Genomic DNA, 110809 nt, shown 5'->3' with positions numbered 1-110809 from the left:
GATGCCGGCCTCGCGCAGGCCGTCGCCGATGCCGGCCGCCATCTCGGCGATGAGGGCGGGATCGAAGGACGCGCCCCACGCCAGCGGTGTCGGGAAGACGGTGGCGCGCCAGGCGGTGAAGCCGGTCAGGCACTCCTCGTGGGCCAGGGCGGGGATGCCGAAGCGGTTCGCCGCCGACACCCTGCGCTGGAGGTCCGCCAGACGAGCGGCCCCCTTGGCCGGGTCCACCGGAGCGGTGCCGAACGGGCGGGTCAACTGACCGAGTCCATGGGGGAGCAGGGCGTCGAGGTCGACGTCCTCGGACATCTCGTGCTGGAGCGGCGCCACGTCCTCGCCCTCCGTGGAGGAGCCGGGCCAGACGCTGTACAGCTGGGCGAGTCTCTCCTCCAGGGTCATCCGGGCCAGCAGATCGGCCGCGCGTACGGGGGCGGGCAGCGTCGTGTCCTGCCAGGGCTGGACCATGGAACTCCTTGATCCCAGGGGTTTCCGGAATCCGTCAGAAATTCTCGGACGGATGTGCTCGGAAGTTACGGGGCGGCCTGGAGGCTGTCAACGCCTCTGGGAGCGTTCCCGGTTGGGTGAGAATTCGCGGCGTACAGGGGGTTGCCACGTTTCGTGGGCTGTCTCTAGGGTGCGGCAGCAGTCCCATTTCCGGAGCGTTTCGGAAACTTTTCAGTCCTGGCTGTTGTGACATCTCATCGGACGGATGCGGACGTTCCGTCCCGTACCCCAAGGAGCTCATGATGGGCGACCCGGCTCTGTCCCGCCGCGGCTTCCTGGCCGCCTCCGCCGCCGGTCTCGGAATGACGGCACTGAGCGCCTGCGGAGGCGGCGGCTCGGACGGAGGGTCGTCGGGGACGACCACGATCGAGTGGTGGAACATCACCACCACGGACCCCGCGAAGGGCGTCTGGGCCTCCCTCGCCCGGCAGTTCGAGGCGCAGAACCCCAAGGTGAAGATCAAGATCGTCGCGCTGGAGAACGAGGCGTACAAGTCGAAGATGACCGCGCTGACCGCTTCCGGGAAGCTGCCGGACATCTTCCACACCTGGGGCGGCGGCGTCCTCAAGCAGCAGGTCGACGCCGGGCTCGTCGAGGACCTCACCGACAGCACCAAGTCCTGGAGCGGCTCCCTGCTGTCGGTCGCGCGGCAGCCGTACCTGCTCGACGACAAGGTCTACGGCATCCCGTTCGACATGGGAATGATCGGCTTCTGGTACAACAAGGCGCTCTTCGAGCGGGCCGGCATCAGTGCGCCCCCGACCACCTGGAGCGCCTTCCTCGACGCCGTGCGCAAGCTGAAGTCCGCCGGCATCACGCCCATCGCCCTGGCGGGCAAGGAGAAGTGGCCCGGCATGTACTACTGGGCCTACCTGGCCATGCGCACCGCCGGCATCGGCGCACTCCAGAAGGCCAGCGACAGCAAGGACTTCACCGGAGCCGGGCTCGTCGAGGCCGGGCAGCATCTGAAGGACCTGGTCCAACTCCAGCCGTTCCAGACGGGCTTCCTCGGCGCCGCCTACTCCAGCCCCAACGGCCAGGCCGCGGCCGTCGGCAACGGCAAGGCGGCCATGGAACTGATGGGCCAGTGGGCACCCCAGGTGGAGAAGAGCGAAGGCAAGGGCCTCGGCAAGGATCTCGGCTTCTTCCCCTTCCCCACGGTCGAGGGCGGCAAGGGCTCCCTCACCGAGGTGTTCGGCGGAGGCGGCGGTCATGCCGTCCGCAAGGGCGCACCGCAGGCCGCGATCGACTTCCTGAAGTTCTTCGCCTCCGCCGCCACCGACCGCACCCTGGTCACCAGGACCGGAGTCATCCCGGTCGTCACCGCGGCCGCGGACGCCCTGACCGACCCCAACCTCAAGGTGGTCAACGAGCAGTTGAAGACCGCCACCGGCTTCCAGCTCTACCTCGACCAGGCCTACGCGCCCGCCGTCGGCCAGGAGGTCAACGACAGCGTCGCCGCCCTCATCGCCGGCTCCAAGTCGCCCGAGCAGGTCACGCAGTCGATCACCAAGACCGCGAAGGAAGAGCAGTAGCCGGCGATGACCTCCACCTTCCTCCCGGACAAGCGGTCCGGCCCCGGTGTCGTCGCCCCGCCCCCGCCCGCCGCCGCGGCCCGCGGGCGGGCCAGGCGTCGCGCGCTGCACTGGCTCACCGCGGTCTCCTTCCAGCTCCCCGCCCTGGTGCTGTTCGGTGTGCTGGTCCTGTTGCCGCTGCTGTTCGCCGTGTACGCGGCGTTCTTCCGCTGGGGCGGCTTCGGCATGCCCTCGGACTACACGGGCGTCGACAACTTCACGCGGCTCTTCAAGGACCCGGTGTTCCTCGGCGACCTGTGGCGCTGCCTGGTGCTCGTCGTCCTGTCGCTCGCGCTGCAGCTGCCCTTCGCGCTCGCCATGGCCGTCCTGCTCAACCAGCGGCTGCGCGGCCGGGCTGTGTACCGGATGCTGTTCTTCGCCCCCTACGTGCTGTCCGAGGCCATCACCGGCGTGCTGTTCAGCATGCTCTTCGCCCCGGACGACGGCCTCGCCGACCACCTGCTGAGCGACATCGGCCTCGGCAGTCTCGGCGGGAAGTGGTTCTCCGACCCCTCCACCGTCATGGCGACCCTGTTCCTCGTCATGATGTGGAAGTACTTCGGCTTCCACATGATGCTCTACCTGGCCGGACTGCAGTCCATCCCGGCCGAGTTGACCGAGGCGGCGCTGATCGACGGCGCGGGGCCCTGGCAGCGGTTCCGCAGAGTGACCCTGCCACTGCTGGCCCCGACCCTGCGCATCAGCGCGTTCCTGTCGGTCATCGGCTCGATCCAGCTCTTCGACCTGGTCTGGGTGGTCACCACGGGCGGCCCCGACCACCACTCCGAGACGATGGCCGTGACCATGTTCCAGTACGGCTTCAAGCGCTACCAGGTCGGCTACGCCAGCGCCATCAGCGTGGTCATGTTCGGCATCAGCCTCGTCTTCGCCCTCGCCTACCAGCGGTTCGTCCTGCGCCGCGACCTGGAAGGAGCCACCACCACGATGCGAGGAGGCGGCGCATGACGCTCACCAGGACCGGCCGTCCCACCACCGGACGGCCGCGCAAGGGCGCCACCCGGACGCGCACCCTGCCGGTGCACGCCGTGCTGGTCGTCGTCGGCGCGGTGATGGCCGTACCCGTGCTGTACGCCTTGCTGTCCGGCTTCAAGTCCACCGACCAGCTCTCCCGCAATCCGATCGGACTGCCCGATCCCTGGGTGACGTCCAACTACACCGGCATCCTCGGCTCGGGCGGGTTCTGGCGGATGGTCGGCAGCAGCACGTTCATCGCGGTGGCCACGACCGTCCTCGTCGTCGCGGTCTCCGCGCTCGCCGCCTTCTCCTTCGCGCGGTTCGCATTCCGCGGTCGCGAGGTGCTGTTCACGCTGTTCACGGTGGGGCTGATGTTCCCCTTCGCGGTGGCGGTCCTGCCCCTGTTCCTGCTGCTGCGCTCGATGGGCCTGCTGGACAACCCGCTCGGCGTGATCCTCCCCCAGGCGGCCTTCGGACTGCCGATGACGATCGTCATCCTGCGCGGCTTCTTCCGGGAGATCCCCGGCGAACTGGAGGAGGCGGCCACCCTCGACGGCTGCGGCCCGTTCGGCTTCTTCTGGCGGGTGCTGCTGCCGATGGCGCGGCCCGCGCTCGGCACCGTCTCCGTCCTCGCCGTGGTCGGCAGCTGGAACAACTTCCTGCTGCCGCTGCTCGTCTTCAACGAGCCCAAGTGGTGGACCATCCCGGTCGGCGTCCAGCAGTTCCAGGGCCAGTACGCCTCGGACACCGCGCGCGTCTTCGCGTACCTCGTCCTGGCCATGGTCCCCGCCCTCGCCTTCTACGCGGTCGCCGAACGCCAGCTCGTCGGCGGCCTCACCACGGGCGCCACCAAGGGATGACGCACCCGTCCCGCGAACGTACGGCTCAAGCACACACCTGACTGTGAGGAGTCGCACCATGCGCACCACCACCCCGTCCCGTACCCGGCTCAGAATCGCCGGCGCCCTCGCCGCGCTCCTCGTGGGCGCCGGCCTCGCCACCGGACCGGCGGCCCAGGCGAAGGAGAAGCCGCCGACCCTGGCCGAACTCGCCCAGCGGCACGGCCGCTACTTCGGCAGCGCGACGGACAACCCCGAACTGACCGACGGCGCCTACACCGCGCTCCTCGGCAGCGAGTTCGACATGATCACCCCCGGCAACGGCATGAAGTGGTACGCCACCGAGCCCGAGCAGGGCGTCTTCGACTGGACCAAGGGCGACGAGATCGTGAACCTCGCCCGGAGGAACCACCAGCGCGTCCGCGCCCACACCCTGGTCTGGCACAGCCAGTTGCCGAACTGGCTGACCTCGCGCGACTGGACGCCCGACGAGCTGCGCGCCGTGCTGAAGAAGCACATCACCACCGAGGTACGGCACTATCGGGGCAAGGTCTACTCCTGGGACGTCGTCAACGAGGCGTTCAACGAGGACGGCACCTACCGCGAGACCATCTGGTACAAGACGCTCGGCCCCGGCTACATCGCCGACGCGCTGCGCTGGGCCCACCAGGCCGACCCGCACGCCAAGCTGTACCTCAACGACTACAACATCGAGGGCACCGGTCCCAAGAGCGACGCCTACTACCGACTCGCCCAGGACCTCGAGGCGCAGGGCGTCCCGCTCGACGGCATCGGCCTCCAGGCGCACCTCGCCCTGCAGTACGGCTATCCGTCCACGCTTCAGGACAACCTGCGCCGCTTCTCACGGCTCGGCCTCGACACGGCGCTCACCGAGGTCGACGTCCGTATGCAACTGCCCGTCACCGACGAGAAGTCGGCCCAGCAGGCGACCTGGTACCGCGACCTGACGGAGGCGTGCCTGGCGGTGCGCCGCTGCGTCGGGATCACGGTGTGGGACTACACGGACAAGTACTCGTGGATCCCGGCGTTCTTCCCCGGCGAGGGCGCCGCCCTGCCGTGGGACGAGCAACTGCGGCCCAAGCCGGCGTACTTCGCGCTGCGGGAGGCACTGGGAGGGAAGTAAGGGCGTCCCGCGTCGTGGCCCGACGGTGTCCGCACCGCCGGGCCACACGCGTCAGCCCGCCTTCTTCGGCGGCGCCGTGCTGGCCCGCACCACCAGCTCCGTGCCCAGCTCCACGCGCGGCGAGTCCGGTTGCTCGTCCCGGGCCAGTCGCAGCACCGTACGCACGGCGAGCTTGCCCATATCCGCCAGGGGCTGGCGCACGGTGGTCAGCGGCGGAGCCGACCAGCGGACTTCCGGAAGGTCGTCGAAACCCACCACGCTCATGTCCTCCGGCACCCGCAGCCCGCGCCGCCGCAGCGCCTCGATCACGCCCAGCGCCATCTGGTCGCTCGCCGCGAAGATCGCGGTCGGCGGCTCCCGCAGGTCCAGGAGGGTGTTGCAGCCGGTGAACCCGGACTCGTGGTAGAAGTCGCCGGGCACGATGAGGGACTCGTCCACGGCGATCCCGGCGCCCTCCAGCGCCGCCCGGTAGCCGTCCAGCCGGGCCCGCGAGCACAGCAGCCGGGGCGGGCCCGCGACCAGGCCGATGCGGCGGTGCCCGAGGCTCAGCAGATGCTCGGTGGCCGCCATGCCGCCCGACCAGTTGGCCGCGCCGATGGTGGGCGCGTCCAGGGCGGGGGAGCCGGCCGGGTCGACGACCACGATCGGCACGCCCAGGATGCGCAGCTCCTCGTGCAGGACCGGCTCGAGCACCGAGGTGACGAGGATGACCCCGTCGGAGGCCCGAGCCCGCAGGTTCTGCATCCACTCCCGGGCGTCGCCGGAGCGCCCGTGGATCGCCGACACCACCGTGCCCACCCCGGCGGCGTGGGCCACCTCCTCGACCCCCCGGATGATCTCCACGGCCCAGGGGCTGTCGAGGTCGTTGAAGACCAGGTCGAGCAGGGCGGCGCGGGTGCCGGCCGCCGAGGCGCGCTTGCGGTAGCCGTGCCGGCGCAGCAGGTCCTCGACCCGGGCACGGGTCCCCGGGGCCACGTCGGAGCGTCCGTTGACGACACGGGACACGGTGGGCACCGAGACCCCCGCCTGCCGGGCGATCTCCGTGATCGTGACCTTGCCGCGCTCCTCCTGTGCCTCCTCCGCGTCGGCCTCGTGCGCTGCCACTTGCCCCACCTCCGTTGCTCCGGGACGCACTCTCGAAACTTTGCAGAAGTCTTCCGGAAAAACGGCGGTCGTGTGAAGCCGTGTGAGAGGGACGTCCTGCGCGCCCGAGCCTAGTCCCGGACCGTTCGGTATCCCGGTCGAGGTCGCGTCGGGCTGCCGATCCCCAGGAGCACCCTCGCTCACCTCGAAGAAGAGCGCCGACTATCATCGGGTGCCTGACGAGGCAATGGCGCCGAGGACAGCAGACCCCCGGCCGGACCCCCTCCCTCGGCCTCCCACAGAAAGCAGGACATGTCCGCCACGCCCGCTTGCCTCCTCACCGCCTCCGAGCTGCCGAGCGACCCTGTCGACATCCGGCTCGTCGTGACCGACATGGACGGCACGCTCCTCGACGGCAGCGGACGCATCCCCGACGGGCTGTGGCCCCTCCTCGCCGAGCTGCGCCGCCGCGGGGTGCTGTTCAGCCCCGCCAGCGGCCGCCAGTACGCCACGCTCGCCCGGCAGTTCGCCGAAGCGGACGACGGCATGGTGTTCGTCGCCGAGAACGGCACGTACGTCGTCCGCGACGGCGTGGAGCTCAGCTCCGACCCCCTCGACCCCGCGGTGGCCGCCCGCGTCATCGCGACCACACGGCGGCTCGCGGCCGACGGCGTGGACGTCGGGGCGGTCCTGTGCGGAAAGAACTCCGCCTACGTCGAGCGCACGGACGACGCCTTCATGGCCGAGGCAAGCAGGTACTACGCCCTGCTGAAGCCCGTCGACGACCTCACCACCGTGGAGGACGAGTTCCTCAAGGTGGCCCTCTTCGACTTCGGACCCGTCGAGCGCACCACCGCCCCCGCCCTGGAGCCGCTCACGGCCACCCACCAGGTCGTGGTCTCGGGCGAGCACTGGGTCGACATCATGAACCGCACCGCCAACAAGGGCGCCGCCCTGCGCAGGCTCCAGCGCGACCTCGGCATCACACCGGCGCAGACGCTGGTGTTCGGCGACTACCTCAACGACCTGGAGATGCTCGACGCCGCCGAGTGGTCCTTCGCCATGAGCAACGCCCACCCGGACGTGGTCCGCCGCGCCCGCTACCTCGCGCCCCCCAACACGGAGAACGGCGTTCTGCGCACCATCGCCCGCCTGATGCACCTGCCCACCGGCTGACTCTCAGAGGTCGTTCACCAGCACGGCCGCCCCGTCGAAGCGCCCCGCCTTCAGATCGGCGAGCGCCCGCTGCGCCTCCGACAGCGGGTACGGGTGCGTGGTCGCCCGTACGCCGTACCGGGCGGCGAGGTCCAGGAACTCCCGGCCGTTCTCGCGAGTGTTCGAGGTGACGCTGCGCAACTCCTTCTCGTAGAACAGCTCGCTCTCGTACCGCAGGGCCGGGACGTCGCTCAGATGGATGCCCGCGACCGCCAGCACCCCGCCCCGGTCCAGCGCCCGCAGCGCCACCGGGACGAGATCACCGGCCGGCGCGAACAGGATCGCCCCGTCCAGCGGCTCCGGCGGCGCGTCAAAGGCACCGCCCGCCGACGCACACCCGAGCTGCAGCGCGAGCCCCCGCGAGGCCTCGTCCCGGGTCAGCACATGCACCGTGGCCCCCTGCGCCAGCGCCACCTGCGCACACAGGTGCGCGCTGCCGCCGAACCCGTACAGCCCGAGGCGACCGCCCGGCGGCAGGGACGTCCGCAGCAGCGCCCGGTAGCCGATGATGCCGGCGCACAGCAGGGGCGCCAGCGCCACATCGTCCACCGCCTCCGGCAGCCGGTAGGCGAAGGCGGCCGGCACGGTCGTGTACTGCGCGTAGCCGCCGTCGGCGTCCCAGCCGGTGTACTCGGAGGCCGGGCACAGGTTCTCGGCGCCGCGCACGCAGTACCGGCACGTGCCGTCCGTGCGGCGCAGCCACGCCACGCCCACCCGGTCGCCGCTCGCCCACCCGCTCACGCCCCCGCCGATCCCGGCCACCACGCCCACCACCTCGTGCCCGGGCGTCACCCCCGGCCGCCGCACCGGCAGGTCCCCCTCGGCCACGTGCAGATCCGTACGGCACACACCGCACGCCCGCACGTGCACCAGCAGCTCACCGGGGCCCGGCATCGGGGCCGGCCGCTCCACGAAGGCGAGAGGCTCCCGCTCGACGGGCCCCGGCCGGTCCACCACCCATGCGTGCATCACGTGCCCCGTCCCGTCCACGACTGCCTCCTTCCAGTGTCGCCACGCCGACGGTCCGGCGCGCGGCACGGCCCCGCGCTCGGGACGGCCGGAGCGTGGCACGGCCCGTGCCCCTGCCGGCGTCGCCCACCGCCCTGGCCGATCCCCATGGGACCGCGGGACTCATGGCCGGCCACCGCACCACGTACGTCCCGCACGCCGCCGCCCCGATCGGCCTGCGCCTTCCGGACAGCGCGGGTGCCCGCCCCCTGCCCGCCCCGGGACCGGGGCGGGCAGGGGCGTGGCATGATCAGGGGCATGCCTGAACGTGTTGTGGCCGCCTGTGACGGGGCTTCGAAGGGAAACCCGGGACCCGCCGGATGGGCCTGGGTCGTCGCCGACGTCGACGAGATCCCGAGCCGCTGGGAGGCCGGCCCGCTGGGCACCGCGACCAACAACGTCGCCGAACTCACCGCGCTCGAACGGCTGTTGAGCGCGGTGGACCCGGGCATCGCGCTGGAGATCCGCATGGACTCCCAGTACGCGATGAAGGCGGTCACCACCTGGCTGCCCGGGTGGAAGCGCAACGGCTGGAAGACCGCCGCCGGCAAGCCCGTCGCCAACCAGGCACTGGTCGTCCGCATCGACGAGCTGCTCGCGGGTCGCGAGGTCGAGTTCCGCTACGTGCCCGCCCACCAGGTCGGCGGCGACCGCCTCAACGACTTCGCGGACCGTGCCGCCAGCCAGGCGGCCACCGTGCAGAAACCGGCGGGCAGCGCCCACGGCTCCCCGGAGCCGCCGCCGTCGCCCGAGCCGGCCGCCGCCGCCCCGGCCCGCCGTGCCGCGCCCGCGCGGAAGCGGACCACCTCCCGCACGATCAAGGCGAAGTTCCCGGGCCGCTGCGTGTGCGGCCGCCCGTACGCGGCGGGCGAGCCCATCGCCAAGAACGCCCAGGGCTGGGGCCACCCGGAGTGCCGTACGGCCGGCGACACCTGAGACGACTTTTCCGGGCTTCCGGACGCCCTCGCGCGCGGAGCGGTACGTTCCTGAGTCATGAACGGGAACAGCCGTCTGCCGGATCAGCTGCGGGAGCTGATCGAGTCCGGCCCCATGGCGCATCTGAGCACCATCAACCCGGACGGGAGCCCTCAGGTGACCGTCATCTGGATCGGACTGGACGGCGACGACATCGTCAGCGGCCATATGGCGCGGCACGTGAAGCTGCGCAACATCGACCGGGACCCGCGGGTCGTGCTGTCCTTCGACGCCCCACGCGTGCCCGGAGCCTTCCTGAACGAGTACGCCGTACTGCGGGCGCGGGCCGCGGTGGAGCCGAGCGACGGCGCCTGGGACCTGCTCAACCGCCTCGCCAAGGTGTACATGGCCCCGGACGCCGAGTTCCCGGCGCCCAGGGGACCCGGGTTCATCGTGCGCTACACGATCGAGCGCATCGGCGGCGTCGGGCCCTGGGCGTCGTCCTCGCGCTGACAGAACCCGGAAACCCTGTCACAACCCCGTGAAAACCGGCTGTCCGTTGCCCGGGACCTAGCCGTCGGTCGGTGGCAACGTCCGGGCCCCGACCGTCAGTCGGTGTCGAACGTGTAGTACGCCCTGTGGTCAAGCAGATCGGCGGGGCGCACGTCGTTCCACGGCCTCATCGGCTCCTCCAGGTCGACGACGTCCGGCGTGCCGCCCGTGGGAAGGTAGCCGGAGCCGGGGTGGCGGCGCTGCCACTCGGCCCACAGCTTGTCGACGTAGGCGTGGTGCAGCCAGAAGACCGGGTCGTTGGGGGAGACCCCGGTGGCCATCTGACCGCCCACCCACACATGGATGCGGTTGTGCAGGTTGACGCCCCGCCATCCTTCGAGATGGTTGCGGAAGCCGTCCGACACGCTGTTCCAGGGCGCCATGTCGTAGGTGGACATCGCGAGCACCGAGTCGACCTCGGCCCGGGTCGGCAGGTCGCGTCCGCCACCGCCGAGCGAGCGCCGCAGATAGGTGCGGCCGTCCACGCGCACCGCGAGCGGCCAGTTGCCGGTGGACGCGGCGAACGGGCCGTCCGTCACCCGTCCGTCCAGGGGGCGCCCGGTGCCGCCGAGGAAGTCCGGTGCCCACAGCGAGGAGCGCGGCGAGCGGTCGGCGGTCCAGTCCCAGTACGGCAGGGCGACGGAGGAGTCGACGGACTTCAGCGCCCGCTCGAACTCGATCAGGAATCTGCGGTGCCAGGGCAGGAACGACGGCGAGCGGTGCCCCGTCCGTGCCCCTGTGTCGGTGTCGCCCATGATGAAGGCGTTGTGGGTGGTGACGAAGGCGTCGTAGCGGCCGCTGCGCTTCAGTTCCACGAGCGCGGCGACCAGCCGCCGCTTCTCGTCGGCCGTGAGGGTCGCCTGGTTCTTGCGTACGGTCATGTGCGTCAGGCTCCGAAAGCTGCTGGGGCGGGCGGTCAGGTGAGGGGGACGAGCGGGGCGCCCCGCAGTTCGACCACGGCTGCGCGCGCGGCGGCGCGCGGGCTCGGGACCGGGTCGTAGTGGCTGACCACGCTGATCCAGCTGCCGTCCGCGTTGCGCATGACGTGCAGCTCCACACCGTCGATGAACACGCCGTATCCACCACCGTGGTGGTGCCCGCCGGCCAGGGGGCGGCCCTGTATCCGGCGGCCCCGATAGACCTCGTCGAAGGCTTCCGGCGCACCGTCGCCGTTGCTGTTGCTGTGGCTGTTGCCGTGGCCCGGGGCTGCGGCCGACGGGGCGGGCAGGCCGGCGGTGGTGGCGACGGCGGCGCCTGCCGCGAGGGCACGGCGGCGGGTGATTCGGGGCATACGAATCCTCCGGTCGAGGGGGGGTTGATGCGACGCGTCCTGCCTATCCGCCAACCGGTGAGCCCTGGAAATCGACGGAAGGTGGTTGGCTGCGATCAGGACAATTGCCGCCGTGTCCTACAAAGTTGAACGAAGATGATCTTGCTGTCGCGCCTGATCGCGGGAGCGTCGGAACGGGAAATTCCGCCCTGTGTGGGGGGTTTGGAAGTGGATCTTTCTCTCCTGGCGGCCGTCTCGTGGCCCGGCTCACGCCCCACATGTGACGCGAACCGCCGCCCCTGGCCGGGCTGTTGGGGATCCGGACGACGTCGGCGGCGACAAAGCCTTGGGTGAACGGCCACAAAGCCTTGGGTGAATGGCCATTCACCCGCTACGGTGAATCGCTATTCACCGTCATTGCCCCCCCTGGCCGATCCACTGGAGTGCGCATGGTCCCCATACCCGCCGGACCGGCCGGGCGGCCGGAAGCGCGCGACCGGCCCGCGGTCCCCGCCCTGGCCTTCGGCGGCATCCTCATGGCCGTCATGCAGACGGTCGTCGTCCCCCTGCTGCCCGACCTGCCCCGCCTCACCGGCGCCTCCGCGGGCGCCGTCTCCTGGATGGTCACCGCCACCCTGGTGTCCGGAGCGGTGCTCACCCCGGTGCTCGGACGCGCCGGGGACATGTACGGCAAGCGCCGGGTGCTGCTGACCGCACTGGCCCTGATGACGCTGGGCTCGGTGCTCTGCGCGCTCTCGTCCGACATCGGCGTGCTCATCACGGCGCGGGCGCTCCAGGGCGCGGCCGCCGCGGTCGTCCCGCTGTCGATCAGCATCCTGCGCGACGAACTGCCGCCCGAGCGCACCGGATCCGCGGTCGCCCTCATGAGCTCCACCGTCGGCGTCGGCGCCGCCCTCGGCCTGCCGCTGGCCGCGCTCGTCATCCAGTACGTGAACTGGCACGCCATGTTCTGGGTGACCGGCTTCCTCGGCGCCGTCGGTCTCGTCCTCGCCCGGTGGGCGGTGCGCGAGTCGCCCGTCCGCGCCCCCGGACGCTTCGACGTCCTCGGCGCACTCGGCCTCGCCGCAGGGCTGGTCTGTCTGCTGCTGGCCGTGTCGCAGGGCGGCCAGTGGGGATGGGGGAGCGCGCGGATCCTCGGCCTGTTCGCGGGCAGCGTGCTGGTCCTCGCACTGTGGTGCCTGCAACAGCTGCGCGCCGAACGGCCCCTCGTCGACCTGCGGTTGGCCGCCCGCCCCGGCGTCGCCCTGCCGCACCTCACCGCCCTGCTGGTCGGCTTCGGCTTCTACGCCAACTCACTGGTGACCGCACAGCTCGTCCAGGCGCCGAGGGCCACCGGCTACGGGCTCGGCCTGTCCATCGTGGGCGGCGGTCTGTGTCTGCTGCCCGGCGGAGTGATCATGCTGCTGTTCTCCCCGGTCTCCGCCCGCATCTCGGCGGCCCGCGGCCCCCGGACCACCCTCGCCGTCGGCGCGGCCGTGCTCACCCTTGGATACGCCGTACGCATCGCGGACAGCCGCCACCTGTGGATGATCATCGTGGGCGCGTCCGTCGTCGCCACCGGCACGACCCTCGCCTACTCGGCGCTGCCCACCCTCATCCTGCGTGCCGTGCCGGCGGGGCAGACCGCCTCCGCGAACGGCGTCAACGTGCTGATGCGCACCATCGGCCAGGCCATCTGCAGCGCCTGTGTCGCCGCCGTCCTGGTCCACCACACCGCCCTGGTGGGCGGCGCCCCCGTCCCCACGCTGCACGGCTATCTGCTGGCGTTCGCGATGGCGGGTACGGTCGCCCTCGTGGCGTGTGCCACCGCCCTGGCCATCCCGCGGGACCGTACCCCGGGCGGCACCCCCGGGCGCAGGACGCCGTCGCCCGACACGGCGCTGGAAGGAGCCTGAGGACCGTGACCACGTCACCGGCCACCGCCCCCGCCCGCCGCGACGCCGAGACCACCAAGGCCGCCATCCTGCGCGCCGCCCGCCATCTGCTCGCCCGGCACGCGCACGCGGACATCACGCTCAAGGCGGTCGCCGACCGGGCCGGGGTCAGCCCGCCGCTCATCCTGAAGTACTTCGGCAACAAGGACACTCTCTTCTCCCAGGTGATGTCCTTCGAGGCGGATGCCGCCGCCCTGCTGGACGCGCCGCTCGAGAACCTCGGCCGGCACATGGTCCGCCATGTGCTGCTCAGCCAGACGCGCCAGGGCGCCGACCCGCTCCTGCGCATCGTCTTCGCGCCCCTGCACGGCGAGCAGGGCGACATCCTGCGCGCCAACTTCCGCACCCAGGTCAGCGACCGCCTCGCCGCGCGTCTGCGCGGTCCCGACGCGGGCCTGCGCGCCGAACTCGCGGTGAGCGCCCTGCTGGGCCTCGGCGTGATGTTCGGCATCGCCCGCGGCACCCACCTGCGCGCAGCGGACCTCGACGACATCGCCGACCGCTGGGCACCGGCCGTACAGGCACAGCTGATGCCCTGATCCGGGTCAGCCCACCCCGGCCGGCCGGAACTGGATGCTGATCCGGGGCCCGGTCGCCCGGCTGCTCTTCGGGATCGAGTGCTCCCACGTCCGCTGGCAGGAACCGCCCATCACGATCAGATCCCCGTGCCCGAGCGGACGCCGGACGGCCTGCCCGCCGCCGCGCGGCCGCAGCGCCAGATCGCGCGGCACGCCCACGGACAGGATGGCGACCATGGTGTCCTCGCGTGCGCCCCGGCCGATGCGGTCCCCGTGCCAGGCGACGCTGTCCCGGCCGTCCCGGTAGTAGCAGAGACCGGCCGTCACGAAGGGTTCGCCGAGCTCCCTCGCGTAGTGCGCGGACAGGGCCTCGCGCGCCTCCTCCAGGACGGGGTGCGGCAGCGGGTCCCCGGCGTGGTAGAAGGCGAGCAGCCGCGGCACGTCCACCGTGTGGTCGTACATGTGCCGCCGCTCCGCGCGCCAGGGCACCTCCTCGGCCAGCTGCACGAACAGCGCGTCGGCCCCGCTGAGCCAGCCCGGCAGCACATCGATCCACGCCCCCGCGTCCAGATGAGTCCGCCGCAGCCCGTCGAGCGAGCCGAGACGGATGTCGTCGGTCTGGTCGAACAGCGAGCCCTGGAGATGCGTGGCCATACAGGCAGCGTACTCCGCTGATTCGAAAATATGTTCAGTCGCGTCCCGGTGGTGCGCTCTCGGCCGCGTCCACCCGGCCGGACGCTGATCAGAGGAAGCCCCGCTCGTTTTTGGAAGCGGGGCCCCTTTCCGTCAGTGCTCCTTCTGCGGAGTCAGCTCACTGGGCCGTACGACGACGTACCCCTCGCCCTCCAGCTTCAGCTGCACCGCCTCACCCGAGCCGCCGCGCAGCATCGAGCCGATGGACTGCGACCGGTGCAGCGAGGTGTGCAGCCGGGCCGTCCAGCCCACCACCGCGTCGGTGTCGACGAACACCGGCAGCTCGGGCGAGACGGGTATCACCAGCGGATTGCCCTCGCAGATCAGGCCGAGCCGGCCATGCCCGGTGAACAAGCTGTTGAACAGCCCGCCGCCGGCGATCCCGGCGCCCTTCACGGTCTTGATCTCGTACGACAGGCTCGCGTCGAAGCAGAGCACGTTGCGCCCGTTGACGGTGAACTCGTCGCCCGGCTCTACGTCCACGATGAAGCAGTTCTGCGCCTCGTGCGCGAACCACGCCTCGCCCTGTCCGCGCACGGACATCAGCGGCAGCCCCTCACCGGTGACCGCCCGTTTGAGCATTCCGCCGACGCCCTGGCCCTTGCGTTCGAACCTCAGGTCCCCGCGGTAGGCGACCATCGAGCCCTGCCGCGCGAACATCTCGCCGCCGACGACGTACCGGATGGACTTCGCGTTCTGCAGGGACATGCCCGGGGCGGCGGCGGGCTGCACCATGTGGTCACTGGAAAAGAGATCACCCTTCATGCGGGCATCCTGTCCCGGAGGGCTCCCCTCCGCCAAGATCACGACTGTCCTGAAACGGCAACAACTCGTTGTTCGTTCATGCGTAGTTCGGTTCGAACGGGTCGCCTCCTGACCACTTCCTTACATGTCTGAGTCACTGTCGAAGGATGATCACAGCAATACGTGTACCGGCGGCCGTGCTCGCCGCCTCCCTGCTGCTGGCCGGGTGCCAGTCGGGCGGCGGGGCGGCACAGACGCGCGCGGCCGTCGCCGCCGACGGGGCCGAGGGCACGCCCGCACCCGCGTCCTCACCCGCGGCGACACCGGACGCGCCCGGGGAACTGCCCGGCCTCGGGCCCAGAACGCGGGCGGGCATACCGTCGAACGCGCGCCAGGTGGTCGTGGTGACCGGGAAGGGCCGGAACTCGTCCGATTCCACCGTCGTGTTGTACGAGCGGACCGACTCCGGCTGGAAGGCAGGCCGGCCGTGGCCCGCGCACAACGCCCTCATGGGCTGGACCGACCACCACACGTCCGGTGACCTGCACTCACCGATCGGCGTCTACGCTCTCACCGACGCCGGAGGGCGCCTGCCCGACCCCGGCACCCGGCTGCCGTACGACCACTCCCACGGCTTCACCGCCCTCGGCACCGGCTTCGACGGCGAGTCCCTCGCCGGCGCCTTCGACTACGTGGTGGCCATCAACTACAACCGCAAGCCGGGCACCTCACCACGTGACTGGACCCGCCCGCTCGGGGGCGGCCGGGGCGGAGGCATCTGGTTCCACGTCGACCACGGCGGCCCCACCCACGGCTGCGTCACCCTGAAGGAGGCCGACATGAAGGCGCTGCTGCGCGCTCTGGACCCGGATCGGCACCCGGTGGTCGTGATGGGCGACGCGACGTCCCTGGCGCGCTGAACCGCCCCGCGACCGGATCCGCACACTGATGTCAGGAAGCTGTCAGCCTGTGGGAAGGACCTCTTCACGGGCCGTCCGCGGGCCGTCCACGGTCCGTTGCGCATAGCATCAGCCGCGTGTGCGCACATGTGCTGGTCGCCGAGGACGACGAGATGCAGGCCGAGCTGATACGTCTCTCGCTGGAGCGGGAGGGCCACACCGCGACCGTGGTCCACGACGGCGGGACCGCCCTCGAGGCGGTCCGGCGGCACCGGCCCGACCTCGTCGTCCTCGATCTGATGCTGCCGGTGATCGACGGATTCGGCGTGTGCCGGGTGCTGCGCCGCGACGACGACATCCCCGTGCTCATGCTCACCGCCCGCTCCACCGAGGACGACGTCCTGCTCGGCCTGGAGCTCGGCGCGGACGACTACATGACCAAGCCGTACAGCCCGCGCGAGTTGATGGCCCGCATCCGCACGGTGCTCAGGCGCAGCGGACGCCAGGGCGCCGACCAGCAGCACGCCGTGCGGGCAGCGGGCATCCACATCGACCCGGTCAGGCACGAGGTGCTGTGCGACGGCGAGCCCGTGAACTGCACCCCGGGCGAGTACGAGATCCTCCTCGCCATGGTTTCCGAGCCCGACCGGGTCTTCTCCCGGCGGCAGTTGCTGCAGTGCACCCGCGGCATCGACCGGGCCTCCACCGAACGCGCGATCGACGTGCACATCATGAACCTGCGCAAGAAGATCGAGCCCGACCCGCGCCGCCCGACGCGGCTGCTGACCGTGTTCGGCGTCGGGTACAAGCTCAGCGGAGAGCGCGGGTGAGCCGCGGCATACCGCTGCGCAAGAGCCTCCTCGTCCGGCTGATGGTCACCTCGGTGCTCATCGCCATGTGCTCGGTGGCGGCCACCGCGTGGCTGGCGGTGCAGACCACCACCCGAGCCATCCAGGAGGAACAGGGCCGGGCACTCGCCGACGACACGGAGATCCTGCGGCAGTTGAGCGGATACGCCGCCACGCACACCGACTGGTCCGGCGTCGGGCCCACCGTACGCGCACTGTCCGCCCGCACCCGCCGGCGCATCGCCCTGACCACCCCCGACCGGGTCCCGATCGCCGACTCCGCGCGCCACGGCACCCCCCTGCCGCCGCAGGCCGCCGCCACCGTCGACCCGCTGCGCACCGACACGTACTCGGAACCCGGGGCGCAGCTGAGCGGCATCGATCCCCGGGCGGTGGGACCGTACCGGCTGACGGCGAACGAGCGTGCACGGGTGCGGAAGCTCGCGCTGGTGCGGCAGGCGTGCTACCGGAGCGGCGGCTACGAGGCGACCGTCGAGACCGCGCCGAGCGGCCGGTCCGTGCTGACGGGCGCGGAGGGAGCCGTCTCCGACCCCTATGTGTCGGCCGAGTGCGCCGACGGAAGGCTGAACACCCCGATGCCCACCGAGGAGAAGGCCATTGCCGCGGTGACGAGCCTGGTCGGGACGTGTCTGAAGCGGGAGGGCATGCCCGCCCGGCTGCCCCTCTCGGTGGCTTTCACCGTCAAGGGCGTCGAGCTGGGCAACCTCCCCGTCAGGAAGGCGGGGAACGCGCCGCCCACCGTGGCGGAACAGAAGGGTGGCGACTGCATCGCCCAGGCCCGTCGCCGGCAGCTCGACCCCTACGTCGCCCCGACGGCCGAGCTGTTCCTCGGCACCGGCGGCCGCACCCTGCCCCGCTTCGACATGTCGCCCGCCAACAAGGCCAAGGTCATCGCCGTGACCGGGCTCGTCCTCGCCCTGACCGTGGCCGTCACCGCCGTGGTCGCCACCCGGCTCGTACGGCCGCTGCGCGCTCTCACCCATGCCGCGCAGCAGCCGCCCGACCGGCACGTCCGCGTGCCCGTCACCACCCGCGACGAGACCGGAATCCTCGCCGAGGCGTTCAACGCGCTGACCGAGCGCCGCGAACGACTCGAGGCGCAGCGCAGGGCGATGGTCAGTGATGTCGCCCATGAACTGCGCACCCCGCTCACCAACATCCGCGGCTGGCTGGAGGTGACCCGCGACGGCACCGTCGCCCCCGACGCCGAACTGCTGGCCTCGCTGCACGAGGAGGCCATGATCCTGCAGCGGGTCATCGACGACCTCCAGGACCTCGCCGCGGCCGACGCGGGCACCCTGCGGCTGCACCGCGAACCCGTCCGCGCCGCCGAACTCCTCGCCCAGGTGGCCGCCGCCCACAAGGTCGCCGCCGACACCGCCGGCATCCGCCTGCTCACCCGGGTGGACGGCGACCCGTGGCTGGACGCCGACCCCGTCCGGATGCGGCAGGCGCTCGGGAACCTGGTCTCCAACGCGATCCGCCACACCCCGGCCGACGGCACGATCACGCTCGCCGCCCGCTCGGAGGACGCCAGTGCGGTCTTCGAGGTCGCCGACACGGGCAGCGGGATCGCCGCCGAGGACCTGCGCCACGTCTTCGACCGGTTCTGGCGAGCGGAGAAGTCCCGCAGCCGGCGCACCGGCGGCAGCGGTCTCGGGCTCCCCATCGTCCGCCAGCTCACCACGGCCCACGGCGGAACCGTCACGGTCACCTCAGAGGTCGGCACAGGCTCGGTCTTCACCCTGCGGCTGCCGGCGACGCCCGCACCCGCGGACGTCTGACCCGGCCGCGCAGACGCCGACACGCCCCTTCTGCGGGGTCGGGGGCCGACGCCACGCCGCTCGGCGCCGGCTTCTCCCGTGCGACCGGTGATCGGTGGCGAAGCGGGGAACGATGTCCCGGGAGTCTCGATGCGGGAGGACGGGAACGCATGACGGTGCTCGGTGTCGACATCGGAACGTCCAGCGGCAAAGGCGTGCTGGTCGACGAGGACGGAACGGTTCTCCGCACGGCCACGCGCCCGCACACGGTCAGCCGCCCCACGCCCGGCCATGTCGAGATGGACGCCCGCGTCTGGTGGGACGAGTTCGTCTCGCTCGCCCACGAACTGCTGGCCCCCGGTACCGTCGTGGACGCGGTCGGCGTCAGCGGCATGGGTCCCTGCGTCGCCCTCGCCGACGAGACGGACACTCCGCTGCACCCGGCGATCCTCTACGGCGTCGACACCCGAGCGACCGCCCAGATCGCCCGTCTCGACGCCGAGTTGGGCCGGGACGCCGTCCTGCGGCGCTGCGGATCCCTGCTGTCCACCCAGGCGGTGGGCCCCAAGATCGCCTGGCTCGCGGAGCACCGCCCCGACGTCGCCGCCCGCGCCCGGCGGCTCTACATGCCCAGCTCCTACCTGGTCAACCGGCTCACCGGCCGCTACGTCCTCGACCACCACTCGGCGAGCCAGTCCGTGCCGCTGTACGACTCCACGGCCCAGGACTGGTACCGGCCCTGGGCGCGCCGTATCGCACCGGACCTCGAACTGCCGCCCCTGCGCTGGCCCGGTGACATCGCCGGCCATGTCACCGCCGAGGCGGCCGCGGCCACCGGGCTCCCCGCCGGCGTCCCGGTCGTCACGGGGACGATCGACGCCTGGTCGGAGGCGCTGAGCGTCGGCGCCCAGCACACCGGCGACCTGATGCTCATGTATGGCAGCACCATGTTCCTCATCAACACCGTGTCGGAGCGGCTGCTCGTGCCCGAACTGTGGAGCACCGTCGGCGCGTTGCCGGGAACGCGCAGCCTCGCGGGCGGTATGGCCACCTCGGGGATGATCACCGACTGGCTGCGGGACCTGCTCGGCGAGGGCGACCCGGACGCGCTGCTCGCCGAGGCAGAGGCGTCCGGAGCCGGCGCCAGGGGCCTGCTGATGCTGCCCTACTTCGCGGGGGAGCGGACCCCGGTCGCCGACCCGGACGCCCGGGGAGTGATCGCCGGACTGACCGTGGAGCACACCCGCGGCGACCTCTACCGCGCCGCGCTGGAGGCCACCGCGTTCGGCGTACGGCACAACGTGGAGGCGATGCGCGCGGCCGGTGCCGACATCCGCCGGGTCGTCGCCGTCGGCGGAGGCACTCGCGGCGGCCTGTGGACCCGTATCGTCTCCGATGTCACCGGCCTCGAACAGGAGATCAGGACGGTGACGCTCGGCGCCAGCTACGGTGCCGCGTTCCTGGCGGCGAGCGCGATCGGTGGGACCGACATCGACAGCTGGAACCCGGTGCGCGAGCGCGTCACACCCGACACCCGTCTGCGGTCCCGCTACGACGACCTCTACGACCTGTATCTGCGGCTGTACCCGGCGACCCGTGACATCGGGCACGCGCTCGCCCGTCACCGGCGCGCGACCGCGAAGGTCCCGCCGGCGTGAGGTCCGCCGCGCGGGGGCGGCACGGCGGACGCCCTTCAGAGCCGGCTCAGCCCTTGATCTCGGTCCAGGCCTGCACCCACTTCGCGTACGGCACGCACTTGACGTCGCTGCGGCCGTCGAGGCATTGCTCGATGGGCGTCGTCCAGAAGGCGATGTCCTTCCAGTAGCTCTCGTCGGTGGCGTGGAAGGTGTCGCAGAAGGCCGGGTCGCTGGTCTGGTCGCAGGACTTGATGTTGGCGGGCGCCTCGCCGTAGTACTCGGCGACCTCAGCGTTGACCTTCGGGGCGATGATCCAGTTCATCCATTTGTAGGCGCAGTTGGGGTGCTTCGCCTTGGACGAGAGCATCCATGTGTCGGACCACCCCGTGGCGCCCTCCTGCGGCAGCACGGCCTTCACCTTGGCGCCCTCGCTCTGGGCGAGGTTGGCGATGACCTGCCAGGTGGTGCCGATGACGGAGTCGCCGCTCTTGAAGGCGGCGATCTCCTTCAGGTAGTCGCTCCAGTACTCGCCCACGTTGGCGCGCTGCCGCTTCAGCAGGTCGACGGCCGCCTCGAACTGCTTCTGGTCGAGCGCGTAGGGGTTCTCGATGCCCAGTCCCGGCTGGGTGTCGTGCAGGTACAGCGCCGCGTCCGCGATGTAGATCGGGGAGTCGTACGCGGTGAGGTGGCCCTTGTACTTGGCCGCGTCGTCGAAGACCGCGGACCAGGAGACGGGGGCGGGCGAGACCTCCTTGGTGTTGTACATCAGCAGGTTCGCGCCACGGCCGTGGGGGATACCGTACGCCGTGCCGTCGACCGAGTTCCACCTCTGGTTCTTCAGTCCGAAGAAGACGTCCTTGTAGTTGGGCACCAGGTCCGTGTTCACCGGGGCCGCCTCGCCGGAGGCGATGAGCCTGAGGGAGGCGTCGCCCGAAGCGGAGACGGCGTCATAGGCGCCGGTCTTCATCAGTTTGACCATCTCGTCCGAGCTGGCCGCCACTTTGTTGTGAACCTGACATCCTGTCTGCTTTTCGAAGGGAGTGACCCAGTCCGCCTTCGGGTCCGAGGATCCGTCCTCGACATAGCCCGCCCAGGAGATCAGGTTCACCTGCCCCTCCGTCCGGCCCAGTTCCGACTGTGCCTTCAGATCCGGCGGGTTGAAGCCGACCGAGGAGGACGACGTGTTCGACTCGGCGAACAGTCCGCAGGCGCTGACGAGCAGAAGGGAACAGGCGGCGGCCGTCGTCTTGAGAGATCTGTTCAGACGCAAGGAAGTCTCCACGGGTGTGGGGGAGTGGGGGGAATCGGGGGTGAAAGTGTGACGGTGGGTGACAGTGGGTGCGCGGGCGTACAGGATGCGACGCGGATGAGCGGCACGGCGGTCGGGCCGCGCACCGCGCCCGCATGGGGGTGGCGTGATGACAGGAGCGGCTCCGGTCGCCACGGGGTGCGGTGGTGCACGGACGATGCTCCAGGTCGCGGGCGGGTCGGTGACCCTGCCCGGGGTTCGCCCGCAGGCCGGGGTGGTGCCTTCGGGCGACGGTGTGGGCCAACACCTTACGGAGCGTTGCCGTCCGGTTCAACTTCTGTCGGTCGCAAGGAAGTTGACGCTGAGTCAAGGTGCGGCGAGGTGAACCCGGCGTATACGGTCGCGGTCATGTCCGACTCCCTGAAGCAGCCCGGCTCCTCGCCCTGTCTCGTCCCGCCCCCCGCCCCGACGGGTCCGAGCACGGCCGCGAGCGTCGGCAGCAGCCGTACGGGCGCGGCGACCGCACTCCTCGATCCGGTCACGGACACGGGTGTCGCGGCCCGGGTGCGCGGCACCCTGGAGGCCGTCTTCGACACCGTCGCCCAGGTCCGCGCCGACACCACGGCGCTGCTGACCCGTATCGGCGCCCGGGGCCGCCGCCCGGCGACCGCCGACCTCGCGGCGCTGCGCCCGGGCCTGCATCTCCACCTCGCCCGGCAGGAGCTGGTCTCCGGCGTCGGCTTCATCGCGGCACCCGGTCTGCTCACCGACGTCCCGGCCTGGCTGGAGTGGTGGCAGACCCGCGCCGACGGCTCGGTACGCCCGCTGCTGCTCGATCTGGACCCGCGGCAGTCGGCGTACTCCGACTACACGCACTGGGACTGGTTCGCCCTGCCCCGTGACACCGGCCGCCGCGCGGTCGCCGGACCCTACGTCGACTACCTCTGCTCCGACGAGTACAGCCTGACCCTGTCCGCGCCGGTCCACGTCGAGGGCCGCTTCGCCGGGGTCGCCGCCGCCGACGTGTATCTGCGGCACTTCGAGGCGGCCGTGATGCCCCTGCTGCGACGGCTGCCCGCACCGGCGCACCTGGTCAACGCCCGCGGCCGGGTGGCGGCTTCGGCCGACCCGGCCCACTTGGTCGGCTCGCTCACCAAGGGCCCCGACTTCGGCGCCCTCCTCGCCGACGCGCGACCGGGCCGCCACCAGGGGCTGCGGCTGGTCCCGTGCGACGACATCCCGCTCGTCCTCGTCGTGGCGGAGGGCTGACGGGGCTGCCGCCCGGCGCGTCAGCCGTTGCCCAGCGCCTCCTCAGCCGCGGCCGCGACCGCTGTCGCCACCGCCGCGAGCGCGGGCGAGTCCAGCTTCCACTGCTGCCAGTACAGCGGCGCGTCCGCCGGCCGGTCCTCGGCCAGGTGCACCAGCCGCCCCGCGCGCAGCAGTGGCCCGGCTTGCTGTAGGGGCACCATGCCCCACCCCATTCCGGCCGCGACGGCGTCCACGAAACCCTCCGACGTCGGGACGAGGTGCCGCCGCCCGTGCGCACCACCGGACGGCCGCAGCTCCCGCAGGAACCGGTCCTGGAAGTCGTCGTACCGGTCGAAGGCGACGACCGGCGCCCCGCCGAGCACGTCCCGCAGCGGTACCTCGGGCCAGCCCGCCAGCCACCGCCGGACGAACCCGGGGCTCGCCATGGCCATGTACCGCATCCGTCCCAGGCTCCGCACGCCGCACCCGGCGACCGGGTCCGGCGACGAGGTGACCGCGGCCATGACCTGGCCCTCGCGCAGCAGGGCGGCCGTACGGGCCTCGTCCTCGCGGCGCAGTTCGAACCCGACGTCCAGCTCCTCGGCCACACGGGTGATCGCCGGCAGGAACCAGGTCGCCAGCGAGTCCGCGTTCACCGCGATCGACAGGCGCGTCGTCTCCCCGGCGCCGGTCATGCCCAGCGCGGTGCGGGCGTCCCCCTCCAGTTGGGCGAGCTGGCGCGCGAACCGCACGACGACCTCCCCGGACTCGGTGGGCCGCACGGGTTTGGTCCTGGTCACCAGCACCCGCCCGGTGCGCTGCTCCAGCGCCTTGACCCGCTGACTGACCGCCGAGGGCGTCACATGCAGGACACGGGCGGCGGCATCGAAGGTGCCCTCGTCCACCACCGCGAGGAGGGTCCGCACCTGGTCCAGGGGAAGGTCCGTCATCACGTGGGCTAATGATACGTAAGAAGCTTTAGCTGTACTTCGGACGCCGTTCCTCCTTAGCGTCCCCCGTATGACGCACGCGCTGACCGCTCTGGCCGCCGGGTTCGGCACCGGCCTGTCCCTCATCGTCGTGATCGGCGCCCAGAACGCCTTCGTCCTGCGCCAGGGCATCCGCCGGGAGGCCGTGCTCGCCGTGGTCGGCATCTGCGCCCTGTCCGACGCGGCGCTCATCGCGCTGGGCGTCGGCGGGGTCGGCGCGGTCGTCGTCGGCCGGCCCGCGGCGCTGACCGCGGTCGGCTGGATCGGCGGCGCTTTCCTGCTCTGCTACGGCGCTCTGGCCGCCCGCCGGGTCCTGCGGCCCTCCGCGATGCGGGTGGAGGGCGCCTCCGAGCGCTCCTGGAGGCCTGCGGTCCTCACCTGCCTGGCGATGACCTGGCTCAATCCGCACGTCTACCTCGACACCGTCTTCCTGCTCGGTTCCATCGCGGCCGGCCACGGCGCGCTGCGCTGGACCTTCGGTCTCGGCGCGGCCCTGGCCAGCCTGTGCTGGTTCGCCTCGCTCGGCTTCGGCGCCCGGCTGCTCGCCCGCTTCCTGTCCCGCCCGTCCTCCTGGCGCGTCCTGGACGGCCTGGTGGCGGCGACGATGATCGCGACCGGCGCCATGCTCGTCGCCGGCGCCTGAGGCGGCCGTTCCCCGCCCGCCGAGGCCGCCGGAGCGACCCGGGTGCCCGTACGTCGCGCGGATCGGTGATAGTGAACCCGGAATTGAAACCGTGTACGAGGCAAGGAAGTCCGTGGACACGAGCGAGAGTACGACCGACAACGGAGCGGCCCCGGAAGAGGACCCGCGACCGGCACAGGCCGGGGCTCGCGGCTGGCGGCGCTGGGCGATGGACACCCGCCCGCTGCGCCGCCCCGCCTACCGCCGGCTGTGGTCCTCGACCATCGTCACGGCGGTCGGCAGCCAGCTCACCGCGGTCGCCGTGCCCAAGCAGATCTACGACATCACGGGCTCGTCGGCATGGGTGGGGTACGCGAGCCTCGCCGGCCTGCTGCCGCTCGCGCTCTTCGCGCTGTGGGGCGGCGCGATCGCCGACAGCATGGACCGCCGCAGGCTGCTGCTGATCACCAACTCCGGCCTCGCCGTCACCTCCGTGCTCTTCTGGGTGCAGGCCGCCACCGGCCTGCAATCGGTCGTCGTCCTGATGGTGCTGCTCGCCCTCCAGCAGGCCTTCTTCGGCCTCAACTCCCCGGCCCGCAACGCCTCCATCGCCCGTCTCGTCCCGGCGGACGAACTCCCCGCGGCCAACGCCCTGGGCTCCACCGTCATGCAGACCGGCCTGGTGGCCGGCCCCCTCCTCGCCGGCGCCCTGATCCCCGTCATCGGCCTGTCCGAGCTGTACCTGATCGACGCCGTGGCCCTGTGCGTCACGGTGTGGGCGGTCGTCCGGCTCCCCGCCCTGCCGCCCCAGGCGGCCGCGGCGAACAGCCGGGCGGGCTGGCAGGCGATCGCCGAGGGCTTCCGCTACATCTCCCTCCACAAGGTGCTGCTGCTGTCCTTCCTCGCCGACATCATCGCCATGGTGCTCGGCATGCCCCGCGCCCTGTTCCCCCAGCTCGCCGCGCAGACGTTCGCACCCTACGGAGAAGGCCTCGCGCTCGGCCTGCTGTTCGCGGCCATCCCCATCGGAGCGGTGCTCGGCGGCCTGCTGTCCGGCACGTTCTCCCGCGCTCGCCGCCACGGCCTCATGGTGATCGCCGCGGTGATCGGCTGGGGCGCGGCCATCACCGGCCTCGGCCTGACCACGAACCTCTGGGTGGCCGTCGCGTTCCTGGCGCTCGCCGGCGTGGCCGACATGGTCTCGATGGTCTTCCGCGGCGCGATCCTGTTGTCGGCCGCCACCGACGAGATGCGCGGCCGGATGCAGGGCGTGTTCACGGTCGTCGTGGCGGGCGGACCACGCCTCGCCGACGCGCTGCACGGCACCGCCGGCTCGCTCCTCGGCGCTCGCGCCGCCATCGCGGGCGGCGGCCTGCTGGTCATCGCGGCGACCCTGGTCCTGGCCCTGGCGACGCCCGCGCTGCGCACGTACCGGATCTGAATGCGAAATCCGCACCGCAGGCGTCTGCCGGCAATTGCACACTGATTTATGCGTTGAGCAGGAAATACTCCACAGGGCGAATTCTCTCCGCCCGGGGTATCGTCAACATATGAATACGGTGAGCTTTGCAATACAGGCTGTTGCTGCCCGTGATACCGAGTTTTCCCAGTGGACGCTCAGCGTGTTCTTCATCCTCGTGGGCGTGATCGTCGCCGGCGCGCTGATCTGGGCCGTGCGGCTCGGCATGTCCGTACGCGACCGGGAACCCGCACCGCCGCGCCCCGAGGAGCAGCCGCACCTGCCCGACGGCGGACCGGTCCTGGAGGAGCGCGAGCTCCGGGAGCCCGAGGAGATGCCGCTCGCGGGACAGGAGAGCGAGCGGCTCATGCCCTACCAGCTCCACCACGCGGCGTCCCGGCGGTGTGGCGACCAGCACCGCAAGCGCTGGCTGCCGGGTTCCAGCGGCGGCTTCGGCAGCGGCGGCCCCGGCCACGTGTGAGCCGGCCGCCGACCACCTCACCGCAGGTCCTGCCAGGGCAGGTCGGCCGCCGCGTCCTCCGGCGCCAGGTCCGGGCGCAGCCGCAGCCACGAAGCCTGTCGGAGCAGCCCCGACCGGGTGCGCGTGCTGTAGCGGACCTCGCCGACGAGTCTCGGCAGGACCCAGCGGGCCCCCGCCACCCGCGGATCCCGCTCGAAGGGACACCGCGAGGTCTTCACCGCCTCCAGCAGCCGGGCGAGTTCGGCCCGCTCGCCCTCGCTCCAGCCGGTGCCCACCCGCCCGACGTAGCGCAGCCGCCCGGCCTCGGCCCGCTGCCCCACCAGCAGCGCCCCGGGCAGTCCCCGCAGCCGTCCCTGGCCGGGCAGCCAGCCGCCGACGATCACATCGACGGCTCGCACATTGCGGATCTTGATCCAGGACCGGGACCGCACCCCAGGCTCGTAGACCGAGTCGAGCCGCTTGCACACCAGCCCCTCCAGACCCGCCTCCCGGGTCACCTCCAGCGCCCGCGCCCCGTGGCCGACGATCGCGCCCGGCGTCGACCAGTACGCACCTGCCAGCGCCAGCCCCTCCAGCAGCTGCCGCCGCCGGGCGTAGGGAAGCGAGAGCAGGCGCTCGCCGCGCAGGAACATGACGTCGAACAGCACCAGGTGCACCGGGATCTGCGCCGCGCGGCGCGCCGCCAGCGCGGGGGAGTGGGCGAGGCCCATCCGGGACTGCAGTCGCTGGAAGTCACCGCGCCCCCGCTCGTCGAGCGCCACCACCTCGCCGTCCAGCACGGCGGACGTGGCGCCCAGGACGCCGCCCAGCGGCCGCAGTTCGGGGTACGCGCCGGTGATCACCTCCCCCGAGCGCGCCCGCAGCTCCAGGCTGCCGTCGCCGGGCACATAGACCACCACCCGCTGGCCGTCCTGTTTGGTCTCGTACGCCCACTGCGCGTCCTGCCCGGCGGGCGGCAGTGTTCCGGGGCAGGCGAGCATCGGGGCGATCAGCGGCAGTCTCACGGGTCAGTTGTGGACACCGCCGCACACCCTCACGCGTCCCGGCCGTGCGATTTCCCCCGAACGGGGCCCGCTGTCCGGATCGGATCGGCTGTGAGGACCCTAGGGCCGCCGGAAGATCGTGACGGAGTGACCGACGTCGTCGATCGCCCTGCTGCCGCGGATCAGCTTCTTCAGCCGGGCATCGGCCTTGGCGATCGACGTGTCGGAGACGACGAGCAGCCCGTGCACCCGGTTCGCAGGCACCTTCAGCGGGTCGCGCCCGTGGATGCCGTACCAGGAGGGCACACCGCTGCCCTTGTAGACGAGCCAGACGCTCTTCTCGTCCGGGTACCGCTCGCGCAGCCGGTCCGCCAGCCTTCCGAGGTCCTGACCCCAGTCGACGTTCGAGTCGTGCAGCCTGAGATACGTCTTCGCCGGCCCGCCGAACGCCTCGTTGGAGTACGGCAGGTAGTACGGGTACGTCCGCACCGAACTCACCGCCACGAAGGCGACCAGGGCCGCCGTCAGCGCGTACACCCACCGCCGCCGCAGCGCGAGCACACAGGCCGCCGCGACGGCCAGGAACACCGGAACGAAGATCGCGTAGCGCACCCCGAGGTCGCGTGAGCCCTGCATGGCCGCGGCCAGCAGCACCCCCGGCACCGGCAGCACGTACGGGACGGCCGGGCGCAGCCTGGGCACCACCGCCACGGCTACCACCCCGCCGAGCCACAGCGCCAGCATGCCGAGCGGTGTCTTCACCAGCAGCGCGGCCGGCAGGTAGTACCACCGGTTGCCGGTGTAGAGCCGGCCGAACAGATAGCCGCGCCACTGCGCGCTCTCGAACCCGAACTGGATCCGCATCCCGTCGCGGTACGGCTCCGGGAACGGCAACGCGTGGACGAGCAGGGCGCCCGGACCGTGCACCGCGGGCGTGTGCGCGGGTGTCGTCCACCGCAGCCGGGGGTCGACGACGAGATAGACGGCCCACACGACGGCGACGAGGACCAGTGCGACCCCGACGGCCGCCGCCCCGGCACGCGCCGCACGCCGCGGCCGTGGCACGCCGGCGCCCTGTGCCTGCCAGTACGACCACCCGGCCAGCACCAGCAGCACCGGCACCGCGGGCAGCGTGCTCATCTTCGTGGCCACGGCCGCCCCGGTCGCCACCCCGGCGAGCGGCAGATACGGCAACGGCCGCCGCCGCGCCCGCCACACCATCCAGGCCGCCGTCACCACGAACCCCGCCGCGGGCACGTCCAGGGTGGCCAGGGAGCCGTTGGTGATCAGGTCGGGCGAGAACGCGTACAGGGCCAGCGCCACCAATCCGCCGACCGATCCGGTCAGTTCGCGGGCGAAACCGAACACCACCAGCCCGAACAGCAGCGTCACCACCATCACCGGCAGCCGGGCCCAGAACATCACCCGCCACGGGTCGTTGCCCGACGTGTACAGCAGCCGCCGCCCCAACTCTCCCTGATCGCCCCGGAAACCCGGCTCGAGGTGCGGGTGTGCGAAGACCGTTCCGGTCGCGATGATCAGTTTGCCGAGCGGCGGGTGCTCGGGGTTGAAGCGCAGACTGTGCTCCCGCACGTACACGACGGCCGTGCCGACGTACACGGGCTCGTCGATGGTCGGCGTCTGCCGCACCGCGGTGGTGGCCATGGCGAACGCCATCTGGACCAGCAGCGCGCACACCGCGAGCACGAGCAGCGGCCGCCGGTGCCGCCGCAGCGCCGCCCAGCGACCCGGGCCTTCGGCTTCCGTCCGGGAGGTGGTGCCGACCGGTTTTGGAGGCCCGTCGCCGTCGGACGTGACGGGCGGCCGCTGGTCGTGCGTCATCGTCCGCGCCCCCGGGTCGTACGTCGCGTCCGAGCCGTCCGCGCCCCTGCATGCTGCCATGACCCTTGCTACGTCGACACGGCATGACCTTGCTCAATCCCGCGCGTGTCGTGCTCGGAAGGAGCGCGGACGCGCGCACACCGCCCGGGCCGGCCGTGTGGATTCACAGAGGCGGGCGGCTCCCTTGTCGCGAATGCACGGGGCCGGGGCGTCCAGGAGCCGATTCCCTTGCAGCAATGGGCTGTTATTGCCCCGGCGGAGTATTGCGCGGTGTGTCGCCGAATTGACTTACGGGCGTCGCGGTCGGCCGAAAATCGGCAGGAGCCGTGTGGCCGGTCAGGGGCGGGCGTACTCCTCCCGGACGACGGCGGCGAGTTGGGCGAGGGCCTCCTCGGCTCGGGTGCGGTCGGCGGCGTCGAGCACCGCCAGCGCGTCCGCCGCGACCTCCCGGACGCGCTGGGGCACCTCGTCCAGGGCGGCCATCCGATAGGCGAGGGTGCGCCGTGCGGCACGCTCCTCCCGGGTGACCCCGAGGGGGCCCGTACGGGGGAACACCGCGGCCTCGTACGCGGCGACGTGCACCATCACCCCGTGCGCGATCCCTTCCGCGTAACCACGCATACCCGCGTGCCGCCGGGCCGCGGCGAAGTGCGCCAGCGCACGCCGGCGGAAGACCAGGGCGCCGAGTGCGCCCGACGCGCCCCCGCACACCGCGGCCACGAGGGCGGCCCGCGCGCCGCCGAAGAGGGCGCCGATCAGGGCACCGCTCGCGGTGGTCAGACAGACGAGCCCGGTGACGAGCAGAAGAAGGGCGCGGGCGGGCGTGATCGGGGCCATGACGTGCAGTGTGCCAGCGGTGCGGGGGCCCGGTGCCCGGCCTGTCGTGCACGTGATGTGCGACACGTGCGCGATCGCCTTTCCCGCAGCCCTGAAGCGATTCATGCTGGGCACGGCTTGATCGGTGATCTAGCAAGGCAAATCCATCGGCCGTCCGATCTTGGTTGCATTTGACACTTTGTTGCGTGCGCGGATAGGAACATGGCCGGAAGTGGAGAGGTGGACCGTGCACGAGCCCCATGTGATCGGTGACTGGCAGGAATGCGGGGACGAGCATGCCGGTCTGCGTGTCCGTGTCCACGGGCTGGAAAAGGCGGAGCCGCCGCGTGGGCGTGACGATTCGGCTGAAGGCCTCACCTATTTCCGCTTCCGGGTGACCGTGGAAAACCGGTCGGCGGAACCGGTCGGCATCCATCTGGAGGACGGTCAACTCGACGTGAGGACCGGTGCCGACGGCGAGAGCGCATTTCTCGACTGGCGCAACTCGCACTTCATCGAGGGCTTCGACGTCTATCCGCTGCGCCGTGCGACCGCCGTCCTGTACGCAGCCGCCCCGGAAGCCGCTCTGAGCCTCGTGGACATCCAGGTCCAGCTGAAGGCGGACGACGAATGGACGGACCGGTATCTGTGGTCCGGCGACATGACCGTCCCGGACGGCCCGCAGGGCACGGCCGCCCGCGCCGACGGCATCTCCGAGACCCTGGCCGGCCAGATCAGCACGTTCCTGCGTGAGCAGGCGGAGCGCGGCCAGCACTGAGCGCCGGAGGTTCCGGTGCCTGTGGGGGCACTAGCGTCGGACGGCGCGGGCCAGCCACGGCGTGAGCGAGGTGCGCAGGATCAGCTCCTTGTACGTCTCGTCCCCGGGCAGCGGCACGATCAGCCACTGACCGGGCGGGAAGAACCGCCCCGTCACATAGGCAAGACCGCCGTAGAGGGACCGCAGGAACGCCGGGACCACGTCCCGGGGGAGATCCTCGAAATCCACGTCGTCGACAGTGACCTTCGCGTCCTCGTCGGGGAAGAGCTGGACCGTGACGGCCGGTGAGCCTCCCAGCTCGACGAACGCCTCGTGCGGCAGCGAACCGTCCGGATCGAGCACTGCGAACGCCCCGGCCGAGGCGCGGCGGGAGGTCTGGTCCGCGCCGATGTCGTGGCTGACGGTCATCGCCAGGTCGTACTCCCGCGCGATCTCACGTATCGCCGTGACGGCCGACTCGGTGGTGGGCAGATGCGGATGCGTCATGGACCGTCACGGTAGCGGGTCGCGTCGCCGTGCCGCTCGGCTCCGCGACGGCGGACGGCGCTCAGGCGAGGAAGTCGAGGGCCAGTCGGTCGATCTCCTGCGCATGGGCGAGAGGCAACGTGTGATGGGTCGCCGTGGGCAGCACATGGATCCGCGCGTGCGGCGCTCGTTCCCGTACGCGCTCACCGATCGTGCGGGTGTCGTGCGCGCGGCTGCGGGCCGCCAGCACCACCAGCAGGGGGACTGCGGAGCGGCGCAGGAGTTCCGGGCCGGGCGGACGAGGATCGACGATCTTCGGGACGTACCCGGCCGTGCCGCGAGCGGTCACTTCCAGCCACCCCTCGTCCAACGTCGTCCCACCCGTCTCCCACTCCAGAAACCCGCGCGCCGCCCGCTCGCCGGGCTTCAGGAACAACGGCGCGGCCCGCAGCAGGTACTGCGCCCGGTATCCGCCGAAGCAGCGCGTGGGATCCAGCAGCACAGCCCCGCTCACCCGCTGCGGCGCGTGCAGCGCGTAGGTGAGGGACAGCCAGGCCCCGTACGAGTGCCCGCAGAACGCCGCCCGCTCGATCCCCAGCTCACCCAGCACCTCGTCCAGCCACGCCATCAGATCGCCCGTGCCGCGCGCCACGCGGCCGTCCGCGATGCTCCGCCCCGCCTGGCCGATGGTGTCCACCGCGTGGACCCGGTACCGGGCGCTGAGCCTCTCGACATCCGCGAGCCAGACCGTCGACGTGGCGCCTCCGCCGGGCAGCAGCACCAGCGCCGGTGCGTCCTGCGGGCCGCAGGAGTTCACGCGCGTCGTCCCATACGTGGTGGGTACGTCGACGGACTCGACCGGCACCGGCCACCTCCCCAGCACGGCGTCGTACGCCGACAGAAAGCGCTCCTCGGCCTCCGGACTGCGGAAACGCGGCGCAGCGGACATGGGACCTCCCCCGGTCGAAACGGTATTCGAGGTTACCTCACTGAACGATATACTCACTCACTGAGATATCGACCCATGGAAGGGTGCCACGTGGACCACCGGGACCCGCGTCTGCAGCTGGTGCACCTGCTGCGCGGCATCACCGTCGAACTCGACCTGCTCGGCGCCGAGTTCGCCGCGCGGAACAGCTTGCACCCCACCGATCTGCGCGCACTGATCCACCTGCTCGACTTCGACCGGACGGGGACCGACGCCACGCCCGGTCGGCTGGGTGCGCAGCTGGGACTGAATTCCTCGGCCGTCACAGCCGTCATCGACCGGCTGGAGCGGCGGGGTCTCGTCGACCGCGGACACGACCCGCACGACCGGCGCCGGGTCCTCCTCACCGTCACCGGCCAGGCGACCGACCTCGGCTGGTCCTTCTTCGGTCCGCTGATCAGCCGGCTGCTCGCGGCGGAAGGGGAGTTCGACGCCAACGAGCTGGACGCCGTCCGCCGCTTCCTGCTGACGACGCAGTCCGTCCTGATGGCGGCGCGTCAGGAGAAGTAGCCGCTGCATCGCCCCCGAGCGCACCGCCGGCGAACCGCCGTGCCCAGCCGGCACGCCGGGCGGCCGTGACGCTCCTGATCAGTGCACCTAGTCGCCGCGATGCCGCCAATACCACACCGCACCGGCCACCAGGGCGCACAGGAAGACCAACGGCACGATCAGGCCGGGGATGCGGGCCGGGCTCATCGGCGTGCCAGGGGAGCGGAGCGACGGTGCGGAGGCGTTGCCATGGCTTGATCGTGCCTCTGTTCGGACTGCGGGGCCCATGGTCTGGGCAGCTGGAATTGTGTACGAGCGGGTACCCCGGGCATCCCGGCGGCCCCGGGGCGCGGCTCACTCGCGGTAGACGCTGAGCACGGCCCCGTTGATCTCGATGCGCTGCGGCGTCGGGCCCTCACCGCGGCGCAGCAGGGCGAGGCACTGGTCGAAGAGGGCCAGTTCCTCCTCGCTCAGCACGGCCGCCGCGAGATCGAGGAGTTCCCCGAGGGCGGCGTCGGTGAGGTCGGCCGGCAGTTCGCCGGAGAGCAGGACCACGGATTCTCCCGTCGGTCCCTTGACGATGGCGGTGGTGGGGCCGCCGTGTACGAAGAGCAAAGTTCCCCCCAGAGGGCCTGGGGCGTGCGGCTCACGGGGCCCCGGGCAGGAGGAGAGACTAGCGGCGGATCATGCGCGTTCGGGTGGAAGTGACGTCGTCTGGTGCAAGTGACCGGTGGGGCGGGAGTCCGGTCGCCGTACCCCCGCTCGCCCGGTCGCGCTCAGGACGCGTCCGAGGACCGGCCGAGCAGGGACTCGACGAGGGCCGCGACATGGCGGCGGTCCTCGGCCGACAGGCGCTGCACGCTGGCGATGAGCACGTCCACCTCGGGGTCCTGGGAGGCCTCGGACGCGGGCGCCGGGTCGGCGGCGGGGGCGTAGAGGTGGATGCCGCAGGCCTCGGCGGCCGCCCGGCGGATCGTGTCCAACGGCAGACCCAGACCCTGGGCCAGCCCCTCGAGGGTGGCCGGCTGCGGCATCCGGGCCATGTGATCCGTCGTGGCGAGGTGGTGCACCGTCGAGCGGGGGATGCCTCCGCGGCGGGCGACGTCGCCGTACGACCAGCGCTCACTGTCCAGCCGGTCGCGGATGATCTGCTGCAGTGCGTTGGCCACCGATGGTCACTTCCTGCTCGCCGCCGGGCGGAACTCTTCCGCGTCGGATCATTCTAGGGGCGACTTGGGTGTGTGACGGAAGGTGTTCTCCCGAACCGCTTGCGTCACACCCGCCTCGGCGCCTAGTGTCCAATCTCGTTAGACAGCCCGTCCGACGGAGTTGGACACGATCCGGGGGGACCTGACCGTGTCCGACGGCACCGCATTACGAACCCCGAGGGGGAATCGACCATGATGGATCCGCGTGAGCTGGACGCCGAGTCCGCCGAGCTGCTGCCGGGCCGCGAGGCCCTGGGCCGGCTGAAGTTCAGCTTCGGCAAGACGGTGAACGTCACCAAGCACGTCGCCAACGTCTCCGCGCACAACGAGTCGGCCGCGCTCAACGACCACTCGTCGTGGTCGGTGGCGGACTCCGGCGCCGCCCAGTCTATCAACATCACCCAGTGATCCGGTGCCGCACGGCCCGGCGCCCCGGCACCGTGCGGCACCTGCGGCACCCGGTACCGCCGCGGCGACACCTCACCACACCTCCGCTCGCCGCGGCGGTACCACCACCGGGCGGCAATACCTGACGATTCGTCACCCCCACATCGGCCGGGCGGCGATCCGCGTCCGCCCGGCCCCACCACGCCCTACAACGAACGTCTTCGAGAAAGGACACGTCATGAGCATGAACGCCCACGAGCTGGACGCCGAGACCGCGGAGCTGCTGCCGGGCCGTGAGGCCCTGGGCCGGCTGAAGTTCAGCTTCGGCAAGACGGTGAACGTCACCAAGCACGTCGCCAACGTCTCCGCACACAACCAGTCGGCCGCGCTCAACGACCACTCCTCGTGGTCGGTCGCCGAGTCCCAGGCCGCGCAGTCCATCACCATCCACCAGTAACCCCCGCACCACGAGGGCACGTTCCGCGGACCGCGCCGGGGGCAGGCGCGGTCCGCACCCGGGGGGAGGAAAGGCGCACATGACGCTGCTGGGGGACAACGCCGCGGCACTGTACGACACCGGACCGGTGCCGGGGCCAGGGGGAATCCCGGTGACGTACGAGCAGGTCGCCACCGGCGACCTCCCCGTCGTCGGCCCGGAGAAGCCGCTCGTACCGCGGCTGAGCGCCGGGCTCCGGCTGCACGGCGAGTACCAGGGATCAGGGTTCACCGAGCCCAGGTACATCGCCCGTCGGGGGGACGGGCAGGTCGTGCAGCTCACACGGCTGCTGCATCTGGTCGCGTCGTCGATCGACGGCAGCCGCGACCTGGAGACGATCGCCCACCGGGTCAGCGCCCGGTTCGGACGCGAGGTCAGTGCGGACAACATCCGCTATCTGATCGAGAACAAGCTGGAGCCACTCGGCGTGACGGTCCCCGAGGGCCAGGAGGACGACCAGGTCTCCGCGCCCCGGTCGGACCTGCTCCTCGCGCTCAAGGGCCACCGCGTCCTGTTCGACGAGCGGCGCGTGGCCAAGATCGCCCGCGCGCTCGCCTGGCTGCACCGCCCCCTGGTCGTGGCGGCCATGCTCGCGGGCATCGCCGTCCTGGACGTGTGGCTGTTCGTGTTCTTCGGCGCGATCACCCCCGTGCTGCAGGTGCTGGACCAACCGGTCCTGCTGCTCGTCGTGTTCGTGCTGACCGTGGCCTCCCTGGTGTTCCACGAGTTCGGCCACGCCTCCGCCTGCCGCTACGGCGGCGCCCGGCCCGGCTGCATCGGCTGCGGGCTGTTCCTGATCTGGCCCTCGATGTACACGGACGTCACCGACGTCTATCGCATCGGCAGGAGCGGCCGGCTCCGCACCGACCTCGGCGGCGTCTACTTCAACGTCGTGTTCATGCTGGCCATGGCCGGCGCCTACGCCCTGAGCGGCCAGGCGTTCTTCCTGGCCGCCGTCTACCTCGGCCACTTCGAGATCCTCGAACAGCTCATGCCGGCCGTACGCCTCGACGGCTACTACATCCTCGGCGACCTCGCCGGCGTCCCCGACCTCTACGGCAAGATCAAGCCGATCCTGCTGAGCCTGGTCCCGGGCGCCGCGGGGCGCAGGGCCCGTGCCGAGGTCGCCGCGCTCAAGAAGTCCGCGCGGGCCATCGTCGCCACCTGGGTGCTGACGATGGTGCCGCTGATCATCGGCGAGCTCGGCTACGCGCTGTGGAACCTGCCCCGGATCACCACCACGATGATCCGCTCGCTGGTCGAGCAACTCCTCGGCACCGGCGGCGCGTTCGCACACGGCCAGATCGCGGCGGGCCTGATGGGCGTGGTCGGCTGCGTCATGCTGCTGTGCCCGATGGCCGGCGTGGTCTACCTGTCGGTGAAGCTCGGCGGGCGCCTGTGGCGGGGAGGCGCGAAGGCGACGGCAGGCCGGCCACGGCTGCGCCTGGCACTGTGCGCCCTGGTGCTGGCCGGCCTCGGCGGCCTGAGCTATGCCTGGGTCTCGGGTCTGACCCCGCGCCCGCTGCCGAAGCAACCGCCGATCGCCCCGATCCTGCAGCCCGGCGTGTCCACCTCGCCCCCGCCCGCCCGGCACGCCACGCTCCCGGACCGGCACAGCGCGACACCCTCGGCCACGGCCACCACCGTGCCGTCCGGCACGGCGTCCCCGAACGCCTCGGCCGATCCCTCGGCCGCGGCCGGCCCGTCGACTTCGGCGAGTCCGCACCCGAGCGACTCCAAGGCGTCACCGCAGGGCACGGCCGACCGGCCCTCCGGCAGTCCCGTCCCGAGCGGGCAGCCGCCCACCTCCGCCTCGGCGGTGCCCGGCTCCGGCTCGCCGTCCGCGCCGTCGTCCCCGGCCGACAGCCCGTCCGCGCCGGTCAGTTCCAGCACGCCGCCGGCCGGATCGCCGTCGCCCACCGCCTCCTGATCGCCCCGGCCAGGGCCCGGGGTCCAACGACACCACTCCAGCGGGAGACCATATGAACCAGCACCGCAAACCCCGTCCGCAGTCCGCCCTCACCAGGCGCGCCGTCCGCGTCGGGCTGTTCGCCGCGGGGGCGGCCGGACTCGCGACGGCCGTCCCGGCGCAGGCGGCGACCGGGATGCCGCACCACACCGCGGTCGCCACGGACCAGACGTTCAGCCGCGCCGACTTCCGGCACCACGCACAGACCAGGGACTCCTTCACCGTGCGCCAGCTCGGCACGGTCGACGCCGCGAGCGTACGCAACCAGGCGAACGCCGTCGGGGTGGGCTGCTCGGTCGACGACCACTGCCGGTCGGTCGCGCTGTCCTTCCAGATCGTCACGATGGCCGGGGAGCACACCCATCTGACCGCGGTCAACCGGGGTGACGCGGTCAACGAGCACTGCGACGGCTGCCAGACCCTCGCCGGGGCCTACCAGTTCGTCGTCTCCACCCCCCGCGCCTTCACGCTGGACCAGGGGACTCAGCGGCGGCTCGACGACATCCACCGGCGGCTGGACGCGCTGACCCGCTCGAACCTGCCGGCCACCGACCTCAAGACGCGCGCCGACGCCCTGGCCGCCGAGGTGAACACCGTGCTGCGCGACGCGGTCGCGAACGCTCCCAAGGGCGATGAGCGGCCCACCGTCACCCTCCACCGCCACCTGGACGGCTGGCCCGCCCACTGACCGGGCCGGCCCGGGCCCGCCGCCCCGAACGACGGGGCGGCGGGCCTTTTTGTGGGGGGTGGGAACCGGGCTCAGCGGTAGGTGATGTCGGACGCGCTGTACTTGCAGTAGGTGCCGTCGGGTCCGGTGCCGTTCTTCGTCGGTTCCGCGCCCGTGTTGTTGCCGATGTACTTCTGGCACGGGACGATCTTCTTGCTGCTGTCCCCGACGATGGTGATGTTCTTCAGCGTCGCGCTGTCGCCGTAGTTGGTGTTGATCCCGACGAGCGCGGTGCCCTTGTAGGTCGCCTCGATGGTGTTGAGGTTGATCGTGCGCTTGTACTGCGTCTTGCAGTTGCCGCACGAGCGGACCAGCTTGCCGAAGTTCTTCACCGCGAAGTTGGACACGTTCAGCGTTCCGGCGCCGTTGAACTGGAACACCTTGTCGCTGGCTTCCTTCGCGCCCCCACCGGTGACGGTGTAGACGTTGGACGACGAGGAGCCCTTGAACGTCGCCGCGTCCTCGCCGACGTCCTCCCACCAGACGTTCTGCAGGGTGCAGCTGCCCTCGCAGTGGATGCCGTCCGCGGCCGGGGCGCCGATGATGACGTTCTTCAGGACGGCGCCGGGGGCCAGATCGAGGATCGGGTCCTGGTCCTCGTTCTGGCCGCCGGTGCCCAGGTCTCCGCTGCCGTAGAGGCGCTTCATCCCGTAGTCCTTGGTGCCGGAGATCGGGATGGTCTTGGTGACGGCCTGGCTGCCGTTCGCGGTGGGCCAGATGGCGGCACTCGCGGGGGACAGGGCGCCTTCAGTCATGATCATGACAGTCGACAGTCCGACGGCGGCCAGAGTGCCGGTCAGTGCGCGCCGGCGGGCGCGCGGACGTGCTGATGACGTCATGGAGGAACTCCTTGTGGTGTGGGGGATGGTCACAGCTTTCCGGTGCCCGCGCCGGAGGTCACCGAGGCGACGACGGACGAGGCGGGCTCGGCGCTGTAGCCGTAGGGCGGCTTGGTGAAGGTGCCGACCCGCGAGATCTCGGTCGCGGCTCCGCCGAGGTCGTTGCCGGCCAGGTTGGCGTAGCCGTCCACGTCGCTGTCCCGGTCGGTGGTGACGGCGACCTGCGTGTTCCGGAAGACGTTGTTCTCGACGAGCATCTGGGCGCCCATGCGCGAGTGCACGGCGGTCTCGGCCCCGACCACGTAGTTGTTGTAGAAGTGGCCGGTTCCGAAACGCAGGCTGGGGATGCGCGAGTTGACGTTGCTGAAGTAGTTGTGGTGGTACGTCACGTGCAGGCGCCCGGTGTCCTCGCTCGCGTTGTTGTCGCTGTGGCCCACGAGCGAGCCCTTCCAGTGGTCCTTGAAGGTGTTCCAGGACACGGTGACGTAGTCGGACCCGTGTGTGATGTCGACCAGACCGTCGTAGTAGTCCTTGCCGTGGTCGCGGTCGGACGACAGCGTGTTGTGGTCGATCCACACCTTCGTCGACGCCTGCACGGTGATCGCGCCCGTCTTGACCGCCTTGTTGATGTTCAGGTTGCGGATGACGACGTTGGACACCTTCTTCAGCCTGAGTCCGCCACCGGTGAACCCCGAGGAGGAACCCACGCCCAGGATCGTGGTGTTGGACCCGACGTCCACCTGACCGCTGAGCGCGATCAGGCCGCTCACCCTGACCACCTTGGCCGAGCCGCCCGTGACGGCGGACTTGAACGCGGCAAGCGTCGAGACGGTGACGGCTCCGGTGCTGCCGCCGCCGGTCGTCCCGGCACCGAAGCCGACCGGAGCGGTCTCGGCGGCGCCGGCCGGCTGCGGCAGGGCGAGCCCGGCGGCGACGGCGAGGGCCACCGAGACGGCCCCTGTGAGAACTCCTCTTCGCGAACGTGTGCGTGGGGGGTACGTACGCATGCGGGTGTGTCCCTTCGGGAGCGTTCCGTGCGTTCAGATGTGTGATGGGTGTACGCCATATGGAACTCCGCGCGGACGCAGCGGTTTGTTGTGCAGGGCGGTTGGCTGATCCAGGGAGTGCACTTCCCCAGGTCCTCAGGTTGCCCGGCTCCCGATATCTGCCATCTCGTATATGAGGTACGGCAGTCGGTTCACGCTGCTGAACGGACCGTAGAGGGTAAGCGCTTTCTGGTCAACGCCTCGCGCAGAACACATTCGGCCAGCTCCTGTGATCGGCAAGGACCGGCCCGGAGGCGGGGTGGCGCGGGCCGGCACGCGGACCGGCCCGGGCCGCTCGCTGCCTGTTGCGGCATCAGCGGTCCGGGCCGGTCAACTCACCTGTGACATCTAGCGGGTCGACGCTCCGGCCGTCAGCTGCTACGGGCGCGCAGCGCGGCGAGCGCACGGTCGGCGTGCGCGCTCATGCGCAGTTCGCTGCGCACCACCTCCAGGATGGTGCGGTCCTGGTCGATGACGAAGGTGGCGCGCTTGGTGGGAGCCAGGGAGAGACCCCGTCTGACCCCGAACCGCTCCCGGACGGTGCCGTCCGCGTCCGACAGCAACGGGAAGCCGAGCGTGTGTCGCCCGGCGAACTCCTGCTGCCGGTCGACCGCATCCCCGCTGATGCCGACCGGCCGCGCGCCGACGGCCGCGAACTCGGCGGCCAGGTCCCGGAAGTGGCACGCCTCGGCAGTGCAGCCCGGGGAGAGGGCGGCGGGGTAGAAGAACAGCACGACCGGCCCGTCGGCGAGGAGTTCGGTCAGGCTTCGCCCCGTACCCGTCTCGTCCGGCAGGGTGAAGTCCTCGACCTCGGCGCCCACGTCGACACGACCCGCCATCACTGGATCTCCTCGTCCTCGCCGATGCCGGCGCCCGTCCCGGGGCCTGCCGGGGCCGATCCTACGGGGGCGGTGCGCCGGGTGTGCGCGGGGGGCCGTTGTCGTCGGTGCCGGGGCCGCGCCAGGGCGTTGACCTCGAAAATTTCGGTCGGGGCAGGATTCGGCGACCTCTGTGGGAGCGCTTCCATGTCGCGCATGTTCATGTCACCATCCCTTTCCGTCGCCGTTTTCCGCAGGGCGACGCCGGCCCACGAGCCGCGCGACGGCGTCCGCCCCTCAGCGGCGCCCAACGAGGTCCGACATGACAGATCGCCACCGCACTGAGACCGTCGTCGACAGGAAGGCGGCACCCTGCTCGTGACCGTGTTGAGAAACATGAAGCCGTGGCCCAGAGTGCCGCTCGCCCAGCTGTTCGCCGTCGGCGTGCTCGCCCTCTGCCTCGTCACCACATCCACCGTGGTCGGCGCGGCGGAGCGGCACGCCGGCCGCTCCGCCGCCACCGCCCCGGCGGGCCGTGGCTGGGTCGACACCTGGACGGCGATGCCGCAGCTGACGGAGCCCGCCAACATGCCGCCCGCGCCCTTCACCGGCAAGGACTCCGTGCTCGTCGACACCACCCTGCGGCAGACGGTCCACGTCACCGTCGGGGGCTCCCGCATCCGCCTCCGGTTCTCCAACGCGTTCGGCACGTCCCCCTTGCCGCTCACCAGGGTGTCCGTGGCACTGCCCGCGGACGGCCGGTCCGGCGTCAGCGCCGTCCGGCCCGGAACGACGCGAGAGGTGACGTTCGCCGGCCGGGAGTCGATCACCGTCCCGGTCGGCGCCCAGATGGTCTCCGACCCTCTGGACTTCACCCTGCGGCCCGGCTCGAACCTGACGGTCACCGCCTATCTGGCCACCGGTCAGACGTCACTCGCCCTGACCTCCCACCCCGGCTCCCGCACCACCTCCTACCTCACAGCCGGCGACCACACCGGCGACGACGACCTTCCGGGCGCCACTCCGGTCGACCACTGGTACCTGCTCAGCGACGTCGAAGTCGTCCCTGACCGCCCCAGCGCCGCGGTCGCGGTCCTCGGCGACTCCCTCACCGACGGCCGCGGCTCCACCACCAACGGCAACGACCGCTGGCCCGACCAGCTCCACGACCGCCTGAGGGCGCGCCCCGCCACCGCCGGCGTCGCGGTCCTCAACCAGGCCGCCGGAGGCAACCGCGTCCTCAACGACGGCCTCGGTCCCAATGCCCTCGCCCGCCTCGACCGCGACGTCCTCGCCCACAGCGGCGTCGCCTGGCTGGTCGTCTTCGAGGGCGTCAACGACATCGGCACGGCCGCGGCCACCCCGGCCGCCCAGCACGCCGTCGCCGACGACCTGATCGCCGCGTACCAGCAGATCGTCGTCCGCGCGCACGCCCAGGGCATCCGCGTGTACGGCGCCACTGTGCTGCCGTTCGGCGGCAACACCCCGTACGACGACCCCGACGGCCTCAGGGAGGCGACCCGGCAGACGGTCAACACCTGGATCCGGGCCCGCGGACACTTCGACGCGGTCGTCGACTTCGACCGCGTCGTGCGTGACCCCGACAACCCCCGGCGGCTCAGGCCGGCTCTCCAGGTCGGCGACTGGCTGCACCTCAACCCGGAGGGATACCGCGCACTGGCCACGGCAGTCCCTCCCGCCCTCTTCCGTAACACGGGGGAGTGGTAGCGGAGTTGGCGCGGTGTCCTTCGTTCGGGGACTGGCAGCGGCGAACACCGGTTCCCTAGGATGGTGTGCCCGCCGAGCCGGTTCGACGGCGCGGCCCGGATCTGGGGGAACGATGCAGTCTGGCAGGCAGTTGTCCACGTCGATCGACGCCACGGTGCCGACGGCCGCCCGTATGTACGACTACTACCTGGGCGGCAAGGACAACTACGCGGCCGACCGGGCCGCGTGCGAAGAGCTCGACAAGGTCGTGCCCAGCACGCGGGCGCTCGCGTTGAACAACCGGCGGTTCCTGCAGCGGGTCGTGCGGACGCTGGCGGAGGAGTACGGCATCCGCCAGTTCGTCGACCACGGATCCGGACTGCCCACCCAGGACAACGTCCACCAGGTCGCCCAGCGCATCGACCCGACGTCCCACGTCGTGTACGTCGACAGCGACCCGATGGTCCTGGTGCACGGCCGTGCCCTGCTGGAACAGGACGAGCGCACCGTCGTGATCCAGGCCGACATGCGGGACACGGAGACGATCTTCAACCATCCGGAGACCCGACGCCTGATCGACTTCTCGCAGCCGGTCGCCGTGCTCTTCAACTCGGTGATGCACTGCATCCCGGACAGCGAGACCGACGGACCGCCCGCCCTGGTCCGCCGGGTGGCCGAGCGGCTCGTGCCCGGCAGCTTCATGGTGATGTGCCAGCTCGTCAGCGAGGACGCCCAAGTCCGGGACTTCGTCACCGACTTCATGGACCAGGCCACGCAGGGGCACTGGGGGCGGGTGCGCCAGGAGAAGGACGTGGAGGCCTGGTTCGACGGCATGGACATCCTGGAGCCCGGTCTGGTGGAGGTCTCCACCTGGCGGCCGGACTCCGAGGTCGCCCCCCGCCAGCTCACCCAGGAGTGGATCGAGTTCGGGGGAGTGGGACGCATCCGCTGACGGGCCACCCGCACCGGGGGCGTCCGCCGACGCCCACGCCCCCGGTCACCCCAACCGGAAGTGTCACCCGGCCGGGTAACGCTCCCGAAGCGTCCGGCGCAGCAGGGCCAGTGACTCGCGAGGGTCGAGCGCCTCGTCGGCGAGCCGGTCCAGTACCACCCGGTACTCTTCCGTCTCGTCCCGGTCCTCCAGGAAGTTGGCGCTCCTGATGTGCTCCAGGTAGACGATGTCCGGCAGGTCGGCGCCACCGAAGCGCAGATACGTGACCGGGATCGCCGGGGCCGACGCGTTCGTCACGTCCAACGGCACCACCTGCACGGTCACATGCGGACGCTGTGCCATCTCGACCAGGTGCTCGAGCTGTTCACGCATCACCTCGCGGCCGCCCAGCACCCGCAGCAGCACCGACTCGTCGACGACGGCCCACAGGCGAGGGGCGTCCGGACGGGACAGCAGCTCCCGCCGCCGCATCCGCAGCTCCACCCGGCGCTCCACCTCGGCGGCCGACGCCGTCGGCAGACCGCGCTCCACCACGGCCCGGGTGTAGGCGGGGGTCTGTAACAGCCCGGGTACGTACTGGATCTCGAAGGTACGGATCGCGGTGGCCGCCTCCTGCAGCCCGACCAGGCGGTCGAACCACTCGGGCATCAGCCGCTTGTCGTAGCGCTGCCACCAGCCCGGCTCACCGGCCCGCCGCAGCAACTGGACCAGGACCGAGGCCTCGTGGTCTTCGGCCTGGTACAGCCGCAGCAACGCATGGACGTCGTCTTCCGTGGGCGGCCTGCGTCCCTTGCCCGCCTCGATGCGCGACAGCTTCGCGGGACTGAACCCGAGCGCCCGCGCCGCCTGCTCCTGGGAGAGGCCGGCATCCTCGCGCATGCCCGCCAACTGCACGCCGACCAGCATCTTCAGAAGAGTCGGAGCGGGCTGGGTCCGGGTGAGATACGGTTCGAGACGGGAGGCGCGGTGCGACGAGGCGGACATCCTGACTCCCGGTCAGCCGACGGACAACAGGCCCTCATTATCGTATCCCGTCGCTTCGTGCCGCAGGGGACGGGAGGACCCGACCGACGGGATCCGGCTCACACCAGATGATCGAACTCCCCGTCCTTGGCGCCTGCCAGGAACGCGGCCACCTCGGCGGGCGTGTACACGAGCGCTGGTCCTTCCGGATCGCGCGAGTTGCGCACCGCGATGGCCCCGTCGGCCAGGCGGGCCAGCTCGACACAGTTGCCCTCGGCGTTGCTGTGCCCGCTCTTGATCCAGCGGGCGTCCAACGAGCCCGCCTGCACTCCGTTCGGCACTGAAGGCACCACAGTCTCCTTCCGTTCCCCGTCGTGCAATTTCCCATGCAATTGCACGACGGTACTGACTGCGTGGATAATAGCGGCGGCGTCCACCGCTTCACAGACGTCCGCGTGCTGACGTCCCGTCAGAGCGGTGCCGTGTCGTAGCAATGCCGTGTCGTTCTTGGCCCCACACTGTCTGCGGGAGTGGAAATGGCCACATCACTGAAGGACCTGGGGCACGTGCCGTGGGACTCCATCAAGGACTCCAGCGGCTCCGCCGAGGCCATCCCGGTCCTGCTCCACGACGTGGCCCGCGGCGACGAGCCCACCGCCCGGGCGGCACTCGGCCACCTGCGGGAGCGCATCTGCCAGTACGGCTTCGTCGTCGACCAGGCCACGGCGGCCACGGTCCCGTTCCTGTGGGAGCTGGCCCGGCTTCCCCAGGTGACCTGCCGTGTGGAGATCCTTCACCTGCTGAGGAGCATCGCCGACGCCCACCAGTGGGAGAGCACCGCCTCGGCCTACCCCAAACTGCTCAACTACCCTCAGGACTACGTGGGGTGGGAGCGCGCGGCCCGCCGTGCCGTGCGCGCCGACCGGGGGGTACTGCGTCAACTGCTCGCGGAGCAGGACGTCGAACTCGTCGAGGCCGCCGCCGAACTCGCCGCCGCACTGGCCGGGTGAGGCGTCGGACCGGTCACCAGAGGCCTGTGGACCGGTCACCAGAGGCCTGCGGACCGGTCGCCAGAGGCCTGCGGACCGGTCACCAGAGGCCTGCGGAAGGCTCGCCGACCCTGCGAACCGGTCGGCCGAGGGCGACAGATCTCGCGCCGAGCATTTATTCGTACTCATGGCTCGCCCACGGACGGGTATGCGTGGGGCGATGAACGAACGACACCACGCCACGCCGACCCTCGACACAGGCTCCGAGGCCCGGTGCTGTCCCCGCGACGCCACGGGCCCCGCAGGCCTGCCCGACTCCTTGCGTACGCAATGAAACCGGTGGACCTTCCCCCGCGGGACGGCGGGAACCCGGGAGCCGCCGACGAGCGCGACACCAGCGCCCCCGTACGCCCGCGGCACGTGCACACGCCCGACGGCGTGCGGCAGAGCGACCCGTCCCCGCCCTGCGACCCGGTGACCAGCGCGGCCACGGCGCGCGCGCACGTGCTCGCGGTCGTCCGGAGCCACTGGGACACCGCGCCCGTGCGGCCGGCCGAGCAGGCCGTCACCGACCTGCTGCTCGTCACCTCGGAACTGGTGTCCAACGCCATCCGCCACGGGGGCGGACTCGCCGGTTTCGAGGCCGTCCCCACACGGGAGGGCGTCCGCCTCGTCGTGCGCGACCGCAGCCCGGACATTCCCTCCGTGGCGTTCGGTACCGGCGAGCTTCCCCACAGGCAGGACCGGGGCGGGTTCGGCTGGCCGTTGATCATCAAGCTGGCGCGCGACATCGTCATCGAGCCCCGCGTGGACGGCAAGACCGTCAGCGTGCTCGTGCCACTCGGCTGAATCGTGTTTCCAAGGGCGAAGCGGGGCAACGCGGAACAGGACGCCCTGTGAAGGAGCCCACATGATCGCCGTAGCCCTGCTCATGCCGGTGTCCATGCTGTGCCTCATGCTCGCGCTCGGCAGCTATGAGGAACGCCTGCTCACCCCGGGCGGCACCAGGAAGGCCCGCGGCGCCGGACGCCGTCGGCTGCGCGCCGTGCCCCCCTCCTCCCCGGACGGCACGGACGGCGCCGACACCGGGCCCCGGGTGCGCGAGAAGCCCACGGCACAGAAGGCCGGAGACATGCGGGCCGCCGGCAGCACCGCCCCGGACGGCTCCGGGTCGCGGTGGCGGGCGGCCTGATCCCACCAGCGGCCCCGCGCGCACCGTCGGCCGGCCGACGGCACCGCGGGGGGCTCCAGCCTCGGCAGGGCGCGAACCGGAAGAGCCCGCGCCCTACCAGGGCAGGAACACGTGCACGTCCTTGCCCTCCGGCTGGACGACCACGCTCACCTGGTGGCACAGCGTGTGCACCAGGTGCCAGCCGATGCCTCCGCTCTGGCCCGGTTTGAAGGGACGCGGTGCCGGAGGCGTCGTACTGGTGTCGTGCAGCGTCACATGGACACCGTCGTACGTCGGACGCATCCGCAGGCCGAACGGCCCGGGCGCGTACTGGACGGCGTTCGCCGCCAGCTCGTCGACGACCAGGAGTATGTCGTTCCAGTACTCGGGACTCGTCGGAGGCGAAGCCCGCGCCAGCCGTCGCAGAAATTCCTCGGCGGCCAGCCGTGCCCCGGTGACGTCGGGCAGGTCACCGCCGAAGTCCGCCACCAGGGCCTCGACCGTCTCGAACGGCCAGGCCTTGTCCCAACGCGGCTCGGTTGCCATGCCGTCCTTCCCCCGGCCGGCACTCCGGCCGGTTCTCGTCGTTCGTCGCGCTGTCGCCCGGCCCCCCTTATGACGGTTGCCAGAAAGCCGGAGGATACGCATCCAGGATCACGGTACGGGCGGCTCCCCGGCCGTACCGGCGTTCTCAGCGGTCTCGGTGTCCACGTGACACAACAAGAGGCACACGTCGTCCTCGCCCTCCGAGTCCCTCAGCATCGGCTCGAGTACCCGGTCCGCGGCGCCCTCCAGGCCGCCGTTCCGGTCCGGTACGGCGAGCGTGGACATCGCCTCGGTGAGACGCTCGATGCCCGGGTCGATGCCGTACGCCCGCCGCTCCACCAGGCCGTCCGTGTACAGGGCCAGCGTCGAGCCGGGGGGCAGGGGAGCGGTGTGGTCCTCGATCTCCTGCCGCACCGGAACGCCCAGCATGGCGCCCGGCTTGGCGTCCAGGGTGTGCACCCGGCCGTCGGGCGTACGCAGCACCGGGGGCGGATGACCGGCCGCGGCCCAGGTCAGCACCGGTTCCCCGGGCCGGAAACGGGCGATCACCGCGGTGGCGTACAGATCCGGCTGCAGATGGTGCAGGAACAGGTGCAGCCGGGTGAGGAGCCGGCCCGGGCTGCCCCCGTCGACGGCGTACGCGCGCAGGGCCGTCCGCAGCTGGCTCATCATCACCGCCGCGTGCAGCCCGTGTCCGGTGACATCGCCGATGACCGCGATCAGGCTCCCGTCGGGCTGCCGGAAGGCGTCGTACCAGTCGCCGCCGATGTTGAGACCGTGGGTCGCCGGCAGATAGCGGGCGGCGAGCCGGAGCCCGGGGGTGGCGGGCAGCTCGGTGAGCAGCGCCCGCTGCAGCGTCTCGGCGATGTCGCGGCTGTGCTCGAAGCGCTGGGCGTTGTCGATCGCGATGGCGGCCCTGCGGGCCAGTTCGATCAGCATCACGGCGTCGTCCGGATCCCACCGGTCGCCGGGCGGGGTGAGGGTGATGACGCCGAGCGGCACCTGCCGGGCCGACAGGGGCAGGCACAGCAGCGGCCGGGTGGGGTGCAAGGCGGAGGGCGGCCGGTCCTCCACGCCGGGCAGACCGCCCGGCTGGGGCGCCGCGTACTGCGGGCGGCCCGTGCGGGCGGCGAGCACGGCGGCGGCCGGGCGGGGCGCGTGGCTCGGCTCCGCCTCGTCGTCGCCGAGCAGCCATACGTCGGCGGTCCGCGCGTACGTCGGGGTGAGCAGCTCGGGGAGCAGGCGGACGATCTCGCCGTGGTTCAGGGATGCCGTCAGTGCCGCGCTGGCGTCGGCGAGGAAGGTGAGCCGGCGGCGCGCCTCCTCGGCCTCCGTGCGCGCGGCCCGCTCGGCGGCGAACAGCTCGCGCTGCGCCTGGCCGGCGGCGTCGAGCTCGGCGTGGAGCGCGAGGACGCCCTGGTTCGTCTGGTGCAGCTCCTCACGGTGGAAGGCGACCAGCGCCTCCTGTTCCGTCAGTGCCTCCAGGACGCGCCCGGTGTCGTCGTCGGCACTGAACAGCGCCTCGGCCAGGGCCGGCGGGGAGGCGCGCACCGCCACCGTGTCCGCCCGGCCGCCCCGTTCCGGTGCCGGAATCTGCGCCTGCCACGTCGGTTCCTCGTGGGGGCGCTCGTCCGGGTCGGGACGGACGGTGACCCACAGCCGTGGCTGCTCCTCGCCCCGCGACGGGGGAGTGGTCCCGAGGGTCAGCCGCCACGCGCCGCCCTTGGTGAGGCACTGGCGCAGTTGCTCGGTGAGCGCGGTGACCAGGCGGGTGCGGTCGACGACGGAGACACCGAGATCGGCCGCGAGCCGGGCGGTGGCGATCCGGGCCCGGGCGGCATCGACGACGGTGATGATCTGCCAGGTGTGGGTCATGGTTCACGCTTCGGCGGTGTGGGGGACAGCACGGTCACCGTGGTGTCGTCGCGGACGGGCCGGGCGGCGCTGCTGGCGTCCCGCACGATCACGGCGGCCGTCACCCCGGGGTCCAGCTCCGCGGAGGGCACGTCCTCCCGCAGGGACCACCGGCTGGGCAGTCCGTCGCTGTGCAGGACGAGGAGACAGTCGGGTGACCAGGGCAGCCGCCGGCAGGGGATGTGCGCCGGTCGGTGTGCGCCGACTATGCCGGGATGCGACAGCAGGTGCTGCCAGCCGCCGCCGGAACGGAACCGGGCGCCGATGTTGCCGATGCCGGAGAACTCCAGAGTCCCTTCTGCGAGGTCGACCTGGGCGACGGCGACGGCGGCGCCCCGGGTGCTGCGCAGCACCGTGTGCAGGACGGCGAGCAGCTCCGCCGGCGGCAGATGGGAGCTGTCCCGCAGCTGCTGGACCGCCGCGTCGGACGCCTCGGCAGCGGCCGGGCCGTGCCCCAGCCCGTCGGCGAGGAGCAGCGTGACCCGCTCGCCGAACCTCACACACGCCCAGCCGTCACCCGACTGGGGTCCCACCAGGGCGATGTTGACGCCGCCGGCCCGCACCGGGCCCTGGTCGTGCCGGACGTGCCCGCGCCGCCGGCGACCGGACCCGGCCCTTATCCGGGCCAGGGCGACGGTGCCCCTCCCGGGCGCGCTGTGCACGTCGAAGTCGTCCGCTATGCGCCGGCAGGTGCCGAGTCCGGCACCCAGCGAGGACGTGGTGGAGAAGCCGTCGCCCAGCGCGGCCGCGAGGTCGGGGATGCCCGGGCCGTGATCGATCGCGACGATCTGCAGCGCCGGCCCTCGAGCAGCCGCCTCCGAGGTGAGGTCCGCGTCCACCGTCTCGATGAGGACCTGACCGCCGCCCGCGTGCTTGAGCAGATTGGTGGCGAGCTCGGTGGCGACGAGCACGGCCGCGGCCGTACGGGCGTCGTCGAACCCCGCGTGGCGGCAGGCTTCCTGCGCCGCCACCGCGACGTCCCGAACCCGGGTCGAGTCGTACACGGGCACATCCCAGACGTGGGTCAACGGACCTCCTCGCGGGGCCGCGGCGGTCCGGCGGCCCAGCAGATCACGGTGACCCGGGTGCCTTGGCCGGGACGGGAGTCGATCGAGAACTCGTGGACCAGCCGCCGGGCTCCGCCGAGCCCGAGGCCGAGACCGCCGCCCGAGGTGTAGCCGTCGGTGAGGGCCCGCTCGATGTCGGGGATGCCCGGCCCCTCGTCGATGAAGGACAGGCGCAGACCACGGGCGCGGCCGTTGCCCAGGAAGGCGAACTCCACCTGTCCGCCTCCGCCGTGGACGAGTGTGTTGCGTGCGAGCTCGCTGGCCGCTGTGATCAGTTTCGTCTGCTCCACCAGCCCGAAACCGATCTCGGCAGCCGCCTGCCGCACATGCTGCCGCACCCACGCCAGATCCATGTCCGTGCGGATGGGCAGGCATGTGGTGACGCGGCCCGATGTCTCCGTCACGCGTTCTCCTGGCGTGCTGGACCGTGGGACAGGGGCGTGGACGCCTGTGTCAGCATCCGCAGTGCCTCGTCGGTGTCGAGCGCGGTGCGCAGACCCGGCAGCGTGAGGCCGAGTTCGACCAGGGTGATGGCCACCGCGGGTCGCATGCCGGCCACCACGGTCTCCGCGGCGAGCAGCCTGGCGCTCGCGGCGATCTCCGCGAACACGCGCCCCAGGAAGGAATCGACGATCTCGACACCGGAGACGTCGATGACCACTCCGGTGGCGGAACTGCCCGAGATGGCCTCGCTGATGTCCTGCTGCAGCTGTTCGGCGGCCTTGTCCTCCAGTTCGCCCTGAAGGGTGACGAGGAGCACGTCACCGAGCTTGAGTACGGGGACGGAAGCACCCGCCGGGTCCCTGAAACCGCCGGTCACCGCTGGCCTCCTCCGTGGCCTGCCCGGTCGACGATCACGGCGCCCAGCTCGTGGAGGGCGTGGGCGAGGGCGTCGGCCAGGCTCGCCCGGGTGAGGACCGAGCCCAGGTCGATCCCCAGATGCACGATGGTCTGGGCGATGGCCGGTCGGATACCGGAGACGATGCACTCCGCGCCCATGAGGCGGGCCGCCGCGACGGTCTTCATCAGGTGCTGCGCCACCAGGGAGTCCACGGTGGGCACTCCGGTGATGTCCAGGATGGCGAACCGGGCCTGCTGGGTGACGACGGCCTCCAGCAGGCTCTCCATCACGACCTGGCTGCGGGCGCTGTCCAGGGTGCCGATGAGCGGTACGGCGACGATGCCGTTCCACAGTTTGATGACGGGCGTGGCGACTTCGAGCAGTTGCATGCGTTGCCGCTCGATGATCTCCTCGCCCGTGCTCAGGGCGGTCTCCATGACCAGCACCCGCAGCGTGCCCATCAGGGCGGTGAGCGCGACGGCGTGCCATCCGCTCGCCTCGCCGTCCGACTCGGACAGTTCGGCGCCCAGCAGTTCCCTGATCGAGGGACCCAGGGCCGCCACCTCGTCGGCGATCTGCGACGGCGTCGCGCCCGCGCGGGCCCGCGAGGCCGCCATACGTGTGAGTTGTTCGCGCATCCCCGCGAAGCCCGGGGCCCGAAGATCCTCGATCCGTCCGGAGGCGGCCACCGCGGCCAGCGCCTCCACCAGAGAGCCCGCGGCTTCCACGGCCTCGTCGCGCGACACCGTGAACACCGTACGGAAGAGCGTCTGGTCGGCCCAGCGCTGAGAGATCTGCTCCCGACGGCGTAGCAGGAAGTCCCCCACGACCCGTGTCGACGCTCCTGGGTTCGTTGCCGACTCCTGGTCCGTCACGTCCCTGTCTCCTTCGTACGTACCCTCCCCCGACGGCTGGGGAGCCTGCCCGGAGAGCGCGGTTCCTTGTCGCGCGACCACTGTAATCATGGGAGATCCCCCTCGGCACCGGAGGGCGCCGCGGAGATCATCCGACGATCGGGGGGCCCGGCCAACTGCCGTCCGTATACACGGCGTCGGACCGTTGGAGGCGGGCGACGACGAACTCGGAGACCACACGAGCGGACGACGTTCCCCGGCGCGAGCACGCCGGTTGACCGGCCGTCAGCACACCCCGCCGGTCACCGCACGGTGACCGGCCTCGTCGGCGCACCCACGGCCCGGCCCGGCGCCTGCGAGCGACGCCCGGCCCACGAGCCTAGGGCCGACTCAACGCGTCGCCCGTGTCGTCCAGTGCGTCCTGAACGGTCTTGAAGGACGGGACGGTCAGGCTCACCCCCGTCAGGTCGAGGATCCGCTGGACGGCCGGGGCAGGGTCGATGAGGCCGATCGAGCCGCCCACCTGACGGGTCTCCTTGTAGGCGTTGAGAATGATGTTGATGCCCGACGAGTCCATGAACGGCACCTCCGACAGGTCGAGCAACAGGTGCTGCCGGCCGTGGTGCATCTGGTTGGCCAGGTGGTGGTGCAACTCCGTCGCTGTGTCGACGTCCAGGAAACCCTTCACGGTGACCAGCGCGACATCCTCCCGGGGCATCGTCACATCGATGGAGAGCGGGGTCTGCTCAGCCGACACAATGTCCTCCCATCCGTACGGTGTGGCGGGGCTCGCCTACCCCGGGGCGGACAACAGATGCACCGCGACCCGCGCTCCGGAGGTGATCAACATCTCGCTGCCGGAATGGCACCCGACAGCGAGTTCGCCCACGGGTACCCCCTAAACCTCCGCCTACACCCGGCCCTCACGGATGGGTGACAGACGACGCGGAAATCGGCCACGCATACTTCCCGGGAAGCCGGGCACCAGCATGTCAGACCGCTCGTGGGTGCCCTCCCCCCTGGTGCCTCGAGCCGTCGGCCCCGCCGATGCCCCTCCCCCCGGCACGCGGCGGGGCCCTCTGCTGTCGGCGCGCGGGCCCGGCATGAACCTCACGAGAGGCTCTTGGGCGTGTTGCGAAAGTCCCGTCGTTCGCCCGAAGGGCGGGACCTTCGCAACACGCCGGGGCTCCAAGCCCTAGGAGTCGGGCGGCCCGGCCGGGGAGGTGTCCGCGGAGGGCTCCGCCTCGGTGGCGGTGTCACCGTTCTGAGGGCCCGGCACACCGAGGGACTTCACTCCGTCCACCACGCGCTCCAGGGGCTTGGCCAGAGTACGCAAGGAGAAACCTTCCCTCTTGCGTGGCCGGCGCGGTGCGGGCAGCGCGCCGGCCTCCTGGTAGGCCGCCAGTGCCTCGTGGGCGAGTTCGGCCGCCTCCCGGTACATGTCCCGCGACTTCGTCATGGCCTCGAGCGCCTCGGCGTAAGTGGCGAGCCGGCGGTGCGCGATGGCCAGTTCCTCCTCGAGGGTGGTCAGATGCCACTGCTCGCGCAGCGCGGACAGGGCCTCCTCGGCGCCCTCGGGCAGGGGTGCGGGCTGCTCGGCGAAGCGCCGCACGGTGTCGAGGAGTTCCGTGGGACGCGAACCGTCGAGGAAGACCGTGCGTACGCTGAACCCGTTGTCGTCGGCGCCGGGACCGGACGGCGCCGCGGGCAGCACCACGGCACCGCCCCGGGGCACCCGTGCGCCGAGGTCGTAGAGGGCCCAGTTGACCACCTGGAACTGCTCGGGCGCGGCCCGGTGTTCCACGACGCGGTGCCTGAGGCCGGGCGGCAGCAGCGGTGCGAGGGGGCGCAGCCCGCGCTCGTCGGGAGTCATCGCCTCGTGGACGACCACGTGGATGCTCCACGAGTGGCGCGCGCAGTCCTTCAGCAGGCGCCGCAGCGCCCGGTCCTCCGTGGGCAGCGGGTTGATCTCCCTGAAGCGCAGCCCCGGCACCACGTCGTGGTCCCAGGGCACGTCCGGGTCGTCGGGCCAGAAGACGGTGGCCGGAGAGGGCCAGTGGAGGTCCCAGGCCCGGTCCGCCTCGGCCACCAGCACCCAGTCCTGGCCGCCGTCCTTGTCGTCGGGCGTCCCGACGTCGAGGCGGGCCCGTACGACGACATCGTCCGCGACGAGCCACCGCGCCTCGAAGGCGCGCGCGGGCGCGCCCTCCCGGGAACCGTCGTACTCGGTCTCGTCCTGGATGACCTTCTCGCTCTTCAGCTCACGCAGGCGGCGGCGGACGGCGTCCTCGGCGCCCGGGCCGGGGTGTCGCCCGCGGGCCAGCCACACGGTGTCGGGAGCCGTGGCACGAGCGGTGGAGGACTTTGCCATGGATCACTCTGGGGAAAGGGGACAGGGGCGCCTCCCAGTATGGTCCGCGCACGTCAACGGGCGGGAGGGGAGGGGTGGGTCGTGATCGCGTGTCGCGCCGTGGCCGGGTCCCCCGAGGGGTGGGCCGTGGGGGAGGGCAGGGTCGATATCGCGCCAAAGGCGAGCCATGTGAGGTGAGTTGTGCATGCTTCGCCCGAGACGGGGGAGCCGGGACGGAAAACCAGAGAAAGGGCCCGACTGTGCTCGTACCCGATCCGAAGGCCGTCAGAAGACTGCTGACCCGGTACGCGTCCCTGCGGATCGCGCTCGCCGAGCAGGAGACACCCGAATTGGCACGACAGCTGGCGGATGTCAGCTACACGCTGTGCGTCATGACGGGAACCAAGGACGTGCGCGCCGCCGTCGCCGCCGCCGACGCGTTCCTCGAGGGCAGCCAGAAGTACGCCCCGCAGCAGCCGCACCGGTCCGGAATCACGGCCCCGGGGCCCGGCCCCGTCCCCGGCGCGGTGATTCCGGACCGGGAGTCGCTAAGGCAGTAGCTTGTCCAGCGCGGCGTGCCCCTCGGAGGCGAGCTTCCGCTCCGCCCAGGCGAGGGTCCTGGGGGTGATGTCCCGCCCCGAGGCGAGGACCAGATCCTCCGCCGAGGTCTCGAGCGGGCACGCGTGCAGCAGCTCGTCCGGCGTGGCACGGTCATCGGCCGGACGACGCGACGCATCGGGCTGTGACGTCGACATTCTGTCTCCTCTGCGAGTCGATCCTCCCCTCACCTTTCCCCCAGATGGCGCAGCGCGCATCCCGAAAGGGCCGCGATCGGCGCTCCTGTACGGAGCGTCGGCGGGTGGGCGCTCAGCGTGTGCGAGGAGGGGATGCCGGCGGTCGCCCGACGGTCGGCCACCGGCCTCTGCGGCTCACGCGCTGTCGCGCCCGGCGCGCCCGCGGCGGCGCAGCAGGAGCAGCCCGCCCGCGACGGCGGTGACGCCCGCGGCGGCGGCCCACGCGGGGACGTCCGAGGAGCCGGTGTTCGCCAGGTCCCTGCCCCGGCCGCCCTGCGGACCGGCCGTGGACGACGGCGCGGAGGACCCGCCTCCGGCCCCGGTGGCCGCGCCGGACGCGGGCATCGGGGACGCCTTCGCCTCGGCCGTGGACGCCCGGTCGCGGGTGAACGTCAGCGTGCCGAAACCGAGCTGGTCGTATCCGCCGCTGTTGGGCCCGTAGTCCCCGCCGCCGCCCTCCGGGGCCGTCCTGGCCGCGATCCGCGTGACGTAGGGAGCGTCCAGCCCGCGTCGCTTGGTGTAGTGGTTGGCGATCATGGCCCAGATCGGGCGGGTCATGGCCGGATCCACGGCGGCCGCCTTGCCGGTCGTCTCACTGCCGGACCAGACGCCCGGTGCGCCCTTCTTCCGGGTCAGCGCCGTGTAGGGCACGGATCCGCCCATGCTCCACTTGGCCACGTACTGGGCGCCCTTGAGGAAGCGGCTGTCGTCGTACCCGTACAGGTCGATGCCCTGGTTCCAGGCCATCTCGCACACCGTGGCCATCAGGCCGACGCCGAGCAGGGCGTGGCCCTGGTCGCGGCCCGCCTCGGCCCATTCGGCGAGGCCGTCGGGGTGCACCACGGGGATCGCGTTCCTGAGCGAACCCATGCCGTCGCCGTTCCTGAAGTAGGAGACCGCCTGATCGACCGCGGTACGGTCGTCGCAGAGGATGCCGACGCCGAGGACGCAGGCCATCGCGGCCAGGTCCCAGTTGGTCCAGTAGTTGCTGACGTAGGCGCCGTTGTGGTGGGTGAGGAAGTCGGAGCTGACCGGAAGGAAGACGGACCGCATCATCTTCTGGAAGCGGGCCAACTCGAACCCGTCGCGGTCGCGCACGAGTTCGGCGACGTTGGCGAACTGGTAGCCGTACAGCCCGGCCGCGAGGAACCGGTCCGCCGTGCCGTCCAGCTTGGTCAGAGTGGCGGACCACGCGTTGAGGATGGCCACGGCGGCGTCCGCGTGCGCGCTGTCGCCGCTGACGTGCCAGCGCAGGGCGTTCTGGTAGGCGGCGTGGACGTCGTTGTAGAGGACCCTGTAGTTCTCCGGTGTCCCCGATCCCCGGTAGACCGTCGCCGCCGGGCGGGCCGTCCAGGTGCTCTGCGCGTGCGGGTTGGCGGTGAGCCTGGCGAAACCCGCCGTGTAGGGAGCGGCGCCCGCCTTCACCTTGGCCGCCATGCGGTCCAGGTCGGCCTGGGTGTGCAGCAGTCCCGGGTGCGCGAAGGCCGTGCCCGCCGCCGACGCCCCGGGTGCGGGGACGGCTGCGGTGACGGCGGCCGCGCCCGCGGCCGTACCGGCGATCTTCAGCATGCTCCGGCGGCTGATCTGTGCTCTCACGTGCGTGGGTCCTCGGTCTCGTCAGATGGTCGATGCGGACGATTACGCACAGGAGACGGCCCCCGCCCCGGCCGATAACAGAAAGTGCGCCGCCTCCGACGGGCCGGCGCACACCGGAAGGCCGCGGCCTGCGAACGTGCACCTGTGTGGGGATTCCCCGCTGCCACCGAACGTCGTACGGCATAGTGAGCGGCATGGACATGGACGCACTGGACCGCGCCCTGCTGCGGGAACTGCAGGACGACGCACGGCAGACCAACCGGGAGCTGGCCGCGCGGACGGGGGTCTCCCCGTCCACCTCGCTGGAGCGGGTACGGCTGCTGCGGGAGCGCGGGGTCATCACGGGCTACCACGCGGCCGTGGACCTGGAGGCGGTGGGCCGCCCGGTCCAGGCGCTCATCTCGGTCCGCATCCGGCCGCCGGCCCGCCCCGTGATCGAGGGGTTCCGCGAGTGGGCGGCCCAACTCCCCGAAGTCATCGGCTTGTTCGTCACCTCCGGAGCGCATGACTTCCTCATCCACGTCGCCGTCCCGGACGTCAACGGCGTCTACGCCTTCGTCATCGACCGGCTGACCGAGCGCCGTGAGGTCGCCGACGTGCAGACCACCATGGCCTACGAGCACGTCCAGCCCCGCCGTATCGAGCCCGCCGCCGAGCGCCCGGCGGCCCCGCGCAGGAAACGGTGACGGGCACCGGTCCATGTCCGCACGTTCGACGCCGCATCCGGCGACTTGCCGCATGAAGTGCACCACCAGCGGTCTTGTTGCTGCGATCACTTGCGAAAGTTCGGCAGCCAAGCGTCAGAGCCGCATGCCTACCTAGCATTCTCGGTATCGGCCGCAGAAATGCACAGGAGACAAGCTCATGACCGACGAAAACACGACCGGAACCCCGATCGGCTTCACCCCCGAGGAGGTGGACCCCACCGTCTCGACCCGCGCCGCCCGGCTGAAGTGGGTCGTGGTCGTCGACCGGGACCTGCCCTCGGGCCGCGCCGTCAACGCCGCCGTCTGCGTCGCCGCGGCCACGCAGTCCGCGGTCACCGGCCTGCTCGGCGAAGACGCCACCGACGCCGAGGGCACCGTGCACCCGGGACTGCCCTGGGCCGGCTGCTCGGTCCTGGCGGCGGATGCCGACACCCTCCGCACCATCCGCGCCAAGGCGGCCTCGTACGCCGACACCTTCGTCGCCGACATGCCGGTCGCGGCCCAGGAGACGCTGGTCTACGCCGACTACCAGGCCGCCGTGGGCAAGACCGCCACCGACGACCTCGTGTACTGCGCCGTGAGCATCGTGGGCCCCCGCAACCGCGTCGGCAAGATTGTGGGCAAGCTCCCGCTGCTGCAGTGACCCCGGGCGGGGACGGCCGTCAGGACACCGCGTCCACCAGGGCCGCCAGCGCCGACGCGAGGCGGGGGAGACCGGGGCCCGCGGCACCGCCCGGTTCGGTCATGTAGGTGTCCCGGCGGATCTCCACCATCAGGGCGGTGACCCGGGGCTGTGAGCCGTGGAACTCCAGGGGGACGTACGCCCCGGAGAAGGGGCTGTCGATCCCCGTTCCGCCGAACCCCGCGAACGCCTCACGCGCTCGGGCGAGCAGCTCCGGCGGCGTGTGGAAGGAGTCCGTGCCCAGGCAGACCGGCGGCCGGGGGCCCTCGCCGTGCAGTTCGTAGGGCAGAGGGGAGGTCGGGTAGGAGTGGACGTCGAGGACGACGGCCCGGCCCGTGGCGGCCAGCCTGTCCGCGACCGCCGCGGACATCGCCCGCGCGTACGGGTGGAAGTAGCGCCGCAGCAGCGGTTCGGGGTCGGTGCCGACCCCTCGCAGGACCTCGCGGTGCGTGGTGCGGGTGTAGACGGCGCCCATCCCGACGGCGAGCATCTCCTCCCGCTCGTCGGGGAACCGCTCGGGATCGACCACCAGCCGTGACAGCCGGTTGACGAACCGCCAGGGCGTGACGGTGGCGGCCTTCGCGGCGAGGCCGGCCAGTTCGCCGGTGTGCGCGTCCGTGATGTGATCCAGCTCCCGGGCGAGGGCCGTGTCGTCGAGCAGGATGCCCTCACGTACGTCCGCCGGTATCTCCCGCGCCCCGTGCGGCACATGCAGGATCACCGGAGAGTCGTCGGCGCCGGGCAGCAGGTCGAACGAGGTGTCGGTGGCGCGGGACATGGCGGCTCCTCCGGGTGCGGTGACCAGGAGACCGTACCCGGCCGAGGGAGACGGCGGTGGTTCAGGCGGCCAGGGCCGCGCGGGCCGCCGCGAGCGCCTGCCCCGCGTACCCGCGGCCGAACAGCACCGTGTGGACCAGCAGCGGGAAGAGCTGGTGCAGCCCGATCCGGTCCCTCCAGCCGTCCGCGAGCGGAGCCGCCTCCTGGTATCCGGCCAGCACCCGGTCCAGGTGCGGGCAGCCGAACAGGTGCAGCATGGCGAGGTCGGTCTCCCGGTGTCCGCCGTGCGCGGCCGGGTCGATCAGCCAGGCGTGGCCGTCGGCGCCCCACAGCACGTTGCCGTTCCACAGGTCGCCGTGCAGCCGGGCGGGCGGCTCCGCCGGACCGGCCAGCTCCGGGAGCCGCTCGCAGACACGTTCGAACGGCGCCGCCTCGGTGGACCGCAACGTGCCGTCGTCCACCGCGCGGCGCACATAGGGCAGCACCCGGTGCTCGCCGTACCAGCTCGGCCAGTCCTCACCGGCGACGTTGCGCATCGGCGCGAGGCCGATGTACGCGTCCTCGGGACCACCGGGCGGCGGGGCGCCGAACGCGGGGGCACCGGCCGCGTGCAGGGCCGCCAGTTCGCGGCCGAAGCGCACCGCTGCCTCGGCGCCGGGCCGCCCGGAAGGGACACGGTCGGTCACCAGCCAGTGCTCGTCGTGACCGTGCACGGAGGGGACGCGCACGGTGGCGGCGTCCGCCAGCCAGCGCAATCCCGCCGCCTCGGCCCGCAAGGAGCCGGCTTCGCCGCCGCGCTTGACCATGACCACCCGGCCACCGTCGAGGACGACCTCCGTGAGCGCACCGGACCCCGGGCGCTCACCGGTCACCGGACGCCCGGTGAACCGGGCCGCCGCGGCCCCGGGTCCCTGATCGGCTTCGGTCATGGCGGGCACCTCGTCGACAGAACTCCGTGAACTCCCCGGCCCGCGCCGTACGGGCTCCGACGGCCCGGACGATACCGCAGCCGTCCGGCGCGCCGACGCTGGTGACCGTGAACGCCGACTTGGTGACCGCCAACGCCGGCCCGGATACCTGCGAACCCCCCGCGGAGATGAGTGAGCACGTTACGAGGGGGCACTCGTGAGGCGTTGTGTGTGCGAAGAATCTGAGGACTCTGCTGACCGGATGGTTCAGCTTTGTGGACGGCGAGGCCACCGCGGGAGATGTACTGGCCCTCCGGCGGGTCGAGGACGTGCTGCGTCACCAGGGGATCCCCTACGACGTGGCGTGGAGCCCCGGCTTCCGGCCGTCGGCGCTGCACCTGGACGACGTACGGCCCGCCTCGTATTCGCATCTGATCTTCATCTGCGGGCCGCTGCACGGACCCGCGATCGAGGAACTGCACCGGCGCTTCGCGCACTGTGTGCGGATCGCGGTCGGCACCTCCGTGCTGGACGCCGAAGACCCGGCCGTCACCGGATTCCACCGGGTCCTGCCGAGGGACGCGCCCGCCATGGGTCCCGTTCCCGACCTGTCCACCCACGCGCCGAGCGAGACGACCACGCCGGTCGTCGGGGTGATCCTCACGCACGGGCAGCACGAGTACGGCGAGAGGCGCCGGCACGACGAGGCCGCCGAGACGGTCACCCGGTGGCTGGCCGGCAAGGACTGCGCGCGCGTGGAGCTGGAGACCCGGCTCGACAGCCACGACTGGCGGCTGTGCGCCACGCCCGGACAGTTCGAGTCCGTGCTGTCCCGGATGGATCTGGTGGTCACCGACCGGCTGCACGGGCTGGTGCTCGCGCTGCGCGGCGGAGTGCCGGCCCTGGCCGTGGACCCCGTCGAAGGCGGCGCCAAGCTGACGGCCCAGGCCGAGGCCTGCGGCTGGCCCGCCCTTGTCCCCGTGGACCGCCTCACCACGCGGCGGCTGGACCACTGGTGGCAGTGGTGCCTGACCTCCGGCCGGGTCGCGGCCCGGCAGGTGCGCCGCGAGTTCCTGGAGGACCCGGACGACGACAACGCACCGGCACTCGTGGCGGCCCTGACGGACCGGGCCTGAGAGGCGACCCGCAGTCCGGGCCGGCCACATACCGCCGAAGCCCGGTCATCGGCCTGCCTGTTGTCCCGGTCAGGCCGTCGGTTCCGCCACGCGCAGCGGGACGGCGGTACCCGACAACGTCTCCTCACCGTCCCGCGCGACCTTCGACCACCAGCCGAGGCCGTCCTCGATGGACCGCAGCAGCACACCCTCCCTGACCGCCCACGGGCAGATGGTCACCGTCTCGAAGTTCGCCAGCTTCATGACGGTGTGGGCGACCAGGGCACCGGCCAGGCTCTGGCGGGCCCGTGGCGCGGAGATGCCCGGCAGGTCGGCCCGTTCCGCCGACCGGCGGGAGGCCAGGTCGTCGATGGACCGCCGCAGATCCGCACGGCGCAACTCACGGTGCACGAACGGGCCGTGCCGCCCCGGCGGCGCCCCGCACAACCGTGCCAGCTGCTGGAACGTGCGTGAGGTCGCCACCGCCGTGCAGGGGCTCTCCCAACGGGCGCGCGTGACCACGTCGCGCAGCTGGTGACGCACCTTGCGGCGCAGCGCCTTGATGTCCACCGCGGTGGGCGGATCGTTCTCGGCGAAGAACTCACGGGTCAGCCGGTTCGCACCGAGCGGCAGCGACGCGGCGAAGTCCGGCAGGCTGCCCCGGCCCAGCGCGACCTCCAGGGAACCGCCGCCGATGTCGAGGAGCGCCAGCGGTCCGGACCGCCAGCCCATCCACCGCCGTGCCGCGAGGAACGTCAGCTCCGCCTCGACCTCGCCGGGCAGCGTGCACAGGGCCACACCCGTCTGGCCGCGCACCGCCTCCAGGACCTCCCGCCGGTTGGGCGCGGCGCGCACCACCGCGGTCGCGAACGCCAGGGGCGGCCCCGAGCCCCACCGCTCGGCCGTCGCGGCGGCCTCGGCGACCGACTGGGCCAGTTGCTCCACCGCCGCGTCCGCCATCCGCCCGTCCGCGTCCGTCTGGTCGGACAGCCGCTGCTTCCACTTCGCGGTGTGCACCGGGAGGGGCACACCGCGCTCCGCGTCCGCCACCATCAGACGGATCGTGTTCGAACCCACGTCAATCACGCTCACCCGCATGGCGGCGAAGTACCCCGTTCGGCCCGGGCGATGCCGGACGGTCCGTCCGACCGGGCGGTTTCACTCGTACGAGCCACGACGAGCCACCGTGGCCGCCACGCGGTCGGCGGTGCGGTGCCCGCACCCCTGTGGCACGCCCTCACCGCAGGCCGGAGCATGAAAGCGACTCGCCGGGGCACTCGACCGGCCGCTGCGCGCAGGCGTGCGTCACCCATCGGCGGAAGGAAGGCGGAAGGACCACGTGCTGATGACGCCGACGACCACGTTCTCCCCGCTGCCGACGGCCCGGCCCTTCTGGGGGCGCGCGGTGGTGACCGGAGGCGCCGGGTTCCTCGGCTCACACCTGTGCGAACGACTGCTGGACAGCGGGATCGACGTCGACTGCGTGGACGACCTGGCGTCGGGATCGGTGGCCGACATCGCCCATATGACCGGCCGGCCGGGCTTCCGGTTCGTGGAGTGCGACATCGCGCGGCCCGAGAGCCGCGAAGCCCTCCCCGGCCCCTACGACGTGGTGCTGCACTTCGCCGGTCCCGCCTCCCCCGCCGACGCCCGGGGCCGCGCCCTGGAGGCGATCGCCGCCTGCGGCCTCGGCACGCGCAACGCGCTGGCCGTCGCAGAGCGGGACGGCGCCCGCTTCCTGCTGGGCTCCTCCTGCCAGGTCTACGGCGATCCGGCGGTACACCCGCAGCGGGAGGACTACTGGGGCGACGTCGACCCCGTGGGACCGCACAGCGCCTACGACGAGTCCAAGCGGTTCGCCGAGGCGCTCACCACCGCCCACGCGAGCGTCAAGGGCACCGACGCGGGAATCGTGCGGGTGTTCAGCACCTACGGCCCCCGGATGCCGGCGGACGGCCGCCAGGCCATCCCCACCTTCATCCGGCAGGCACTGGCCGGGGAACCGGTCACCATCGAGGGCGACGGCCGCCAGACCCGCTCCCTGTGCTACGTCGACGACACCGTCGACGGCGTCCTGCGGGTCGCCGCCAGCCGGTCCGTGCGGCCCGTCAACATCGGCGGAGACGAGGAGAGGACCGTCGAGGAGATCGCGCGCCGGGTGATCGCCCTCACCGGCTCGGGCTCGCGCCTGACCTTCGTCGACCGGCACCCGGGCGATCCCGCGCGGTGCCGCCCCGACACCACCCTTGCCCGCGAACTCTTCGGCTGGGTACCGAAGGTGACCTGGGAGGAAGGGCTCAAGCGGACCATCGCCGCCTTCACGGACAGGACCCCGGAAGGAGTGGCGCACGGGGGAGGGGCGCCGTGAAGGCGCTCGTCGTGCGGTTCGGCGGCTTCGGAGGCGTCCTGCTGACCGGTCCGGCCGTCCGAGCGGTCGCCACCCGGGCCGGCCACGTGACGGTCCTGTGCGGCCCCCGCGGCGCCCCCGCCGCCCGGCTGCTGCCCCATGCCGACGACGTCCTCGTGGCGGAGGACGCCCGGCAGGGCGCCGACCCGCCGGCCGAGGCGGACACCGACCGACTGCTGCGGCACCTGCGCGAGGGCTCCTACGACGCGGCGCTCGACCTCATCCCGTCCCACCGAAGCCCCCTGCCGGCCGAGGAGCTGTTGCGCACGGCCCGGGTGCCCCGCGTCGGGGCCGTCGGACACATCGACAGCCCGGCCCGGCGCCCGCAGTGCCGCCACGAGGCCGAGGCGGCACTTCAGACCGCGGCCGGCCTGGGGTTCTCGCTCAGCGACGGGGACGACGGACGGCTGCGCGTGGGGCCCTACGGAGCGCCCGGCGTGCTCCTCGGCGACGAGACCGGTCCCCGCGCGGACACGGGCGCCCGCCCGGGCTTGAACGAGATCACGGCCCACGACGTGCTGCGCGGCGTGCAGAAGCTGCTCCAGGAGGGCGGGTGAAGGACATCGACGCGCCCGAGGGGCACGCCTCCCGTGTCACCGTCGCCATGATCACCCGCGACCGCCGTGACAGCGTGCTGCGCACCCTGGACCGGCTGGCCGACCTGCCCGAGCGGCCCCCCGTCATCGTCGTGGACAACGGCTCCAGCGACGCGACCGTGGCCGCCGTGCGCGACCACCCGCTGGGCGCGCGCGTCCTGGCCGCCGGACGCAACACCGGCGCGCTGGGCCGCAACCTCGCGGTACGGCACGCCGCCACGCCCTACGTCGCCTTCAGCGACGACGACTCCTGGTGGGCGCCGGGCGCCCTGGACACCGCCGCGGACGTCCTCGACGCCCACCCGCGGCTCGGCCTGCTGGCCGCCCGCACCCTCGTCGGCCCGGACGCCGTCGAGGACCCGCTGAACTCCGTCCTCGGGCACTCGCCGCTGCCACCCGACCCCGACCTGCCCGGCCGCCCGGTGCTCGGCTTCCTCGCCTGCGCGGCGGTGGTCCGCCGCCGGGCGTTCCTGGAAGCAGGCGGCTACCACCGGGTGCTGTTCTTCGGGGGCGAGGAGACCCTGCTGGCCTACGACCTCGCGGCCCGCGGCTGGGGCGTCAGCTACGTGCCGTCGGTGACGGCCCATCACCACCCGGACCCCGGCGAACGCCCCGGACGCTCGGCGGTCCAGCGGCGCAACGCCCTGCTCACCGCATGGCTGCGCCGGCCCGTCACGGTGGCACTGGGCCACACCGCCCGACTCGCCGCGGCGGCGGCCCGCGGGGAGCGCGACGCCGCGGCGGCGCTGCGCGGCGCGATCGCCCGGCTCCCCGCGGCCCTCAGGGACCGCGAACCGCTGCCCGCACGGATCGAACACGCCGTCCGCCTGCTGGAGCGGGCCACCCCATGAGCACCGACGACCGAGGACGAGCGGACATGCCCCACGACCCCTCTCACGTGCCCGCCACGACCCCCCGGAACGACACCGGCACCGCGCACGGCGACGACCTCCACCCCGACCCCCGGACCACGGTCGTCGTGATCACCCGGGACCGCCGCCTCGAACTGCTGCGCACCCTGCGGACCCTGCGGGACCTTCCCGAGCGGCCCCAGGTCGTCGTCACCGACAACGGCTCCACCGACGGCACCGCGGACGCCGTCACCCGGCACTTCCCCGAGGTCCGGCTGCTGTGCCCCGGACGCAACCTGGGAGCGGTCGGCCGCAACCTGGCCGTGCGTCAGGTACGGACGCCCTATGTGGCGTTCTGCGACGACGACACCTGGTGGGAACCCGGGTCCCTGCGGCGGGCCGCGGACCTCCTCGACGCGCATCCCCAGCTCGCGGCCGTGACGGCGCGCATCGTGGTCGAGCCGTCGGGGGAGGAGGACCCCGTCGTCGCCGAACTGCGCGACTCACCCCTCACGGGCCCCGACTGGCTGCCCGGCCCCGCCCTGGGCTCCTTCCTCGCCGCCGCGACCGTGATGCGCGTCGACGCCTTCAGGGCCGTGGGCGGCTTCCACCCCGGGCTGTGGCTGGGCGGTGAGGAGGAACTCCTCGCCACCGACCTGCTGCGCCGGGGCCACTGGCTCAGCTATGTACCGGAATTGACCATCCATCACGCCGCGTCCCAGGTGCGGGACAGCACCGAACGGCGCGTCCTCGGACTGCGCAACACCCTCTGGTTCACCTGGCTGCGCCGCCCCTGGCCGTCCGCGCTGCGCCGCACCTGGTACCTCATGCGCACCGTCCCCCGGGACCACGCGTCCCTGCGCGCGTTCGCGCGGGCGGCGGCGGGGCTTCCCTGGGTCCTGAAACAGCGCGATCCCGTGCCCGCCGACCTCGAGGCCCGGCTGGTCGCCCTGGAGGAGGCGAGGCGGACCTCCCCGGCCCGCAAGTACGTCGGCTGACCACCGGCCGCACGCACCGCGGCCGGGGCACCTCGCCCCGGCCGCCGCACCTTGGATATCGGATCACTCGTTCTCGAACACCGCCTTGCTCACCTCGGCCGGGTTCTGGAACTTCTTCTTCCCGAGATGATCGATGCGCTCGGTGATCTCCTTGGGAGCGCGGTTGTCCCGGGCGACCTTCTTGAGCTGCTCGGTGTCGGCCGGGTACTCCGCGCCGGACAGTGCTTTCTGCAGATCTGTGGGGCTGACACCCGCCATGGCTCCTCCAGGCGGTGAGACGTTCCGGTTGACACGGCGCCGCCAAAAGCGCCGGACCCCCGAGTACCCGGTGCCCGGCAGGGCCATGCGCAGGCCGGGCGCGCGATCCCCGGCCGCACCGCCACGGCCGGGGGAATGGCTCTCAGGCGCCGCGCTCGCCGTCCCCCGTCGCGGGTGCGGGGCGGCGCTGGAAGAGCGAGTACAGCCACAGCAGCGACGGCACGAGCAGCAGCGCACCGGCCGCCAGGGCCGCGAGGCTCGCCCCGAGGACGGACGACTGCGAGGCGCTGTCACGCACGGTGACCGACGGCGGCAGCATCGCGGGATACTGGGCGACCCCCCAGCTCCACAGGATCGCGGCGACCGCCGCGGCCGCCGTGACCCGCACCGACGTCAGCCGCGCCCGCATCAGCAAGGCCAGGCTGAACACGCCGAGCACGGCCGAGACCACCACCAGGGGCAGCGCCCGGTGCGTCAGGCCGTGGAAGAGCTGCGGCGCGTCCGCGTGCAGGACGGCGATCCCTGCCAGCGCCACCACACCCGTCACCATCCCCGTGACCAGGGCCCGGTGCCGGAAGTAGACCGCCAGGTCGTCCTCCCCGGTCCGCGCGGCATCCCCGCTCAGATACACGGCCGCCAGAAACGCGCAGGTCAGCACGGCCAGCACGCCGCCCAGAGCGGAGGTGGGATTGAGCCAGCTGGTGACCAGGTTCCCCTTCGCCAGGCCGGGCGGAACACGCCCCGAGGCCACGGATCCGGCCACCGATCCGAGGAAGTAGGGCGTCACCACCGAGGACAGCGCGAAGAAGCCGCCGAACAGGCGCTGCTGCCACACCTCCGTGCTGACCTTGCGGAACGCGAACGCGGCACCCCGGGCGATGATCCCGAGAGCCGTCAGGGTCAGCGGGATGTAGAGGGTCGACATCACCGCCGCGAACACCGGTGAGAACCCCGTCCACAACATGACGACGACGAAGATCAGCCACACGTGGTTGGTCTCCCACACCGGGCCGATACTGTGCTCGATGAGCCGCCGCGGCGGCCTGCCGCGCTCGCTGCCCCCGGCGAGCAGATCCCACAGGCCCGCCCCGAAGTCGGCTCCGCCGAAGAGGGCGTAGCAGGTCAGGCCGACCCACATGGCGGCCAGGGCCGCGTTGGCGAGCATCAGCGTCCCCCCGTCACGGTGGTGCGGGCACACAGCAAGGGCGAGCGGTCAGACAACGGGGTACTCCCGTACGTCGTGCTCCTGGGGAGCGAGCGGAACGGGCCGGTCGCGGGTCAGCCGGCGCAGCACATAGACCGTGGCCACGGTCATCAGCGCGTAGACGACGACCACCAGCCACAGCCCGGCCATCAGCCCGGGGGCCACGTTCACGGCGTCGTGGACGCGCAGCAGCCCCCACACGATCCACGGCTGACGCCCCTCCTCGGTCACGGTCCAGCCGCACTCGAGGGCGACCACCGCCGCCGGTCCGGTGAGGACGCCGAGCGCCAGGAAGGCGCGCAGCGGGCGGCTCTCCCCCTCCAGCCAGGGACCGCCACGGCGCCTGCGGCGCAGCCCCAGCACGAGCAGCCACACGCTCACCGCGAGCAGGAACAGGCCGCAGGCCACCATCAGGTCGAAGGCCAGGTGGACCCCGGTGACCGGGGGGCGCTGGTCGGGCGGTACCTCCTCCAGGCCCTTGATCACCGTGTTCGGGCTGTAGCCCACCAGCAGCGACAGCCCGTCGGGGATCTCCAGCCCGTAGCGCAGGCCGCGCGGGCCCGCGATGCCGGCGATGGTCAGCGGCACGTGGTCACCGGTGCGGTAGACGCCCTCCATCGCGGCGAGCTTGACCGGCTGGTATCGGGCGATGAAACGCGCCGCCCAGTCCCCGACGACCAGCTGCACGGGAGTGACGATCGCGCCCAGGATCAGCGGGACGGTGAAGCCCAGCCGGTGGTAGCGGTCCCGGCGGCCGCGCAGCAGCGCCACCGCGTACACGCTGGAGGTCAGGAAGGCCGCGACCATCAGGGCCGCGAGGATCATGTGCGTGGTCTGCGGCGGGGTCGCCGGGTTGAACATGGCCGCCCACGGGTCGACGTGCACCACCTTGCCGTCACGCAGCGTGAAGCCGCGGGGCTGGTTCATCCAGGCGTTGGCGCACACCACGAAGAAGGCCGACGCCACACCCGCGACCACGATCGGCACACCGGTCAGCAGATGGGTGCGGGGCGGCAGCCGGTCCCACGCGTACAGGTAGATGCCCAGGAAGATCGCCTCGATGAAGAAGGCGATCCCCTCCATGGCGAAGGGCAGGCCGATGACCTGGCCGTAGGTTCCCATCAGACCCGGCCACAGCAGGCCCATCTCGAAGCTGAGAATCGTGCCGGACACCGCGCCGACGGCGAAGAGCACCCCCATGGCGCGGGCCCAGCGGCGGGCGAGGAGACGGTACGAGGGGTCCCCCGTCCGCACACCCCGCCACTCCACGATCAAGGTCAGCAGCGGCAGGCCCACGCCGAGGCAGGCCAGCACGATGTGCCAGGCGAGGGAGAAGCCCATCTGGGCGCGGGCCGCGTCGAGATCCCCTTGGCCCACGACCGTGGCGGCCAGTGCTCGCGGCCCCGAGGCGATCGGTTGCATCGAACACTTCCTCTCTCACGCCGGGACCGTGCGTTCCCGTGGGTTCCCGCAGCGCCGCCGGGCATGTCGGACGGGAGTCAGGGCGTCGCGGCCCACAGGTACCGCCCAGGTCAGCTTCGCGGCATGGTCCGCCGTATGTGCCGTGCGACACGCACGTGCGTGCTCCCGATCTTCAGGGTGTTCACGGCCTGGTCTCCGGGTACTCGCCGTCGTTCAGGAAGCGAAAGGCGCATGTGAGGAATCGTCGCGATGACCGTTCCCGAGGAGAACCGGCAGAAGACCGGGACCACCGACGACGTGGTCATGGAACCGGCGGAGGAGAAGGCCGGCAAGCCCGCCCCCACCGGTCCGTCCGGTCGCACCATGCGTGAGGCGATGGAGGAGGCGGGGATCCAGCGGGAGGACCACGAAGAGCAGTAGCAAGGAGGCCCCCCATGCACACACCAATGTGCCGGAGGTGCTCGGCGCGCTCAAGGACGTCGACTTTCCGGCCGACAAGGACCAGTTGCTGACGGCGGCACGCGCGGCCGGCGCCTCGGACGAGGTGGTCAAGGCGCTGCGCGGTATACCGCCCGAGGAGTACACCAGCCGGGAGGACGTGGCGCGGTCGGTCCGGGTGGATCCCGACTCCGACCTCGGACACACCGCCGCACAGCGTGCCGAGCAGGCGCGCGAGGGCGGCAAACCCGGGCTGTCACAGCACCTGCGCGATGCGCCGAAGACGCCGATCCAGGAGGAACTGGAGGACTGACGTCACGGCGGGCGGGCACGGACGTTGTGAGCAAGTACACAGGAGCACCAAGTCCCCGACGCGGTCGGGGACTTCGTGTGTGTTCGGCACCCCGTCCGGAGCACCCGACGACGACTCGCCGTTCCCGTCTGCCACGATGGTCGACGCCGTCCTCCCGGGACCCGCACCGCGGCTCACCGGCGGCACGGCACCCGCCAGATCCGGGGGAGCGACCGCGCAGCGCAGCCGGTGTACCGAGCTCCCGCCGATGTTCCGTGTGAGTCCCCCGGGACCCCTCCCCGAAGATCACTGTGCCTTCTTCCCCTGTCGCTTCCGCGTCCCTTCCTGCCCCCGTGCCGGCTGCTTCCGCGCCGGACGCCGCCCCGGCGGCCGAGTCCTCCTCGCCCTGGAGGTCCCTGAAGTACCGCAGCATGCGCTGGTGGTCCCTGGCGAACTTCGTCTCGAACGCCGGCACCTGGATGCAGCTCACGGTGCAGAACCTGCTGGTCCTGAAGATCACCGGGTCCGCCGCCGCCACGGGTCTGTCGATCTCCGTGCAGGCCGCCCCGGCCCTCCTCGTGAGCCTCGCGGGCGGCGCCGCCGTCGACCGCCTGCCCAGGAAGCTGACCGCCGCCGTCAGCCAGGCGCTCCTCGGCGCCGTCGCCTTCACGACGGCCGTCCTCGTCGCGCTCGGCCGGCTCGACGTGCCCGTGCTGATGGTGCTGGCCGCCGTCACCGGCCTGATCGCCACCGTCGACGGGCCCGCGTGCGCGCTGCTGGGCAACGACCTCGTCCGCGAGGAGGACGTCCCCTCCGCGATCGGCGTGGGCTCGCTGGTGCACAGCGCGGGCCGGCTCGTCGGTACGGCGCTCGCCGGTGTGGCGATCGGCTTCTTCGGCACGGCCGCCGCGTACGCCGCGAACGGGGTCTCCTTCCTGTTCGTCGCCTCCGTCATCCCCTTCCTCCGCCCGGCACCCGGCGCCGTACGGGCTCCCGCTCGCCGTGCGCCGGCCATCCCGGCCCAGCGCGGCAGCCGACCCGCGGGCGGGGACATGACCGTGCGGCAGGGCCTGGCGTTCTTCGCGCGCCGCCCCCGGCTCGTCGCCCTCGCGGGCATCACCGGGATCAGCGCGATCTTCGGACGCAACTACGGCCTCACCCTGGCCGTCCTCGTCACCGGCCCGCTCGCGGGCGGCGCCGGGGCGTTCGGCACGGTGTCCACCGTCCTCGCCGTCGGAGGCATCGTCGGTGCGGTCCTCGGTGCCCGGCTGCGCCGGCCCTCCGTGCGGGTGGTGGGCACGCTGGCCGCCGTGGGCGGACTCCTCCAGATCGTGGCGGGGCTCTCGCCGTCGCTCGCCGTGCTGCTGGTGCTGGTTCTGCCGATGGCCGTGGTGGAGTCCGTCTCCGACACCGCCGGGACCACCGTCCTGCAGACCGACCCGCCCGCCCACCTGCGGGGGCGCGTACTCGGCGTGTGGAGGACCATCAGCACGGCGTGGGGCCTGGGCGGCCCGCCCGCGCTCGGCCTCCTCATGCAGGTGGCCGGAGCCCGTGGCGCCCTCGTCGTCGGCGGTGTGGTCATCGCGGGCACGATCGGAGCGGGCTTCACCCTGCGCCGGCGCCGCACCACCCCGGCGGTGGTGCTCCGCACGGAGGACCGCGGAGTACCGGACCTGAGCACCGCGGCCTGAGCCGTCCGGGCGGCGGCACGGAGGTCGGCGCCCGTTGCTGGGGCGGTCTCCGCCGTGCCGTCGCCTGTTGCTGGGGCGGTCTCCGCCGTGCCGTCGCCTGTTGCTGGGGCGGTCTCCGCCGTGCCGTCGCCCGTTGCCGGGGTCGGCCTCCGTGCCCTCACCCGTTGCCTGCCCCCTCCCCGCCGTGCCGCGCCTGTTGCCGGGGCCGTCTCCCCGCCGTGCCGTCGCCCGGGCCTCAGCGCCCGGCGGGGCCGTCGCGCCGGATGCCGCTGAGGTGGCCGGGTGCCGGCAGGGAGGGGAGGGGAGGGGGATCGACCGTCACCCGGACGGCGGAGGCATGTGGAGGGCTCGTGCAGAGGGCTCAGAGGGCTCAGAGGGCTCAGAGGGCTCGTGGTTATTCGCGTCGGCCGTCGCACGGAACAGCCCTCACGGGCCCGCCGGTCTGCCGTCGCCCTCCGTCAGCTGCGGGCCCGCAGGCCCGTCGTCAGTGCCCCCGGCACCCCGCCCCGTGTCCCAAGGCCCGGCCCCGGCTCCCGTCCCGACCCCGGCCCCGGCTCCCGTCCCACCCCCGGCTCCCGTTCCGACCCCGGCTCCAGCAGGCCGTGCACCGCCTCGGTGACCTCCGCCACCGTGATCCTCAACAGCCGCTCGTCCGGCACCCTCCCGTGCGCGTCCCCGGGCCGTGGCGCATCGTCGCCCTCCGGATGCCACAGCACCCGGTGCCGTGCGTCGGCGGGCGGCCCCCACAGCCGAGGGGCGACCGGGCCGAACAGGACCACCGAGGGTGTGCCCAGCGCCGTGGCCAGATGCGCGAGCCCGGTGTCGCCGACCACCACGCAGCGGGCCCCGGCCACCAGCGCGGCCAACCGGTCGAACGGCACGTCCCCGTCGCCTCCCACGACCGCCTCCGGCGGCAGCCCCGCCCGAGCGGCCACATTCCGCGCCAACGCGCCCTCCCCGGCGCCCGCCGTCACCACCACGTCGTACCCCGAGCGGCGCACCTCCCGCGCCACGGCCGCGAACCGCTCCGGCGGCCAGCACCGCGCGGCGGCGTCGGCCCCGGGGTGCACCACGACGGCGCCGGGTGCGGGGGAGGGCGTCGCGGGCGCCGGGATCGACAGGTCCTCCGGGTCCGCCCGGACGCCGTACCAGGCCAGCAGACGGCACCACCGTTCCCGCTCGTGTTCGTCCTCCCGCCACACCGGGCCGGGGACATCGGGAGTGTCCGGGTGCGCGTAGGCGAACAGCCGCCGCGGACCGAGCCGCTGCAGCAGCAGATGGCTCGGCGGGCCGTTGCCGTGCAGATCCACTGCCAGATCGGGCGCGGCCCCGGCCCAGGCCAGCTCGGCGGGCACCGCCCGGCCGGGGGCCGAGGCGGGCAGCAGCCGGTCCACCAGGCCGGTCGCCGCGGCCGCCTGCTCCAGCCGCCCGGGCGCGGCCAGCACGATCTCGTGCTGGGGCAGATGCCGCCGCAGCGCCCGCAGCGCGGGCACCGCCGTCAGCAGATCGCCCAGCCCCAGCGCCCGCAGCACCAGCACCCGCGGCGAGGGCGCCTCGGCCGTCCTCACGACGGCGGCACCGGGGGCACGGCGGCCCGCGCCGCCCGGCGGGCCAGCAGCGTCGTGGAGCGGCCGTCCAGATAGGGCAGTACGACCGCCTGCCCGCCCCAGGCCCGCAGCGCCTCCGCCTCCGGCAGGTCCTGGACGGAGTAGTCGCCTCCCTTGACCCACACATCCGGCTGCAGCCGCTTCAGGACCGTCTCCGGGGTGTCCTCCTCGAAGACCGCGACGGCGTCCACGCTGCCGAGCGCCTCCAGGACCCGCACCCGGTCCGCCACCGTGTTCAGCGGGCGCCCCGGCCCCTTCAGCCGGGCGACCGAGGAGTCCGAGTTGAGGCACACGATCAGGCAGTCGCCGATGCGCCGCGCGCTCTCGAGCAGGCCCACGTGCCCCGCGTGCAGCAGGTCGAAGCAGCCGCCGGTGGCCACCACGGTGCCGCCCCGCGCCCGGACCCGCTCGGCGACCGCGAAGGCGTCGGTGCGGGGGGTCTGCGCCGGGGGAGGGGGCGAGATCCGCCACAGCGCCGGATTCCCGGCCCCGCCCGCCGAGACGAACGCGGCGGCCTCCGCGACGCCCCGCTGCAGGGCCTCCTCCGGCAGTGCGCCGTCCGCCAGCGCCGCCGCCGTCGTGGCCGCGAAGCAGTCGCCCGCGCCGCAGGGGTCCCCGCTGGCCCGGTACGGCGGCGGCACGAGCATCGGCGTGCCGTTCCCCGGCCTGGCCAGCAGCGCCCCGCGGTCCCCGAGCGTCACGGCGACACCGGCCGCCTGCCAGCGCTCCGCGAGCCGAGCGGCCCGGTCGGCGTACGCGCGCAGCGAGTCGCCGTCGCCGGGGCACAGGGCGGACGCCTCCGCCGCGTTCGGGGTGACGAGCCGCGCCCCCGGCACGGGAGTGTCGCCCCGGGGGTGGGGGTCCCACACCAGCGGCGTACGCGGCACGACGGCCGCCAGATGCTCCCGCACGGCACCGGCCGTGTGCCGCCCGTAGTCGGCGACCAGCACGGCGTGCGCCTGCGCGAGCGCCTCGCGCACCGCGGCGTCCGGCTCGCCGGGCGTGCCGCCGCCCCGGTCGATCCGCACCAGGGGCCGGCCGCTCGCCAGCACCCGCGTCTTCACCGGCAGGCTGCCCTTCAGCGGGATCTCCACCAGCCGCACCCGGCCGCGCAGATCACGGCGTACGGCCTCGCTGGCCGAGTCGTCGCCGAGCGCGGTCACCAGCACCACCTCACGCCCGCCGCGGGCCGCCAGCGCGGCGGCGAGTCCCGCCCCGCCGGGATGATGCCGGTCCTCGGTGACGTCGACGACCGGGGCGGGGGCGTCCGGGGACAGCCGGGTGGCGACACCTTCGATGTCCTCGTCGAGCAGGACGTCCCCGACGACCACGAGTGGAGCCCGCGCCGTCACGACGCCCTCCCGTGCGCCCCGACCGTACGCGGCGCGGCGGTGGGCCGGGTGGCGGCGCCGAGCGCCGCGTCGAAGCTCTCGCAGAGCAGGTGGACGGCCACCAGATGGGCCTCCTGAACGGTCGCGGTGTTGCCGACGTCGATGCGCAGGGCCTCGTCGGCCGCCTCCGCCAGCGGGTTGGGGCCCGGCCCGGTGAGTGCCCAGACGCGCAGGCCGGCCGCCCGGCCCGTCACGGCCGCGCTGATCAGGTTGGCGCTGCGGCCGGAGGTGGACAGCAGCACGAGCACGTCACCCGGGCGGCCGTGCGCGGCCACCTGCCGGGCGTAGACCTGGTCGAAGCCGTAGTCGTTGCCGATCGCGGTCACGCTGGAGGTCTCCGCGTGCAGCGAGATCGCCGAGTAGGCCGGCCGTTCCTGCCGGTAACGGCCCACCAGCTCGGCGGTCAGATGCTGGGCCTGGGCGGCGCTGCCGCCGTTGCCCGCGGCCAGCAGCCGGCCGCCGGCCGAAAGGACGATCGCGAGCCGGCCGCCCCACTCCGCGATCCGGTGCAGGCCGTCCCGGCGCAGGCGGACGAGCGCCTGCTCCAGCGAACGGCAGTGCAGGTGCGCGGCATCGAGTGCAAGGGATGCAGAAGAATCGGTCATGTTGATCGGGCGTACCGCGTCACGGGGACGGCGGCCGGACCCGCACCTCCTTCGGACGTCGGAGCTCCGCGGTGGGTCGGGAACGCTGTCGAGGGCCGGGCGGACGGTGCGTGATCACACCACCCCCGTGGCGGCGGGCTGGGCGTCGAGGACGGAGCAGTACGTCGCCTCGGTCGCCGCGGCGACCCGTCCCCAGCCGTACCTGCGCAGCACGCGACGGCGGCCCGCCGCGCCGCACGCCTTCCGCGTCTCGGGGTCGGCGAGGAGTTCACCGACGGCCCGGGCGAGGGCCTCCGGGTCCCGTGGCGGCACCAGGCGCCCGGTGGTCGGGTCCGCGACGGTGTCCAGCTGGCCGCCCACCGCGCTGGCCACGACCGGCCTGCCGCAGGCCATGGCCTCCAGCGGGACGATGCCGAACGGCTCGTAGTCCGCGGGGCACACCACCACGTCGGCCGCGCGCAGCAGCGGCGGCACATCGCGCGGCGCCACACCGCCCTTGAAGATCACCCGGTCGGCGACGCCGTGCTCCTCGGCGATGCGGCGCAGCCGGCGCACCTCCGGGTCCTCGTCCAGCCGGTCCGCCGACGGCCCGCCGACGACGACGAGCTCCGTCTCCGGCAGCAGGGCGAGCGCGGCGACGGACACCGCCGCGCCCTTGCGCGGCACCAGGCGGCCCAGCTGGAGCAGCCGGTGCCGGCGCGAGCCGCGTTCGGCGACCGGACCCTTCGGCGTGAACAGCTCGGTGTCCACCCCGCACGGCACGATGCTGACCTTCCCGGCGGGTATGCCCATCCTGCCCAGTTCGACGACCTCGTCCCGGCACGTGGCGATCACCCGGTCGCAGCCGAGGCCCACCTCCGTCTCGTACGCGATCCGCCGCGGCGGACTGGTGTCCGCCAGCTGCTGGTGGCGTCGCTTCACGGTGCCGAGCGCGTGGTACGTGTGCAGCAGCGGCAGCCCCAGCTCGCGTACGGCGCGCAGCGAGGCCAGCCCCGACATCCAGAAGTGCGAGTGCACCACGTCCGGCGCCCGCACCCGCCAGACCCCGGCCAGGTAGCGCCCGAAGTCGGCCATGTAGGGCAGCAGTTCGTCCTTGGGCAGCGGCTCCGGCGGACCCGCGGGCACATGGCGCACCTCGACCCCTTCGCGCAGCGGCACCCGGTCCGGCAGTTCCTTGTCGTCGCGGCGGGTGTACACGGTCACCCGGTGCCCCCGGTCGGCGAGCGCCCCGGCCAGGCAGGCGACGTGGACGTTCTGCCCGCCGGCGTCCACCCCGCCCAGGGTGGCGAGGGGGCTCGCGTGTTCCGAGACCAGTGCGATCGAAAGGGAACCGGGGCCGTCGGGGTCGACGGTGCCGGGCTGGATGGGGGGCAGGGATGAGGTCATGAGCGCGCCTCCGTCATCACGCGCTCCCAGTCGTCCAGGAAGCGCTTGAGCCCGTACCGGCCGAGGGCCGCCTGGCGGGCACGGGCGCCGGCCACGGCCGCGGCTTCGGGTTCGTGCAGGTAGTGCCGGGCTGCCCGGGCCAGGACGTCGGGCCGGGTGGACAGCACGCCCGCGCCGTGCGGGACCGCCTCGACCACCTCGGTGGTGGCGAGCGCCAGGACGGGCATGCCCAGGTGCATGGCCTCCAGCAGCGACAGGCCGAGGGAGGTCCAGCGCACCGGATGCAGATAGAACCGGCGCTCGGCCATCGCCCGGTGCAGCTCGGCCTGCGGCAGGTCCGCACTGCGGCACCGCTCCTCGGGCAGCCCGAGATGGCCGGCCAGGCCCTCGGTGCGCATCCCGAACACGTCCAGCGGCGCCGCCTCCGCCAGTGCGGGCAGCAGATCCGTACCGGTGTAGCGGCCGCGCCGCACCGGCTCGTTGACGACGACGGCCCCGCGGGCGAGACGGCCGGTGTACTGGTGTCCCGGGTCGACGATGCCGTGCTCGATGACCTCGGTGCGTGTTCTGCCGCAGTCCCAGAACAGCCGGTTGAAGTGGGTGACATGGATGAGCGTCAGGTCGCCGCGGTCGGCGAAGGGGTGCCGGGTGTTCGGCACGTCGCCGTCGGGTGCGTTGTGCTCCAGGTAGACGGCGGGTATGTCGCGGCCGGGGCGGCGGCCGCCGAGCCAGCGTTCGGCCAGCTCCAGCTCGTGCGGCCGTTGCAGGACGGCCAGGTCCACGTCCGCGTCCCGCAGCTGCTCGGGGGTCGCCTCGCGCACCGAGGACGGCCAGGAGAACGTGTGGGCCCGCCCCAGTCCGTCGGGGTCGCGGCCGGGTGTCACCGGAACGAGGTAGGTGTGGGGACCCTGGACGAACGCCGTCGTCCAGGAGCCGTGCACATGCCACAACAGGATGTTCATACGGTCGCTCCTCGTTCCGTCTCGGGACCGCGGCCCGGCCCGGACACGTCCTCCGCCGGCCCGGACACGTCCTCCGCCGGGCCGCACGCGTCCCCGGGCCCTGACACGTCCTCGGGGCCGGACGCGTCCTTCGGGCGGGACGCGTCACCCGGTCCGGGCGACCCGTCCTTGGCGAGATCCGTTCGGTCCGTCTTTCGAGTCCGGTCCGCGTCATGCGTCGCCGTGGGCCTTCTCTCACAGAGCGCCGCCACGGCGGCCAGCACCTCGGCATCGCTCACACCGTCGAGACACGGGTGTCCCGGCACCGGGCAGTGCCGGGCGCGGGTCGCCGCGCACGCCGCGCCCTGGTCCCCGAGCAGAACGTGCGGGACGCCGTACGGGGCCCAGCGCTCGGCGGGCACGACCGGCGCGAACAGGGAGGCGACCGGTGTGCCCACCGCGGCCGCCAGATGCGCCGGACCGGTGTTGCCGATCACCGCCACCCGCGCCCCGGCCAGCACCCCCGCCAACTGCCGCAGATCGGTGAGGCCGCCGAGGTCCAGCCCGTGCGATCCGGCCACCTTCGCGGTCAGCTCCCGCTCCCCACGGCCCCCGGTGACCACGACCCGGTAGCCCTCGGCGGCCAGGGCGGCCGCGACGCGCGCCGCCCGCTCGGGGCTCCACGCCCGGGCCGGCACCGCGGCGCCGGGGTGCAGCACCACGTACGGCTCCGACCCGGTGAGGTGAGTGGTGTCCGGCGGCGTGGTGACCCGCAGCGCCCCCTCGTCGCCGGGCGGCAGCGCGAAACCGGCGTCCCGCGCCAGGTCCAGCGCCGCCAGGGCCTCGTGCCGGTGCGGCAGCCGGCGGTGCCGCAGGTCGAGCAGGGCGCCCGGGTAGTCCTCGCTGTCGGCGGCCGTCCAGCCGACCCCGGCCAGCTTCAGCAGCAGCGCGATCGGCAGCGGGCTCTGGTGGTACGAGACGAGCACCAGGGCGCGGTCGAAGCAGCCCGCGGTCAGCGTCTGAAGGAGCTGCCGCGTCGCCGTACGGGAGACCGGCGCCGGTTCCAGCCCCACCCACGGGGCGTCGTACTCCAGCACCTCGTCGACACCCGGCAGCAGCTTCGCCGCCTGCACCCCGCGGGGACCGCACAGCATCGCCGTGTGCGAGGAACCGGCCGCGACGGCACGCACGGCGGGCCCCGCGAGCAGCACGTCGCCGGCGCTGTCGAGGCGCACGACCAGGGTGCGGGGAAGGCGTCGGGTGTCCGTCATCGTGCCTCCCCCGCGATCGAGGCGGCGCGCGGCCCCTGACCGGAGCCGTCTTCCGGGTCCAGCACCAGGCGCACCGCCGCCAGCAGGTCGCCGGCCGTGGTCTCGGCGGCCTCGATCTCCTCCGGGAGGGTGACGGGGGTCGGCACCAGCACGCCGCGGGCGCCCGCCGCCCGGGCGGCCCCCATGTCCGCGCCGATGTCCCCGATGACGACGGCGCGCTCCACCGGGACGCCGAGCCGTGCGCAGGCGGCCACCACCAGGCCCGGTGCGGGCTTGCGGCAGCCGCAGCCGTCGCCCGGGCCGTGCGGGCACACCGCCCACACGTCGAACGGGCCGAGCAGCTCCTCCACCCGCCGCCGCACCGCCTCCACCTGAGCGCGCGTCAGCAGGCCGCGGGCCACGCCGGACTGGTTGCTGACCACCCCCACGGGAATGTCCCGCGCACGGACGGCGTCGACCGCCTCCCGCGCCGTCGGCATCGGCTCGACACGCTCCGGGTCACCGTTGTAGGGCACATCGGACACGAGCGTGCCGTCGCGGTCGAACAGCACCGCCGCCGGCAGGCCGCCCCCCGCCTGCGGCGGGCCGCCCTGGGGGCCGTCGAGCAGCCAGGGCCCGGTCGCCGACGGCACGGCGGCCTCGGGGTGACGGGGCGGCAGGGGACGTCCGCTCATGGGTGCACCCGTTCCTCGAGCGACCGGCGCCGCACCGGCGGCTGTGCCCCGGCGTCGTATGCGACGTGCGGCGTCACTCCCCGGTGGACGATGTGACCGCGCAGCCAGTGCCAGGTGGCGGCGGGCGGGATGAGCACGCTGGTCAGCGCCATGGTCGCCACCTCGTCCGGGGTGCGCGGCCCCGGCCCGATCCGTGCCAGGGCGAACTCGGCGGTACCGGCCAGCCAGCCGGCGGCACAGACCGCGGCGGCCCGGGGCCTGCGCAGGGCCGCGCAGGCGAGGGCCGCCACCGCCGCTCCGGTCACCGCCAGATGACCGGGCAGCCGTCCCCGTGGTGCGCCCGCCCTGCTCCACCACCCGGGTCCGTGCAACCGCGTCATCAGCACGTCGTCCGCGTTCCCCGCCTGCAGGCGCACCGAGACCCAGCGGTCGGCCGGGCGCACCGGGTGCGTGGTCGTCCGGGAGCCCGCGGTCACCGTCCATCCCGCGGCCTGCACCCGCAGCGCGAGGTCCGCGTCCTCCCGGAAGGCCCGCCGGAACCGTTCGTCGAAACCACCGACGGCCTCAAGGGTTGTACGCCGGTAGGCCATGTCGGCGGTGATCCACCGCGCGGTGGCGAGGCCGGCGGTGTTGCGTTCCCAGTCGGTGGGCCGGCGGTCGGACGGCACCGGCACATCGATCCGGGCGGTGATCGCGCCCGTCGGCTCCGTCGACTCCGCCAGGTCGAGGGCGAGGTCGTCGCCCCAGGTACGGCCGGGCACCACGTCGTCGTCGAGGAACACGATCCAGGGGATCCGCCCGGCCGCCCGCCACCCGTCGTTGCGGGCCGCGGCCGGCCCCCGGGCACGGCCGCGCACCACGGTGGTGACCGGGCGCAGCGGCCCCGGGATGTCGACCGTGAGCGGCTCGCCCTCGTCTCCGGGGCGGTCGTCGACGAGGACCACCCGCACCGGCCGGGGCCCGGACGCCTCAGCCAGCGCCCGTAGGCACGCACTCAGGCTGGGCCGTCCCAGCGTGGGTATCACCACCGCGTACGCGTCGTCGGCGGTGGTCACCATGTCGTCTCCGCGCTGCGCCATCACGTGCTCCTCGCGTCGGCGCCGCGGAAGAAGTCCCCGCGCCGCACCGCGTACGGGCCGATGGCGAGGAGGTCGACGGGGGAGGAGCCGAAGCACTCCAGCGCGTCGCGCGGGTCGTCCACCATGGGCCGTCCCGCCGTGTTCAGGCTGGTGTTGACCACCACGGGCAGCCCGGTGAGCCGTTCGAACTCACCGAGCATGCGGGCGACCAGCGGCTCCTTGGCCGGGTCGACGGTCTGGATGCGGGCCGTGCCGTCGACGTGCACGACCGCCGGGATGCGGTCCCGCCACGCCTCGGCCACGTCGTGCACGAACAGCATGTACGGGCTGGGCAGCGGACCGTCGAAGATCTCGCAGGCGCGGTCGGCGAGGACCATGGGCGCCACCGGCCGGAACTGCTCGCGGCCCTTGACGTCGTTGAGCCGCTCCAGGTTGCCCGCGTGCCCGGGGTGGGCCAGCAGCGAACGGTGCCCCAGCGCGCGGGGGCCGAACTCGGAACGGCCCTGGAACCAGGCCACGATCCCGTTGTCCGCGAGGGTCTCGGCGACGGTCCGGGCGATGTCCGCGGGCCGCTCGAAGGGCACCGCCGCCGTCTTCAGCCATGCACCGAGCTCCGCGTCCGACCAGTCCCGGCCCAGATCGGCGCCCGGCATCGGCTCCGGCTGGTCCCCCTGCCCGGCGGCCAGCAGCAGAGCCCCGCCCAGCGCCGTGCCCGCGTCACCGGCGGCGGGCTGCACCCACACCCGGGAGAAGGGCCCCTCGCGGGCGATCCGCGAGTTCGCGACGCAGTTCAGCGCGACGCCCCCGGCGAGCGTGAGCACGCTGTGGTGCGTCCTGCCGTGCAACCAGCGCACCAGGTCGAGCAGCGTCTCCTCCAGCACGGCCTGCGCGCTCGCGGCCACGTCCGCGTGGTCCTGCGTCCACGGCTCGTCCGGTCCGCGCGGCGCGCACAGCTCGTGCCAGGGCACCCCGGTGGCGTGGAAGCCGCCGTCACCTGTGGGGTACACATGGCGGCGCAGCTCGGCGACCATGCGGGGGCGGCCGTGCGAGGCGAGCGCCATCACCTTGAACTCGTCGGAGGACCTGAGGAACCCCAGGTGCTCGGTCAGCTCCTCGTAGACCAGCCCCAGGGAGTGCGGCAGTTCCTGCGCGTACAGGGGCTCAAGACGGTCCCCGACCCGGCGCGCGGCCAGGTGTGAGGCGCGTTCCCCGCGGCCGTCCAGGACCAGCACGGAGGAGTCCCCGGCGTCGGGCGCGGCGAAGGCGCCGGACGCGGCGTGCGCCATGTGGTGCGGTACGAAACGGACGATGCCGGGGTCGAGGCCCGGCAGCGCCGTCTTCAGGAAGCCGGGGGCCTCGCGGGCGTAGGTCTGCCGCAGGTGGTCCCAGGGGTCGTCCAGGCCCATGGCCTCGGCCGGCCGGGCGAGGTCCGGATCGTAGGAGTAGACGACGGCGTCGAGGTCCTGGGGGCGCAGTCCGGCGCGCCCCAGGCACCACGCGGCGGCCTTCTCCGGCAGTTCCCAGGCGGAGAACGGCACCGGCCGCTTGCCGTGCTTGCGCCGGGAGAACCGCTCCTCCTCGGCGGCGGCGACGGTCCGGCCGTCGATCACCAGGGCGGCGGCGGGGTCGTGGAACAGAGCGTTGATTCCGAGGATGCGCATGGGGTTCCGAGGCCTTTCGGCGATACGTGAGCCGGACGGAAGCGGATGGCGAGGGGGCGGGCGCGGGGGGGGGAGTGTCCGGTACGGGCATCGAACGACGGGGCGCGTTTGCTGCCGTGGGGCGCGGCCGGGAGGCGGGCGCGCGGGTCAGCCGCCGGTGGTGGCGCGGAACCAGTCGATGGTGCGGCGCAGGCCTTCCTCGGCGTCCACCTGCGGCTCCCAGCCGAGCTTGTCGCGGGCCAGCGTGATGTCGGGGCAGCGCACGGCCGGGTCGTCCGTCGGCCGCTCGATGAACCGGATCTCCGACGACGACCCGGCGAGCCGGATGACCAGGCGGGCGAGGTCGAGCATGGTGATCTCGGAGGGGTTGCCGATGTTCACCGGGCCGCGCATGCCGTGCGCCGCCGCCGCGAGAATGCCGCGGACGGTGTCGTCGACGTAGCACAGGGACCGCGTCTGGCGTCCGTCACCGGTGACCGTGAGCGGCTCACCGGCGAGCGCCTGCCGCACGAACGTCGGAACCGCGCGGCCGTCGTGCCCCCGCATCCGCGGACCGTAGGTGTTGAACAGCCGCACGATGCCGGTGTCGGTGCCCTTCGCCTCGGCGTGCGCGGTGGTCAGGGCCTCACCGAACCGCTTGGCCTCGTCGTACACGCTGCGCGGGCCGACCGGGTTCACATGCCCCCAGTACCGCTCGTCCTGCGGGTTCTGCTGCGGGTCCCCGTAGACCTCGGAGGTCGAGGCGAGCACGAAGCGCGCGCCCGAGCGGTGCGCCAGGTCCAGGGCGTTGCGCGTGCCCAGGCTGCCGGTGTCCATCGTGTGCAGGGGAAGGCGCAGATAGTCGGCGGGCGACGCGGGGGAGGCGAAGTGGAGTATGAGATCCGGCTTCCGGTCGACGGTCAGCCCCTCCGCCACATTGCCCCGCACCAGCGTGAACCCGGGCCGGTCGAGCAAGGGCGCCACGTTCTCCGGCCGGCCGGTGCTGAAGTCGTCCACGCAGGTGACCGAGGCGCCCGCGTCCAGCAGGGCGGCGCACAGGTGGGAACCGACGAAGCCCGCGCCGCCGGTGACGACGGCGTGGTCCCAGTTCCGTGACAAAGGGCTGGCCATTGAAGAACTCCTCCCTACGCGGCGACGGCTTGTCGGGCCCGTTTTCCGGGCGCCCGGGCCGCTGACGTCGCGGAAGACCGTCGAGTACCCCGATCAGCGTCCGTCGCCGCGGCGCCGGTGGCTCGGTGGTGTACGTCATCCGAGTGAGTGACGCAGCGTGAGGACCCACGGTGCGCACGCGACCCGACCGGCACGGTGGCCGCGCCCACCGGTGCCCGCGGCGGTGCGGCGGGGCGCGGCGGGGGCACCGGACGGGACGGCGGACGTCGCCGGGTCGTCGACATGCGGCACCGGTTTCCCCACCGGTCCCAGCCCCATCACCGGATCTCTGCAGCCGTCCGGGGGCGCTTCTCACACACTCGGCGCCAATGCCGCAGCTCAAACCGGGTAGCCGTACGGCTTGAGGTCCCTGCGACCCCGCACGCCGGGCCCCCAGTCGGCCCAACCAGGAGGCAGCACCCATGAGCACATCGTTCCCGCCGCACGCGCTGCACGACTACGCGTTGCTGGCCGACGGGGAACGCGGCGCGCTGATCGGCCCCTGCGGCGACATCGGCTGGCTGTGCTCACCCGGCTGGCACAACGACGCCGTCTTCGCCTCGCTCATCGGCGGCGGCGGTGTCTACGCCATCACGCCCAGGGCCCGCCACGTCTTCGGCGGCTACTACGAGGAGGGCACCCTCATCTGGCGCAGCCGCTGGGCCACCACCGACGGCCTCATCGAGTGCCGGGAGGCCCTCGCCTTCCCCGGCGACGCCGGCCGCCTGGTGCTGCTGCGACAACTGCACGCCGTCGACACGGTGGCCCACGTACGGGTCCTGCTCGAGCCGCACGGCGACTACGGCCGCTCCCCACTGGCCTCCGCCCACCGCACCGACGACGGCGTGTGGTACCTCACCTCGGGCCCCCACCGTCTGCGCTGGCAGGGCGCCCCGTTCGCCGTCGCCCGCGGCCAGGGCCTGACGGGCGAGATCGTGCTGGAGCCCGGCGAGCGCCACGACCTGGTCCTCGAGTGCTCCGCCTCACCCCTGCCCCGCACCGCGCCGCGGGCCGCCGAGGCCTGGGCCGCGACGGAACAGGCCTGGCGCGAGGCCGTACCAGCGCTCGACCACACGATCGCCCCGCGCGACGCCCGCCGTGCCTACGCCGTCCTGCGCGGCCTGACCACTCACCGAGGCGGCATGGTCGCCGCCGCCACCACCAGCCTGCCCGAACGCGCCGAGGCGGGGCGCAACTACGACTACCGCTACGTGTGGATCCGCGACCAGAGCTACGCCGGGCAGGCCGCGGCCGCCACCGGCGCCCCGGAACTCCTCGACGGGGCCGTGCACTTCGTCGGCGAGCGGCTGCGGGAGGACGGCCCGCGCCTGGCCCCCGCCTACACCGTGCACGGCACCCCCGTCCCCGACCAGAGAGAACTCGACCTGCCCGGCTACCCCGGCGGCTTCAGCCGTATCGGCAACCACGTCAGGGAACAGTTCCAGCTCGACTGCTTCGGCGAGGCCCTGCAGCTGTTCGCGGCGGCCGAGCGCCGGCAGCGGCTGGACTCCGACGGGTGGAAGGCCGCCGAGATCGCGGTGCGCGCCATCACCGAGCGCTGGCGCGAGCCGGACGCCGGGATCTGGGAACTGGACTCCCAGTGGTGGACCCACAGTCGGCTGGCCTGCGTCGCCGGGCTGCGCGCCCTGGCCGCCGCGGGCCCCCGCCATCCGCTCTCCGACCGCTGCGCCCGGCTCGCCGACACCCTCCTCGACGCCACCGCGCAGTACTGCCTGCACCCCGAGGGCCACTGGCAGCGCACCCCCGACGACCCGAAGGCCGACGCCGCCCTGCTGCTGCCGGCCGTGCGCGGCGCCCTGCCCGCCGACGACGACCGCACCCGCGCCACCCTGGCCGACTGCCGTCGGCGACTGGCCGAGGACCACTACATCTACCGCTTCCGGCACGACGAACGCCCCCTCGGGGAGGCCGAGGGGGCGTTCCTGCTGTGCGGGTTCGTCATGGCGCTCGCCGAGCACCAGCAGGGCCGGCTGATCGACGCCCACCGCTGGTTCGAACGCAACCGTGCCGCCTGCGGGGCGTCCGGCCTGTACGCGGAGGAGTTCGACATCGCCCAGCGGCAGCTGCGGGGCAACCTCCCACAGGCGTTCGTCCACGCCGTGCTGCTGGAGACCGCCGCACGGCTGGCCGAGGACCCCGAGGCGCACGCCTGACGCCCGGACAGGTGACCGGCGTCAGCTCTCGGCGGCCTCGGCCGTCGCGCTCCAGCCGTAATGCAGCCAGTCCGACACCGCGACGGCCGTGAGACCCGCGCACGCCAGCCGGGTGGCCCTCGGCGCGGAGGCGTAGGAACACACCAGCGCCCCGGCCACCCACGCGGAGGTGCAGAACGGGCAGGAGAGCAGGTCGCCCACGGCATGCCGCACACCGCTGCCGCGCGCCTGGTCCATCACCTCGTTGGCCGTGCTGTCGGACTCCCGCCGGGTGAACGGCGCCCGCAGAAAGCTGGTCACCTTGTCCTTGGTCAGCAGCCTGGACGCCTTGAACGTCGCCGTTCCCAGCAGGGCCACGTCCCACGGCGGTACCTGCTGCGGCAGCCGCAGCCCCCGGCGGCGCGCCACCGCGGCGAACAGCGCGACACCCGCGGTGAACGTCGTCGCGAGGAGCGCGTAGCCCCCCAGCGGCGTGTCGCCGCTCTCGTCGTAGCGCGTGTCTTCCAGCGTCATACGAGTGCCTCCCTCGGGGCCAGCCACCAGGTCAGCCTTCGCTTTCGGGCCGCTCTCCCGTGGGTCCCCGTCCACGCCGGGTGCGCGGACCCCGGCTGTCCCAGCCCTCGTCCTCCTGCCGCCCCGAGTCCCCGTGGCGTCCGCCCACAAACGCCTGCCCCGGGCCGGCCTCCGCCGCCTGGACCTTCGACACCGCCCGGCTCAGCGTCACCACCCCCCACACGATCAGGCCGACGCCGATGGCCTCGGGCAGCAGCCACCAGCCGGTCCGGATCCGCTCGTCGAACAGGGTGATGCCGAGCAGCAGGCTCACCGTCGCATCCCCGATGGTGAGCGCCGGCTGGGACGCGGTCAGCCAGCCCGCCTGGAGCGCGTTCTCCAGCAGCAGGACGGCGCTGACACCGGTGAGCGCGAAGCCGTACGTCTGCCAGGACTGCAGGAAGGCGCCGATGCCGCCCTCCGCGAACCTGCCCGTGGCGGACTTCAGCAGCGCCGCGGTCAGGGCGTTGCCGACAGCGGAGGCCGCGGCCAGCACGGCGGCCCGGAACAGCGGCGGGCGCCCCGGGCGGGCGATGACGACCGCGGTGGCCATGGCACCCAGGCAGGCCGCGAGGACCGGGATCCAGCGCACCATGGACGCCTGGTCCACCACCCCGGAGGGAGCGGCGGAGCCGAGCACCAGGGCAAGTCCCATGACGACTCCCGTGATCGCCCACCAGGCCGCGGCCGGCAGCCGCCGCTGCATCAGGGGAGCGGCGATCATCAGCGCGAACGGCAGCTCCAGCACGAACAGCGGCTGCACCAGTGCCATCGGCCCGTTGACCAGGGCGAGCGCCTGGAAAACAGCGCGGCGCCGACGACGCCGCCGATGCCGATCACCCAGGCCGGCCGGTGGGCCAGCTCGATCAGCAGCCGCAGGCCGCCGCCGCGCGCGACCGTGGACGCCGCCTTGCGCTGGAACGCGGTACCGACCGCATTGCTGGCGGCACCCATGACGGCGAACACCGCGGCGAGAAGGATCACCCCTCCAGAATGCCCCGGACGCCCGGACCAGGCGGCCCCGGAACACCGCGACCGGATCGGCCGGCGAGCCGGTCGCATCGCGGTGGTGGCGGCGCCGTCGCCCTGGTGCTGGCCGTCGTCTCCGCGGTCCCGTCGCCCTCGGCAGCCCGAGCGTGGCGACCACGCGGGCGCAGGCGCCGCGGACCGGTGTCCGGCGACCCCGGTGACCCCGGCGACCCCGGTGACCGCCCGAGCGCGACGCGCATCCGGTTCCTGCCCCCGGCGGGCGTCAGGCGCCGCGGACGCCCCCCGCCGCCTCCCGCGCCGCGGTCTCCTCCGCGCCGGCTTCCACACCGTGCTCGCCCAGCGGCCCGACCGACAGTCCCGCCTCACGGCAGTCGTCCACGATGCCGGGCAGCGCCCCGAGCGTGGCACGCCAGCAGCCGACCGCCGCGGCATGGTCCGAGTCGTGCAGCAGCAGGGTGCCGCCACCCCGCAACTCCGCACCGGCCCTCGCGCGTACGGAGGCGGGCGTGGCGCGGGCCGTCCAGTCCTCGCCCCAGGCCGTCCACAGCACCGGCCGCAGGCCGGCCCGCCGGGCCGCCGCCCAGCGTCCCGACGTGAGGATCCCGTACGGCGGCCGGTACCACCGGGGCCGGCGGCCCGCCGCGTCGTGGACCGTGTCCACCGTCCGGACGAGGTCCGCCGTGTCACGGGCCGGAGCCGGCAGCCAGGGCCGGTCGTGGATCCAGCCGTGCACGGCGAGCTCGTGCCCCCGCTCCGCGATGTCCCGCGTCAGCGCCGGGTAGCGCACCACGTTCTCGCCCAGCACGAAGAACGTCGCCCGGACGCCGAGGTCGTCCAGCGCGTCGAGGAAGTGCGGCGTGGAGCCGGGATCGGGCCCGTCGTCGAAGGTGAGAGCGATGTGGTCGGGACGGCCCACCCCGGCGAGCCCGGGGAGGAAGCGGCGCCGCAGGCCGGGCAGCCAGGTGGCGGCGGGGCCGATGTGCACGGCCGCGACCGCCGCGACCGGCGCCAGGAGGGCCGCCGCGCGTCCCCCTGCGGAGGGACCGAGAGGACGAGTCATAGGGCAACTGCCTCCTTGTCGTCAGGAACCCGGGGCTTCGCCGGGTTCCGGGCCGTCGTGGGGACGGGGTCGTCGTCGGGGTCGGGGCGGGGGCGGCGTGGATTGGGGGTGGCGTGGTTCCGGGTTGGCGTGGATTGGGGGCGGCGTGGTTCGGGGGTGGCGCGGTTCGGGGTCGGCATGGTTCGGGGTCGGATTAGGGTCGGCGTGGTTCGGGCTGGCACGGATCGGGACTGGCAGGGAACGGGGCTGGCGCGTCGGGACCGGCACGGATCCAGGCCGCTATCGGACCGGGACCGTCGTCAGGGGCCGGGCCGGTCGCGGTCCGGGCCACCGGCCGACGGTCTGCCCGGCGCCCGCTCCCGGGCCTCGGGACCCGGCCCGTCCCGGCCGTTCGGTGGCGTGTCCCAGGCACCGCCCGCCCACGGGGCGCCCGCCAGTCCGATACTGCCCGCACCGATGAGCGCGAAGCCGAGCACCTCGGGCAGCACCCGCACCCCGAGCGCGATCTGCTCGTCGAACAGCGCCGATCCCAGCGCCACACTGACCATCGCGTCCCCGAGGGTCAGAGCCGGTTGCGACGCCGTGAGCGACCCGGCCCGGAACGCGCTCTGCAACAGCAAGAAGCTGACCACGCCGATCAGCGCCGTCACATACGGTGGCCACTGCGTCAGCACGGCCCCCACGCCCTGGGGGAGCCGTCCCACGAGCTCCTTCAGCAGCGCTGCCGTGGCGGCGAACGACACCGCGCTCGCAAGCCCCAGGAGCGCGGCCCGCGGCGCGCCGCGCACCGCAAGGGCCGAGACGACCAGAGCCACCACGGCGCACACCACGGCGATCCCCGCCGGAAGCCAGCGCCCCGGCAGGGCCGTGGTCCGGCCGGAGGAGGGCGCTGCGACCCCCAGGAACAGCGCCAGGCCGGCGGCGAGGGCGGTGAAGGCCAGCCAGGTGCGCCGACTCGGGCGGGCGCGGAAGACGACGCCGCCGACGGCCAGGGTGAACAGCAACTCGGTGGCCAGCAGGGGCTGTACGACGGCCAGGCTGCCCACGGCCAGCGCGGCCGCCTGGAACACGGTCGACAGTGCGAGCAGCCCGGCCCCCGCCAGCCAGTACGGCCGTCGCAGCACATGACCGAGCCAGCGCACCGCCTGTCGCACCCCGCGGCCGCCCGCGGGTTCGTCCGTCGCCGCACGCCGTTGCAGCACGGAGGCCGAGGCGTTGGACAGCGCCGTGAGCAGCGCGAGTACGACGGTGAGAGCGCTCACCCGCCACTCATCCGAACGTGGCGGCGAGCCGCCGGTACACGCCGGGCGCCGCACCACGGATCCGCGCGGGCAGTCGCAGCCAGCGGGGCACGTACACCTCGTCCCGGCCCCGGCTCACCGCGCACCAGACGGCGTCCGCCACCCGCTCGGGTGGCACCGGCCTCGGCCTGGACCTGCGGTAGGGCACACCCCGGCGCTCGAAGAAGGGGGTGTCCACCACACCGGGGACCACGAGGCTGACCCGCACCCCGGTACCGCGCAGTTCGTAGCGCAGGGCGTCGGCGAAAGCCGCCAGCGCCGCCTTGGCCGCCGAGTAGACGGCCTCACCGCACACGCCGACCGCGCCCGCCAGCGATCCGACGATCACCACACACCCGGAGCCCGCTTGGACCATATGGGGGACGAGCTGCCGTACCAGATGCAAAGTGGCGAGCAGATCGACGTCGATCACCTCGTCGATGGCGCGTGGCGGCATGCTGCTGAACTCGCCGGCCCAGCCGATCCCGGCGCAGGCCACCAGCAGGTCCACGCGGCCCATCCGCTCCAGGGCGAACTCGGCCAGCTCCCGGCCGGCTCCGGGGCGGGTGAGATCCGCCGGGTAGCCGGTGGCCGCAGTCCGGTCGGCGACCTGCGCGAGACGGGTCGCGTCCCGCCCGTTCAGCACCAGTCGCCAGCCGCCCTCGGCGGCAAGGCGGCGCGCGACGGCGGCCCCGATGCCGGAGGAGGCGCCGGTCACCAGTGCCGTGCCCGGGTGGGCCCCCCGGTCACCGGTGTGCCGGGGCGCGGCGCCCGCGGCGGGGGACGGAGCGTCCACGGAGAGGGCGGGGGCGGATCGAGGAGGGGAGGGAGCATGGGACATGGCGGCGACCTCGGCTCGGCTGCGACGGCGAACACCGGACGGACGGGTGGCGACGGCTGTTGGTCGGGTGCTCCTGGCTTCGAGCACTCCTGCGCTGAGAGGGTTGAAGCGGACGAAGCGGACGGTGGGTATCCCGCTCGCCACACCCCGAAACCCGCAGCAGGGGCGGGTTTGGAAAGTGCGGCTCGGGACAATCAGTACCAGTGCGTGCATTTTCCCCCGTGCCTCGACGGCGAGCGACGCGAGCGGCCAGGACACCTGCCCGCCACCCGGCGGACGAAGTAGCCCGTTCGGCGGCACCGGCGACCGCCCCGGCGGCCCCGTCTCCGTCCCCTGACGGCTCCCGGCGGATCCTGATCGTGAGCGCGAGCATGGGAGCCGGACACGACACGGTCGCCGGGGAACTCGCGCGGCGCGCGCGGGAGCGCGGCCACGAGGCGGACGTCGTCGACGTCCTCGCCCTTCTGCCGTACGGCCTGGGCACAGGTCTGCGCCGCTTCTACCAGTCCTCGGTTCGGCACTTCCCCTGGGCGTACGCCTTCCTCTACCGCACGTTCCTGCGTCGGGGCCCCGGCCGCCGTCCCAGCGGCGTCCCCCTGGCCCGCCTCGCGGGCGGCCGTCTGACGGACCTCGTGGACCGTACGGGCGCGGATGTCGTCCTGCCCGTTTTCCACCTTGCGGCGCAACTGACCGGCCACCTCAGGTCCCGGGGCCGGCTGGGGGTGCCGAGCGCCGTCTTCCTGATCGACTTCGCGGTGCACCGGCAGTGGCTCCATCCGGGCAACGACCGCTACTTCTGCCTCACCGACGAGGCCGCCCGCGAGGTTCGCGAGGACATCGCCGTCCCCACCGAGACGACCGGACCGGCCGTGGCCCCCGAGTTCCTCACCCCGACTACGGCTGCCACCCAGTGGTCCCGTCGCTTCGCCCGGTTCGCTCCCGGCCGGGCCCCGGTGATCCTCTCCGCGGGCGCCTGGGGAGCGGGCTCACGTCTCTCCGCCACCGCCGGACTGCTGGCCACGCACGGCTTTCTCCCCGTCGTGCTCTGCGGCCGCAACGACGTGATCCGTGAGCGCCTCGCCAAGATCCCGGGCGTTCTCGCACTCGGCTGGGTCGTCGACATGCCCGGCCTGATGCGTGCGGCCGGCGCCCTGGTGGACAACGCGGCAGGCCAGACCGCCGTACAGGCTCTCGCCTCGGGCCTGCCCGTGGTGGGATACCGCCCCCTGCCCGGCCACGGTGAGGAAGGCGTCCACCGGATGGCCGGGCTCGGCCTCACGGAGGTGGCCACGACGGATTCCGAGCTGCTCGATGCGCTGAACCGCCTCACGACCCCCGGTCCCGACCGGGACCGCCGCGTCGCTCACGCCCGCACGCTGTTCCGCGCGGACGTCCTGACGCGCGTGATGGAACTTCGGGACGCCTCACCCGTGTGAGGGGTGGGGGTCCGGCGGGCGGCCGACCCGGACCGTCACCGAGGCAGCCGGAAGCGTGCCGGTGTGCCCGGGTCACATTGGCACGCTCCCCCATGGGCTTGCCGTGCTGCCGTCTCACTGAGGAGTGCGGCGCGCGACACCGATGGTCAGGCCCATGGCTGCCAGGCCCAGCGCAGCCGTTATCGCACCCACCGCGCAGTTGTTCGCGATGATGCCGGCCCGCGCGCTGTGCGTGGCGGTCACCACCCAGGGCGAGATGACGAGCCACACACCGAGCGGGGCGATCACCCACGCCAGGCGGAACATGCGCTCGGGCACCAGGGTCAGACCGAGCCCGATCAGGCCGACGGTGATGCCGACGATCAGGTTGTTGACGGTGATGAAGGGCTGACCGGAAAAGTGCACGACCCAGGGCGATATCGCGGCGTAGACACCTGCCAGGAGGATCGCCCCCTCCACGGCGATGGCCGGGCCGCTGGCCGCGGTGCGCTCGAGCCGTTCCCGCATCTCCGCTATCTCGGGATGCGTGCCCATTCCACTGGACTGCTGCGGATACGACATCGCTGTGCCTCTCCAGGAGGATTGATTTTTTCCTTACATACAGAGTTCCCCCATTCAGGTGGATTTACCCAGTTTTGCGTCATTCACGGTCGCGTCGTCTGCGTACTGCGCCCTCCGCGTGGCGGCGGACTGGGAGCGCCGGTGCGCTGCGACCCGTTCGCGGGTGGCGCAGCGGCGCGAGCAGTAGCGGCGCTCCGGACCGCTGCCCTGTGTGATGAAGACGTTCTGGCAGCTGGATGACGCGCAGATCCTGCCGGGCGGGCGTTGGTGGTCCCAGACCAGCACGGTGAGGGCCATGCAGGACGAGGCGAGGAGCCATTCGGCCCACGGGGCGTCGTCGTCGTGGTCGAGGTGGGGGTGCCAGGGGGTGCCACCCCCGTGGGACGTGAGGCGGACCGGTCCGGTGTGCCGTCGCAGGAGGCCGTTGAGGGCCAGGGCCGCCTCGTCGACCCGGTCGGCGGCGAAGACCTCCCGCAGCAGCGCGGCCGCCGCCCGCATCTGTGCGACGTCCTGAAGAGTGAGGTGGATGGGGTCCGTCTCGCCGAAGTCGCGCAGCACCTCGGCGACTTCGGCGGGGTCGGTCGCCTCGTCGGCGAGGACGTTGACGAGGGCGGCGGTGCGCCGCGCCGTGGTGAGGACGGAGTGGCGGGTCGACCAGTCGTCGAGGGGAGGGAGCACGATGCGAATGTAACGCATATTGCGAGGTTCTACGTTACGTTCGTAACGTCCTGCCGGTGAAGAGCCGTTACTCGATGGGCGCGTATCTCACCGGCGCGGTGACGGCCCGCACCGGCGATGAGATGTCCGGACCGGCGTTGACGCTGGCGGGGTTCGCCGTTGCCGGATCGGCTGCTGAGGCGTCGACGCTCCTCGCGGGCGTCACCATCGCCGCCGCGGTGGGCGGGCCGGTGCTGGGGGTGCTCCTCGACAGGGCGGCTCGTCCGGGCCGTCTGCTGGCCGCCGCGCTCACGCTCCATGCGACGGGCCTGATGGTGATCCTGGCGGGAATCGGCCGTCTTCCGCTCTCCGTCTGCGGACTGATCGCCGTGCTGACGGGTCTTCCGGGGCCGGCACTGTCGGGCGGCTGGACGGCTCAACTGCCCCGAGTGGTGCCACGCGACAACCTCTTGGGAGTCAACGCCCTCGATGCGATGACCTTCGGCCTGGCCGGCCTGCTCGGACCCGCCCTGGCCGGCGGCGCTGCACAGGTGTTCGGAGCGCCGGCCTCGGTGGCCGTCTCGGCGGTGCTCATCGGCCTGGCCGTACCGGTCGCGTGGAGGCTGCCGGTGAGCGTTCGGCCGTCGAAGGGCTCGGAGGCGGCCTCCGTGGTCCGCGCCCTTCTGGCCGGAGTACGGTTCGTCGTCCGCGCCCCCCGCCTGGCCCGGGCAACCCTCACCTCGGCCGTCGCCTGCGTCGGCCAAGGCATGCTGACGGTCTGTCTTCCGCTCCTCGGTTCACGCGTCTTCGGCGGTGCGGGCCAGGGCACGATGCTGCTCTCCTGCGCGGCCGTCTCGGCCCTGACGGCCAATGCCGCACTCGCGCGGTTCCCGCGTTCTCTCGCGCCGGACACCGTCCTGTGGGCCGGTGCCCTCGTCCAGGCCGCCGCGCTGCTTCTGGCCGCGACGGGGCGACCGGCCGCACTCCTCGCCGCCGTCCTGCTGGCCGGAATCGGTGAAGGGCCCGCGCTCACCGCCCTGTTCGCAGTGCGCCACCAGGAGACCCCGGAACATCTGCGCGGGCAGGTCTTCACCCTGGGGGCCAGCCTGAAGCTGACCGGGTTCGCCCTCGGCGCGGCGCTTGCCGGGTCCGCCGTCACCTGGTCCCTCCCGGGCACCTTGGCACTCGCGGCCGGCGTCGAGATCCTCGCCGCGCCGGCCTTCTGGGCGGTCACCGCGGGCGTGCGGAGAACGGCGGACCCGGCGCAGGCTCAGGCGGTGCGGTTCAGGGCGGGGAGGTAGGCCTGGGACTGTCCCCGTTCGGTGGGGTGGTAGGACTCGGTCGGGGCAAGCCAGTTGACGCTGTGCAGCCATGGGGCGGTGGAGCAGATCTCGTGGCCGGTGAAGGCGCCGGTGACGTCGACGTAGGTGAACCCGTGGTGCGTGGCCCGTTCGTCGATGACCTTGTCGAGGTGGTCGACAGCGCCGTTGATCGCGGAGCGGGTGGTGTCCGCCAGCCCCGCCTTGCAACTGCCGTTGAGCTGGTACAGGTGCGGGTAGCCGAGGACGACGACACGGGCGTGGGGGGCTTTGGCCCGGATGGCGGCGTAGAGGCGGTCGAGGTCGCCGGGGAGGGCGCTGTCGATGCGGTCGAGCGCTTCCTTGACGGCGTCCAGGCAGGTCCCCGTGCCGTGCAGCACACAGGTCGTCATCACATGGCCGAAGCCGGCGTCACTGCCGCCGACGGTGATGCTGACCAGCCCGGTGCGGGTGTTGAGCGACCCGAGCTGACGGCTCAGCACGTCGAGGGCGCGGGCGCCGTTGCAGGCGGTGAAGTCGAAGCTGGACGGGGCGTGGGCCGCGGCCCACAACGCGGGGAAGGAGTGGCTGCTGCGCAGACAGTCGGTGCTGGAGGTGAGATAGCTGCCGGCACCGACACCGGCGGAATAGGAGTCGCCGAGGGCGACGTACCCGGTGGCGTACTCCCGAGGCGCGGCGTGCGCCGTGGGAGTCGCGGTCAGGGTGCAGACGGCGGTGAGAAGTGAGCACAGACGAGCGGCGATACGCGAGGATCTCATGCATTCCGCTTACCACCGCGCACCGGGCCCTGCCGCGGTGCCGTCGGCGACGCTCGTCCCTGTTGAGAGGCGGCCACACCTGTGCCCGTGGAGCTCGGTCGCACGGCACGGGCCTCGTACCTCCGCTGAACCCCGCGGCGGCGCCCGGTCTCGCGGCCACGGACGGCACCCGATCAGCCGTCACTCGAGCGGCGGCGTTTGTGTGACGGCGGCGTTTGTATGCCGCGCCCGGGGAACTCGAAGGATCTGTCCAGTCCCCACCTCGCTCACACCACAGGGAGTGCTCGGTATGCGGTCCGTGACCAAAGGCCTGCCGGCCGGGGCGGCCGGCACGGTCGCCCACCAGGCACTCGGCTGACCGGCGCCCGCCGTCGGCCGCGACGCAGCGGTGATTGCCGCTCTCGGTGCCCCGGCGGAGTACGTGCCCGGCCCGGAGGCCGGGAAATGACAAGCGCCGCCGTGACTGTTCCGGCCCGTGCCGTGTGCCCGCCTGTGGGACGCCGCCGCATGGCCCCGCTCGGCCGTAGGCCATACTGGCCGGGTTCCGGAGCAGCCGCACGAGGTGGAGACATGGACACACCACAAGGCATGCGGCAGGTGGCCCCCCAGCCCTTGCCGACGGCCGCGTTGAAGGGCGGCCCGCTACGGGACCGGGCCGGGATGCTGGCGGTGGGTGAAATCAGCCTGGCGACGCAGCCGGTGTGGGAGCGTCTGCTGGAGGAACTCGTGGACGGGGACGAGCCGGTGTGCCATCTGGAGCTGTCCGCGGTCACCTTCATCGACGTCCGCGGCGCCGCCTCGCTCGTGGCGGCGGCCCAAGCTCTGGGGGAGGGCCGGCGCATCGTGCTGTGGCAGCCCCCGGCGAGTCTGAGGCGAACGCTGGAGTTGTTCTGGCCCGAGCTGTCGGTGATCGAGGTGGCGCAGTCATGACTGGTACGACGGTGGACGACCGGTTCTGGCACCCCGCCCTGTTCTACTCCGGCCGCGACGAGTACCTGGCCGGGACCGTGTCGTTCGTGCAGGAAGGGCTGGCCGCCGGGGAGCCGGTGGCAGTGGCCGTGCCGGGCGACAACCTGCGTCTGCTGCGGGACGCTCTCGGCGAACAGGCCGAGGCCGTGCAGTTCCTGGACATGACCGAGGCCGGGCGCAATCCGGGGCGGATCATCCCCCGGGTGCTGCGCGGCTTCGCGGACGCCCACCCCACGGGCCGGGTACGGATCATCGGGGAGCCCATCTGGGCCGGACGCACCGCGACCGAGTACCCCGCGTGTGTGCAGCACGAGGCCCTGATCAACGCGGCCTTCCGGGGCCGGGCCGTGAGCATCCTGTGCCCCTACGACACCTCCCGGCTGGATTCCGCGGTGCTCGCCGACGCGCACGCCACCCACCCGACGGTCATCGAGCGCGGCCAGGAGCGCGCCAGCGGCGCCTACGCGCCCGATCAGGTCGTCAGCCGGTACAACCAGCCCCTGCCTCCCGCACCGTTCGGCGCCGCCGAGTTCCCCTTCGACGCCGCCGCACTGCCCGCCGCCCGCCGCTTCGCCACCGAGCGGGCGGCACTGCTGGGCCTGCCCAAGGACCGGACGGCGGACCTGGAGCTGGCGGTGGCCGAGCTGACCACGAACAGCGTGGTGCACGGCGGCGGCCGGGGCACCCTGCGCCTGTGGGCGGAGGCCCGGCAACTGGTGTGCGAGGTCAACGACGCCGGGGTGCACACCGATCCGCTGGCCGGACGCATCCCTCCGCCCGGTGCCCGGCCCGGCGGCCGGGGCCTGCTGCTGGTGAACATCCTCGCCGACCTGGTCCGCCTGCACACCGGCCCGGCCGGCACGACCACCCGCATCTATCTCGCCACCGAGGAGTACGCCCACGAGGCTCACTGAGCATCGGGCCTGACCCTGCCTCCACACCGCTGCGGCGCGGGGGAGAAGCCGTACCGGCATCCCGGCGGCGGCCCAGGCGGCAGCCGTTCGGCGGCCGATACGGTGCTCGGGGTGATGGTGACCTGCGGGGCCCGGTGCCTGATATGACGGTCACCCCAGGGATGGCCGAACGGGGTGACCGAACGCGTTGACACGGGAGGAGGCGGCCATGGATCTTCGGCAGATGGAGGTCGTTGTCGCGGTCGCCGAAGAAGGCGGGTTCAGCGCGGCGGCACGGCGGTTGCACGTGGTGCAGTCCGCGGTGTCCACCACGGTGCAGTCCCTGGAGCGCGAGCTGGGCACACCGCTGTTCCACCGCACCACCCACCGGGTGTCACTGACCCCCGCCGGAGAGGCCTTCCTGCCGGCCGCCCGCGCCACCCTGCAGGCCGCCCGACAGGCCCGTACGGCCGTCGACCCCTTCAAGGACGCACTGCGCGGCGAGATCACCGTCGGTGTGATGCAGGGGCTGTTCACCGGCCTCGCCCAGGCACTGGCCGACTTCCACCGCGAGTACCCCGCGGTGACGGTCAGGCTGCGCCAGGCACCCGTCGGCGACATCCCGCAGACGCTGCGCGACGGCAGCGTGGACCTGGCCGTCGTCGCCCTCGACACACCGCAGTTGCGGGGATTCACAGCCCGGTTGCTGGCCCAGGAGGACATGGTCCTGGTGACAGGGCCGGCGACCGGCGCCCCGTCGGTCCGGCGGCCGGTGACCCTGGCCGAAGCAGCCCGCCTGGCGCTGGTGGACTTCCCTCCGGGCTGGGCGATCCGGCACGAGGTCGACAAGGCCTTCCGGTCGGCCTCGCTCGAACGCGCCACCACCTTCGAGGTGAACGACGTGCTGGCGGCCACCGACCTGGTCCGGCACGGCTTGGGCGTGTGCATCATGCCCCCGTCGCTCGCCTCCCGATTCCCCGATCTGCCGGCACGCCCGTTCGCCGGACAGGCACCGGCGTGGACGGTGAGAGTCGTCCACCCCCAGGGACAGACGCCTCCCGCCGTCGACGCGCTGCTGCGGCACATCACCTGACCGCCGCCGCGCTGCCGCTCACCCGGCCCGTCGCCGCGCTGCTGCGCACATCACACATGACCAAGACCTGGGGATGGTCGGCGTCGACGCGGGAACCCGGGCCCCGCAAGAAGGCGATGTCACCACGGATGAGGTGAGTCATGGCAGTGCAGAAGTCGTCGTCCCCGCCGACGCCGCTGAGGGCCGTTCCCCGGCCGGTGCGCGACGCGGCCTCGGTCCTGGGCCGGCTTCCCGGCGCCGGGATGGTGGGCAGGGCGGCCGAGGGAGCGCTGGAGAAGGTCGGCGCCGTGTCGCCGCGGGGGCGACGGCTGGCGGTCTACGCCGGGGCCGGAGTGCTCGGCGCCGTGGGCGTGGTCGAGTGGCCCGTCGCCCTCACCGGTGCGGCGGTGGCCTGGCTCACGCAGCCCCGGCCGCAGACATCCGGGCAGCCCCCGGCCCAGCCGTCCGAGAGCGAGGGGACGACCTCCACCGCAACCCGTCCAAGGGCGTCCCGGACGAAGAAGCCCACGTCCACGGCACCCGGGCCCGCGCCCTCGAAGAAGCCTTCGGCGTCCTCCGGACGCGCCGGCTCCGGCACGCGCCGCGCCCGTACCACCGGCTGAGGGCGCGTCATGGTCCTTGCGCTGCTGACGAGGCCTTCCGCCGCCGGACGTATCGTGCCGTCGGCGGTCCACCTGTTCGAACGGTCGGCCCCGACCGTGGTGGGCGCGGCCGCGGGAGCCGTCGCCCGGACGGCGCGGGCGGGGGTGCGGAGCGCGGACGCCGCGGTCCGTGTCGCCCGCGTCGCCCGGCACGCGCTGCCGGGCCGCCCCCGCCCGTGGCGGTCCGGCACGCGGGCGCATCTCGCGCTGCGGCAAGCGGTTCCAAGGGAGGAGCGGCGGGCGGACGGAATCGCGACGAGGGCGCGCCGGGTGGCCGCGGCGCTGGCGGATCACCCGGACGTGGCCTTCGCGTACTGGGACGGTGGGTTGGCCCGCCTGGTGGTGGCCGCGACCGAGGAGGCGGTCACCGACCGTGTGGTGGAGGACGCGACCGGCCTCGCGGAACGCCACGGGCTGGTCCGGGCGGACGACCTGCCGGAGGAGTTCCCGCATCCGGCCGAGCCCACCGGGGTACGGGCCGCCGCGGCCGCGCTGGCGGCCGACGTGGCCGGCACCGCGGCCGCGGTGCTCGGGTCGGCGCTGCGCCTGCCGCCGTCGCCGCGCCTGGTGACCGCGGCCGTGACCCTGCTGCGGGAGAACCCGCGCTTCCGCGACCTGCTGCGCGCCCGGCTCGGCCGCACCGGCATGGACCTGGCCCTGTCCTGGGCGAACGCGGCCGCACACGGCGCCGGCCAGACACCCACGTCCCTGGTGCTCGACGGAGCGCTGCGGTCGTGCCAGTTGGCGGAGACGGTGGCGCGCGCCGCCGCCTTCGACGCGGTCCACGACGAGCTGTGCACGCCGGAGCGGGTCAGCGTGCCCGCGGGCGAGGTGCCGCGCCCGCCGCTGCGCACGGCCCCGGCCCAGGAGTACGCCTCCCGCGCCTCCACCGGCAGCCTGGTCGGAGCCGCGGTGACGCTGCTGGTCAAGCGCAACCTCAACGAGGCCGCCGAGGCGGTACTGGCGGGATCGCCGAAGGCCGCGCGCTACGGACCCGCCGCCTTCCAGGCCGTCCTGAGCGGCGCGCTGTCCCGGGAAGGTGTGCTGGTGCGTGACCCGCAGCGGCTGCGGCAACTCGAGACGGCCGGCACGGTCGTGCTGCACCCGAGCGCGCTGCGCACCGAGAGCGGCGAGGCGGACCCCTGGGCCGAGGCGGTACTGGACGCCGCGCGCCGCGCCGGGCTGCGCGTCGTGGTCGTGGACGACCCCGCACTGGAGGAGTTCACCGGCCTCGCCGACCAGGTCGTGGACGCACGGCGTCCCCTGGACGACGTGGTGCACGGGCTGCGCGGCGACTCCGGCGGCGTCGTCACGGTCGCCCGGCTGGGCTCGGCCGACGAACACACCGTCCTGGCCGGCCTGCTCGCCGGCGACGTCGCCGTCGCCCTCACGGACCGGGACGCCGCCGTCGTATGGGGAGCGGACGTCCTGGCCGTGCACGGCCTGGCCGACGTGTGGCGGCTGCTGGTCGCGGTCCCCGCGGCCCGCGCCGTCGGCCGCCGCGCGCAGACCCTGGCCCGCTCCGGTGCCGCGCTCTCCGGTCTGCTGGTGGCCGTCGGCGAGTCCAAGGGCGGCCGGGGGCGGCGCGGTCTGCTGCCCGGCCTGCGGCACGTTCCGGTCGACGTGAGCGCGGCGACGGCCCTGGTGTCCGGGGCGCGGGCGGCGCTGGGCGTCGCGGCGGCCCGCGCCCCGCATCCCCGCCCGCGCGTGCCCTGGCACGAGCTGCCGCCCCAGGAGGCCCAGGCCCGGCTGGCAACCGAACGGGCCCGCGAACCGGACCCGGTCGACCTGGTCACGGCCCGGCTGCGCAAGGCGACGCGCGCCGCCGGAAGGTCGCCCGCCCTGGCCCCGGCGCGCTGGACGTTCCAGCTCGCCCGGGCGGTGCGCGGCGAACTCGACGATCCGCTCACACCGGTGCTGGCGGTCGGCTCCGCCGCCTCCGCGATCCTCGGCTCCGTCGTCGACGCGGCGCTCGTCGTCGGCGCACTCGACCTCAACGCGCTCGTCGGCGGCATCCAGCGGCTGCGCGCCGAACGGGCGCTGTCCGGCCTGCTCGCCGAGCAGAAGCAGAAGGCGCGCGTGGCAGCCGCGCACAAGGACGCGACGGAACCCGCGCGGACGGTGGACGCCGCCCGGCTCGGGCCCGGCGACGTGATCGAGCTCAAGGCGGACGACGTCGTACCCGCCGACGCCCGCCTGCTCCTGGAGGACGGCCTCGAGGTCGACGAGTCCGCGCTGACCGGGGAGTCCCTGCCGGTCGTGAAGCAGGTCGATCCGACCCCGGGCGCCCCTGTCGCCGACCGCAGTTGCATGGTCTTCGAGGGCACCACCGTGGTGGCCGGACACGCGCGGGCCGTTGTGGTGCAGACCGGCGAGAGCACCGAGGCGGCCCGCGCCGTGACGCTCGCCGCGCGCACCCCGCCCTCCGCCGGGGTGCAGGCCAGGCTGCAGGAACTCACCCGCAAGGCACTCCCGCTCACCTTGGGCGGCGGAGCGGCGGTGACCGGACTGGCGCTGCTGCGCGGCACGCCCATCCGGGAGGCGGTCAGTGGCGGCGTGGCCGTCGCCGTGGCCGCCGTGCCCGAGGGTCTGCCCCTGGTGGCCACGGTCGCGCAGCTAGCCGCCGCCCGGCGGCTCGGCCACCGCGGCGTCCTGGTACGCACCCCGCGTACGCTGGAGGCCCTGGGCCGCATGGACACGGTCTGCTTCGACAAGACCGGAACCCTCACGCAGAACCGGCTGCGCCTGACCCGTGTCGCCGACGCCGACGGCACGGTCCACGGGGTGACGGAGGCGGCGGTCGCGGGCATCGTACGGGACGCGGCGCGTGCCTGCCCCCGGCTGAACGGCGGCTCCGAGCGGCCGGTGCACGCCACCGACGCGGCCGTCCTGGACGCGGCCGGTGCCGACCCGCAGTGGGAGCAGGCCGAGGGCCTGCCCTTCGAGGCGGCCCGCGGGTATGCCGCGGCGGTCGGCCGCGCCGCGGACGGCCCGCGCACGCTCGTGGTCAAGGGCGCCCCGGAGACCGTCCTGCCCGCCTGCTCCGGACTGCCGGACCACGCGTCCGCCACGGCCCGGACCCTCGCCGGAGAGGGCCTGCGTGTCCTGGCGGTGGCCAGGCGCACCCTGGGCGAGGACGAGAAGGAGTCCGACGTCATCGAACGACCGCTGGACCGGCTGGAGTTCGCCGGCCTGCTGGCACTCTCCGACGCGCCGCGCGAGACGTCCACGGCCCTGGTCCGCGGTCTGCGGGACGCCGGCGTACGGCCGGTCATGCTGACCGGTGACCATCCGCAGACCGCCCGGGCGATCGCGACCGAACTGGGCTGGCCCGAGGAAACCGTCGTGGTCACCGGGGACGAACTGGCGGCCGTTGACCGGTCGGTGAGGGTCCGGATGCTGGCCGGCGCGGGCGTCGTGGCCAGGGTCGCGCCGGAGCAGAAGCTCCAGGTCGTCGAGGCCCTGCGGGACGCCGGCCGGGTGGTCGGAATGGTGGGCGACGGCGCGAACGACGCCGCGGCGATCCGCGCCGCCGACGTCGGCGTGGGCATCAGCGCCCGGGGTTCGGCCGCCGCCCGCAACGCCGCCGACCTGGTGCTCACCGATGACGATCTGACCGTCCTGGTCGAGGCGGTCCGCGAGGGCCGCGCCCTGTGGCGCAGCGTCGCCGACGCCGTCGCCATCCTGATCGGCGGGAACGCGGGCGAGATCGGCTTCGGCGTCATCGGCACCCTGCTGTCGGGGACCGCACCGCTGAGCACGCGTCAGATGCTGCTGGTGAACCTGTTCACGGACCTGTTCCCGGCCATGGCGGTGGCGGTGACGCCGCAGCGGCAGGAGCCGGACGGCGAGGGGGAGGGCGCCGCGTCCGTGGACGGGGTGCCACGGGTCCTCGGGGCGCCCCTGATCCGGCAGATCCGCCATCGCGCGCTGACCACGTGCCTGGGTGCGGTGGCGGCCTGGCTGATCGGCCGCTTCACCCCGGGCAGTGCTCGCCGCGCCGGCACGATGGCCCTGTGCGGGGTGGTCGGCACCCAGCTCGCCCAGACCCTGGCCGACCGCCGCGACAGCCCGCTGGTCCGCGTCACGGCCCTCGGCTCGGCCGTCGCACTCGTCGCCCTCATCCAAACGCCGGGCGTCAGCCGCCTGTTCGGCTGCACCCCGCTCGGACCGTTCGCCTGGGCAGGCGTCGCCGCGGCGATCGCTCTCGCGCTGATGGGCCAACGGGCGCTGCCCCGACTGGAACCGGCCATCGCCCGACTGCTGCCGACGGGACGGGGGTGACGGCCGACGGCCGTCGGGGCGAGGTGCACGGGCGGTGCCGGGAAGGCCGGGCGCCGGCGGCTGCGCCCGGCCGCGGCGGGCTGCGCCGGCGTTTCGGCCGTGGCGTCCGGGGGCTGCGTCCGGTGGCGGGGGCGGGGAGTGGCTGGGCCAGGGTGGTGAGGGGCGGGGGTTCCGGTTGCGCCGGGTCGGCGGCTGCGTCCGGCCGCCTGTGCCTGTCGGCGGCTGTGTCCGGCTGCGGCGGCCAGCGGCTGTCTCAGTCGGGGTGGGCTGCGCCGGCGTTCCGGCCGTCATGGCCTGCGACGGCGTCCGGTCTGACAGTCGGGCGGGTTGCCGCAGCACCCCGCCCCTCCGCCCCCGGCGAGCCGGGCAACCAGCAGGCCGTGTCCGGCCCCTCCGGGGCCCGCGCTCGCCGTCAGCTGACGGACGGCCTCGCGGGCACCCGGGCCCCGCGACATGCCGCCGGGCCCGGACGGGCATCGGGAGGGGCCTGCCAGGCCACGCCGCCACAAGCGGCATGAGGGCAGGGACTGACGAAGCGTCCGTTCAGCGGCCCTGACCCGGGTTGTGCTGCGCCAGGCCGGCCGCCTCGGCGGCTTGTGCCGTCACGCGGGTGGCGGCGCGTGCCGCCTGTCCGGTCACCCGCCAGGCGAGCATGCGCAGCGCGACGGCCGGGCTCGGCGGAAAGACACCGAGCTGGCCCAGCATGGTGATGTCGTCGCGCACCGCTTCGTGGCCGGCCACCTTGCCGTCGCGGAGGTCGAGCACGTGGATCTGCTCGAAGTCGATGTCCCTCCCGGTGGGCGGTATGGCCTGGTCGAGTGCGCCATCACGGAAGCGGACGAAGGGGCCCGTGTGGCGGCCCTGCATGCGCAGCCGCACCCACACCTGGTCGTCGTTGCGGGCGATGCCGAGGACGGGGAAGCGCAGGTCGCTGAAGGCGGAGCGCATCCACGCCCCGGAGGCGAGGACGCCTGACGGCCCCGGGAGCGCGCAGGCGGCGGGTGACACGACTGCCTCACGGTTGCGGAAGTCCTCGTGCACGACGTCGGCGGCCAGTGCCGGATCGCCTGTCTCGAGGATGCGGAAGAGCCCGTGGGCCAGGTCCGTGGCGTCCATTCCCATTGCGTTGATGCCTTTCGCCGACTGTGCGTGAGATATTGAGGTTATAGCACGCCTAATGAATTCGTACCTGTCTAGGATGACGTCATGCCGTCCAAGCGCCCCTACGTCTCCCCGCTGCGCGAGCAGGCCGCCGCGCGGACGCGGGAGCTGATCCTCCAGCAGGCCACGACGCTGTTCGCCGAGCGTGGCTACGGCCGGGTGACCGTCGCCGACATCGCCGCGGCGGCCGGTGTCGCGTCGAAGACCGTCTTCGCGAGCGTCGGGAGCAAGGGCGACATCCTGAACTGGATCGTCGACCATGGTGTGACCGCCTCCGGTTACGAACAGGCCATGCAGGACCTGCTCGCCCTGCGGTCACCCGAGTCGGTCGTGAAGGCGCTGGCCCACGGCACGCGGACGGGCAACGAGGGTCAGTTCGCGGTGCACGAGGCGATCCACAAGGCCCTGCCCGTCCACGAGGACGGCGAGGCGCTGTGGGAGCGCGCGACGGCCGCCTACCGGGCGGCACTTCACGCCGCCGCCCGCCACCTGCACACCCTGACTCCGCCGCCCTCCTACTCGGTCGAGGAGACGGCCGACCTCCTCTGGTACTGGTTCGGCCCCACCGGCTGGCGGACGCTCGTGGTCGAGAACGGCTGGTCGTGGGACCGGGCCGAGGAGGTTCTCTACCGCACCGCGGTCACCGCACTCCGCTGACGCCGACCACCGAAAGCCGGATGGGTCGCACAGGGAGACTTGAGCAAGAGGCCCTACGCCCCGCCGCGCTGGCGGTGAGGCCGGGTCGGTGCGGGGACGAGGCCGAGTTGCTGGGCGCGGAGCACGGTGCTGATGCGGTCCCGGGTGCCGAGTTTGCGGTAGACGTTCTGGATGTGCTTGTGCACCGTCCGGTCGGATATGCCGAGGCGGCGGCCGATGGCGGCGGCGGTCAGCGCTTCGGTGAGCAGCAGCAGGACGGCCGTCTCCCGGGGAGTGAGATGGCAGTCCGCGGCCACGTCCTGCGGTGCGCCCGGAGCGGCGAGTCGCTGCCAGCTTTCCAGGAGTTGCCGCTGCTGGTCGACGGCCGCCAGCAGGGGCTGCACCCGCCGGGCGAAGCGGAGCTGGTCGTCGGTGAAGTCCGTTCCCGCGCGGTAGACGAGACACCCGGTGATGGGAGTGGTGGCCTCGGGCAGCGGGATCGCCAGCACGTGGTCCATGTCCAGCGCATCGTCGACCAGACGGGCGGTCGCGCTCTCGGACCAGGCGGCACCGAGCACCCGGCCGGCTGTGACCGGCGCGCGGCTGCGATCGTTCGCGTAGTGCCCCGCGAACGGGAACCCGGCGCGCAGAAGCCCCAGGGCCTCGTCGTCGAGTGCGTCCAACGCCGTTGCCGCCTCGGGCGCCGTACCGACCGTGCCCGTCCTCTCGCTCCAGTCGTCCAGCTTGTAGATCAGGACCTCGCCGCCGCACACATCCGGCAGCGTGGCGGCCATCAGGGGCCACAGCCGTGCGGGTTCGCGTTCGTGGAGCGCCGCCGTGGCCATCGACAGCATGCGTTCGTAGGCCGCGTCCAGCCCCTGTGCCATGTGCCCTCTCCGCTCATCCGGCCGTTCGTCGTACGCAGTTCTACCCATACCGGTGTGCCCCCTCGGTGATCCACACTCCAACCGAAGCGACATCGACGTTCCCGGACGCATTCCGGCCCACGGCCGCTGGGCGGTGCGGCGGAGTGGATCAGGCGACCGGGGGGTGCCTGATCCGTCTCATGGGGTCGATGGCGAGTGGCCCACCAGAGTCCGTGCGGGCCGGCGGCATAGGGGAACGCCGGCCCGCACGGCTGCCGCGATTCCCGGCACCTGCCTGGCCCGTCCTCAGCCCACCACCTGGCCGGCGTCTCCGCGGCGCTCGGCCCGTGATCCGAGCCGCAGCACCCGGTCCGCAAGCCCGGTGCGGGGCGATTGTCAGTGGCCCCTCCTACGGTGTGAGCAGTGGGACCGGCGGAAGGCCGCGGGTCCGCTCCTGGGGAGGGGTCTGTCTGTCATGTCTGCAGGGTCCGCGGTGTCGACGACGTATTTGGAGCTGTCGCAGGAAGGCGACGGTGCGCACAAATTCTACGAAGTGGCCGTCGACGGCCAGGTGGTGACGGTGCGGTACGGGCGGATCGGCGCAGCGGGCCAGACCCAGACGACGACCTTCCCGACGGCGGAGAAGGCACGGGCCGCCGCCGCGAAGAAGGTGGGCGAGAAGGTCCGCAAGGGATACGCCCCGGCCGTTCCCGGGCAGCGCGCTCCGCGGTCGGTGACCCGGCGTCAGGTCGCCTCGGCTCCGTCCACCGCCCGCGCCGTGGCGCCCGTGCTGTGGCGGTTCCGTACCGGCTCCTCGGCGTTCGGTATCCATGTCGACGACGAGCACTGCTGGGTCGGCAACCAGGCGGGCGACGTCTACACCCTGGACCACGACGGGGGCGTACTCGCCCGCTTCAGCCTGCCGGACGGCGTGAAATGCCTGGTGGCCGACGACTTCTGGATCTACGCGGGCTGCGACGACGGCAGGGTGTACGACCTGTCCTCCAAACTGCCGTTCGCCGCGTACGAGATCGCGCCGGACGTCGACATCTTCTGGCTGGACATCCACGAGGGCGTCCTGGACGTCTCGGACCGTGACGGCCGCCTGACCGTCATCGATCACGAGGACGAACACCAGTGGGCCCGCCGCAGCCAGGGCGAGCACGCCTGGATGGTCCGCGCGGACGACCGGGCCGTCTACCACGGCCACCACCGGGGTGTCACCGCCTACGCACCCGACGGGGGCCGCGAGCTGTGGCACACGCCCACCCGGGGCGGCGTCCTGTTCGGCTGGCAGGAGGACGACACCGTCTACGCGGGAACCGCGCACCGCGTGGTCCAACGGCTGTCGAAGGCGACCGGCGCGATAGAGGCCACCTACGCATGCGACAGCGCGGTGTACTCGTGCGCCACATCGCCCGGCGGGCGGTTCGTCTTCGCCGGTGACGCCGCCTCGTCCGTGTACTGCTTCGACCGCGACGGCACGCGCCTGTGGAAGCTCGGCACGGGCGGCGGCTCGGCGCTGTCGATGCAGTACCGCGACGAGCGGCTGTATGTGGTGACCACGGACGGCTCGCTGGTGTGCGTGGACGCGAGCGAGACGGCCGTCTCCGCGGCGCAGCAGGGGACGGTGCCGGTGCCGCGGGACGTCAAACTCGCCGCCGCGCTGCCGACCTACGCTCCGGCCACGGCGGCCGGAGCGGTGGCCACCGTCGCCCACGCTCCTGCCGGGGCGGTCGTCGTCGAATGCGTCCAGGAGAGCGGCCGCCTCCGCGTCCATGTGGTGTCCCATGGCTACGACTCTTCGTGGAACGTGCAGTTCCCGCGCGCGATACGGGAGCCCGGGGCCCGCTACGTCGTGGACGCCCTGCACGCGGCGGCCGGCGGCTTCTACCGGGTCCGCGGCGACATCCGGCGGCTGCTGTGACCGGTCCGGGCGTGGCCCGCCGCGCCGCACTGCCGGCGTCAACTCCGGTACACGGCGGAGCCCGGAATCGGGGGTTCATGCGTCGGTGATCGGGGCGCTATGCTCACGAACGGACCGTGTGATGACAGATGGACCTGTCAGTCGACATCCGCGCCGGCCGTGCGCACGGTACTCCGCGACAGGGAGGGGCCGCCGTGAACCTGGCCAAGGACGCCCACGTGGACCTGGACCGGGACGTGTTCATGCGTGGACTGGTCCGCGAGCTGGCGACGTCCCTGGAGTCCGTGGTCGGACTCGAGGAGGCCTCCGGCTACATCAGCCTGGTCGGCCAGTCGGTGGGACTGCAGATCAACGAGGCCTACACCGAGGCCATCGGCCTGCCGCAGCTGACCCGAGAACAGGTCGCCGACGTGCTGGTCGATCTCAAACAGCGCATCGAGGGCGACTTCTATCTCATCTCCCAGGACGAGCACCGGATCGTCCTGGGCAGCCGCAGCTGCCCGTTCGCGGAGAAGGTTCTCGGGCGGGAGTCGATGTGCATGATGACGTCCAACGTCTTCGGCACCATCGCCGCGCAGAACCTCGGATACGCACGCGTCGAACTGGAGGAGACCATCGCCCGCGGCGCCACCGGCTGCCGCGTCGTGGTGCACCTCGAACCGGAACTCGACCTGGGCGATGAACCGGGCCGTGAGTACTTCGGCGATGCTGCGGCCGTCGAAGAGGCGGCGGTCGACGCAGGGACCGGAACGGGTGGCTGAGATGAACCTGGCGATGTTCCAGGCCATGGCCAGGGCCCTTCCCCACGCCGTCGTGGTCTGCACCGTCTCGGGCCGAGTGGTGGCCGCCAATCCCGCCACGAGCCGTACGGTTGACACGCTCCTGCCCGAAGCGGAACTCGCGGACCTGGTGCTGGACCCCGCCGACCTGTCCCGGCGGATGGCACAGTGGGCGCGCAGCGGATCCCCGCTGCCGGGCGTCATGACCGTGCGCGACAGTGCCGGCGACCCGGTGCGCCTGCGTTGCCACGGAGGCCGGGCCACCTGGTGGAAAGGCCCCGAGCCGGCCGTCCAACTGCACCTGTCCCGGCTCGATGTCAGCGACCGCTTCGTGGCGCTCAGTCAACGCGTCAGCCTGCTGAACCAGCAGATGGCCTACCGGCACGCGATCGCCCAGCAGCGGGACCGGCTGCTGCGCACCGAGCAACGGGCCCGGGCGCGGATGCAGCGCCTGTACCGGCTCACCGCGGCCTTGGCGTCCGCCGCCACCCTCACGGACGTCTGCGACGCCGTGTACAAGTGCGCACCCCAGGCCCTCGACGCCGCGGACGTGACGCTCGAGCTGCACCCGCGGCGCATCGTGCCGTCCCTCGGCCCGGCCGACACACTGCCCGTGACCACGGCCCCCTGGGTGGATCTCGACCGGCTGCACACGGCACCGGTCTCCGCGCCGGCGTACGAGGACGGGCAGCGTCTGCCGCTTCAGACCGAGGGTGTCACCCTCGGCACCCTGGTCATCCACTACGCCCCGGGCGCCGAGCAGGACGCCGAGCACACCGTCGCCATCGGCCAGCAGATCGCCCAGGCGGTGCGCAGGGCGGGTCTCTTCGAGCACGAACACCGGCTCGCCGAACGCCTCCAGCGCAGCCTGCTGCCCAACCTGCCACCCGTCGAGGGCCTGGAGATCGCCGGTGGATACGCCCCCGGCACCCAGCTCGTCGACGTCGGCGGCGACTGGTACGACGTCCACATCCTCGACGGCGAGACCGTGGGCCTCACCATCGGCGACATCGCCGGCCACGGCATCGCCGAGGCCACCGCCATGGCCCAGACCACCACCGTGCTGCGCAGCATCGCCCGGCGCAGCGGTACCCGGCCGCCCGCGGTCCTGGCGGAGCTCAACGACTTCCTGGGCACCTACCACCACGGCCTGATGGCCACGGCCTGCTACGCCGCCTACGACCGCCGCACCCGTACCCTGCGTTACTCCCGAGCCGGCCACCCTCCGCCCCTGATGATCCACGCCGACGGCTCAAGCCGGTACCTCGAGGGCGCGCTCGCCCCACCGCTCGGCCCTGTCCCGTACACCGACTACCCGCAGGCGGAGACCACCGTCCCGACAGGCACCACCCTCGTGTTCTACACCGACGGTCTGATCGAGCGGCGCGGCCAGAGCCTGGACGTCGGCCTGGCCCAGCTCCTTCAGACAGCGCGCTCGACCGCGGGCCTCGACGCCGAGGGCATCTGTTCCCTGCTGCTCCACCAGCAGCCCGACACGGAGATGCCCGACGACAGGGCCCTGCTCGCCGTGCAGTTCCCGTCGTCGTCCGCCGGCTGAAGCGCCCGCGGCCGCACGCACGCCTGCCGTACCCGCCCGTGCATCCGGTCATGCCGCGAGGCCCCGGGCGGGTACAGCCGAACCGGGAGCGTCAGGAGCCGCCTACAGCTCCTTGACGCGGATGTCCCGGTAGGAGATCACATCCGTCGTGCTGTGCACCTGCAGTCCGATGTAGCCGGTGGCGAACCGCCGCCCGTCCGTGCCCGGATCGTCCGAGCGCGGCGGGTAGAAGGCCTGGCCCCCGGTGTTGTCGAACTCGTTGATCAGCACACCGTTGCGGTAGACCGAGTAGTGCTGGCCGACCACGCGGATCTCGTAGTCGTTCCAGGTGCCCTTCTGCGTGACGCCGGCCCCGGCGAGCCCCACCCGGTCGAAGCCGTAGATCGAGCCCGTCTTGTACATGTCGCCGGTGGGCGAGTCGAGCACCTGCACCTCGTGCCCGTACTTGATGGCGACCCACTCGGGCCGTGGCTCCTCCGGGTGGTCGTGCACCCATGGGAAGCGGACGAACACACCGGAGTTGGCGTTCCCGGTGCCGGGAGCGTCGTCACGCCACTGGAGCTTCAGCGAGAAGTCGCCGTACTTGCGCTGCGGGAACCAGAGCATGCCCAGGCCCGATCTGCCGGTGCCGCTGGTGATCGACCCGTCGGCGTTGAGGGCGAACGAACCACCGCCCACCTGCTCCCACTTGGCGAAGGACTCCGCAGTGCCGTCGAAGATCTTGCGGTAGCCCTCCGTCTGCCCCGGCGTGCCGATCCCGGACTGACGGGCGGCCCGCTGGATCGCGTTGTACTCCCGCTTGTCGATGACGCCTTCGTCGAGGAGCCCGTCCAGGACGGTCCTCACGTGCTTCAGGAACAGCGCGTGGGACGTCCACTCCTTCTCGTCCTCGATCAGCTCGTTGATCCGGCACCGGTTGTTCGTGACCCGGTTCGGCACGCCCGAGTCGACCGTGCCGACGATCACCGTCAACCGCTCGTCGTACTCGGGGCAGCCGGGCGCGGGAACCCCGCCTCCCGCCACGACGGTGAAGCTCACGGTCCGCGGTTCGGAGGTGTTGCCCGCCTTGTCGCTCGCCCGGTAGGCAATGGCGTGCGCGCCCCCCACGCGGTCGACCACCACGGGCGCGGTGTACGCCAGGTAGGGGCCGCCGTCGAGCGAGTACTCCACGCTCGCCACGCCCGAGCCGCCCGCGTCCGTCGCACTCACCGTCACCTTGGCGCTGCCGACGTAGGCTCCGTCGGAGTTCTTCGTGCCCTCGACGGTCACGCCCGTCACCGGTGGGGTGGTGTCCTGCGACGGCGCCGCGACGACCGAGAACTCCACGCTCTTCTCGGCGGAGACGTTGCCCGCCTTGTCGGTGGCGCGGTAGCGCACGGTGTGGGTGCCGAGCTGGTGCACCATCACGGGACCGGTGTACGGCTGCCAGGCGCCCGAGCCGACGGCGTACTCGATCGCGTTGACCCCGGAGCCGGTGTCCGAGGCGGTGACGGTGACGGTGGCCATGTCGATGTACGCCCCGTCGGCGTTCCGCTCGCCGCTGACCGTGGCCGAGGTCTCCGGAGGCGTCGTGTCGTCGGAAGGCGGCGCGACGACGGAGAACTCGACGCTCTTCTCGGCGGAGACGTTGCCCGCCTTGTCCAGGGCACGGTGGCGGACCTTGTGGCTGCCGACCTGGTCGACGACGACCGGAGCGGTGTACGGCTGCCAGGCGCCCGCGTCCCCGATCGCGTACTCGATCCGGTCGACGCCGCTGCCGCCCTCGTCGGTGGCGCCGATCGTGACCGTCGCCGAGCCGACGTACTCGCCCTGCGCGTTGCGCGCGCCGGTCACCTGGGCGGATGTCTCGGGCGGTGTCGTGTCCGCGCCGCCGCCCTCGGTGACCACCAGAACGCCCTGCATCTGTCCGTGGCCGGGGATCGTGCAGTGGTAGAAGTACCGGCCGGGCGTGAGCGTGACCTGCGCCGTGTGGCGGCCGCCCATGTCGTCGTTCGGGTTGGCCAGGATGTTGAGCTGGACGTCGCTGTTGTACTCGGGGTCGTTGGTCACGAACGTCAGCGTGTGCGGCATGCCGGTGGTGTTCCCGGTCGCCGCGCTGTTCTCGAAGACGATCGTCGCCGGTCCCGCTGACGCCGTCGTGGGCGCCGAGGCGTACTTCGTGATGTCGTCGCCGGCCGTCCAGGTCAGCACCTGCTCGGCCGCCCGGGCCTCGGATCGTCCTGCCGTCTGCCCGGCCGCGGACATCGTCTGCGGGCCGAGCATCGTGAGCAGTGCGGCCAGCAGCGCGGCCCACAGTCTCGACTGCCCTGTCACTCGGTCCTCCTCGCCAGCTGTTCGGCGGCAGGCGTCGGTCCGCCGCCGGTGTAGGTGATCCGCCACAGTGCCGACCTGGAGTCCGAGGTGAAGAAGCCGCGGCCGTAGTCGAGGACGTACAGCGCGCCGTCCGGACCGAACTTCCAGTCCATGA

Annotated in this window: 108 protein-coding genes and 2 pseudogenes (2 of these 110 cut by a window edge); 51 read left to right on the top strand and 59 right to left on the bottom strand. The window is 72.8% G+C overall.

Going from position 1 to position 110809, the window contains the following annotated elements; all coding sequences use genetic code 11:
• Positions 1–462 carry the 5' end (the start) of a glycoside hydrolase family 3 N-terminal domain-containing protein gene (locus ACIRC0_RS26215; protein ID WP_403620017.1) on the bottom strand. The gene continues 1776 nt to the left of window position 1, outside the view, so the window shows 462 of its 2238 coding nt (coding positions 1–462); its start codon is at positions 460–462; its stop codon lies off the left edge, out of view.
• 281 nt (positions 463–743) lie between these two features.
• On the opposite strand from ACIRC0_RS26215, the gene ACIRC0_RS26210 reads away from it, so the two are divergent.
• From ACIRC0_RS26210 to ACIRC0_RS26195, 4 genes are read left to right on the top strand one after another with little or no spacing between them, the layout of a single operon-like run.
• Positions 744–2036 carry an extracellular solute-binding protein gene (locus ACIRC0_RS26210; RefSeq protein ID WP_403620014.1) on the top strand — a complete coding sequence of 431 codons (1293 nt, stop codon included), beginning with the start codon at positions 744–746 and terminating at the stop codon, positions 2034–2036.
• A 6-nt stretch (positions 2037–2042) separates the two neighbouring features.
• Positions 2043–3041 (top strand): carbohydrate ABC transporter permease, encoded by a 999-nt coding sequence (locus ACIRC0_RS26205; RefSeq protein WP_403620011.1) that lies wholly within the window; start codon positions 2043–2045, stop codon positions 3039–3041.
• Positions 3038–3910 carry a carbohydrate ABC transporter permease gene (locus tag ACIRC0_RS26200; RefSeq protein ID WP_403620007.1) on the top strand — a complete coding sequence of 291 codons (873 nt, stop codon included), beginning with the start codon at positions 3038–3040 and terminating at the stop codon, positions 3908–3910. The genes ACIRC0_RS26205 and ACIRC0_RS26200 overlap by 4 nt, the downstream gene beginning before the upstream one ends.
• A 58-nt stretch (positions 3911–3968) precedes the next feature.
• Complete coding sequence (locus ACIRC0_RS26195) at positions 3969–5033, top strand: endo-1,4-beta-xylanase (protein WP_403620004.1); 1065 nt, start codon at positions 3969–3971, stop codon at positions 5031–5033.
• A gap of 51 nt (positions 5034–5084) precedes the next feature.
• On the opposite strand, the gene ACIRC0_RS26190 is transcribed toward ACIRC0_RS26195, so the two are convergent.
• Positions 5085–6137 (bottom strand): LacI family DNA-binding transcriptional regulator, encoded by a 1053-nt coding sequence (locus ACIRC0_RS26190; protein WP_403620001.1) that lies wholly within the window; start codon positions 6135–6137, stop codon positions 5085–5087.
• Positions 6138–6428: 291 nt separating this feature from the next.
• Between ACIRC0_RS26190 and ACIRC0_RS26185 the strand changes: the two genes are divergently transcribed.
• Positions 6429–7292, top strand: coding sequence for a Cof-type HAD-IIB family hydrolase (locus ACIRC0_RS26185; RefSeq protein WP_403619999.1), 864 nt, complete (start codon positions 6429–6431; stop codon positions 7290–7292).
• A gap of 3 nt (positions 7293–7295) precedes the next feature.
• On the opposite strand, the gene ACIRC0_RS26180 is transcribed toward ACIRC0_RS26185, so the two are convergent.
• Entirely contained in the window at positions 7296–8300 is a 1005-nt protein-coding gene (locus ACIRC0_RS26180) for a zinc-binding alcohol dehydrogenase family protein (RefSeq protein WP_403620368.1), read from the bottom strand.
• A gap of 285 nt (positions 8301–8585) precedes the next feature.
• On the opposite strand from ACIRC0_RS26180, the gene ACIRC0_RS26175 reads away from it, so the two are divergent.
• Positions 8586–9275, top strand: coding sequence for a ribonuclease H (locus ACIRC0_RS26175; RefSeq protein ID WP_403619996.1), 690 nt, complete (start codon positions 8586–8588; stop codon positions 9273–9275).
• Between the two features lie 57 nt (positions 9276–9332).
• Positions 9333–9767 carry a PPOX class F420-dependent oxidoreductase gene (locus ACIRC0_RS26170; protein ID WP_403619993.1) on the top strand — a complete coding sequence of 145 codons (435 nt, stop codon included), beginning with the start codon at positions 9333–9335 and terminating at the stop codon, positions 9765–9767.
• A 95-nt stretch (positions 9768–9862) separates the two neighbouring features.
• Here the strand turns inward: ACIRC0_RS26170 and ACIRC0_RS26165 are convergent, their stop codons facing one another.
• Positions 9863–10687 carry a tyrosinase family protein gene (locus ACIRC0_RS26165; RefSeq protein WP_403619991.1) on the bottom strand — a complete coding sequence of 275 codons (825 nt, stop codon included), beginning with the start codon at positions 10685–10687 and terminating at the stop codon, positions 9863–9865.
• Positions 10688–10722: 35 nt separating this feature from the next.
• Positions 10723–11097, bottom strand: a complete 375-nt coding sequence (locus tag ACIRC0_RS26160) for a tyrosinase cofactor (protein ID WP_403619988.1) — start codon at positions 11095–11097, stop codon at positions 10723–10725.
• A gap of 428 nt (positions 11098–11525) precedes the next feature.
• Here ACIRC0_RS26160 and ACIRC0_RS26155 point away from each other — a divergent pair, with 428 nt between their 5' ends.
• Positions 11526–12992 (top strand): MFS transporter, encoded by a 1467-nt coding sequence (locus ACIRC0_RS26155; RefSeq protein WP_403619985.1) that lies wholly within the window; start codon positions 11526–11528, stop codon positions 12990–12992.
• Positions 12989–13570 (top strand): TetR family transcriptional regulator, encoded by a 582-nt coding sequence (locus ACIRC0_RS26150; RefSeq protein WP_403620365.1) that lies wholly within the window; start codon positions 12989–12991, stop codon positions 13568–13570. The genes ACIRC0_RS26155 and ACIRC0_RS26150 overlap by 4 nt, the downstream gene beginning before the upstream one ends.
• Before the next feature lie 6 nt (positions 13571–13576).
• Here the strand turns inward: ACIRC0_RS26150 and ACIRC0_RS26145 are convergent, their stop codons facing one another.
• Together ACIRC0_RS26145 and ACIRC0_RS26140 are read right to left on the bottom strand one after the other, a co-directional pair.
• Positions 13577–14203, bottom strand: coding sequence for an alpha-ketoglutarate-dependent dioxygenase AlkB (locus tag ACIRC0_RS26145; protein ID WP_403619983.1), 627 nt, complete (start codon positions 14201–14203; stop codon positions 13577–13579).
• Between the two features lie 132 nt (positions 14204–14335).
• Positions 14336–15007, bottom strand: a complete 672-nt coding sequence (locus ACIRC0_RS26140; protein WP_200423002.1) for an AIM24 family protein — start codon at positions 15005–15007, stop codon at positions 14336–14338.
• Positions 15008–15153: 146 nt separating this feature from the next.
• Between ACIRC0_RS26140 and ACIRC0_RS26135 the strand changes: the two genes are divergently transcribed.
• The 4 genes from ACIRC0_RS26135 to ACIRC0_RS26120 all read left to right on the top strand — a co-directional run bounded on the left by ACIRC0_RS26135 (position 15154) and on the right by ACIRC0_RS26120 (position 20175).
• Positions 15154–15906, top strand: coding sequence for a L,D-transpeptidase family protein (locus tag ACIRC0_RS26135; RefSeq protein ID WP_403619980.1), 753 nt, complete (start codon positions 15154–15156; stop codon positions 15904–15906).
• A gap of 116 nt (positions 15907–16022) precedes the next feature.
• Positions 16023–16715, top strand: coding sequence for a response regulator (locus ACIRC0_RS26130; RefSeq protein WP_403619977.1), 693 nt, complete (start codon positions 16023–16025; stop codon positions 16713–16715).
• Positions 16712–18538, top strand: coding sequence for a sensor histidine kinase (locus tag ACIRC0_RS26125; protein WP_403619974.1), 1827 nt, complete (start codon positions 16712–16714; stop codon positions 18536–18538). Before ACIRC0_RS26130 ends, ACIRC0_RS26125 begins: the two co-directional genes overlap by 4 nt.
• A gap of 149 nt (positions 18539–18687) precedes the next feature.
• Positions 18688–20175, top strand: a complete 1488-nt coding sequence (locus ACIRC0_RS26120; RefSeq protein ID WP_403619971.1) for an FGGY-family carbohydrate kinase — start codon at positions 18688–18690, stop codon at positions 20173–20175.
• 46 nt (positions 20176–20221) lie between these two features.
• On the opposite strand, the gene ACIRC0_RS26115 is transcribed toward ACIRC0_RS26120, so the two are convergent.
• Positions 20222–21424 carry an ABC transporter substrate-binding protein gene (locus tag ACIRC0_RS26115; RefSeq protein ID WP_403619968.1) on the bottom strand — a complete coding sequence of 401 codons (1203 nt, stop codon included), beginning with the start codon at positions 21422–21424 and terminating at the stop codon, positions 20222–20224.
• A 387-nt stretch (positions 21425–21811) separates the two neighbouring features.
• Between ACIRC0_RS26115 and ACIRC0_RS26110 the strand changes: the two genes are divergently transcribed.
• Complete coding sequence (locus tag ACIRC0_RS26110) at positions 21812–22672, top strand: cache domain-containing protein (RefSeq protein WP_403619966.1); 861 nt, start codon at positions 21812–21814, stop codon at positions 22670–22672.
• Between the two features lie 20 nt (positions 22673–22692).
• Here ACIRC0_RS26110 and ACIRC0_RS26105 read toward each other — a convergent pair whose 3' ends face one another.
• On the bottom strand, positions 22693–23604 hold the full coding sequence (locus ACIRC0_RS26105; RefSeq protein ID WP_403619964.1) for a LysR family transcriptional regulator ArgP: 912 nt from the start codon (positions 23602–23604) through the stop codon (positions 22693–22695).
• Positions 23605–23671: 67 nt separating this feature from the next.
• Here ACIRC0_RS26105 and ACIRC0_RS26100 point away from each other — a divergent pair, with 67 nt between their 5' ends.
• The 3 genes from ACIRC0_RS26100 to ACIRC0_RS26090 all read left to right on the top strand — a co-directional run bounded on the left by ACIRC0_RS26100 (position 23672) and on the right by ACIRC0_RS26090 (position 26202).
• Positions 23672–24283 (top strand): LysE/ArgO family amino acid transporter, encoded by a 612-nt coding sequence (locus ACIRC0_RS26100; RefSeq protein WP_403619962.1) that lies wholly within the window; start codon positions 23672–23674, stop codon positions 24281–24283.
• Positions 24284–24395: 112 nt separating this feature from the next.
• Positions 24396–25703, top strand: coding sequence for an MFS transporter (locus ACIRC0_RS26095; protein WP_403619960.1), 1308 nt, complete (start codon positions 24396–24398; stop codon positions 25701–25703).
• 109 nt (positions 25704–25812) lie between these two features.
• Positions 25813–26202, top strand: coding sequence for a DUF6479 family protein (locus ACIRC0_RS26090; RefSeq protein ID WP_403619958.1), 390 nt, complete (start codon positions 25813–25815; stop codon positions 26200–26202).
• Between the two features lie 17 nt (positions 26203–26219).
• Here the strand turns inward: ACIRC0_RS26090 and ACIRC0_RS26085 are convergent, their stop codons facing one another.
• The 3 genes from ACIRC0_RS26085 to ACIRC0_RS26075 form a co-directional block, all read right to left on the bottom strand.
• The gene (locus tag ACIRC0_RS26085; protein WP_403619956.1) at positions 26220–27206 is read right to left on the bottom strand and encodes an ATP-dependent DNA ligase; all 987 of its coding nucleotides are present in this window, start codon (positions 27204–27206) and stop codon (positions 26220–26222) included.
• 99 nt (positions 27207–27305) lie between these two features.
• Complete coding sequence (locus ACIRC0_RS26080; RefSeq protein ID WP_403620362.1) at positions 27306–29027, bottom strand: phospholipid carrier-dependent glycosyltransferase; 1722 nt, start codon at positions 29025–29027, stop codon at positions 27306–27308.
• Positions 29028–29363: 336 nt separating this feature from the next.
• A complete protein-coding gene (locus ACIRC0_RS26075) occupies positions 29364–29864 on the bottom strand; it encodes a hypothetical protein (RefSeq protein WP_403619953.1) in 501 nt (166 codons plus the stop codon).
• Positions 29865–30090: 226 nt separating this feature from the next.
• Here ACIRC0_RS26075 and ACIRC0_RS26070 point away from each other — a divergent pair, with 226 nt between their 5' ends.
• A complete protein-coding gene (locus tag ACIRC0_RS26070; RefSeq protein WP_403619950.1) occupies positions 30091–30621 on the top strand; it encodes a hypothetical protein in 531 nt (176 codons plus the stop codon).
• Positions 30622–30651: 30 nt separating this feature from the next.
• Here the strand turns inward: ACIRC0_RS26070 and ACIRC0_RS26065 are convergent, their stop codons facing one another.
• Both ACIRC0_RS26065 and ACIRC0_RS26060 read right to left on the bottom strand, forming a co-directional pair.
• Entirely contained in the window at positions 30652–31107 is a 456-nt protein-coding gene (locus tag ACIRC0_RS26065) for a hypothetical protein (protein WP_403619947.1), read from the bottom strand.
• Positions 31108–31168: 61 nt separating this feature from the next.
• Positions 31169–32035, bottom strand: coding sequence for an alpha/beta fold hydrolase (locus ACIRC0_RS26060; RefSeq protein WP_403619944.1), 867 nt, complete (start codon positions 32033–32035; stop codon positions 31169–31171).
• Between the two features lie 90 nt (positions 32036–32125).
• Between ACIRC0_RS26060 and ACIRC0_RS26055 the strand changes: the two genes are divergently transcribed.
• On the top strand, positions 32126–32584 hold the full coding sequence (locus ACIRC0_RS26055) for a MarR family winged helix-turn-helix transcriptional regulator (RefSeq protein ID WP_403619941.1): 459 nt from the start codon (positions 32126–32128) through the stop codon (positions 32582–32584).
• A 333-nt stretch (positions 32585–32917) separates the two neighbouring features.
• Here the strand turns inward: ACIRC0_RS26055 and ACIRC0_RS26050 are convergent, their stop codons facing one another.
• On the bottom strand, positions 32918–33178 hold the full coding sequence (locus tag ACIRC0_RS26050; protein ID WP_403619939.1) for a hypothetical protein: 261 nt from the start codon (positions 33176–33178) through the stop codon (positions 32918–32920).
• Positions 33179–33339: 161 nt separating this feature from the next.
• Positions 33340–33732: a helix-turn-helix domain-containing protein gene (locus ACIRC0_RS26045; protein WP_403619936.1), complete on the bottom strand. Its 393-nt coding sequence runs from the start codon at positions 33730–33732 to the stop codon at positions 33340–33342.
• Between the two features lie 231 nt (positions 33733–33963).
• Here ACIRC0_RS26045 and ACIRC0_RS26040 point away from each other — a divergent pair, with 231 nt between their 5' ends.
• From ACIRC0_RS26040 to ACIRC0_RS26025, 4 genes are all read left to right on the top strand, one after another.
• Positions 33964–34179, top strand: coding sequence for a hypothetical protein (locus tag ACIRC0_RS26040; RefSeq protein ID WP_200422987.1), 216 nt, complete (start codon positions 33964–33966; stop codon positions 34177–34179).
• A 217-nt stretch (positions 34180–34396) separates the two neighbouring features.
• Positions 34397–34615: a hypothetical protein gene (locus ACIRC0_RS26035; protein ID WP_403619933.1), complete on the top strand. Its 219-nt coding sequence runs from the start codon at positions 34397–34399 to the stop codon at positions 34613–34615.
• Positions 34616–34694: 79 nt separating this feature from the next.
• Complete coding sequence (locus ACIRC0_RS26030; protein WP_403619930.1) at positions 34695–36584, top strand: hypothetical protein; 1890 nt, start codon at positions 34695–34697, stop codon at positions 36582–36584.
• Between the two features lie 52 nt (positions 36585–36636).
• The gene (locus ACIRC0_RS26025; protein ID WP_403619927.1) at positions 36637–37311 is read left to right on the top strand and encodes a hypothetical protein; all 675 of its coding nucleotides are present in this window, start codon (positions 36637–36639) and stop codon (positions 37309–37311) included.
• Positions 37312–37382: 71 nt separating this feature from the next.
• Here ACIRC0_RS26025 and ACIRC0_RS26020 read toward each other — a convergent pair whose 3' ends face one another.
• The 3 genes from ACIRC0_RS26020 to ACIRC0_RS26010 all read right to left on the bottom strand — a co-directional run bounded on the left by ACIRC0_RS26020 (position 37383) and on the right by ACIRC0_RS26010 (position 40074).
• Positions 37383–38189: a pectate lyase gene (locus tag ACIRC0_RS26020; protein ID WP_403619924.1), complete on the bottom strand. Its 807-nt coding sequence runs from the start codon at positions 38187–38189 to the stop codon at positions 37383–37385.
• A 29-nt stretch (positions 38190–38218) separates the two neighbouring features.
• Positions 38219–39196 (bottom strand): polysaccharide lyase family 1 protein, encoded by a 978-nt coding sequence (locus ACIRC0_RS26015; protein ID WP_403619922.1) that lies wholly within the window; start codon positions 39194–39196, stop codon positions 38219–38221.
• A gap of 410 nt (positions 39197–39606) precedes the next feature.
• Positions 39607–40074 (bottom strand): peroxiredoxin, encoded by a 468-nt coding sequence (locus tag ACIRC0_RS26010; RefSeq protein ID WP_403619919.1) that lies wholly within the window; start codon positions 40072–40074, stop codon positions 39607–39609.
• A gap of 375 nt (positions 40075–40449) precedes the next feature.
• Here ACIRC0_RS26010 and ACIRC0_RS26005 point away from each other — a divergent pair, with 375 nt between their 5' ends.
• Positions 40450–41781, top strand: coding sequence for an SGNH/GDSL hydrolase family protein (locus ACIRC0_RS26005; RefSeq protein ID WP_403620359.1), 1332 nt, complete (start codon positions 40450–40452; stop codon positions 41779–41781).
• 112 nt (positions 41782–41893) lie between these two features.
• A complete protein-coding gene (locus ACIRC0_RS26000; protein ID WP_403619916.1) occupies positions 41894–42712 on the top strand; it encodes an SAM-dependent methyltransferase in 819 nt (272 codons plus the stop codon).
• A 63-nt stretch (positions 42713–42775) separates the two neighbouring features.
• Here the strand turns inward: ACIRC0_RS26000 and ACIRC0_RS25995 are convergent, their stop codons facing one another.
• On the bottom strand, positions 42776–43696 hold the full coding sequence (locus ACIRC0_RS25995) for a helix-turn-helix domain-containing protein (protein ID WP_403619912.1): 921 nt from the start codon (positions 43694–43696) through the stop codon (positions 42776–42778).
• Between the two features lie 98 nt (positions 43697–43794).
• Positions 43795–44025 carry a DUF397 domain-containing protein gene (locus ACIRC0_RS25990; protein ID WP_200422981.1) on the bottom strand — a complete coding sequence of 77 codons (231 nt, stop codon included), beginning with the start codon at positions 44023–44025 and terminating at the stop codon, positions 43795–43797.
• A 186-nt stretch (positions 44026–44211) separates the two neighbouring features.
• Here ACIRC0_RS25990 and ACIRC0_RS25985 point away from each other — a divergent pair, with 186 nt between their 5' ends.
• The 3 genes from ACIRC0_RS25985 (at position 44212) to ACIRC0_RS25975 (ending at position 45856) form a co-directional block, all read left to right on the top strand.
• The gene (locus ACIRC0_RS25985) at positions 44212–44685 is read left to right on the top strand and encodes a hypothetical protein (RefSeq protein ID WP_366029019.1); all 474 of its coding nucleotides are present in this window, start codon (positions 44212–44214) and stop codon (positions 44683–44685) included.
• 318 nt (positions 44686–45003) lie between these two features.
• Entirely contained in the window at positions 45004–45513 is a 510-nt protein-coding gene (locus ACIRC0_RS25980; RefSeq protein WP_403619909.1) for an ATP-binding protein, read from the top strand.
• Positions 45514–45574: 61 nt separating this feature from the next.
• Positions 45575–45856 (top strand): hypothetical protein, encoded by a 282-nt coding sequence (locus ACIRC0_RS25975; protein ID WP_403619906.1) that lies wholly within the window; start codon positions 45575–45577, stop codon positions 45854–45856.
• 93 nt (positions 45857–45949) lie between these two features.
• Here the strand turns inward: ACIRC0_RS25975 and ACIRC0_RS25970 are convergent, their stop codons facing one another.
• The 8 genes from ACIRC0_RS25970 to ACIRC0_RS25935 form a co-directional block, all read right to left on the bottom strand.
• Positions 45950–46381, bottom strand: coding sequence for an ATP-binding protein (locus tag ACIRC0_RS25970; protein ID WP_200422979.1), 432 nt, complete (start codon positions 46379–46381; stop codon positions 45950–45952).
• A gap of 108 nt (positions 46382–46489) precedes the next feature.
• Positions 46490–48256 carry a PP2C family protein-serine/threonine phosphatase gene (locus ACIRC0_RS25965; protein WP_403619903.1) on the bottom strand — a complete coding sequence of 589 codons (1767 nt, stop codon included), beginning with the start codon at positions 48254–48256 and terminating at the stop codon, positions 46490–46492.
• Positions 48253–49323 carry a SpoIIE family protein phosphatase gene (locus ACIRC0_RS25960; protein WP_403619900.1) on the bottom strand — a complete coding sequence of 357 codons (1071 nt, stop codon included), beginning with the start codon at positions 49321–49323 and terminating at the stop codon, positions 48253–48255. The genes ACIRC0_RS25965 and ACIRC0_RS25960 overlap by 4 nt, the downstream gene beginning before the upstream one ends.
• A complete protein-coding gene (locus ACIRC0_RS25955; protein ID WP_403620357.1) occupies positions 49320–49715 on the bottom strand; it encodes an anti-sigma regulatory factor in 396 nt (131 codons plus the stop codon). The genes ACIRC0_RS25960 and ACIRC0_RS25955 overlap by 4 nt, the downstream gene beginning before the upstream one ends.
• A 47-nt stretch (positions 49716–49762) precedes the next feature.
• Entirely contained in the window at positions 49763–50182 is a 420-nt protein-coding gene (locus ACIRC0_RS25950) for an STAS domain-containing protein (protein WP_403619897.1), read from the bottom strand.
• Complete coding sequence (locus ACIRC0_RS25945) at positions 50179–51078, bottom strand: STAS domain-containing protein (RefSeq protein ID WP_403619894.1); 900 nt, start codon at positions 51076–51078, stop codon at positions 50179–50181. Before ACIRC0_RS25945 ends, ACIRC0_RS25950 begins: the two co-directional genes overlap by 4 nt.
• 358 nt (positions 51079–51436) lie before the next feature.
• A complete protein-coding gene (locus ACIRC0_RS25940; RefSeq protein WP_374955460.1) occupies positions 51437–51814 on the bottom strand; it encodes an anti-sigma factor antagonist in 378 nt (125 codons plus the stop codon).
• Positions 51815–52252: 438 nt separating this feature from the next.
• On the bottom strand, positions 52253–53428 hold the full coding sequence (locus tag ACIRC0_RS25935; protein WP_403619891.1) for a hypothetical protein: 1176 nt from the start codon (positions 53426–53428) through the stop codon (positions 52253–52255).
• Between the two features lie 239 nt (positions 53429–53667).
• Here ACIRC0_RS25935 and ACIRC0_RS25930 point away from each other — a divergent pair, with 239 nt between their 5' ends.
• Positions 53668–53967, top strand: a complete 300-nt coding sequence (locus tag ACIRC0_RS25930; protein WP_403619888.1) for a DUF5133 domain-containing protein — start codon at positions 53668–53670, stop codon at positions 53965–53967.
• Here the strand turns inward: ACIRC0_RS25930 and ACIRC0_RS25925 are convergent.
• Positions 53956–54162 carry a hypothetical protein gene (locus tag ACIRC0_RS25925; RefSeq protein ID WP_200422972.1) on the bottom strand — a complete coding sequence of 69 codons (207 nt, stop codon included), beginning with the start codon at positions 54160–54162 and terminating at the stop codon, positions 53956–53958. The two genes, ACIRC0_RS25930 and ACIRC0_RS25925, sit on opposite strands and share 12 nt — an antisense overlap.
• Before the next feature lie 174 nt (positions 54163–54336).
• Positions 54337–55770 (bottom strand): alginate lyase family protein, encoded by a 1434-nt coding sequence (locus ACIRC0_RS25920; protein WP_403620354.1) that lies wholly within the window; start codon positions 55768–55770, stop codon positions 54337–54339.
• 227 nt (positions 55771–55997) lie between these two features.
• Between ACIRC0_RS25920 and ACIRC0_RS25915 the strand changes: the two genes are divergently transcribed.
• On the top strand, positions 55998–56483 hold the full coding sequence (locus tag ACIRC0_RS25915; RefSeq protein WP_403620351.1) for an Lrp/AsnC family transcriptional regulator: 486 nt from the start codon (positions 55998–56000) through the stop codon (positions 56481–56483).
• A 178-nt stretch (positions 56484–56661) separates the two neighbouring features.
• Positions 56662–57147 (top strand): DUF2000 domain-containing protein, encoded by a 486-nt coding sequence (locus ACIRC0_RS25910; protein WP_403619885.1) that lies wholly within the window; start codon positions 56662–56664, stop codon positions 57145–57147.
• 19 nt (positions 57148–57166) lie between these two features.
• Here the strand turns inward: ACIRC0_RS25910 and ACIRC0_RS25905 are convergent, their stop codons facing one another.
• Positions 57167–57964, bottom strand: coding sequence for an N-formylglutamate amidohydrolase (locus tag ACIRC0_RS25905; RefSeq protein ID WP_403619882.1), 798 nt, complete (start codon positions 57962–57964; stop codon positions 57167–57169).
• 61 nt (positions 57965–58025) lie between these two features.
• Positions 58026–58892, bottom strand: a complete 867-nt coding sequence (locus ACIRC0_RS25900) for a fructosamine kinase family protein (RefSeq protein WP_403619879.1) — start codon at positions 58890–58892, stop codon at positions 58026–58028.
• A 206-nt stretch (positions 58893–59098) separates the two neighbouring features.
• Between ACIRC0_RS25900 and ACIRC0_RS25895 the strand changes: the two genes are divergently transcribed.
• Positions 59099–60007 (top strand): polysaccharide pyruvyl transferase family protein, encoded by a 909-nt coding sequence (locus tag ACIRC0_RS25895; RefSeq protein WP_403619877.1) that lies wholly within the window; start codon positions 59099–59101, stop codon positions 60005–60007.
• A 69-nt stretch (positions 60008–60076) separates the two neighbouring features.
• On the opposite strand, the gene ACIRC0_RS25890 is transcribed toward ACIRC0_RS25895, so the two are convergent.
• Positions 60077–61084 (bottom strand): Ppx/GppA family phosphatase, encoded by a 1008-nt coding sequence (locus tag ACIRC0_RS25890; protein ID WP_403619874.1) that lies wholly within the window; start codon positions 61082–61084, stop codon positions 60077–60079.
• Between the two features lie 247 nt (positions 61085–61331).
• Here ACIRC0_RS25890 and ACIRC0_RS25885 point away from each other — a divergent pair, with 247 nt between their 5' ends.
• Genes ACIRC0_RS25885 through ACIRC0_RS25870 form a run of 4 tightly spaced genes read left to right on the top strand, consistent with a single transcriptional unit; the run spans position 61332 to position 64838 of the window.
• The gene (locus tag ACIRC0_RS25885; protein ID WP_403619871.1) at positions 61332–62354 is read left to right on the top strand and encodes an NAD-dependent epimerase/dehydratase family protein; all 1023 of its coding nucleotides are present in this window, start codon (positions 61332–61334) and stop codon (positions 62352–62354) included.
• Complete coding sequence (locus ACIRC0_RS25880; protein ID WP_403619868.1) at positions 62351–62950, top strand: glycosyltransferase family 9 protein; 600 nt, start codon at positions 62351–62353, stop codon at positions 62948–62950. Before ACIRC0_RS25885 ends, ACIRC0_RS25880 begins: the two co-directional genes overlap by 4 nt.
• A gap of 47 nt (positions 62951–62997) precedes the next feature.
• Positions 62998–63840, top strand: a complete 843-nt coding sequence (locus ACIRC0_RS25875) for a glycosyltransferase (RefSeq protein ID WP_403620348.1) — start codon at positions 62998–63000, stop codon at positions 63838–63840.
• A 47-nt stretch (positions 63841–63887) separates the two neighbouring features.
• A complete protein-coding gene (locus ACIRC0_RS25870; RefSeq protein WP_403619865.1) occupies positions 63888–64838 on the top strand; it encodes a glycosyltransferase family 2 protein in 951 nt (316 codons plus the stop codon).
• 63 nt (positions 64839–64901) lie between these two features.
• Here ACIRC0_RS25870 and ACIRC0_RS25865 read toward each other — a convergent pair whose 3' ends face one another.
• From ACIRC0_RS25865 to ACIRC0_RS25855, 3 genes are all read right to left on the bottom strand, one after another.
• Positions 64902–65096: a DUF2795 domain-containing protein gene (locus ACIRC0_RS25865; RefSeq protein ID WP_200422965.1), complete on the bottom strand. Its 195-nt coding sequence runs from the start codon at positions 65094–65096 to the stop codon at positions 64902–64904.
• 142 nt (positions 65097–65238) lie between these two features.
• A complete protein-coding gene (locus tag ACIRC0_RS25860) occupies positions 65239–66261 on the bottom strand; it encodes a cytochrome d ubiquinol oxidase subunit II (protein WP_403619862.1) in 1023 nt (340 codons plus the stop codon).
• A 48-nt stretch (positions 66262–66309) separates the two neighbouring features.
• Complete coding sequence (locus tag ACIRC0_RS25855) at positions 66310–67722, bottom strand: cytochrome ubiquinol oxidase subunit I (RefSeq protein WP_403619859.1); 1413 nt, start codon at positions 67720–67722, stop codon at positions 66310–66312.
• A 249-nt stretch (positions 67723–67971) separates the two neighbouring features.
• On the opposite strand from ACIRC0_RS25855, the gene ACIRC0_RS25850 reads away from it, so the two are divergent.
• The 3 genes from ACIRC0_RS25850 to ACIRC0_RS25840 all read left to right on the top strand — a co-directional run bounded on the left by ACIRC0_RS25850 (position 67972) and on the right by ACIRC0_RS25840 (position 70143).
• Positions 67972–68142, top strand: a complete 171-nt coding sequence (locus ACIRC0_RS25850) for a hypothetical protein (RefSeq protein WP_403619857.1) — start codon at positions 67972–67974, stop codon at positions 68140–68142.
• A gap of 28 nt (positions 68143–68170) precedes the next feature.
• A complete protein-coding gene (locus tag ACIRC0_RS25845) occupies positions 68171–68473 on the top strand; it encodes a DUF2795 domain-containing protein (protein ID WP_403619854.1) in 303 nt (100 codons plus the stop codon).
• A gap of 332 nt (positions 68474–68805) precedes the next feature.
• Positions 68806–70143: an MFS transporter gene (locus ACIRC0_RS25840; protein ID WP_403619851.1), complete on the top strand. Its 1338-nt coding sequence runs from the start codon at positions 68806–68808 to the stop codon at positions 70141–70143.
• Between the two features lie 458 nt (positions 70144–70601).
• Here ACIRC0_RS25840 and ACIRC0_RS25835 read toward each other — a convergent pair whose 3' ends face one another.
• The 10 genes and pseudogenes from ACIRC0_RS25835 to ACIRC0_RS25790 form a co-directional block, all read right to left on the bottom strand.
• A complete protein-coding gene (locus ACIRC0_RS25835) occupies positions 70602–71711 on the bottom strand; it encodes a glycosyltransferase family 9 protein (RefSeq protein WP_403619847.1) in 1110 nt (369 codons plus the stop codon).
• Positions 71708–73102 (bottom strand): D-glycero-beta-D-manno-heptose 1-phosphate adenylyltransferase, encoded by a 1395-nt coding sequence (gene rfaE2, locus ACIRC0_RS25830; RefSeq protein ID WP_403619843.1) that lies wholly within the window; start codon positions 73100–73102, stop codon positions 71708–71710. Before rfaE2 ends, ACIRC0_RS25835 begins: the two co-directional genes overlap by 4 nt.
• Positions 73099–73746, bottom strand: coding sequence for an SIS domain-containing protein (locus ACIRC0_RS25825; RefSeq protein ID WP_403619840.1), 648 nt, complete (start codon positions 73744–73746; stop codon positions 73099–73101). Before ACIRC0_RS25825 ends, rfaE2 begins: the two co-directional genes overlap by 4 nt.
• A 114-nt stretch (positions 73747–73860) precedes the next feature.
• Complete coding sequence (locus ACIRC0_RS25820; protein ID WP_403619837.1) at positions 73861–75132, bottom strand: glycosyltransferase; 1272 nt, start codon at positions 75130–75132, stop codon at positions 73861–73863.
• Entirely contained in the window at positions 75129–76094 is a 966-nt protein-coding gene (locus ACIRC0_RS25815) for a glycosyltransferase (protein ID WP_403619834.1), read from the bottom strand. The genes ACIRC0_RS25820 and ACIRC0_RS25815 overlap by 4 nt, the downstream gene beginning before the upstream one ends.
• 227 nt (positions 76095–76321) lie before the next feature.
• A pseudogene (locus ACIRC0_RS25810) lies at positions 76322–77344 on the bottom strand (glycosyltransferase family 9 protein); the annotation flags it as partial.
• On the bottom strand, positions 77341–78018 hold the full coding sequence (locus tag ACIRC0_RS25805; protein ID WP_403619831.1) for a D-glycero-alpha-D-manno-heptose-1,7-bisphosphate 7-phosphatase: 678 nt from the start codon (positions 78016–78018) through the stop codon (positions 77341–77343). The pseudogene ACIRC0_RS25810 and the gene ACIRC0_RS25805, both read right to left, overlap by 4 nt.
• Complete coding sequence (locus ACIRC0_RS25800; RefSeq protein WP_403619828.1) at positions 78015–79097, bottom strand: glycosyltransferase family 2 protein; 1083 nt, start codon at positions 79095–79097, stop codon at positions 78015–78017. Before ACIRC0_RS25800 ends, ACIRC0_RS25805 begins: the two co-directional genes overlap by 4 nt.
• Positions 79097–80758: a carbamoyltransferase gene (locus tag ACIRC0_RS25795; RefSeq protein WP_403619825.1), complete on the bottom strand. Its 1662-nt coding sequence runs from the start codon at positions 80756–80758 to the stop codon at positions 79097–79099. Before ACIRC0_RS25795 ends, ACIRC0_RS25800 begins: the two co-directional genes overlap by 1 nt.
• Positions 80759–80905: 147 nt before the next feature.
• Positions 80906–81868 carry a UDP-glucuronic acid decarboxylase family protein gene (locus tag ACIRC0_RS25790; protein ID WP_403619823.1) on the bottom strand — a complete coding sequence of 321 codons (963 nt, stop codon included), beginning with the start codon at positions 81866–81868 and terminating at the stop codon, positions 80906–80908.
• Positions 81869–82329: 461 nt separating this feature from the next.
• Between ACIRC0_RS25790 and ACIRC0_RS25785 the strand changes: the two genes are divergently transcribed.
• Positions 82330–84081, top strand: a complete 1752-nt coding sequence (locus ACIRC0_RS25785; RefSeq protein WP_403619820.1) for a glycoside hydrolase family 15 protein — start codon at positions 82330–82332, stop codon at positions 84079–84081.
• Between the two features lie 21 nt (positions 84082–84102).
• Here the strand turns inward: ACIRC0_RS25785 and ACIRC0_RS25780 are convergent, their stop codons facing one another.
• The 5 genes and pseudogenes from ACIRC0_RS25780 to ACIRC0_RS25760 all read right to left on the bottom strand — a co-directional run bounded on the left by ACIRC0_RS25780 (position 84103) and on the right by ACIRC0_RS25760 (position 88804).
• Positions 84103–84594, bottom strand: coding sequence for a DUF1360 domain-containing protein (locus ACIRC0_RS25780; protein WP_403619817.1), 492 nt, complete (start codon positions 84592–84594; stop codon positions 84103–84105).
• Between the two features lie 178 nt (positions 84595–84772).
• A pseudogene (locus tag ACIRC0_RS25775) lies at positions 84773–85617 on the bottom strand (DMT family transporter); the annotation flags it as partial.
• Positions 85618–85885: 268 nt separating this feature from the next.
• The gene (locus tag ACIRC0_RS25770; protein WP_403619814.1) at positions 85886–86683 is read right to left on the bottom strand and encodes a polysaccharide deacetylase family protein; all 798 of its coding nucleotides are present in this window, start codon (positions 86681–86683) and stop codon (positions 85886–85888) included.
• Positions 86684–86982: 299 nt separating this feature from the next.
• On the bottom strand, positions 86983–87945 hold the full coding sequence (locus tag ACIRC0_RS25765; protein ID WP_403619811.1) for a DMT family transporter: 963 nt from the start codon (positions 87943–87945) through the stop codon (positions 86983–86985).
• Between the two features lie 7 nt (positions 87946–87952).
• Entirely contained in the window at positions 87953–88804 is an 852-nt protein-coding gene (locus ACIRC0_RS25760) for an SDR family NAD(P)-dependent oxidoreductase (RefSeq protein ID WP_403619808.1), read from the bottom strand.
• Between the two features lie 371 nt (positions 88805–89175).
• On the opposite strand from ACIRC0_RS25760, the gene ACIRC0_RS25755 reads away from it, so the two are divergent.
• Entirely contained in the window at positions 89176–90240 is a 1065-nt protein-coding gene (locus ACIRC0_RS25755; protein WP_403620345.1) for a galactosyldiacylglycerol synthase, read from the top strand.
• A 114-nt stretch (positions 90241–90354) separates the two neighbouring features.
• On the opposite strand, the gene ACIRC0_RS25750 is transcribed toward ACIRC0_RS25755, so the two are convergent.
• Together ACIRC0_RS25750 and ACIRC0_RS25745 are read right to left on the bottom strand one after the other, a co-directional pair.
• Positions 90355–90801, bottom strand: a complete 447-nt coding sequence (locus tag ACIRC0_RS25750; RefSeq protein WP_403619805.1) for an SPW repeat protein — start codon at positions 90799–90801, stop codon at positions 90355–90357.
• Positions 90802–90855: 54 nt separating this feature from the next.
• Positions 90856–91497 carry a CGNR zinc finger domain-containing protein gene (locus ACIRC0_RS25745; protein WP_403619802.1) on the bottom strand — a complete coding sequence of 214 codons (642 nt, stop codon included), beginning with the start codon at positions 91495–91497 and terminating at the stop codon, positions 90856–90858.
• Positions 91498–91535: 38 nt separating this feature from the next.
• Here ACIRC0_RS25745 and ACIRC0_RS25740 point away from each other — a divergent pair, with 38 nt between their 5' ends.
• Positions 91536–92759, top strand: coding sequence for an MFS transporter (locus tag ACIRC0_RS25740; protein WP_403619799.1), 1224 nt, complete (start codon positions 91536–91538; stop codon positions 92757–92759).
• Here the strand turns inward: ACIRC0_RS25740 and ACIRC0_RS25735 are convergent.
• A complete protein-coding gene (locus ACIRC0_RS25735; RefSeq protein WP_403619796.1) occupies positions 92729–93535 on the bottom strand; it encodes an SGNH/GDSL hydrolase family protein in 807 nt (268 codons plus the stop codon). The genes ACIRC0_RS25740 and ACIRC0_RS25735 overlap by 31 nt on opposite strands.
• Positions 93536–94105: 570 nt before the next feature.
• Here ACIRC0_RS25735 and ACIRC0_RS25730 point away from each other — a divergent pair.
• The 5 genes from ACIRC0_RS25730 (at position 94106) to ACIRC0_RS25710 (ending at position 101415) form a co-directional block, all read left to right on the top strand.
• Positions 94106–94465: an STAS domain-containing protein gene (locus ACIRC0_RS25730; RefSeq protein ID WP_403619793.1), complete on the top strand. Its 360-nt coding sequence runs from the start codon at positions 94106–94108 to the stop codon at positions 94463–94465.
• Positions 94462–95418, top strand: coding sequence for an anti-sigma factor RsbA family regulatory protein (locus ACIRC0_RS25725; protein WP_403619790.1), 957 nt, complete (start codon positions 94462–94464; stop codon positions 95416–95418). The genes ACIRC0_RS25730 and ACIRC0_RS25725 overlap by 4 nt, the downstream gene beginning before the upstream one ends.
• 208 nt (positions 95419–95626) lie before the next feature.
• The gene (locus tag ACIRC0_RS25720; protein WP_403619787.1) at positions 95627–96490 is read left to right on the top strand and encodes a LysR family transcriptional regulator; all 864 of its coding nucleotides are present in this window, start codon (positions 95627–95629) and stop codon (positions 96488–96490) included.
• Positions 96491–96630: 140 nt separating this feature from the next.
• Positions 96631–97092, top strand: a complete 462-nt coding sequence (locus tag ACIRC0_RS25715; RefSeq protein ID WP_403619784.1) for a hypothetical protein — start codon at positions 96631–96633, stop codon at positions 97090–97092.
• A gap of 9 nt (positions 97093–97101) precedes the next feature.
• Positions 97102–101415, top strand: coding sequence for an HAD-IC family P-type ATPase (locus ACIRC0_RS25710; protein WP_403619781.1), 4314 nt, complete (start codon positions 97102–97104; stop codon positions 101413–101415).
• Positions 101416–101958: 543 nt separating this feature from the next.
• Here the strand turns inward: ACIRC0_RS25710 and ACIRC0_RS25705 are convergent.
• A complete protein-coding gene (locus ACIRC0_RS25705) occupies positions 101959–102531 on the bottom strand; it encodes an ester cyclase (protein WP_403619778.1) in 573 nt (190 codons plus the stop codon).
• Positions 102532–102621: 90 nt separating this feature from the next.
• Here ACIRC0_RS25705 and ACIRC0_RS25700 point away from each other — a divergent pair, with 90 nt between their 5' ends.
• Positions 102622–103233, top strand: a complete 612-nt coding sequence (locus tag ACIRC0_RS25700) for a TetR/AcrR family transcriptional regulator (protein WP_403619776.1) — start codon at positions 102622–102624, stop codon at positions 103231–103233.
• A 53-nt stretch (positions 103234–103286) separates the two neighbouring features.
• Here ACIRC0_RS25700 and ACIRC0_RS25695 read toward each other — a convergent pair whose 3' ends face one another.
• On the bottom strand, positions 103287–104099 hold the full coding sequence (locus tag ACIRC0_RS25695; RefSeq protein ID WP_403619774.1) for a LuxR C-terminal-related transcriptional regulator: 813 nt from the start codon (positions 104097–104099) through the stop codon (positions 103287–103289).
• Between the two features lie 454 nt (positions 104100–104553).
• Here ACIRC0_RS25695 and ACIRC0_RS25690 point away from each other — a divergent pair, with 454 nt between their 5' ends.
• From ACIRC0_RS25690 to ACIRC0_RS25680, 3 genes are all read left to right on the top strand, one after another.
• Complete coding sequence (locus ACIRC0_RS25690; RefSeq protein WP_403619771.1) at positions 104554–106005, top strand: WGR domain-containing protein; 1452 nt, start codon at positions 104554–104556, stop codon at positions 106003–106005.
• 194 nt (positions 106006–106199) lie between these two features.
• Entirely contained in the window at positions 106200–106766 is a 567-nt protein-coding gene (locus tag ACIRC0_RS25685; protein ID WP_403619768.1) for a methanogen output domain 1-containing protein, read from the top strand.
• A 1-nt stretch (position 106767) separates the two neighbouring features.
• Positions 106768–108342 carry a SpoIIE family protein phosphatase gene (locus tag ACIRC0_RS25680; protein ID WP_403620342.1) on the top strand — a complete coding sequence of 525 codons (1575 nt, stop codon included), beginning with the start codon at positions 106768–106770 and terminating at the stop codon, positions 108340–108342.
• Between the two features lie 102 nt (positions 108343–108444).
• Here ACIRC0_RS25680 and ACIRC0_RS25675 read toward each other — a convergent pair whose 3' ends face one another.
• Both ACIRC0_RS25675 and ACIRC0_RS25670 read right to left on the bottom strand, forming a co-directional pair.
• Positions 108445–110637, bottom strand: a complete 2193-nt coding sequence (locus ACIRC0_RS25675; RefSeq protein WP_403620339.1) for an OmpL47-type beta-barrel domain-containing protein — start codon at positions 110635–110637, stop codon at positions 108445–108447.
• 14 nt (positions 110638–110651) lie between these two features.
• Positions 110652–110809 carry the final stretch of a ThuA domain-containing protein gene (locus ACIRC0_RS25670; protein WP_403619765.1) on the bottom strand. It continues 2368 nt past the right edge of the window, so the window shows 158 of its 2526 coding nt (coding positions 2369–2526); its start codon lies beyond the right edge, outside the window; it ends in the stop codon at positions 110652–110654.

The sequence above is a fragment of the Streptomyces sp. NPDC093984 genome (assembly GCF_044764595.1).
GTDB classification, from domain to species: domain Bacteria; phylum Actinomycetota; class Actinomycetes; order Streptomycetales; family Streptomycetaceae; genus Streptomyces; species Streptomyces cynarae.
This window is presented reverse-complemented; position numbering and strand designations above follow the sequence as displayed.

Coding starts and splice junctions, on each gene's coding strand:
- ACIRC0_RS26210 (WP_403620014.1), top strand. CDS start 744: ATGGGCGACCCGGCTCTGTCCCGCCGCGGCTTCCTGGCCGCCTCCGCC.
- ACIRC0_RS26205 (WP_403620011.1), top strand. CDS start 2,043: ATGACCTCCACCTTCCTCCCGGACAAGCGGTCCGGCCCCGGTGTCGTC.
- ACIRC0_RS26200 (WP_403620007.1), top strand. CDS start 3,038: ATGACGCTCACCAGGACCGGCCGTCCCACCACCGGACGGCCGCGCAAG.
- ACIRC0_RS26195 (WP_403620004.1), top strand. CDS start 3,969: ATGCGCACCACCACCCCGTCCCGTACCCGGCTCAGAATCGCCGGCGCC.
- ACIRC0_RS26185 (WP_403619999.1), top strand. CDS start 6,429: ATGTCCGCCACGCCCGCTTGCCTCCTCACCGCCTCCGAGCTGCCGAGC.
- ACIRC0_RS26180 (WP_403620368.1), bottom strand. CDS start 8,300: ATGCACGCATGGGTGGTGGACCGGCCGGGGCCCGTCGAGCGGGAGCCT.
- ACIRC0_RS26175 (WP_403619996.1), top strand. CDS start 8,586: ATGATCAGGGGCATGCCTGAACGTGTTGTGGCCGCCTGTGACGGGGCT.
- ACIRC0_RS26170 (WP_403619993.1), top strand. CDS start 9,333: ATGAACGGGAACAGCCGTCTGCCGGATCAGCTGCGGGAGCTGATCGAG.
- ACIRC0_RS26165 (WP_403619991.1), bottom strand. CDS start 10,687: ATGACCGTACGCAAGAACCAGGCGACCCTCACGGCCGACGAGAAGCGG.
- ACIRC0_RS26160 (WP_403619988.1), bottom strand. CDS start 11,097: ATGCCCCGAATCACCCGCCGCCGTGCCCTCGCGGCAGGCGCCGCCGTC.
- ACIRC0_RS26155 (WP_403619985.1), top strand. CDS start 11,526: ATGGTCCCCATACCCGCCGGACCGGCCGGGCGGCCGGAAGCGCGCGAC.
- ACIRC0_RS26145 (WP_403619983.1), bottom strand. CDS start 14,203: ATGGCCACGCATCTCCAGGGCTCGCTGTTCGACCAGACCGACGACATC.
- ACIRC0_RS26140 (WP_200423002.1), bottom strand. CDS start 15,007: ATGAAGGGTGATCTCTTTTCCAGTGACCACATGGTGCAGCCCGCCGCC.
- ACIRC0_RS26135 (WP_403619980.1), top strand. CDS start 15,154: ATGATCACAGCAATACGTGTACCGGCGGCCGTGCTCGCCGCCTCCCTG.
- ACIRC0_RS26120 (WP_403619971.1), top strand. CDS start 18,688: ATGACGGTGCTCGGTGTCGACATCGGAACGTCCAGCGGCAAAGGCGTG.
- ACIRC0_RS26110 (WP_403619966.1), top strand. CDS start 21,812: ATGTCCGACTCCCTGAAGCAGCCCGGCTCCTCGCCCTGTCTCGTCCCG.
- ACIRC0_RS26100 (WP_403619962.1), top strand. CDS start 23,672: ATGACGCACGCGCTGACCGCTCTGGCCGCCGGGTTCGGCACCGGCCTG.
- ACIRC0_RS26090 (WP_403619958.1), top strand. CDS start 25,813: ATGAATACGGTGAGCTTTGCAATACAGGCTGTTGCTGCCCGTGATACC.
- ACIRC0_RS26080 (WP_403620362.1), bottom strand. CDS start 29,027: ATGACGCACGACCAGCGGCCGCCCGTCACGTCCGACGGCGACGGGCCT.
- ACIRC0_RS26075 (WP_403619953.1), bottom strand. CDS start 29,864: ATGGCCCCGATCACGCCCGCCCGCGCCCTTCTTCTGCTCGTCACCGGG.
- ACIRC0_RS26065 (WP_403619947.1), bottom strand. CDS start 31,107: ATGACGCATCCGCATCTGCCCACCACCGAGTCGGCCGTCACGGCGATA.
- ACIRC0_RS26060 (WP_403619944.1), bottom strand. CDS start 32,035: ATGTCCGCTGCGCCGCGTTTCCGCAGTCCGGAGGCCGAGGAGCGCTTT.
- ACIRC0_RS26040 (WP_200422987.1), top strand. CDS start 33,964: ATGATGGATCCGCGTGAGCTGGACGCCGAGTCCGCCGAGCTGCTGCCG.
- ACIRC0_RS26035 (WP_403619933.1), top strand. CDS start 34,397: ATGAGCATGAACGCCCACGAGCTGGACGCCGAGACCGCGGAGCTGCTG.
- ACIRC0_RS26030 (WP_403619930.1), top strand. CDS start 34,695: ATGACGCTGCTGGGGGACAACGCCGCGGCACTGTACGACACCGGACCG.
- ACIRC0_RS26025 (WP_403619927.1), top strand. CDS start 36,637: ATGAACCAGCACCGCAAACCCCGTCCGCAGTCCGCCCTCACCAGGCGC.
- ACIRC0_RS26020 (WP_403619924.1), bottom strand. CDS start 38,189: ATGACGTCATCAGCACGTCCGCGCGCCCGCCGGCGCGCACTGACCGGC.
- ACIRC0_RS26015 (WP_403619922.1), bottom strand. CDS start 39,196: ATGCGTACGTACCCCCCACGCACACGTTCGCGAAGAGGAGTTCTCACA.
- ACIRC0_RS26010 (WP_403619919.1), bottom strand. CDS start 40,074: ATGGCGGGTCGTGTCGACGTGGGCGCCGAGGTCGAGGACTTCACCCTG.
- ACIRC0_RS26005 (WP_403620359.1), top strand. CDS start 40,450: ATGAAGCCGTGGCCCAGAGTGCCGCTCGCCCAGCTGTTCGCCGTCGGC.
- ACIRC0_RS26000 (WP_403619916.1), top strand. CDS start 41,894: ATGCAGTCTGGCAGGCAGTTGTCCACGTCGATCGACGCCACGGTGCCG.
- ACIRC0_RS25995 (WP_403619912.1), bottom strand. CDS start 43,696: ATGTCCGCCTCGTCGCACCGCGCCTCCCGTCTCGAACCGTATCTCACC.
- ACIRC0_RS25985 (WP_366029019.1), top strand. CDS start 44,212: ATGGCCACATCACTGAAGGACCTGGGGCACGTGCCGTGGGACTCCATC.
- ACIRC0_RS25975 (WP_403619906.1), top strand. CDS start 45,575: ATGATCGCCGTAGCCCTGCTCATGCCGGTGTCCATGCTGTGCCTCATG.
- ACIRC0_RS25970 (WP_200422979.1), bottom strand. CDS start 46,381: ATGGCAACCGAGCCGCGTTGGGACAAGGCCTGGCCGTTCGAGACGGTC.
- ACIRC0_RS25965 (WP_403619903.1), bottom strand. CDS start 48,256: ATGACCCACACCTGGCAGATCATCACCGTCGTCGATGCCGCCCGGGCC.
- ACIRC0_RS25955 (WP_403620357.1), bottom strand. CDS start 49,715: ATGGATCTGGCGTGGGTGCGGCAGCATGTGCGGCAGGCGGCTGCCGAG.
- ACIRC0_RS25935 (WP_403619891.1), bottom strand. CDS start 53,428: ATGGCAAAGTCCTCCACCGCTCGTGCCACGGCTCCCGACACCGTGTGG.
- ACIRC0_RS25925 (WP_200422972.1), bottom strand. CDS start 54,162: ATGTCGACGTCACAGCCCGATGCGTCGCGTCGTCCGGCCGATGACCGT.
- ACIRC0_RS25920 (WP_403620354.1), bottom strand. CDS start 55,770: ATGCTGAAGATCGCCGGTACGGCCGCGGGCGCGGCCGCCGTCACCGCA.
- ACIRC0_RS25915 (WP_403620351.1), top strand. CDS start 55,998: ATGGACGCACTGGACCGCGCCCTGCTGCGGGAACTGCAGGACGACGCA.
- ACIRC0_RS25910 (WP_403619885.1), top strand. CDS start 56,662: ATGACCGACGAAAACACGACCGGAACCCCGATCGGCTTCACCCCCGAG.
- ACIRC0_RS25905 (WP_403619882.1), bottom strand. CDS start 57,964: ATGTCCCGCGCCACCGACACCTCGTTCGACCTGCTGCCCGGCGCCGAC.
- ACIRC0_RS25900 (WP_403619879.1), bottom strand. CDS start 58,892: ATGACCGAAGCCGATCAGGGACCCGGGGCCGCGGCGGCCCGGTTCACC.
- ACIRC0_RS25890 (WP_403619874.1), bottom strand. CDS start 61,084: ATGCGGGTGAGCGTGATTGACGTGGGTTCGAACACGATCCGTCTGATG.
- ACIRC0_RS25885 (WP_403619871.1), top strand. CDS start 61,332: ATGACGCCGACGACCACGTTCTCCCCGCTGCCGACGGCCCGGCCCTTC.
- ACIRC0_RS25875 (WP_403620348.1), top strand. CDS start 62,998: ATGATCACCCGCGACCGCCGTGACAGCGTGCTGCGCACCCTGGACCGG.
- ACIRC0_RS25865 (WP_200422965.1), bottom strand. CDS start 65,096: ATGGCGGGTGTCAGCCCCACAGATCTGCAGAAAGCACTGTCCGGCGCG.
- ACIRC0_RS25860 (WP_403619862.1), bottom strand. CDS start 66,261: ATGCTCGCCAACGCGGCCCTGGCCGCCATGTGGGTCGGCCTGACCTGC.
- ACIRC0_RS25855 (WP_403619859.1), bottom strand. CDS start 67,722: ATGCAACCGATCGCCTCGGGGCCGCGAGCACTGGCCGCCACGGTCGTG.
- ACIRC0_RS25850 (WP_403619857.1), top strand. CDS start 67,972: ATGACCGTTCCCGAGGAGAACCGGCAGAAGACCGGGACCACCGACGAC.
- ACIRC0_RS25825 (WP_403619840.1), bottom strand. CDS start 73,746: ATGACCGATTCTTCTGCATCCCTTGCACTCGATGCCGCGCACCTGCAC.
- ACIRC0_RS25820 (WP_403619837.1), bottom strand. CDS start 75,132: ATGACCTCATCCCTGCCCCCCATCCAGCCCGGCACCGTCGACCCCGAC.
- ACIRC0_RS25815 (WP_403619834.1), bottom strand. CDS start 76,094: ATGAACATCCTGTTGTGGCATGTGCACGGCTCCTGGACGACGGCGTTC.
- ACIRC0_RS25805 (WP_403619831.1), bottom strand. CDS start 78,018: ATGAGCGGACGTCCCCTGCCGCCCCGTCACCCCGAGGCCGCCGTGCCG.
- ACIRC0_RS25800 (WP_403619828.1), bottom strand. CDS start 79,097: ATGGCGCAGCGCGGAGACGACATGGTGACCACCGCCGACGACGCGTAC.
- ACIRC0_RS25795 (WP_403619825.1), bottom strand. CDS start 80,758: ATGCGCATCCTCGGAATCAACGCTCTGTTCCACGACCCCGCCGCCGCC.
- ACIRC0_RS25790 (WP_403619823.1), bottom strand. CDS start 81,868: ATGGCCAGCCCTTTGTCACGGAACTGGGACCACGCCGTCGTCACCGGC.
- ACIRC0_RS25785 (WP_403619820.1), top strand. CDS start 82,330: ATGAGCACATCGTTCCCGCCGCACGCGCTGCACGACTACGCGTTGCTG.
- ACIRC0_RS25780 (WP_403619817.1), bottom strand. CDS start 84,594: ATGACGCTGGAAGACACGCGCTACGACGAGAGCGGCGACACGCCGCTG.
- ACIRC0_RS25770 (WP_403619814.1), bottom strand. CDS start 86,683: ATGACTCGTCCTCTCGGTCCCTCCGCAGGGGGACGCGCGGCGGCCCTC.
- ACIRC0_RS25760 (WP_403619808.1), bottom strand. CDS start 88,804: ATGTCCCATGCTCCCTCCCCTCCTCGATCCGCCCCCGCCCTCTCCGTG.
- ACIRC0_RS25755 (WP_403620345.1), top strand. CDS start 89,176: ATGGGAGCCGGACACGACACGGTCGCCGGGGAACTCGCGCGGCGCGCG.
- ACIRC0_RS25750 (WP_403619805.1), bottom strand. CDS start 90,801: ATGTCGTATCCGCAGCAGTCCAGTGGAATGGGCACGCATCCCGAGATA.
- ACIRC0_RS25745 (WP_403619802.1), bottom strand. CDS start 91,497: ATGCGTTACATTCGCATCGTGCTCCCTCCCCTCGACGACTGGTCGACC.
- ACIRC0_RS25735 (WP_403619796.1), bottom strand. CDS start 93,535: ATGAGATCCTCGCGTATCGCCGCTCGTCTGTGCTCACTTCTCACCGCC.
- ACIRC0_RS25730 (WP_403619793.1), top strand. CDS start 94,106: ATGGACACACCACAAGGCATGCGGCAGGTGGCCCCCCAGCCCTTGCCG.
- ACIRC0_RS25725 (WP_403619790.1), top strand. CDS start 94,462: ATGACTGGTACGACGGTGGACGACCGGTTCTGGCACCCCGCCCTGTTC.
- ACIRC0_RS25720 (WP_403619787.1), top strand. CDS start 95,627: ATGGATCTTCGGCAGATGGAGGTCGTTGTCGCGGTCGCCGAAGAAGGC.
- ACIRC0_RS25715 (WP_403619784.1), top strand. CDS start 96,631: ATGGCAGTGCAGAAGTCGTCGTCCCCGCCGACGCCGCTGAGGGCCGTT.
- ACIRC0_RS25710 (WP_403619781.1), top strand. CDS start 97,102: ATGGTCCTTGCGCTGCTGACGAGGCCTTCCGCCGCCGGACGTATCGTG.
- ACIRC0_RS25705 (WP_403619778.1), bottom strand. CDS start 102,531: ATGGACGCCACGGACCTGGCCCACGGGCTCTTCCGCATCCTCGAGACA.
- ACIRC0_RS25700 (WP_403619776.1), top strand. CDS start 102,622: ATGCCGTCCAAGCGCCCCTACGTCTCCCCGCTGCGCGAGCAGGCCGCC.
- ACIRC0_RS25695 (WP_403619774.1), bottom strand. CDS start 104,099: ATGGCACAGGGGCTGGACGCGGCCTACGAACGCATGCTGTCGATGGCC.
- ACIRC0_RS25690 (WP_403619771.1), top strand. CDS start 104,554: ATGTCTGCAGGGTCCGCGGTGTCGACGACGTATTTGGAGCTGTCGCAG.
- ACIRC0_RS25680 (WP_403620342.1), top strand. CDS start 106,768: ATGAACCTGGCGATGTTCCAGGCCATGGCCAGGGCCCTTCCCCACGCC.